This is a genomic window from Streptomyces sp. NPDC001204, from assembly GCF_053598035.1.
On record NZ_JBSFJL010000007.1, the window covers coordinates 54,484 to 139,505 of the forward strand.

Below are 85,022 nucleotides of genomic sequence, written 5' to 3' on the forward strand. Positions count from 1 at the left end.
ATCTACGAGTCCTTCCGCAAGGAGAACGGGTTCGGGACCGCCGAGACGGACGGTTCCGGTGAGCGCGCGGCCCAGGACGGCGGCACCGGCGACACCGGTGGCACCACCGCCCGCGGCACCCGCGCGGCGGGCGACGGCGCCGGCGCCGACGGCGCCTCCATACCCGTCCGCCCCGCCGCCGGGGCGGACGGCGGCCGGCCCGCCCCCGCCGGGCGGCGCCCTGTCCGTACGTCCGGCGGCAGTGACGCCGATCCGCGGGAGGCGGCCGACTGATCCCAGCGGTCCCACGGTCACGGCTCGTACGGGCCGGGCGCCCGGCCCGACCACCGCGGAAACCCAAAACCCTCAGCCACAAGCGATCCGGGAGAACCCTCACCATGGCCATCACCGACGACCTGCGCAAGACCCTCAGCGACCCCACGCCGCTCTACTTCGCCGCGGGCACCGCGGACCTGGCCCTCCAGCAGGCCAAGAAGGTGCCCGCCCTGGTGGACCAGCTGCGCGCCGAGGCCCCGGCCCGTATCGACGCGGTGCGCAACACCGACCCGAAGGCCGTCCAGGAGCGGGCCACCGCCCGCGCCAAGGAGGCCGGTGTCCGGGTCAAGGAGACGCAGGAGAACATCCAGACCAAGGTCACCGACTTCCTGAACTACCTCGACACCGACCTGAAGAAGCTCAGCACCAACCTCGACGCCGATCTGAAGAAGCTCGGCGAGAGCGCCCAGGACCTCGCCCTGCGCGGCGTCGGCGTCGCCGCCGAGTACGCCGTCAAGGCCCGCGAGACCTACGAGAAGGTCGCCGAGCACGGTGAGCAGGCCGTGAAGACCTGGCGCGGCCAGGCGGCCGAGGGCATCGAGGACATCGCCGGAGGGGTCGAGGAGCTCGCCGTCGCCGTCGAGCCCCAGCCCGAGCCGAAGGCCGAGCCGGTCGTGGTCAAGGAGGTCAAGGAGGAGGAGTCCGCCGAGACCGGGGCCACGCCGATCACGGCCAAGAAGAACCAGGCGAAGAAGGGTCCGGTCGTGCGCAAGACCCCGCCCACGGCGAAGAAGACCACCCCGCCCGCCAAGTAGGCGGCGATCCGGCCCGTCGGGCAAGCGGCGAGCGGTCCGTCGGGCAGGCGGCGATGCGGTCCGTCGGGCAGGCGGCGACGCGGTCCGCCGGGCAGGTGCGACACGCCGGAGCGCCTCACCCGTATGGGCGATGGGCAGCCGGGCCGGGCACCCTTGGGGTGTCCGGCCCGTTCTACGGGTACGGTGACCGCGTAGGAATCGGGAGAGAACGGGCGGTGGGCAACATGCTGATGCTGGGCTTCCAGGGGCTCCTGGGGATTCTGAAGATCGTCCTGATGGCCTTGGCGGCGTTCGGGCTGTTCGACGCCGCGTTCCGGCGCGAGGACGCCTTCCGTGCGGCCGACAAGCAGAACAAGATCTTCTGGCTGATCATCCTGGGCATCGCGCTCGCCGTGAGCTACCTGTTCTCGATCTTCTCGTTCCTGCCGATCATCGGTGTCATCGCGAGCATCGTCTACATCGTCGACGTACGGCCCGCGCTCAAGCAGGTCTCCGGCGGGAACGGGTGGGGGCGCCGCCGCGGCAGCAGCAGCGACGGCCCGTACGGGCCCTACAACGGCGGTCGGTGAACCGCCGGCCGGCCCCGGACCGGTTGCCTACGGCTCCCGGTCCAGCAGGACCACCGCCACGTCGTCCGTGAGCTCGCCGCCGTTGAGTCCGCGCACCTCGTTCACCGTCGCCCGCAGCAGCCCCTCCCCGCGCAGACCCTGGCCGAGCTGGCGGCGGACCACCTCGACCATGCCGTCCTGGCCCAGCCGCTCACCCTCCTCCCCGACCCGGCCCTCGATCAGGCCGTCGGTGTAGAGCATCACGCTCCACTCGGCGCCCAGCTCCACCTGCATCCGGGGCCAGCGGGCGCCGGGCAGCAGGCCGAGGGCGGGGCCGTTGTTCTCGTACGGCAGCAGCCGGGCGGGCTTGCCGGGAGTGATCACCAGCGGTGACGGGTGACCGGCCAGGCACAGTCCCGCGCGGCGCCCGTCGGGCGCTATGTCCACCGTGCACAGCGTCGCGAAGATCTCGTCGTCGGAGCGCTCGTGCTCCAGCACCTGCTGGAGCGTGCCCAGCAGCTCGTCGCCGCACAGCCCGGCCAGGGTCAGTGCCCGCCAGGCGATACGCAGCTCCACGCCCAGCGCCGCTTCGTCGGGGCCGTGCCCGGAGACGTCGCCGATCATGGCGTGCACGGTGCCGTCGGGGGTGCGGACGGCGTCGTAGAAGTCGCCGCCGAGCAGCGCGCGCGAGCGGCCGGGGCGGTAGCGGGAGGCGAAGCGCAGCGTCGACCCGTCCAGCAGGGGGGTCGGCAGCAGGCCACGCTCCAGGCGCCGGTTCTCCTGCGCGCGCAGCCTGCCCTCGGCGAGCCTGCGCTCGGCCGTGTCGGAGCGCTTGCGCTCCACCGCGTACCGGATCGCCCGGCTGAGCAGCCGCCCGTCCAGCTCGTCGCGGAACAGGTAGTCCTGGGCGCCGACCCGCACCGCCTGGGCGGCGCGCTCGGCGTCACCGGAGGAGGTGAGTGCGAGGACGGCGTGCCGGGGCGCGAGTTCGAGCACGTGCCTGAGCACGGCCAGCTCGTCGTCGTCGCCCGCGGACCGGCCGGGAGCGGTCAGCGCGAGGTCCAGCAGGATGCAGTGGACGTCGTCGGTGAGCAGCCGCTCGGCCTCGGTGAGATTGCGGGCCCTGCGCACGCGGATCGGCTTGCCGGACGAGTCGAGCAGTTCGGGCACCATCGGCGAGCCGATCGGGTCGTCCTCGATCAGCAGCAGCGTGAGCTGGGTGTTGTTGGCCTGGGTGCCGGCGCGGTTGTCCTTCTCGACCGTTGCTTCCTTACGCGGGGCCTGTGCTGCGGAGGTGCCGTCGCCGTGGGACGCGGTCTGCGTCTGGTCGCACTCCGCGGCCGGGACTGTCCTCTGCCGCGGTACGGGCACGGGCATTGTCCTGGGTTCCTTCCCTCCCCCCGAGGGCATGGCGGGTACGAGGGACCTCGCGCCGCCGACGGGGACATTAGCGGTAGTCGGCGCCGCGGGGGAATGGTGTGAGGCGCGTCGCTCCGGCTTTCGTCGCTGTCATATGCCGCGATCCCTACCGGAGTTGGACACGACGCCGCCGGGGGTGGGATGACGAAGGTCACGTCTCCCGTGGGTTTGGCGGCGGCCGGGGGTGCGGTCGGTCACGTGGCCGGGGTCACCGGAGGCCGGCCGGGGCGTGGAGTCTCAGTCCGTGTCGGGCCGTACGACGCCCAGGATCGGCATCGAGCCCGCCCCGGCGAGCGTCACCGTGCGCCCCGGCCGCGGGGCGTGGACGATCGTGCCGTCGCCGACGTACATCCCGACATGGCTGGCGTCGCCGAAGTAGATGATCAGGTCGCCGGGCCGCATGTCCTCGATGTCCACGCGCTTCAGCTGCTTCCACTGCTGCTGCGAGGTGCGCGGGACGGGGTTCCCGGCCGCCGACCAGGCCTGGGAGGTGAGCCCCGAGCAGTCGTACGTCCGGGGACCCTCGGCGCCCCACTCGTACGGCTTGCCGAGCTGGGCCGTGGCGAACTCGACCGCCTTCTTGCCCGCCGCGGACGCCTTGCCGTTGAGCTCGTCGAGGATGCCGGTGCCCAGCCAGGCCGTCTGCGCCTGGTCGGCAGCCTGCCGCTCCAGTTCGGCGAGGCGCTCGCGCTGCCGTTTCTCCAGCGTGGCCTCGAGTTGCTCGGCCTCCTTGATCCGCTCCTTGATCCGCTTCTTCGCCGCGGCCTTGGCCTTGCGGCCCGCCTCCAGCTTCTGCCAGCGGTCGGCGGCGTCGTCCGCGTACAGCTTCAAGTCCTGCTGGATTCGCGTCGTTTCCTCGATCAGGCCCTTGGTCGCCCGCTGGCCCTGGAGCACCCGGCCGGCGCCGTCGAAGAAGTCCTGCGGGTCGTTGCCCAGCATCAACTGGACCTCGGGCGGCAGACCGCCCGTGCGGTACTGGGCGCGGGCCGCGGCGCCGGCGCGGTCCTTCAGGCCGTCCAGTTTGCGCTGCTCGTCGGCGATCTTCCGGTTCAGGTCGGCGATCTCGGCGGACTGCTTCTCCGCCTTCTCCCTGGCCAGGTTGTAGGCGTCGGTGGCGACGGCGGCGTCGTGGTACAGCTTGTCCAGCTTGGCGCGGACGGCCTGGAGGTCCTTGTCCGGCGCGAGCGTGACGGAGGGGGAGGGCGAGGGAGCGGGGGAGGCGGACGGGGCCGGGTCCGGCAGTGCGCGCGCGAACGCGGTGCCCGGCGCTCCCAGCAGCGTGACCGCGCAGACCACGGTCACGGCCGCCGCGAGCACGGTGTGCCTGCGCCGTCCCATACTCGGCCCCCCAGCTGATTAACCGTCAGTAACATGTGGACGCTCGGGCGATCGTGCCACGACTCGGCGCAAAGCGACAGAGGTGCGGCGATCTCCCAGCGATCTCCCGCCTGTGTGACGAACGACCCGCAAGGATCGTTCCCCGCAGGTCACGGCGGATGAATGGGCCGCCGTCGGCCGGTCGCGCGGGCCGTCGTGGGGTGGTCGCGGGTCGGTCGCGCGGGTCGCCGTGGGGTGGTCGCGGGTCGGTCGCGCGGGCCGTTGCCGGGCGGTCGCCGGTCAGCTGCGTGGGCCGTTGCTGGGCCGTCGCTGGTCAGTTGCGCGGCGCCAACGCCCGCCAGTCGACCGTCACTTCGCCCTGCCGCCAGCGCGCCGGACCGTCCGTCACCGGCCAGTCGGCCGTCAGGTCGCGCACCGTGCGGATCCAGCGCTGGCGCGCGCCGTAGGAGGCGTACGGCGCGGCGCTCGCCCAGGCGCGGTCGAAGTCGCGCAGGAAGGCGTGCACCGGCTCGCCGCGGACGTTGCGGTGGATGAGCGCCTTCGGGAGGCGTTCGGCCAGGTTGGACGGGTGGTCCAGGGAGCCGAGGCGGGTGGCGAAGGTCACCGTGCGGGGGCCCTCCGGGCCGAGCGCGACCCACACGTGCCGGCGGCCGATCTCGTCGCAGGTGCCCTCGACCAGCAGGCCTCCGCGCGAGTGCCCGTCCGCCGGGGCGAGCCGCGTGCGCAGCCGCTCCCAGACGGCGGCGACCTCTTCCTCGTCGTACTGCCGCAGCACGTTCGCCGCGCGGATGAGGTGCGGACGCTGCGGGACGGGGACCTCGAAGCCGCCGTGCCGGAAGACGAGCCCGTCGCGCTCGTACGGCTTCGCGGCCGCGACCCGGGCCGGTTCGATCTCGACGCCCACCACGCGCGCGCGTGGCGCGGCGGTGCGCAGCCGGTGCAGCAGCTCGACCGCCGTCCAGGGGGCGGCGCCGTAGCCGAGGTCGACGGCCACCGGATCGGCGGCCCGGCGCAACTCGGCGCCGTGCACGGCCGCGATCCAGCGGTCCATGCGGCGGAGCCGGTTGGGGTTGGTGGTCCCGCGCGTCACCGTTCCCACGACGGGGGTCCCCCCGCTCGAGCGAAGCCGAGAGTGGGGGAGGGTCGCTGCGCGGGATGTCATGCATACGAGGGTATGGCGCCCGCCGGCCCCGACCGCACGGGCGTAGCGCGCGGGAGCCCCGCCCCACCGTGCCCGCTCGCCACCTCGACCCGGACGCGGCACACCGGCCCTGTGCGCCCAGCCGGAACCTGTCGGCCCACCAGGCGGCACCGGCCGTCGTGGCCATGCGGCAGGCGCGTCGAGCCACGCGGCACGCGGGCCGCGCCGTTCCGGCGGTCGGACCGCGCGGCGCACGCGGGTGCGTCACGTCCTGGATCTGCGGTACCCGCAGTGCTGGTCGCGCGTGGGTGTGTCATGCCGTGACCGGGTGGCACCCGTAGCACCTCCGGGCGGTCGGCGCGCATGCGTCACGCACCCCGGGGTCGAACGGTTGAGCGAGAGCCGGTAATGATTGGGCAAAGGAGCCGGTAGCGGAAATGGAGTCAGGTGCTCCGGCGTTGGGTCTTGGAGGGCGCTCGGCGCCCCCGTCCGGCATGCCCGAAACGAGGAGGAACGCCACGTGAGCCAGTACGTCAGCAGGCTCGGGCGTCGTTCCCCGACGGCACCCGCGCGGCTGCGGCTGCACCGCCGGCCCCGGCGCGTCGCCATGCTCTCCGTGCACACCTCACCGCTCCACCAGCCCGGCACGGGCGACGCCGGCGGCATGAACGTCTACATCGTGGAGCTCGCCCAGCGTCTGGCCGCCCAGGGCGTCGAGGTCGAGGTCTTCACCCGCGCCACCGCGGGGGACCTGCCGCCCGCCGTCGAACTCGCCCCCGGCGTCCTCGTCCGGCACGTCGACGCCGGCCCCTACGAAGGCCTGGCCAAGGAGGACCTGCCCGCCCAGCTGTGCGCCTTCACGCACGGCGTGATGCAGGCCTGGGCCGGCCACCGCCCCGGCCACTACGACCTCGTCCACTCCCACTACTGGCTCTCCGGACACGTCGGCTGGCTCGCCGCCCAGCGCTGGGGCGTCCCTCTGGTGCACGCCATGCACACCATGGCCAAGGTCAAGAACGCCAGCCTGGCCGAGGGCGACACCCCCGAGCCCGCCGCCCGCGTCATCGGCGAGACCCAGATCGTCGCCGCCGCCGACCGGCTGATCGCCAACACCGACGAGGAGGCCGGCGAACTCGTACGGCACTACAGCGCCGACCCCGCCAAGGTCGCCGTCGTACACCCCGGCGTGAACCTCACCCGCTTCCGTCCCGGCGACGGCCGCGCCGCCGCCCGCGCCCGCCTCGGCCTGCCGCAGGACGCCCTGATCCCGCTGTTCGCCGGCCGTATACAGCCGCTCAAGGCCCCCGACGTGCTGCTGAGGGCCGTGGGCGTCCTCCTCGACCAGCGGCCCGAACTGCGCTCCCGCATCGTCGTCCCCGTCGTCGGCGGCCCGAGCGGCAGCGGCCTCGCCAAGCCGGAGGGCCTGCAGAAGCTGGCCGCCCGGCTCGGCATCGCCGACGTCGTACGGTTCTGCCCGCCGGTCGGGCAGGACCGGCTCGCCGACTGGTTCCGGGCCGCGTCCGTCCTGGTCATGCCCTCCTACAGCGAGTCCTTCGGCCTGGTCGCGATAGAGGCGCAGGCGACCGGCACCCCGGTCCTTGCCGCCTCGGTCGGCGGCCTGCCGGTGGCCGTTCGGGAGGGCGAGACCGGATTCCTGGTCCAGGGCCACGACCCGGCCGACTACGCGCACCTGCTGCGCCGCTTCGCGGACGACCCCCACCTCGCCGACCGGATGGGCGCCGCCGCCGCCCGGCACGCGCGCTCCTTCGGCTGGGACGCGTCGGCGGCGGCCACGGCGGACGTGTACACGGCCGCGTTGCAGGCCCACCGGCGTCGCGTACGCTCGCCCCATGGGTAGCGCCACGGGTGCCACGGGTGAGGCGGAGCAGCAGCGCGCGACGCGGGTCGTCGAGGACGTCCTCAAGGGCGCCGAACTGGACTGGGAGAGCCCGCGGTCCGGCAACTACGTCGTGAAACTCCCCGGCATCCGCAAGCTGTCGACCACCCTGTCGATGATCGTCGGCCGGCACTCGCTGTCCCTTAACGCCTTCGTCATCCGCCACCCCGACGAGAACGAACCCGCCGTCCACCGCTGGCTGCTGGAGCGCAACCTCAAGCTGTACGGGGTGAGTTACGCCGTCGACCAGCTCGGTGACGTCTACCTCACCGGCCGGCTGCCGCTGGCCGCCGTGACCGCCGACGAGGTCGACCGGCTGCTCGGCCAGGTCCTGGAGGCGGCCGACGGCAGCTTCAACACCCTGCTGGAGCTCGGCTTCGCCTCGGCGATCCGCCGCGAGTACGCCTGGCGCGTCTCGCGCGGCGAATCGACCCGCAACCTCGAGGCGTTCGCGCACCTGACCCAGCGTCCGGCCGACTGACCCCGCCCTCGCCGCAGCCGCGGGATCACGTCACTTCCCGTTCCTGCCGTGCGAGGTCCCGCGGCCGTACCGCCCCGGAGTCACACCCACGAGCTTCCTGAAGTGCCGGGTGAGATGGGCCTGGTCGTAGAAGCCGGTCTCGGCGGCCACCTCGGCCGGTTTCAGCCCCGCCAGCAGCAGCCTGCGGGCGCGGTCCACCCGGCGGGACATCAGGTACTGGTGCGGAGCGATGCCGTACGCGCCGCTGAACGCCCGTACCAGGTGGGTGGGATGGGCCTGCACGAGAGCCGAGGCCTCGTCGAGCGTGACGCCCTGCGGCACCCGCTCGTCGAGCAGTTCGCGCAGCCGGCGGGCGAGGGCGGGGTCGCGGCGCGGGGTCCCGACGGCGAGCCGTGGCCGCAGATGGGCGCGCAGCCGCTCGCCGACGAGCGCCAGCCGGCTCTCCGCCTCCAACTCGTCACCGGGCAGGGCGAGCGCGGTGTGCACCTGCCCGACCCGCCGGCGCAGCACCGGATCGCGCAGGTCCGGCCCGTCCACGGCCGCTCCGATGAGCTCGTCGCCGAGGTGGGTGGCGTCCAGGTACAGCACCCGCTTGCGGAAGCCGCCCGGGCCGACGGGCGAGCCGTTGTGCGGGACGTGCGGCGGCAGCAGGGACACGGTGTCGTGCGGGGTGCCGTGCTCGTGCCGGTCCAGGTCGTACCGAACGGCGCCGTCGTCCACGATCAGCAGCGTCCACGCCTCGTGCACGTGCATCGGATAGGCGTACTCGGTGAAGTGCGCGTGGAACACCTCCACGACGCCCGGGACACGCGGGCGCCAGGCGGAGACGTTCCGCTGCGGGGCCATGCAAAGAACGTACAAGACGGCGCGGTACCGCGTTCGGGAGTCTCGTCCCATGAACGACGAGCAGCCCATCCGCTTCGACACCAAGATCGCCGTCCTGCTGCGCGAGGACCTGGAGACCTGGCAGCGCCTGAACGTCACCGCGTTCCTGGTCAGCGGCCTCGGCACGACGGTCCCGGAGATCATCGGGGAGCCGTACGAGGACGCCGACGAGGTGCCGTACCTGCCGATGTTCCGCCAGCCGGTGCTGGTCTTCCAGGGCACCAAGGAGACGCTGACCGCGGCGCACGGGCGGGCCCTGTCCCGGTCCCTGCCGCGCGCCGTCTTCACCTCCGACCTGTTCACCACCGGCAACGACCGCGACAACCGGGCCGCGGTCCGGGCCGTGCCGACCGGCGAGCTGGACCTGGTGGGACTCGCTGTCCACGGCCCGCGCAACGCGGTGGACAAGGTGCTGAAGGGCGCGCGGATGCACCCTTAGGCGACGGCCGCGCCCGTCGGCCTCACGCCGTGCCGACCTCGGTACGGGGCTCGGTGCGGGACTCCACGGTGGCCGGCTCGGCCTTCGGCAGGCGGCGCATCAGGGCCCAGTAGCTGAGGGCGGCGGCCGTGCCGACGGCCGCGCACATGCCCCACAGCCACTCGGCGCCGAGCCGGTCGATGACGGCACCGGACATCAGCGGCGCGACCAGGGCGGCCACCGACCAGGACAGGGTGTAGACGCCCTGGTAGCGCCCGCGCCCCTGCACCGGGGAGAGCCGGACGACCAGCCCGGTCTGGGTGGGCGCGTTGATCATCTCGCCGAGGGTCCACACGCACACCGTGATCGCGAACACGCCGACCGATCCGGCGAACGCCGTGAGCCCGAAGCCGTAGCCCGCGAGCAGGGCGGAGACGATCAGCAGCCGCCCGGGGTCCCGGTGCTCGATGAAACGGGTGACCGGGATCTGCAGGGCGACGATCAGGATCCCGTTGACGGCGATGGCCATGCCGTAGTCGGCGGGCGTGAACCCGGCCCGGCCCATGGCGACCGGCAGCCCGACCGCCCCCTGCTGGAAGACCACGGCGATCAGGAAGGACGCCCCGACGACGCCCATGAACCGCCCGTCCCGCAGGACGGTCCACAGCCGGACGGCGTCACCGCTCTCGTGGCTCACGCGCTCGTCCGGGCCCGGCCGGGACTCGGGCACCTTCAGGAAGACGACGATCGCGCAGGCCAGCGTCATCGCGGCCTCGATCAGGAAGCCGGCGAGATAGCTGTACTCGGCGATGAAGCCGGCCGCCATGGAGGAGACGGCGAAGCCGAGGTTGATCGCCCAGTAGTTGAGGGAGAAGGCGCGGACCCGGTCCTCGGGACGCACGATGTCGGCCATCATCGCCTGCACGGCCGGCCGGGAGGCGTTGCTGGCCATGCCGACCAGGAAGGCGACGGCGGCGATGGCGACGGGATCCCGGACGAACCCGAGCGCCGCGACGGACACGGCGGTGGAGGCCTGGGCGACGAGCAGGGTCGGCCGCCGTCCGAGCCGGTCGGCCATCACGCCCCCGGCGAGCGAGGAGACGACCCCGCCGAGACCGTGCAGCGCGGCGACCAGACCGGCGTACGAGGCGGAGTAGCCGCGGCCGAGGGTCAGGTACAGCGCCATGAACGTGGCGACGAAGGCGCCCAGCCGGTTGACGAGGGTGCTGGTCCACAGCCACCAGAACTCACGGGGGAGTCCGGAGACGGTCTCCCGGGCGGCACGTCTGAGACTGGCGACGGACATGGACGACCCCCCGGGGATGTAAGCGGCTGATGCAGCGAGCACAACTTACGAGGAGGGGGGCGTGCGGGACTACTCAATTAGCAGAAGCCGTCAACTGTCGGCCACCGCGGCGGGGCGGTCGTCCGCCCGCCGTCCGCCTGCTGGGCGCCGGGGCAGGGGGCCGAATGCGTGGATTACGCTCTGAGGCATGGCCGACGCACCGTACAAGCTGATCCTGCTCCGCCACGGCGAGAGCGAGTGGAACGCGAAGAACCTGTTCACCGGCTGGGTGGACGTCAACCTCAACGAGAAGGGCGAGAAGGAGGCAGTCCGCGGCGGTGAGCTGCTGAAGGACGCCGGCCTGCTGCCCGACGTGGTCCACACCTCCGTCCAGAAGCGCGCGATCCGCACGGCCCAGCTCGCGCTGGAGGCCGCCGACCGCCACTGGATCCCGGTCCACCGCTCCTGGCGTCTGAACGAGCGCCACTACGGTGCTCTCCAGGGCAAGGACAAGGCCCAGACCCTTCAGGAGTTCGGCGAGGAGCAGTTCATGCTGTGGCGCCGCTCCTACGACACCCCGCCGCCGGCGCTGGACCGCGACGCCGAGTACTCCCAGTTCTCCGACCCGCGCTACGCGGCCCTCCCGCCGGAGCTGCGCCCGCAGACGGAGTGCCTGAAGGACGTCGTCGTCCGCATGCTCCCGTACTGGTTCGACTCGGTCGTCCCCGACCTCCTGTCCGGCCGCACGGTCCTGGTGGCCGCCCACGGCAACAGCCTGCGCGCCCTGGTCAAGCACCTCGACCAGATCTCGGACGCCGACATCGCGGGCCTCAACATCCCCACCGGCATCCCCCTCTACTACGAACTCGACGCCGACTTCCGCCCCGTCACCCCGGGCGGCAAGTACCTCGACCCGGACGCCGCGGCAGCCGCCATCGAGGCGGTCAAGAACCAGGGCAAGAAGAAGTAAGCCTGCACAAACAAGGCCCTCACCAGCGGTTTTACCGCTGGTGAGGGCCTTGTTGCCGCGCTGGGCCGTCTGTGGGCCGTCGGCTGCCCGACCGGGCCGTCAGGGATCAGGCTCTCGGGGGAACCGGTCTCGGCCGCTCCCTCACCTCTGCCTGGGCTCCCGCATCGCGGAGAGCCACGACAGCCGTCTCGGCGTCGTCCTGAGGCACGCCTTCAAGGACAAGGGCGGGGGACTGAGTCACCAGAACTTTGCTGCGCCAGAGGCTCAGTCCGGTCAGCCGACTTACGGCTTGGGCGACGTCCAGCACACGGGTGCCCGGTCAAGGGGCACCACGTCATTGGGTACCTCGTCACAGACCAGCGTGAAGTAGTACCTGCCGTCCGCCATAGCTCCAGCCCCCTGCTGATCGTTGTCCTGATCGCCCTCAGCCGTCATGGTCTCTCGGCACAGTGGGCGCGAACACTGACGCCACCGCCTTACGAGTGCGCTCCTGGCTGGACGGCATCAGGTGCGCGTACACCCGCAGCGTCAGGCCCGGGTCCGAGTGGCCCAGGTACTCGGCGACGGCCTTGATGTTCTCCCCGGCGTCCAGGAGTACCGACGCGTAGAAGTGCCGCAGTGCATGCATGCCGTTCTCGCGCGACTCGGCGTACGACTCGCCTGGCTTCCGCTCAGGGATCACCTCAGCCGAGGCCAGCGCCCGCTTCCATGCCTCCTCGTTGAGGGACGTACGCCAGAAGTACCCGCCGCGCGGCCCGGCCTGCCGGTCGGGGAAGCGCTGGTCAGAGGCCGTGGGCTTCTTCAGTCCCGCTGGTCAGTGACCGCTGATCAGTACACCGTCTACTGACCGCAGTTGCCGGCGCTTGCCACGCCCATTGAGACTCCGCCGACCTCGCACTCTTCAGCTGCCGTACTGTGATTGGGACGACGGCAGACGGGATGCCAGCGGGAACCGCTGGGGTTCCTGCTGAGGAACTACTCCTTCACTCGTATCCCTCAGCCTTCAACCATCGGCCCAATGCACCGAGGTCCTCAGCCACCGACGACACCTCGGTTAGGAACCCTTCGAAATCCTCAGGTGACCCGCGCTGTATCGATGGCCCGTCGCTGGTTGTCGCGTTGAGCATGTAGAGGCGGACGCGCTCCCGGTGCCAGGCCGCGAAACGCCGAGCCTCGTCGGGATCGAGTCGCCCTGATTGTTCCCATCGACGGGTGAGATCCGCCGCCGCGCTGGGACCCATGCTGCGGAACCAACCCTCAACGAGTCGAGCCGCCACGGCAGCATCCTCGGTCGGTGTTGGCAGCTTCTTCTTGCTACCCCAGAACTTCATCTGCCCCCCACCCGTCAACCGGGCAACTGTACGGCCCCGGCCTATTCATGGCCAGGACGTGACCCTTCGCGGGGCGTCCGACACACGAACTCCGCCGCAGGTCAGAGGGCTGCGAGGGGTGATCGACGCATCCGGAGCCGTTGCCGTACAGCAGCGGAGTACAGCAACCACCGCAACCGCGGCTGGCTGTCAGAAGCCGTCGATGGCGGGCTGACCAGCCCACCAGCCCTCTCTGCCTGCGGACGTGCTCGCCCTGGGGAGCACGTCGATGTGCCCTTGTGACTTCGCGGGTTCGGGGCGGCGGATCACTGTCAGGGGTGCGCACTGGCTTGTCCCTCCTTCACCCGGGCAGCAAGAGACCCCGGCCGGTAACCATCCGGCCGGGGCCTCCCTATGCGTTGTTACTCGGGGCGGATGTGCTCCGCCTGCGGGCCCTTCTGCCCCTGGCCGACATCGAACGTGACCCGCTGGCCCTCTTCCAGGGAGCGGAAGCCGGAGGCGTCGATGTTCGAGTAGTGGGCGAAGACGTCGGGGCCGCCGCCGTCCTGCTCGATGAAACCGAAGCCCTTTTCAGCGTTGAACCACTTGACGGTGCCGCTGGCCATGCCTGTCTCCCTCAAAGAAATTCGGAATCTCGCACCGTGCGGGATCCGGAGGTGATCGCCTTGGTCCGGAGAGGCGCTGAACAGCAAGGACGCCCGAGACGTGTGTCACGGGCGAACGGACTTCGGAACCACGACTACTTGTAGCGACGCTACACCGGGCGAGGCCGAAGATCACAGGCCTTATGGGATCGCGTAGGCGAATCTCTAGCGTCACGACGGCCGTTACCGGCCGACGTCGCGGCGACTGCGGACGGCCTTCCACGCCGGCCTGGTGAGATCGACGACCATCATTCCGTCTGCAGCCTCGCGGACGAGGATCCAGCCCTTCGCCTTGAGCCCTTCGAGCTGCTGCCGAATGTCCGGGCCCAGCTCCTGGACGAGCTGCGTCTCCAGCGGTTGCGTGCCGCCGTCCAGGAGCTCCGCGAGCCGGAAGACGAGCGCTTCCTCCTCAGCGGTGATACGGAAGTCCATGCGCTGACGCTACGTCCCTGCCGACCAGGGCGCGCGGACAGCAGTCAGCTCGGCTTGCTTGAGGACGACCAACTCACCGCGGTCAGGTACGGCCTCGATGTACCACAAGCCACCCGCCTCGTCAGCGTGGTGGAAGTGGTGCCGCTGGGTGGCGGCTTCATCGAGTGCTCGGAAGTACGGGTTGCGTCCAAGGAAGTGGTGTAGGGGCTCCCACCTGGTCCGGGCGTGATCCCGCGGCCAGAGTCACGGCGCCGACGATGCGGATCTTCGGCTTGTGCCTCTCGTATCAGTTCTTCGTCTTCAAGGAGGCTCAGATGTCATACGACGACCCGCCTGAGCCTCTCGACCCGTCGACGACGTCCGGCTGATCTTCTGGGCTTGATTCGGGCCGAAGTCTTGCTCTACGTTTCGCGAATGGCGATTCTGCAGGCGCTGACGAACCAGGGACGCGTAGTGGGCGGCCACTTGGCGAGCGGCAGCGTTCTCTCAGGCCACGGCGGACTCACCATCCAGCACCCACGCAACCCATTCAAGCGGCACAAGCTCAACGCCGAGACCGTGCTCGAGTGGGAGGAACTCTCGACCAGGGAAGGTGTCGCTGGCGCCATGGGCCAGGCTGCCGCGAAGGCTGCTCTGCCTGGGATGATCGGTAAGGCTGTCGGTGCCGGCCTCGGGGCTTCCATGAAATCCGGGCACACCGTCCGCGTGAACTGGGCCGACGGCAATCAGTCCATCATTGAGTTGCCGGAGAAGCTGTTCATGATCTTCTCCGTATTGCTCGAGGGCCAGCAGGTCGTAACTGATACCTCCGCGCTTGCCGAGTCTTCCGAGCCCCTCCCGGCGCAGCCTGGCGTGACCGAGAAGATCTTGGACCTCGCTTCTTCGGTGATCCAGCGAGGCAAGCATGGGGCACCGACCGAGGCCGCAGCTCAGCCGGATGTTGTCGAGCAGATCGCGAAGCTCGCGTCGCTCCACGACGCCGGCATCCTCACGGACGAGGAGTTCGCGGAGAAGAAGGCTGAACTGCTCAAGCGTCTCTGACACTTGAGGCACCCGGGCCCGGGTCGACGTGCATGATCCAAATCTCTTGGCGTGGTACTGACGCCGGTTCTCGCGCGGTGGTTCGACTCTACTCCGCAAGATCAACCGACCGGACCTGCCGCTGAGCGTCAGGTTCGGCCATGCCCTGGGATGACTCACGGGTCGGCAGCCCACGCCACACCTCGCCCGGGTATGGGGTCCGCCATCAGATCACAACGAAGCGCGTGGCGTCGGGCTCGCATGCCAGATCCCACCAGCGGCTCTTGCCCTCGACGGCTCCGTCGCGGGCCTCCACGGACCACCAGCGGGCGGCCTCGTCGTCCTCGCGTAGAGCAGCACGTCGCGCCGGGCGAGCCGCCCCCACACTCGCCCGCCTCGCACCGCCCCTCTGGATCAGCGTCAAGTCGTCAACTCAGCGGGTGAGCCGCTGGTTGCGTGCGCCCGCCAGGGCGCGGTCGGGTCAGCGGATCAGAAGGTGCGGTGCGGCGGATGGCCTGGCGTCCTGGGCCGTCCCGGGGCCGTCCGAGGCCGCTCGACAGTGGCCAATGACGACCAACGACGACCACCAGGCGCACGAGCCCACCGCTCCTGAGCAGCAAAACCCAGCTCGCCAAGATTCCCGGAAAGACCCAGGGCAAGAAGAAGCAGAGAACGTGACCATGCCTCCCACCTGCGCGAACGGCGCGGATGGGAGGTATTTTCACGGCCCGGGACCGCTCTGGGCCCTCCGCCGCCGAATCCTGGGGCCGGAGCGCGCGTCCGGGAGCTTTGCGGTCGCGCGTCCACAGGCGGTGGCAGACGGAGGTGCTAGCAGCCCGCCTCGACGCCGCTGTTCACGAACGATTCGATGTTGATCGAGTAGCCGGCCCCGGTGGCGAGGTCGGGGTGGCTTCCGTGACCGTCCTCCGCGAGGCGCTCGGCGGTGAGGAAGACGATCTGCAGGACCATGTTCTCTCTGGCGAAGCACAGGTCATCGGGCAGGGCCTCGGGGTCCGGATTCCATCCGTCCCGTACCGCCGTCGTCCGGTAGTACGCGGCCACCTCGGCCTGTGCGCCGGGGAAGGCGTATGTCCGGTTGGCATACACCGAGACATCGCCGCTGTCCGCCCAGCAGCCGGCGTCGACCTCCTCGAAGCCCGGGGGGACGGTGGCCCCGGCGGGCCGGGAGTCGAGGATGCCGAGCGCCGCCATCTCCTTCACCCGGCCCTCGGTCCCCTCGCAGTCCCGGGCGAGTTCCAGCAACGTGCAGCCGCTGAGCGTTACGGCCGCCAGCGCGGTCGACAGGAGCAGGGACATCGGGCGGGTGGAACCTGTCGGCAGAGGCAAAGCGGGCTCCAGGTGAAGGCCGGGGCGGAGGGAGGAGGCGGTACGCCGGACAAAACAGTGGGTTCCCACAACTCCTCGTGATCATGTCACCAGTCTGTGACAGCGTTGTCCTGGAACGAAGGCGCCGGGATCCCTTCGGCTCGCAGCCCCCTCATAGTGATCAGACGACCGCCGAGAGCCGAAACGGCTACGGCCTCAACTACTGATTGATCAGGGGGATTTCATGTCCGTCAACCGCCGCAGGGCCTTCCTCGTCTCCGCAGCCGTCGTGGGCGGCGCCATGCTGATGACCGCGTGCCAGGACGGGGACGCGGCCACGGACACCGGCGCCGCGCAGGGTTCTTCGTCCGCCACTCCCGTCGGCGATGCGGCCACCCCGTCCGGCTCGTCGGCCGCGGGCAGCGGCCAGAGCACCGACAAGAACTCCGGTGCGACGGGCAAGGGAACCGAGGACGCGGCCGGTTCCGGCGCCGACACCGGCAACGGCAAGCGGGAGCCGGTCGGGCAGAGCTGCGGCGCCAACGACATCTCCTGGAGCACCAGGTCCGAGACCCAGGCCGGCGGATACATCCTGGTCATGGCCAAGGCGAAGCCCGGGATCACCTGTTACCTGCCCGCCGCGCTTCCGACCGTGGCGTTCGGGTCCGACGGCACGCAGGCGGGTCCCGCGGAGCAGACCACCGGCAAGCAGATCAAGCTGAGCGGGAGCACCACCGCCTACGCCGGGGTGAACCCGAAGACCACCAACGGAAACGGTGGCAAGGAACTGGACTTCATCATCGTCGGCGTCGGTGACGACGACCCCAACCCGGTCTCCCTGCCGGTCGGCACCATCACCGTCGAAGACCCGATCGTCACCAACTGGCACACCGCCCCGGCCGACGCCGTTCCCTTCAGCTGAACGGACCCGCAGCTCGTGATCCGTGCTTGAACGGCTCGGCGCGGGCGGCGGCCGGGCCGCTACCGGGCCTGATGGTGGCGTGCCGCACGATTCAGATCGGTTCCGGCTGCGGTAGCGGTTGTCGCGCTGGTGTGGTCCTCGGTTGCCACGCCGCGGTGGTCCGTACGTAGCCGTAGACCACGGAGGCCATCGCCAGCATGAGCAGTGGTCCGGACACCCACGGATGCTCGGCCATCTGCAACGGCAGGAAGCGGTAGGACACCAACAGGGCGGCGAAGACCGTTGTCCCGTAAGCGACCAGCCGGATCCCTGACCGGTCCCAGCCGCGGTCGAGCGCCCGCAGAGCTGCCTCGATCGTGAGCACGAACACCACGCCGGCAATGAGATCGACGCCGTAGTGGTAGCCGAACCCCAGCGTTGCGGCGAGTGTGGCGATCAGCCAGAACGTGCCCGCGTACCGCAGAACGCGTGGGCCGTTGCGGGAATGGATGAAGATCGCGGCCGCCCACGCCGTGTGCAGGCTGGGCATGCAGTTCCGCGGGGTGATCCCGTCGAACGGCATGGGGTGCGGGGCATTGATCGGCGGCGGCGTCTGTGGCCACAGGTCGGCCACCGCCCAGTGCTCGCTGGACGGGATCACCGGCGACCACAGGCTGACCGTCGACCAGTGCTCGGTGCCGGTGCCGTAGGCGAAGATCGGCCCGACCACTGGGAAGATCATGTAGAAGGCCGGCCCGAGAAGGCCGATCACCAGGAAGGTGCGCACCAGGTGATGGCTCGGGAAGCGGCGCTCGACCGCCACACCGCGCAGTTGATACAGCGCGACGGCGACTGCGGCCACCGCGAGCTGACCGTAGACGATGTCGAGGAAGTTGAAGCCGACGGGGCCGGTGGCCGTGACGACCTGGCCCACCAGCCACGACGGATCGCCCAGCGCGTGATCGGCCGTTGCCACGTACTGGTCGAGCACCGCCGGGCGGGTCTTCGAGGTGATGAGCAGCCATGTGTCGCCGGTCTTGCGGCCGGCCACCAGCAGGAGGCCCAGCCCTACGCCCTTCAGCAGCAGAACACGTTCCCGGCCGGTGCGGCGAGTGACGGCGACGACCGCGTAGCCCAGAATCACCCACAACGCACCGTTGCCGAAGGGGTGTCCGCCGGTCGTGTCGACGTCCAACGCCCACCGGACCAGCGAGAAGGCGATATCGACACCGATCGCCGCACCCGCCGCGATGAACCGTTGCCGCCAGGTGAGTACCACCATCATCAACGCCATGGCGGCGTACAGCAGGCCGCCCGACTTGGGGGCGACCACCACCTCTCGCACCTGGGTGGTGATCGGCCCTGGCAGGCCGTAGCGGCGCGCGGCGAACTCCAGCACGATGAGGAATCCGAGGGCCGCGACACCCGCCACGGCCCAGAGTCTCCCCCGTCGTCGGGGCAGGTCCGGTCGAGGTGTGCGCGTGGGCGGAGTGGTCACTTCGTCCGCAGTCCCGATGCGTCTCCCAAAGCCCCGAGACACTTCATCCCCCCTCAGCCCGCCCCTGCACGCCACCCGTGCCCTTGGTCTCCCCCTCAGCGCGGACAGCCACAGTCGACAGCGGTGCCCCAGCCCCTCACGGGAGGGAAGCACAGCGGATCTGCGCAGGTCAATAGCCATGTGGGCACACAAGCACCGTCGCTTCCCAAGCTGAGGGCCCGGGCACCGTCGTCACGGGGCGGCCGTCGCTGCTTGCTCCGGGCGCCAGGTCGGGCGCCAGGTCCCCTCAGGGGGACAGGTAGGAGAAGAAGAGACCCTGCGGGTCGTACTCCGCCCGCAAGGACCGCAGGCGCTGCCAATCGGCGGTCGTGAACGATCGCCGGGCCCGGGACGGGTCGGCGGTCAGGTCCGCTTCGGCGATGTAGTGACCGGTCCCGAACGGCTCCACCGCGCGCATGGCGTCGCGCAGCCAGTGCACGTTGACGTCGTCGTGCGCGGGATCGGCCCAGACCGCGTAGGGCACGACGTAGCTCTCCCCGAGCACGGAGAACGCCATGTTCCGCAGCAGCTCGTCCTCCCGCGAGACCGGTGAGACGGGCGCCAGCACGAAGGACTTCCCGGACGGGGCTCTGACGACCGCCTCGCCCAGCTTCGCCAGGAGCGATGCGTAGCCCTCGTGCGACCACAGGGTGTCGGCCGCGTAGCGGTGCTTCTCGGGCCACAGGTCCATGGAGGCGTCATAGAGCACGGCAAGAGACGTCGGCTCGTCGAGCCGCCGGGACAGCGGTCGTTCGGACAGGGGGCAACTGCGCAGCGGACGCAGGGCGTCGGCGGCTTCAGTGTGCGAGTCCGCGAACGCGGTGGCGGTGACGACGACCACCTCGGGCCACGGCGCATCCGGCACGCCTGCTGCGTTCTCGGCGGCCAGCAGGAAGGACAGTTCCACGTTCGCGGGCAGTTCACGCGCCGTCCCGGTGGCCCAGTCGGCCACGGGGCCGACTGCCGTGAGGGGAAAGACATAGCAGGTTGTGGCGAGTGCGGCCGGTCGCGGCCGCAGACGGAGACGGAAGCCGGTGACGACGGCGAAGAAGCCGGGTCCGGCTCCCCGTGCTGCCCAGAACAGACCGGGATGCTCTTCTTCGGTGCACCTGAGCACTTCACCGCCGGCGGTCACAGCGGTGATCTCCAGTACGCTCGCGCAGCCCACCCCCCACAGACCGGAGTTCCAGCCGAGGCCGCCGCTGAGGAGGTAACCGCCCAGGGCGACGGAGGGGCAGTGCCCTGCGGGGAAGGCGAGATCGCGCCGGGCGAGCTCCCTCGCGAATCTGCTGCCGATGACACCTGGCTGCACGGTCGCCGTCGCCGAGTCGGCATCGATCTCCCACTGATCGAGCCCCGAGAGGTCGAGGAGTACGCCTCCGTCCCGCAGCGGTGAACCGCACCAGCTGTGTCCGCCCGCGCGTACGGCGAGTCGCAGCCCACGGGAGACGGCCAGCTTCAGGACTTCCTGAACGTCCCGCTCGCAGGCGGCGCGGACGATCAGATCGGGGTACCGGTCCGGCTTGAGTTCGTTCCACAGAGCCCGCGCACGGGCGGTCTCGTAGTCCGCGTCGCCCCTGCGGAGGACCGCGTCCTCGATCCGTGAGCGCCGGTTCTGTTCGCTCATGACGACCTCCTCGTCGTGAGCACCCCTCGTCGTGAGCAGCTCCCGGGGCCGGCCGTCAGCCGGTGACCAGGCCGAAGATCACGACGAACGCCAGCCAGCAGATCGCCACCACCGCGGCACCCGCCACGTCAATGCGGAGGGACCGCGCCTGACTCGGCATCAGCCAGAAGGCGAGGGCTCTGTTCACCAACGGCATCAGCAGCCAGGTCAGGATGGACACGCTCAACACGTTCGAGATGAACAGGGCGAGATATCCGGGCAGGCCGAGAGCGGCAAGTCGGGGTCCCACCACGAGGTTGAGGACCTCGACGGTGGGATAGAGGGCCAGCACCACGGACATGGCCTGCTTCCAGTTGGGCGGACCGCCCTCTTCCGCACCCTGCTCGAAGCGGAACCAGCTGCCGAACGCGGATCCGACCTTGCGCACGTCGTAGGAAACGAAGGTGCCGCGCCCTTCGTCGAGGAGCTTTCGGCGGGTGGTGGATTCGAGCCACTCGTCCAGATGCTGACGGGTGTCGAAGCGGAAGGCGGTGACCCACTTGTCCTGGATCCCCTTCACGGGCCGGAACAACTCCGAGCCCATGAAGCCCGGGAACCTCCGTTGAGCCGAAAGGATCTTCTCCTGCCAGCTCACGAACGCCCGTTCCTGGTCGGGTCGCACGTCGTGCGAGATCACCGCGGTGACGGCGTCGTGGACCGGCGTGCCCCCCGCGAGAACTTCCTGCGTGGGAGCTTCCTCGAACAGGTCGCGTCCCTGTTCGAGGAGTTCACGGCGTGTGTCGGAGCCCATCCACGCGGTCAGCTGATCCAGATGGGAGAAGCGAAAGACAACGACCCACTCGTTTCCTTCGACGGAGGGCGGAGGGTACTGCTCCGTTCCCTCGAACCCGTCGAACTCTCCTACGACCTCGTTGGTCCGGTCCTGCCAGCGCAGGTAGTCGTCTTCACATCCCGGGCGGACCTTCTGTGAGACCACGACGGTCGCGCTGTCGCCGCGGGAGCCAGGAGTTGCACGAGGACTCACGCCTCCTAGAGTAGAGAGACGCCCCATATGCCGCAAAAGTAACGTGGGATCGGAGGGGCCGAGATGGGACACAGGGAATACCTGGCCGAAGCGGCGCAGTTGGCCACCGAATCCGTCGAGAACGGCTGGGGAGGCCCTTTCGGCGCGGTGATCACCCATGACGGCGAGGTGATCGCTCGAGGCCAGAACCGTGTGCTGCTCACGGCGGACCCCACCGCGCATGGCGAGGTGGAGGCCATACGCAAGGCCATCCAGTACCTCAACCCGGATGCTCCCACGGTCTCGGAGGACCACCAGAACGAGTACACACTGGAGTTGGTGCCCCGTCCCGACGGGTCCCCGGACATCCTGCCGGAGCGTGCCCGCATGCTCCAGGGATGCTCGATCTACACCAGCGGCGCGCCCTGCCCCATGTGCATGAGCGCCATCTACTGGGCGCGAATCGGCGCCGTCTACTACAGCTGTGACTGGAAGGCCACGAGGGAGATCGGGTTCAGCGACGACTTCCAGTACGAGGACTTCCAGCGGCCTCCGGACCAGCGGAGCATCAGCATCAAGCAGATGTACCCCGAGCTGGGCGCCCAGGCCTACCAGGCGTGGCAGGACAAGCCGAACCACCATCCGTACTGACGGCCACTCACTTTGCCTTGCCTCACTGGGGGAGGGCCCCGCATGAAGAGGCCCACGGCCGGCGGAATCTCCGCCGGCCGGGGGCCTCTCGCTGGCCGGGGCCTGCCGGGGCCTGCCCGGGCCGTCAGCAGGGGGTGCCCGGCGTCAGTGGCGGCCGCCGTGGTTGTTGCGGTCGTTGCGGTCGTTGTGGTTGTTGCGGTCGTTGTTGTTGTGCGAGCCGCGGGTGTCGCGGGGGTCGTGACGGTCGTTGTTCCAGGTGGAGGTGTCCACCACGCGGCCGCGCTCGTTGCGCAGGGTGGCGGTGTCGCGGCGGTCCCAGATCTGGTTGCGGCGGTCCTGGAACAAGTCGTTGCGGGTGTCGCGGCCCACGCCGGTGTGGACCCGGACCGTGGCGTGGCCGTTGAGACGGAAGTGACGGAAGGTGTAGGTGTGGCCCTGCCTGTCGGACAGCGTCCACCCGCGCAGGTTGACGTTCTCGCGGCTGTTGTTCGTGATCGCCACCCACTCCTGGTTCAGGGCGCTGTTGGAGCGGTGGTCGCGGCCCTCGGAGCCGAGGTGCACGTTGCTGATCACCACGCTCTGGCGCTGCGGGCGCGGGCCGTGGTCGGCTGCGGACGCCGGCAGCGCCACCGTGCCGACCAGTGCTCCGGCGGCGGCAACGGCGGCGGCCAGACGACGAGCGGTCACAGAAACGGAAATGGACACGGGCTCTCCCTGCTTGGTGCGAGCACACTCCGCCCGCGGGGACGGGCCGCGCGGGAGCGTGTGCGCTGTGCGGTGGCGGCCGGCCGGCCGCGCCCTCATACCTTGTCCGCTGATTCCGGGACATGGCGGTAATTCCCGACCGGTGTTACAGGGCACCCGTATTTCTGTGACGGTTGCCTGTAGGGATCATTCAGCCGCCGAACGCGGACAGTTGACGGGCCGTCGGCGGGAAGGTCCTTGCGGGCACTGAGCAGCGGCGCTCGTTCGCCATGGCGCGCCACCCCGGACACGGCGCGGCCGTCACTCTTTCGTGGGTAACAGCCGGTGCGGGTGCCGGCGCATACGGCGCAGGGCCCCGGTGGAGTACCGGGGCCCTGCGATCACCTGCGGCGACGTGCCGCGGTGCGGATATGGGTGAACCGATTCGAGTGAAGGTGGTGGGCGGCGGCGTCCCGTCAGCCGCACTGGCAGGGGCCGCCCGACTGGCACCCGCAGCCGCAGCCCGAGCCGCAGCCGCAGGCGCCGAAGAGCGGGAGGCTCCTGATCTCGGCGGGCTGCTCGGTCTCGCGTTCCTGCGTGGGGTCGGGCGTGGTGCTGGGGGTTTCGGCCATGGGTCCCTCCTAGAGACTGGTGCCTTTGCCCATTTCATGCCCGCCGCACTGGGCGCATCAACGGCGCACGGTGGCTCGACCACGCCCTGGCGTCCCCGATTCGCGCCGCCCCGGGCCGGCCGGAGGCCACCCCGGCCGGCCTCCGGCCGTCAGGTGCCCTCCACCCCCGTCACCGGCTGGATGTCGTGCTGGAGCTCGTCCGCGTGCTCACCGGTCACCAGGTACACCACCCGCTTCGCGACCGCCACCGCGTGGTCGGCGTACCGCTCGTAGTAGCGGCCGAGCAGGGTGACGTCCACGGCCGTCTCGATGCCGTGCTTCCAGCGGTCGTCGATCAGGTGCGTGAAGAGGGTGCGGTGCAGCAGGTCCATCTCGTCGTCGTCCTGCTCCAGCTGGAGCGCCAGGTCGACGTCCTTGGTCACGATGACCTCGGCCGCCTTCGCCATCAGGCGCTGGGCCAGCTGCCCCATCTCCAGGATGGTGGCGTGCAGGTCCTGCGGGACGGCGCGCTGGGGGAAGCGCAGCCGGGCGAGCTTGGCCACGTGCTGGGCCAGGTCGCCCGAACGCTCCAGGTCGGCGGACATCCGCAGGGAGGTGACGACGATCCTGAGGTCCGTCGCCACCGGTTGCTGCCTGGCCAGCAGGGCTATCGCCCGGGCCTCCAGGTCGTGCTGGAGCTCGTCGACCCTCTGGTCGGCCTCGATCACGCTCTCGGCCAGCTTCAGGTCGGCGTCCAGGATGGCGGTCGTGGCGCGCCCGATCGCCGACCCGACCAGCCGGGCCATCTCCACCAGACCGTCGCCGATCGAGTCAAGTTCCTCGTGGTACGCGTCCCGCATCAGGGTTCCCTCTCGTGCGTCGTCATTCGGGGGTTCGGTAGGGGTTTTCCGGGGCCGGAGGCCACGGCGGAGCCTTGGGGTACGAACCCCCACGCTCCCACGGTCCGGGGCCTACGCGTCCGTTTCCGTCACCCCAAATGAACCAATACTGGCTCCAAGGTGAACTCTGGGCGACGAGTGTCCGAGGTCGCACCTCGACGGCTGTGGTCGGGTCCTGTCCCGTGCCTAACCTGGACGCATGGACGTGAACGCGGCGGTCGCCGCAGCGGCAGCGATCGCCGGAGTACTCACCGGCGTCATCGCCATGCTGGCGTTCCGCTGGAGCGAGCGCGAGCAGAGGCGCCCGACCCGTACTTCCCTGCACATCGACCCGGTCCTGCCGCCGGGTGTGGACACCGTCCTCTCCGTTCTGCGTTCCTCCGCAGTCGTCCTCGACGAGGCCGACGCCGTGGTCAAGGCCAGCTCCGCAGCGTACGCCCTCGGGCTGGTCCGCGGCGGCAAGCTGGCCGTGGAGCCCATGCTCCAGATGGCCCGGGACACGCGGAGGGACGGAGAGATACGGCAGGTCGAGCTGGACCTGCCACGACGCGGCACCGGACGCGGCGAGGCCCTCGCCGTCTCCGCGCGTGTCGCGCCGCTGGGCTCCCGGCTGGTCCTGCTCCTGGTCGAGGACCTGACCGAGGCCCGCCGTATCGAGGCGGTACGACGCGACTTCGTCGCCAATGTGAGCCACGAGCTGAAGACACCCGTCGGCGCGCTCTCCCTGCTGTCCGAGGCCGTCATGGACGCCTCCGACGACCCGGAGGCCGTGGAACGGTTCGCCGGGCGCATGCAGATCGAGGCGACCCGGCTCACCAACCTGGTGCAGGAGCTCATCGACCTGTCCCGGGTGCAGAACGACGACCCGCTGGAGGACGCCGAGCCCGTCCGCGTGGACGAGCTGGTGGCCGAGGCCATCGACCGCTGCCGCCACCAGGCGGGAACCAAGCAGATCACGATGGCCTCGAACACGGTGGCGCCCGAAGGGCTCGCCCAGGGCGGTGGCGGGCGACGGGCGGGCGGCGCCGCCGACCTGCGCGTGTGGGGCAACCGCGGCCAGCTCGCCGCCGCCCTCGGCAACCTCGTGGAGAACGCCGTCAACTACTCCCCGTCCCGCACCCGCGTCGGCATCGCCGCCCGCAGGGTCAACGTCCCCGGCGGGGACCTCATCGAGATCGCCGTCACCGACCAGGGCATCGGCATCTCGGACAAGGACAAGGAGCGCATCTTCGAGCGCTTCTACCGCGTCGACCCGGCCCGGTCGCGTGCCACGGGGGGCACCGGTCTGGGTCTGGCGATCGTGAAGCACGTGGTCGCCTCGCACGGCGGGGAGATCACCCTGTGGAGCGCCGAGGGACAGGGCTCCACCTTCACCCTGCGACTGCCGGAGGCGGCCGCGGCCCGAGAGGCCCGCGACCGCGCGCAGCAGCACCCCGCCCTCGACGAGGAGGCCGGGCAGCCACTCACCCAACCCACCCCTTACGAACCGCTTCCCGCCCCGGAGGTCCTTCCGTGACCCGAGTGCTCGTCGTCGAGGACGAGGAGTCCTTCTCCGACGCCCTGTCGTACATGCTCCGCAAGGAGGGCTTCGAGGTCGCCGTCGCGGCCACGGGGCCCGACGGACTCGACGAGTTCGAGCGCAACGGCGCCGACCTCGTCCTCCTCGACCTGATGTTGCCGGGGCTGCCCGGCACGGAGGTGTGCCGCCAGCTGCGCGGCCGCTCCAACGTTCCCGTGATCATGGTGACCGCCAAGGACAGCGAGATCGACAAGGTCGTCGGCCTGGAGATAGGCGCTGACGACTACGTCACCAAGCCGTTCTCCTCCCGCGAGCTGGTCGCCCGTATCCGCGCGGTGCTGCGCCGGCGCGGTGAGCCGGAGGAGGTCACTCCGGCGGCCCTGGAGGCCGGGCCGGTCCGCATGGACGTCGACCGGCACGTGGTCACGGTCTCCGGCTCCAAGGTCGACCTCCCCCTCAAGGAGTTCGACCTGCTGGAGATGCTGCTGCGCAACGCCGGCCGGGTCCTGACCCGGATGCAGCTCATCGACCGTGTCTGGGGTGCCGACTACGTCGGCGACACCAAGACGCTGGACGTCCACGTCAAGCGTCTGCGCGCGAAGATCGAGCCGGATCCGGGCGCCCCGCGCTATCTGGTGACGGTCCGGGGGCTCGGTTACAAGTTCGAGCCGTAGACCGGTGCGGGCCGCGCAGCGCGCACCGTCCGTCCCCCGCACGCCAAGGGCGGCACCCTCCTGAAGGGGGTGCCGCCCTTGGCGTGCTCGGCGTGCTGGTCGCGGACCGGGTCTCAGTTGCCGGCCGTCGACTGCGAGGCCGAGTCGCTGGGGGCCGCGGTGGCGTCGCCGCCGCCCGACGCGGAGGCCGACTCGGACTGCCGGGCCGACGGCGACTTCGACTGGTCGCCCGCGGCGGAGTGGGACGCGGCCGGCGCGCCGGGTGCCGCCGGGATGTTGCTCGGGCCCCACTTGTCGAAGTAGCCCTGGGCCGGGACCACGAAGGCGCGCAGGCTCACGTCACCGGTCTTGCTGAAGGTGAAGGTGATCTTCTGCGCGTTGCCGTCCTTGAGCACCGGGCCGGGGTTGGTCAGCGCGGCGGAGGCGTTGCCCTTGCCGCCGAGGATCACGGAGCCGTGCGCGGGGACGGTCACCTTGCCGCCGCCCTGCGCCGGGGTGATCTGGGCGGAGCCGTCGCCGTCGACGCGGATCGCGTCCAGCGTCTGGTCGGTCGTGCCGTTGTTGAAGAGCGTCGCGATGATCACGGCCGGGCCCTTGGTCTGGACGCCGGGCTGGGTGACGACCACGGCGTTCTGGACCTTGATCGTGCCGACCGTCGTGGCCGCGTGGTCGGGGCGGATCTGGAGCGTCTGGGCATCGTTGCCGGCGCCGCACGCGGCGAGCGAGGCGATCGAGAACGCGATGGCGGCGGCGGCGAGGGCGCCGCGTCGAAGGCTGCTGCTCACGGCGGCGGCAACTCCTTGAACGTGGGCGGAACAGGGCGGCTCCCTTATAAAGCCGTCCTAAGCGTCTGTCAGCGGCCATAGGTTACCGAGCCGTTCCCACGGGCCCGCACCCGACCCGCCCCCTGTGCCTCCCGCCACACCTCTCGCCCCCCGCGGCACAGCCGTCCCGGCCTCCGGAATCCGGTCGTGCGGCCGGGTCCGTGCGGGCCCCCGCGCATTGGCCGCGCGGCCGTCCGCCTTTCCGATAAGCGCCCCCGCATAGCCCGCTCATAGCCCGTCATCGGACCGCTGGGGATTTCCGGTGAAGGAATGCGCGCCGGGGGCGGGAATTGATCACCGGCCGCCCGTCCGGCGGATGGGACGAACGGCGTGATCAATTCCGGATTCGTCCTGGAGGCGGCTCCGGAGCACCGAACGGAGTAGCGGAAGTCGAGCGCCTGGAACCAGACAAAACGGGATGTTCGGCCGTTTGGATGGAGCGCCGGATGTGTGTAACGTACGCGTTTCACCCCGCGTGGAGAGCCCCTCCGACCTGCGAATACCTGCTTCCCCTTGACCCCCGTGACCCTTCCGAAGCACGTCCCCGTTGCTGTTGTCAAGCCCCGAGATATGCCCTGACCTGCGAAAACGCCATTCAGAAGACGCCGTATCCGTGTTACCCTGGATAGCCACGGAAGGGGTACCTGTCACATGACGTTCAAGGTTGGCGACACCGTGGTCTATCCCCATCACGGGGCCGCGCTGATCGAGGCTATCGAAACTCGCCAGATCAAAGGCGTGGACAAGACCTACTTGGTGCTGAAGGTCGCCCAGGGTGACCTGACGGTGCGTGTGCCAGCGGACAATGCGGAGTTCGTCGGCGTGCGTGATGTGGTCGGTCAGGACGGGCTGGACCGGGTCTTCGAGGTCCTGCGTGCTCCGTACGCCGAGGAGCCCACGAACTGGTCGCGTCGCTACAAGGCAAATCTGGAGAAGCTCGCCTCCGGCGATGTCATCAAGGTCGCGGAAGTCGTGCGTGACCTGTGGCGTCGCGAGCGCGAGCGCGGACTCTCCGCCGGAGAGAAGCGCATGCTCGCCAAGGCCCGCCAGATCCTGGTGAGCGAGCTCGCCCTCGCGGAGAACACCAACGAGGACAAGGCCGAGGCCCTGCTCGACGAGGTTCTCGCGTCCTGACGCGAGGCGACTGCCACACCCGCCTCAGTTCAGCACAGAAAATGCCGCGGTGCCCGATGGCGCGTTTCACGTCGCCGGGCGCTGCGGCATGTTCGTACCCGCGCGGGTACGCGCGGGCGTCCTCCATGCCGTACGGCCGGGGAGGATCCCCCCGATACTGTGTGCCGGGCCCGGGCTGCCGACTCGACCGGGGTCACGGAAGGGTCCGGTCGAGGCCGCACGCCCGGCACTCCCCCCGGACTCTGCGAGCAGGGGGGTGCTCCCCCAGGCCATACCCACGCCGGGCCGCCACACAAACCTGACAGGAACCATGTCTGACGATTCGCGCCCCTCACCCACGAGCGGCCGGCCGGGAGCCTCCGTCGCCGCCGTGATTCCGGCCGCCGGCCGGGGCGTACGCCTCGGTCCGGGCGCCCCCAAGGCACTGCGCGCGCTGAACGGCACGCCCATGCTCATCCACGCCGTGCGGGCCATGGCCGCCTCCCGGGCGGTCTCCCTCGTCGTCGTCGTGGCCCCGTCCGACGGCGCCGCCGAGGTCAAGTCGCTCCTCGACGCGCACGCGCTGCCCGAGCGCACGGACTTCCTCGTGGTGCCGGGCGGCGAGACCCGCCAGGAGTCGGTCAGGCTCGGCCTGGACGCGCTGCCGCCGGGCCACGACATCGTCCTCGTGCACGACGCGGCCCGCCCTCTGGTGCCGGTGGACACCGTGGACGCGGTCATCGAGGCAGTACAGGCCGGGGCGCCCGCCGTCGTGCCGGCGCTGCCGCTCGCCGACACCGTCAAGCAGGTCGGTCCCGCGGCGGTGCCCGGCGGGCCCGAGCCGGTGGTGTCCACGCCAGACCGGTCGCGGCTGCGCGCCGTGCAGACCCCGCAGGGCTTCGACCGGGCGACGCTGGTCCGCGCCCACGAGACGGTCACCGACGACGTCACCGACGACGCGAGCATGGTCGAGCAGCTCGGCGAGCGGGTCGTGGCCGTGCCCGGCCACGAGGAGGCCTTCAAGGTGACCCGTCCGCTGGACCTGGTCCTCGCGGAGGCGGTCCTGGCCCGGCGGAGGCTGAACGATGGCTTCTGACGCGCCCCTGCTGCCCCAGGTCGGCATCGGCACCGACATCCACGCCTTCGAGGAGGGCCGCGAGCTGTGGTGCGCGGGCCTGAGGTGGGAGGGCGAGGGCCCGGGACTGGCCGGGCACTCCGACGCCGACGTCGTCGCGCACGCCGCGTGCAACGCGCTGTTCTCGGCCGCCGGCCTCGGCGACCTCGGACAGCACTTCGGCACCGGACGCCCCGAGTGGTCCGGCGCGTCCGGGGTCACCCTGCTGGCGGAGGCCGCGCGGATCGTGCGCGCGGCGGGCTTCCGGATCGGGAACGTGGCGGTGCAGGTCGTCGGCCCCCGGCCGAAGATCGGCAAGCGCCGGGACGAGGCCCAGAAGGTCCTGTCCGAGGCGGCCGGTGCGCCGGTCACCGTCTCCGGCGCGACCACCGACGGGCTCGGCTTCCCCGGCCGCGGCGAGGGACTGATGGCGGTGGCCACGGCGCTCGTGGTGCGCGCGGGCTGACGGCGTGCGAGGGTACCCGCGTACCCCTCGCCCCCGACGCGGGCACCCGACGCCCGACCAGGCTCACGGAGGTCCCCCCATGTCCGCCGCCCTGCCCGACCGGCTCAAGTCACTGCTCGACGGTCCCGTCTTCGTCGTCCTCGGCACGATCCAGCCCGACGGCAGCCCGCAGCTGTCCCCGGTCTGGGCGAAGCGGGACGGCGACGACGTCCTCGTCTCCACCACCGTCGACCGCCGCAAGAAGAAGAACCTCGACCGCGACGCCCGCGCGAGCGTCGTCGTCCAGGACCCCGATTCGCCCTACGAGTACGCCGAGATCCGCGGCACCGCCGAGATGACCACCGCGGGCGGCCGGCAGCTCATCGACGAGCTGTCCATGAAGTACACCGGAAAGAAGTACGCCGAGTTCAACCCCTCCTCGGCGCAGGACGCCGAGCGCGTGATCGTACGGATCAGACCGCTGAAGGTCGTCGGGATCCTGTGACCGCGGCCCTCCCGCGCGGGGGATGTGCGGAACATGCGCGGAAAAGCAACGCCCACGCGGCGGGGACGCAAGCGAGGTACTGCCCGGGGCCCACTACCCTGGTGTGGTGACTATTCGCCTGTACGACACCAGCGCCCGGCAGATCCGTGACTTCACCCCGCTCGAGCCGGGTTGTGTCTCGATCTACCTGTGCGGCGCCACCGTGCAGGCGGCCCCGCACATCGGGCACATCCGCTCGGGGCTGAACTTCGACATCATGCGCCGCTGGTTCGCCTACCGCGGCTACGAGGTGACGTTCATCCGCAACGTCACCGACATCGACGACAAGATCATCGCCAAGGCGCACGAGCAGCACCGCCCGTGGTGGGCGATCGGCTACGACAACGAGCGCGCGTTCGACGACGGCTACACCGCGCTCGGCTGCCTCCCGCCCACCTACGAGCCCCGTGCCACCGGCCATGTGCCGGAGATGATCGAGATGATGCGGGGCCTCATCGAGCGCGGTCACGCCTACGCGGCCGACGGCAACGTCTACTTCGACGTGCGCTCCTTCCCCGGTTACCTGGAGCTGTCGCGGCAGGAGCTCGACAACCTGCTCCAGCCCTCCGGCGAGGGCGAGACCGGCAAGCGCGACCCGCGCGACTTCGCCATGTGGAAGGCGGCCAAGCCGGGCGAGCCGACCTGGTCCACCCCGTGGGGGCCGGGCCGCCCGGGCTGGCACCTGGAGTGCTCGGCGATGGCGCACAAGTACCTCGGCAGCGCCTTCGACATCCACGGCGGCGGCCTGGACCTGATCTTCCCGCACCACGAGAACGAGATCGCCCAGGCCAAGGCCTACGGCGACGAGTTCGCACGGTACTGGGTGCACAACGCCTGGGTGACCATGGCCGGCGACAAGATGTCCAAGTCGCTGGGCAACAGCGTGCTGGTCTCCGAGATGGTCAAGCAGTGGCGGCCCATCGTGCTGCGGTACTACCTGGGCACCCCGCACTACCGCTCGATGATCGAGTACAGCGAGGAGGCGCTGCGCGAGGCCGAGTCCGGGTTCGCCCGGATCGAGGGCTTCGTCCAGCGCGTGGTGGAGAAGGCCGGCCCCGTCGAGCCGGCCGAGCAGGTGCCGCCCGCGTTCGCCGAGGCGATGGACGACGACCTGGGCGTGCCGCAGGCGCTCGCGGTGGTGCACACCACCGTCCGCCAGGGCAACAGCGCGCTCGCCGCCGACGACAAGGAGGCCGCCGTGGCCCGGCTCGCCGAGGTGCGCGCCATGCTCGGCGTCCTCGGCCTCGACCCGCTGGACCCGCACTGGGCCGGAGGGGGCGAGCAGCGCGGCGAGGACCTGCACGGCGTGGTCGACACCCTGGTCCGCATGGTCCTCGACCAGCGCGAGGCGGCCCGCGCCCGCAAGGACTGGGCCACCGCCGACGCTCTCCGTGACCAGCTGAACCAGTCGGGCCTGGTCATCGAGGACAGCCCGCAGGGACCGCGCTGGAGCCTGGGCGCGCGCTGAGCCCGCCCGCGAGCACGGAAGATCGATTGTGCCGCCCGGCCTCCCGGGCGGCACACTGCATAGACGTACGTACGACGCTTCAACAGACAGGTAGGTCATGGCCGGGAACAACCGCCGCATGTCCGGCAAGAAGGGCGCGCAGGTCGGCAGTGGCGGCCAGCGGCGCCGGGGGCTGGAGGGCAAGGGCCCCACGCCCCCCGCCGAGATGCGCAAGGGCCACGCCAAGCAGCGCGCCGCCCAGGCGAAGACTCGCCGCTCCCAGGTCCGCCCGCAGCAGCGGCGCGGCTCGGGCAGGTCGTCCTCCGAGCTCGTCGTCGGCCGCAACCCGGTCGTCGAGGCGCTGCGCGAGGGCGTGCCCGCCACCACGCTCTACGTCCAGCAGTTCATCGACAACGACGAGCGGGTGCGTGAGGCGCTCCAGCTCGCGACCGGGCGCGGCGGGATCAACCTCATGGAGGCCCCGCGCCCCGAGCTCGACCGGATGACGAACGGGCTCAACCACCAGGGGCTGGTCCTCCAGGTGCCGCCGTACGAGTACGCGCACCCCGAGGACCTCGCCGACGCCGCCTACGACGAGGGCGAGGACCCGCTGATCGTCGCCCTCGACGGGGTGACCGACCCGCGCAACCTCGGCGCGGTCGTCCGCTCCGTCTCCGCCTTCGGCGGGCACGGCGTGGTCGTCCCCGAGCGGCGCGCGGCCGGTATGACCGCGGGTGCCTGGAAGACCTCCGCCGGCACGGCCGCCCGTACACCGGTGGCCCGCGCCACCAACCTGACCCGCGCCCTGGAGTCGTACCAGAAGGCGGGCATCACGGTGGTCGGCCTCGCGGCGGACGGCGAGGCCGAACTCGGTGACCTGGACGCCCTGGAGGGGCCCGTCGTCATCGTCGTCGGCAGCGAGGGCAAGGGCCTGTCCCGGCTGGTCGGCGAGACCTGCGACCTGCGGGTGCGGATCCCGATGCCGGGCGGCGCGGAGTCGCTGAACGCCGGTGTCGCGGCCGGGATCGTGCTCTACGAGGCGGCGCGCAGGCGCGCCTGACCGGTCGTCCGGAGCCGGGCGCGGGTGGTCGAACGGTCGTCCGTGAGATCACCCGCCCGGGTGGAACCGGGCGATCCGTACAACCTTGACGCGGTCCGGACAGATCCGACGCGTCACGGCAGTGTCCTAACTCCTCGTCACTCGGTTAGATGAGTGTGGACACCAGAACACCCCGCACTCCCACGGGGGACCGCTCGTCGGGATACGACGACGCTCCCGCGCTGAGCATGGTGAAGGTGCCGAGCGATCCGGCGCAGGTCATCGTCAACCACGCGAGTTTCCGCGTGCAGCTGGGCGCCACCTCGCGGCGCGCCCAGTCCCTGCGGATCGCCCGGTACCCCGGCGGCACCGAGAACACCGGCCGCGTGCCCTTCGCTGCGGGCCGGGCCGGGGCCGCGACCCACCGCCGCCCGCTCGTCTGGAGCGGCCGGTCCGCCCCGGACGACACCGGCGCCCACCGGCTGCTCCAGGCCGTGCGGAGCGGAAGCGTGTGGTACTCCGAGCCGTCCGCGGACGCCGGGGCCACGCAGGTCATGCCGCGCATCGGCGGCGCGCCGGGCCACGACCCCTACGACCTCGAGCAGACGGTCGAGACCCCCGTCGTCGGCGCCCAGCGCACGCCCGGGCCCGGCGAGACCCGGCTGCTGCCGCACATGCGGACCGCGGGCAGTGCCTACGAGCAGTCCGCCCACGGCGGAGTCGGCTACGGCGGTGCCGGCCGCGGCGAGAACGGCTACGGCACCCCGGCCTACGGCCAACCGCCGTACGGCGACGCCGGCTTCGCGGGCGACGAGCACGACGAGACCGGTGCGTACGACGCATACGGCGAGCAGGGCGGACACCGGCAGAGCAGGCGCCACGCCGACGACCCGTCCCGGCACGCGTACTTCCCGGGCCGACGCATGAACCTCGGCGTCGTGCTGCTCCCGATGCGCATCTTCCTCGGGTGCATCTCCCTCTACGCCGGCATGGGCAAGCTGTGCGACCCGCTGTACTTCGACGGCGGCAAGCGCGGCTCCATGGTCAAGTGGCTCAACACCCTGCACCCCTGGGAAGTCGCCGAGCCGCTGCGCCAGTTCGCGCTCCAGCACCCCGTCGGCTCCGGGCTCGTCATCGCCTTCCTCCAGGTCATCGTGGGGATCCTCACGGTCCTGGGCTGCTGGCAGCGGGTCGCCGCGGGGATCGGCGCGCTGCTGTCGGGCGCGCTGATCGTGACGGTGAGCTGGAAGACGGTGCCCGTCTACGACGCGCCGGACATCATCTACCTCGCCGCCTGGTCCCCGCTGGTCATCGCCGGCGCGCCCGTGTACTCCGTGGACGGCCGCCTCGCCGCCTCCGCCTGGCGACGGCTCGGACCGCGCTCCGACATCTGGGAGCTGCGCCGGTTCGTGCTGCGTCGCGGCGCCCTGGTCACGGTGCTCGTCACCGGTCTGACGCTGCTCGTCGGCTCGCTGCTCGGGGGCGCCGTCCGCGACGCCGACCGGGTGGTCGTGCCCGGACCCGGCGAGGCCCCGCGCAACGAGCTGCCCGGCTCGCCGCTCCCGAAGGAGACGGGCGAGCGGCAGCAGAAGCCGCCGTCGGCGCCGACGTCGCCGACCGCCCGGCACGATTCCTCGGCCGTCCCGTCCCGCGGCCCCGCGAGCACGCCGGGCGCGACCCGCGAGGGCGGTACCGCGACCGGCGGCGTGCCCAGCGAGACCCAGGGCACCGGCCAGACCCCGCCGCGTCACTCCGCCCCGGCGCAGCAGGCACCCAGCACCAGCTCGGGGCCGACCTCCGGCGGTACCGAGACCGGTGGCGGCACCGGATCGGGCGGTGGCTCCGGGGGACCCAGCTCCGGCGGCGGCTCCGGCGGCGGCGGCTCGTCCTCGGGTCAGCCGGGGCTGGTGGGCGGACTGCTGGGGTAGCCCGCCCCCCGGTTCGCCGTACGGGTGCGGCGCTGTGGGCTCACCTCCCCAGCGCCGCCAGCTCCTTCGCGGCCTCCGTGAGGTCCTTCGCGGTGTCGATGGCGCGCCAGTAGGCGCCCTGGGGGATGGGGAAGCCGGCGAGCCTGCGCTCGCGGGCCAGGTGCGGGAAGGTGGTGCGCTCGTGGTCGCCGCGCTCCGGGAGGAGGCCGGCGAACTCGGGCGAGAACACGTAGACGCCCGCGTTGATCTCGAAGGTCGAGGGCGGGGCCTCGATGAAGTCCGTGATGTGGCCGAAGCCGTCCGTCCGCACGGCGCCCCACGGGATCCGCGGGCGGGCCAGCGCGAGGGTGGCGACCGCGTCGCGCTCGGTGTGGAAGTCGGCCATGTCGCGCAGCGAGAACCGGGTCCAGATGTCGCCGTTGGTGGCGTACCAGGGCTGGTCCGGGTGGGGCAGGTGGGCGGCGGCGAACTTCAGGCCGCCACCGCGGCCGAGCGGCTCCGGCTCCACGACGGTGCAGACACGGACCGGCAGGTCCGCCGACTTCAGCCAGTCCTGGAGCACCTCGGCGAGGTGGCCGCAGGACACCACCACGTCCGTCACACCCTCCTCGGCCAGCCAGGCGAGCTGGTGGCCGAGGATCGGAGTGCCCGTGCCGGGGATCTCGACCATCGGCTTGGGCCGGTCGTCGGTGTAGGGCCGCAGCCGGGAGCCCTGGCCTCCGGCCAGGACGACGGCTTGAGTGGGGCGGGACGCCGCATTCGGATGGGTCATGCCCGCACTGTACGACCCGAGCTTCGGGCCCCGGCCGCCGCCAAGGAATTCCCTGCGCACCGATGACCGGCTTCCCGCCCGGATCGGGCCCTCCGGGCGGGGCGCGGGGGCCGGCCCTTCGGACGGGCGCGCGCGGTTGGGCATGTGGACGGGGCGGCGGGGCTTGCGCGCTGCGCGGCCCGCACCGGTCTACGGCTCGAACTTGTAACCGAGCCCCCGGCCCCCCCGGTCCGCGACCAGCACGCCGAGCACGCCAAGGGCGGCACCCCCTTCAGGAGGGTCACCAGATAGCGCGGGGCGCCCGGATCCGGCTCGATCTTCGCGCGCAGACGCTTGACGTGGACGTCCAGCGTCTCGGGCGGGGGTGCGCGGCAGGCCTTTGGGCGGGAGCGTGGGGTGCCCTCCGGGCAGGAAGGTGTGGTCGGGCCTCGCGGTGAGGGAGCAGGCCCGGGTCCGGTTGGCACCGGGGCGGCCCGTAGGGGCGATCACCGTAGGCTCCGTAGGCGTCCGGCGCGGTTGGCTCTGCGATCCCCGCCGAGGAGAGCCGGCCGGCTCGGAGCGGCGGAGTGGCCTCGTCGGGCGCGAGCCGCCTCCGGGAGGGCGCGCCGCGGGGCTAGGCGGGCAGCGGGCCGATGTGGCATCTGAGACCCAAGGGAGTGGCCGGGCTCTCCACGAGGTCCGCGGCGCGGGGCCCGTTGGGCGGGGCGGGTCGGCCCGGAGGGTCAGGCGTGGGCGAGCGAAGCCTGTGGGCCACGTCCGGCGGTCACTGGACCCGGCGTTCGGGGCGCGCGCCACGAGTGGCCCTGTCCGGGCCCTGGGCTGCCCCGCTGCGTTACCCGGCCGCGGCGTGGGCTCGGCCCTCCGCGCTGCCGTGCTGTGCCTGGCTTGGCCCCCTCGGGCCGCATGGGTTGCCCGGTTTCAGTGCTGGGGCGGCCTCGCCCTGGCACCGGGCCCCGCCACAGGCCGCTCTGTGGGTTCACCCTGTCGAGTCCAGGGCGGGCCCGCCCCGCGAGGTGGCCCGCCTGGACACGAGGGACTCGCTCAGTTGGCCAGGGGCCGTGGCGTGTCAGTTGTGGGTGGACTGGATGCCGGAGGCGAAGGAGGTGTCGCAGACCGGACGGGCGTAGGACTGGGCGCGGGTGGGGCCGTAGATGCGGACGGCCGCGCGGCCCAGGGTGCGGGCGATGGAGGCGCAGTGGCCGGCCAGCGACGGCCGGCCGTTGACCGCCTCCTGGAGGTGGGTGAGGACCACGCCCGGGTTCCGGTCCTGCAACTCGGTCAGCAACTGGTCGCGCAGCACGTCCTGCGGGGCGCGGGCGCGCGACTTCGCCGGGGCGCCGACGGCCACCGCGTCCGACGCGGCCAGCACCGAGTTCGAGGGGCTCCCCGACCAGTTGACCCGGGTGACCGCGAGGGTTCCGGAGAGCACCAGGACGACGGGCAGGACGAGGGCGAGGGAGCGGCCGATCCGGCGGGCGGGGCCCGGGCCGCGTCGCGTGGGGTGGTTGGTGGAGTGCTTCACGCGAGTGAGAGTAGCGCCCGGTAATGATTTGGCGACATTTAGTCACCCCTTCGGGGGATGGTCAGCCCCTCTCTCCCGGGTGACGTGTTGACGCACACCGCTCGAAATGTCCGGTGCGCCAGAGTGGTTCGGGGGCATGGAGAAGGGCCCCGCGGCCAGGTCGCGGGGCCCTTCTCGTCAACTTGGGTGAATCCCCCGGAGGTGTCCCGAGGTTTCAGCCGTTAGGCGTCAGCCGCGGACGCGTCAGTCCGACAGGCGCTCGCCCGTGGAGGTCGAGAACACGTGGGTCTCGCCCGGCCGCGGCACGACGTGCAGCGTGGAGCCCTTCTCCGGGACGGAACGGCTGCTGACGCGGACGACGAGGTCCCTCTGCTCGCCGCCGACCTCGACCGAGCCGTAGACGTACCCGTCGGCGCCCGTCTCCTCCACCACGTTCACGGAGACGGCGAGGCCGGCCGGAGCGTCCTCGGTGTCCTTCGACAGGGAGGCCGCCGCGCCGCCGCCCAGCTCGACCACGTCGAAGTGCTCGGGGCGCACACCCACCGTCACCGTGCGGTCGCCCTTGTCCGAGGCGGCCTTGAGCGCCTCGCGGTTGACCGGCACCACGCTGTTGCCGAACTTCACACCGCCGTCGGTGATCGGCACCTCGACGAGGTTCATGGCGGGCGAGCCGATGAAGCCGGCGACGAAGAGGTTGGCGGGCTTGTCGTACATGTTCCGCGGCGAGTCGACCTGCTGGAGCAGGCCGTCCTTCAGCACCGCCACACGGTCGCCCATGGTCATGGCCTCGACCTGGTCGTGGGTGACGTAGACGGTGGTGATGCCGAGCCGGCGCTGGAGCGAGGCGATCTGCGTACGGGTGCTCACCCGGAGCTTGGCGTCCAGGTTGGACAGCGGCTCGTCCATGAGGAACACCTGCGGCTCACGCACGATCGCGCGGCCCATGGCGACACGCTGGCGCTGACCGCCGGAGAGCGCCTTCGGCTTGCGGTCGAGGTACTCGGTCAGGTCGAGGATCTTCGCGGCCTCCTCGACCTTCTGCCGGATCTCCGCCTTGTTGACGCCGGCGATCTTGAGCGCGAAGCCCATGTTGTCGGCGACCGTCATGTGCGGGTACAGCGCGTAGTTCTGGAACACCATGGCGATGTCCCGGTCCTTCGGCGGCAGGTGGGTGACGTCGCGGTCACCGATCCGGATGGCTCCGCCGTTGACGTCCTCCAGACCGGCGAGCATGCGCAGGGAGGTGGACTTGCCGCAGCCGGACGGGCCCACCAGGACGAGGAACTCACCGTCCTCGATGTCGATCTCGAGCGCGTCGACGGCGGGCTTGTCGGAACCCGGGTAGATCCGGGTCGCCTTGTCGAACTGGACAGTGGCCATGGTGAATGGGCCCCCTTCTACCGGCAGGAACGTGCCGGACGATCCGTTGTAGGAAGGCGGTTGCCACTACGGGTGATTCCGTTGTGGTTGATGGTGTAGTCCACACGGGTGAACTGGCACAGGACGGTACCTGGCGTTCACCTGGTCTGTCAGCACTTGAGGGCTGGTGAACTTCACGGAAATTCCTGCCGGGCCGCCTCGGGGACCTGGGTACACTGCACGGACACACCCATACAGGCCTCCTTAGCTCAGCTGGTCCAGAGCGGCTGTCTTGTAAACAGCAGGTCGTCGGTTCGAATCCGACAGGGGGCTCCGCACACGGAGGCCACCCGCACCGCGAGGTGCGGGTGGCCTCCGTTCGTTTGTGCAGGTCAGGCTGTTCTGAGCAGCGTCCGTACGACCTGACGCAGCGTCGCCTCGGGGTCCGGCGCGGCGGCTGCCGCCCGCCACGCCACGAACCCGTCCGGGCGGACCAGCACGGCTCCGTCGGCCGTCGTGCCGTGGGCTCGCGCCCAGTCGGGCGCCGCCCCGTCCGCGCCGCCGTGCGGGTCGTACGTCAGCTCGGCGCCGACGCGGTACGAGTCCAGGCGCACGCCGTCCCTCTCGGCGAGGCGCAGGGCCGCCGTGTGCCAGCCCGCCGTCGACCGGGCGTCGCTCAGCAGCACCAGGGAGCGCTCGTACAGGTCGAGCGTCGAGATCCGCTCGCCGCCCCGGCGCAGCCACAGGTGGGGCGCCCGGCTGCCCGGCTCGCCGGTCAGGCGCATCGCCTCCGGCACGACCTCCTGGTCCGGGTCGGCGCCCACGACGGCGCCGCGCGGGTAGCGGTAGCCGAGGACGACGTTGACAATGCCGCCGCGCCTGCCGCCGCCGATACCGGGGGCCGGGGCGAAGCCGGGGTGGCTGTGCTCGACGGAACGGGCGGAGGCGCGGGCGCTGGTCGCCGTGGCGACGGGGCGGCGCTCGGTGTCGTAGGTCTCCAGGAGGCCGGGGCCGGCCCAGCCGCCGAGCACGGCGGCCAGCTTCCAGACCAGGTTGTGTGCGTCCTGGATGCCGGTGTTGGAGCCGAAGGCCCCGGTGGGGGACATCTCGTGCGCGGAGTCCCCGGCGAGGAACACCCGTCCGGCCGAGTAACGGTCGGCGACCCGTTCGGCGGCACGCCAGGAGGCCTTGCCGGTGATCTCCACGTCCAGGTCGGGCGCCCCGATCGCGCGGCGGATGTGCCGCTGGATCCGGTCCTCGGTGAACTCCTCCAGCCTCTCGCCCCGCTCCGGGTGCCAGGGCGCGTGGAAGACCCAGTGCTCCTTGTTGTCGACCGGCAGCAGGGCCCCGTCGGCGTCCGGGCCGGTGAGGTAGCAGCAGATGAAGCGGCGTTCGCCCACCACCTCGGCGAGCAGCTTGGAGCGGAAGGTGACGCTGACGTTGGCGAACAGGTCGCCGGGTCCGCTGTGCCCGATGCCGAGGCGGCGCCGGACCGGGCTGCGCGGGCCGTCGGCGGCGACCAGGTAGTCGGCGCGGACGGTGTACCGGTCGTCGGTGCCCCGGTCCCGTACCACCGCGGTCACGCCCTCGCCGTCCTGCTCGAAGGACTCCATCTCGTGGGAGTAGCGCAGGTCGCCACCGAGCTTCCGGGCGCCCCGCAGCAGTTCGGGCTCCAGGTCGTTCTGGCTGCACAGGCACCAGGAGGTGGGGCTGAACCTGGCGAGGCCGCCGTCCGGGTCGATGTGCTTGAACAGCCACTCGCCCGCCTCGCCGGCCAGGGTGGGCGTCTGGAGGATGCCGTGGTTGTCCGCGAGCAGCGATGCCGCCGTCTTGATGTCCGGTTCGACGCCGGCCACCCGGAACAGCTCCATCGTCCGCACGTTGTTGCCGCGTCCACGTGGGTGGATGGAGGTGCCGGAGTGCCGCTCGACCAGCATGTGCGGCACTCCGTGGCGGCCCAGGAACAGGGAGGTGGACAGGCCCACCAGGGAGCCGCCGACGATGAGGACGGGTACCCGGTGGTCGGCTTCTTGGCGCATCGATGCCTCCAGGAGCGGGAGTGCGGGTGTGGGGCGCATCGGAGTGTCCATGCCCTCCCGGGAGCCGTCGTGCGTACGTCCGCGGCACCAATCACCCGTGTGATCACCCGCGTGGTGCACACGAGTCGCGCACCGATCGGGACCGGCTCAGGATCGAGATCACGCTGACGTCGCGTCACCCGCGGCCGGCGTTTCCTCTGCCCCGCCAAGCACCGCCAAGGAGACGTACGCAGATGACCGCCATCTCTGAGCGAGTTTCAGAACCGACCGAGCAGCAGGCCGCGACACGTGTCTCCCAGTCCGTCTTCGACGGCTCCCGGCTCCGGGTCGTCCTGCTGGTGAACGTCTACGACGGTGCCCAGCAGGAGTTCCTGGAGGCCTACGAGGAGATGTGCAAGCAGGTCGCGTCCGTCTCCGGGCACGTCAGCGACCAGTTGTGCCAGTCCATCGAGAACCCCTCCCAGTGGCTGATCACCAGCGAGTGGGAGAGCGCCCCGCCGTTCCTCGCCTGGGTGAACAGCGAGGAGCACGTGCAGATGGTGCAGCCGATGCACAGCTGCATCCGGGACACCCGGTCGCTGCGCTTCCACATCGTCCGTGAGACCGGCCACACGGAGGTGGGCGCGGCTTCCGCCGAGCGCCGGCTCCAGGAGTCGCCGCGGATCGGGGACGGTGTGATCCGGCACGCGCTGACCTTCACGGTGAAGCCGGGCAGCGAGCGGAAGGTGGCCCAGATCCTGGCCGACTACGAGCCGCCCGAGGCGAACGTGGACGGCACCACCCGGCTGTGCCGCACTTCCCTGTTCATGCACGGCAACCGGGTCGTGCGGGCCATCGAGGTGCGCGGCGACCTCCTCGCGGCGCTGCGGCACGTGGCCCAGCAGCCGCAGATCCGGAAGGTCGAGGAGGACCTCAACCCCTACCTGGAGCAGGACCGCGACCTCAACGACCAGGAGTCCGCACGGGTGTTCTTCACCCTGGCGGCGCTGCCCGCGGTGCACCACGTGACGGTCGACCAGGAGAGTCCGGAGGCGGAGCGCCACGCGCTGTACTACCCGGCACGCCGGGGCATGGGCATGAAGGTGGCGGAGCTGCTGTCCCATCAGGACGAGCGGGCCGCGGCGGACCCGCACAGCCCGGTACTGCGCAGCACGGTCTTCGAGCGGGACGACGTCGTCGTCCGGCTGATCGACATCCGGGGCGGGCTGGACGCCGACCCGGCCGCCGCGCTGGGACTGGCGGATGCCGCGAAGGTGCCGGAGCTGACCAGCCTGCTCGACGTGGGCGCCGCCGAGAAGGACGGGGACCTGGCCCGGCTGCTCACCCTCGCCCATATGGACCTCATCACCGACCGCCGGTCCGCGCCGGACGCCTGACGCATCCCGAAGCCGACGTACCACACCACCGGAGGAACGACGTGATCAAACCCAGGCCCAGGATCGTGGAGCTCGGCGAGACCGAGCCCAACACGAAGCGCGGAGGCGATCTGCGCGCCATGCTCACCCCGGCCACGGTCGGTTCCACCAGCGGCTTCATGGGCGTGGCCATCGTGCAGCCCGGCGACCGCATCGGGGAGCACTACCACCCGTACTCCGAGGAGTTCGTGTACGTCGTCTGCGGCGACCTCGAGGTGGACCTGGACGGCGAGCCGCACCCGCTCAGGCCGGAACAGGGTCTGATGATCCCCGCCTACATGCGCCACCGCTTCCGCAACGTGGGCGACGTGGAGGCGCGGATCGTCTTCCACCTGGGGCCGCTGGCCCCGCGCCCGCAGCTCGGCCACGTCGACACGGAGGGCACCGAGCCTGCGGCGGCCGGCGCGGAGGCGCCGCCGGCCGGCGTGGCAGAGGTCCGATCATGACCAGGCGGGTGGCGGTCACCGGCATAGGCATCGTGGCGCCGGGCGGGATCGGCGCCCCCGCCTTCTGGGACCTGCTGGCGAACGGGCGCACCGCGACGCGGGGCATCACGTTCTTCGACCCGGCCGGTCTGCGGTCCCGGATCGCCGCCGAGTGCGACTTCGACCCGGCGGCCTCGGGGCTGGACGAGGAGCAGGTCGCGCGCTGCGACCGCTACATCCAGTTCGCCCTGGCCGCCGGCCAGGAGGCGGTGTCGGACTCCGGACTCGACCTCGCCGGGGAGAACCCCTGGCGGGTCGGGGTCTCGCTGGGTACCGCGGTCGGCGGCACCACCCGGCTGGAGAACGACTACGTCCTGGTCAGCCACGGTGGCGAGCGCTGGGACGTGGACCACGAGCGGGCCCGGCCGTATCTGGAGCGGGCGTTCACACCGAGCACGCTGGCGTCCACGGTTGCCGAGCGGTTCGGGGCCCGCGGGCCGGTGCAGACCGTCTCCACCGGCTGCACCTCCGGGCTCGACGCGGTCGGCTACGCGCTGCACACCGTGGAGGAGGGGAGGGCGGACATCTGCATAGCCGGAGCGTCGGACTCGCCGATATCACCGATCACCATGGCGTGCTTCGACGCGATCAAGGCGACGTCGCCCAACAACGACGACCCCGCCCACGCCTCCCGACCCTTCGACAACGCCCGTGACGGGTTCGTCATGGGCGAGGGCGGCGCGGTGCTCGTCCTGGAGGAGCTGGAGCACGCCAGGGCCCGCGGCGCCCACGTGTACTGCGAGCTCAGCGGCTACGCCACGTTCGGCAACGCATACCACATGACCGGACTGACCAGCGAGGGCCTGGAGATGGCGCGGGCGATCGAGACCGCGCTGGACCACGCCCGCCTGGACGGCTCCGCGATCGACTACGTCAACGCGCACGGCTCCGGCACCCGCCAGAACGACCGGCACGAGACGGCCGCGGTGAAGCGGGCGCTGGGCCACCACGCCTACGACACCCCCATGAGCTCCATCAAGTCGATGGTGGGCCACTCGCTCGGGGCGATCGGGGCGATCGAGGTGGTGGCCTGTGTGCTGGCCCTGGCCCACCAGATGGTCCCGCCGACCGCGAACTACGAGACCCCCGACCCCGAGTGCGACCTGGACTACGTCCCGCGGGTCGCCCGTGAGCGGAAGCTGGACAGCGTGCTCTCCGTGGGCAGCGGCTTCGGCGGCTTCCAGTCCGCGGTGATCCTGACCCGGCAGAGGGAGAGGACACGATGAGCGCACCGCGCAAGCGGCGGGCCGCCGTCACCGGTATCGGTGTCGTCGCGCCCGGCGGCACGAACACCGAGACCTTCTGGAAGTCCACCCAGGAGGGCGTGACCGTCCTGGACCGCGTGACCCGTGAGGGCTGCGAGCACCTGCCGCTGAAGGTGGCCGGCGAGGTGCGGTCCTTCGAACCCTCGGCGGCGGTCGAGGAGCGCTACCTCGTCCAGACCGACCGTTTCACGCACTTCGCGATGGCCGCGGCCGACGCCGCCCTCCAGGACGCCCGGCTGGGGCAGGCCGACACCGACGCGGCCCCGTTCTCCGCGGGCGTGGTCACCGCGGCCGGGTCCGGCGGCGGCGAGTTCGGCCAGCGGGAGCTCCAGAAGCTGTGGAGCAAGGGCAGCCGCTATGTCGGCCCCTGGCAGTCCATCGCCTGGTTCTACGCGGCCAGCACCGGCCAGATCTCCATCCGGCGCGGCTTCAAGGGCCCCTGCTCGGTGGTCGCCGCCGACGAGGCGGGCGGCCTGGACGCCCTGGCGCACGCGGCCCGCGCCGTCCAGCGCGGCACCGATGTGATCGTGGCCGGTTCGACGGAGGCGCCGCTGGCCCCGTACTCGATGGTCTGCCAGCTCGGTTACCGGGAACTGAGCCCGGTGGCCGACCCGGCGCGCGCCTACCGCCCGTTCACCGAGGACGCCTGCGGGTTCGTGCCGGCCGAGGGCGGCGCGATGCTCACCGTGGAGGCGGCCGACGCGGCCCGGGAGCGCGGCGTGCCCGTACGGGCCGTCCTGGCCGGACACGCGGCGACCTTCACCGGCGCCTCCCGCTGGGAGCTGTCGCGGGAGGGGCTGGCGGAGGCGATCCGCGGCGCGCTGGCCGAGGCCGGGTGCGCGCCCGAGGAGGTCGACGTCGTCTTCGCCGACGCCCTCGGCGTCCCCGAGGCGGACCGGGCCGAGGCGCTCGCCATCGCCGACGCGCTCGGCGCGCACGGCCGGCGAGTGCCGGTCACGGCACCCAAGACGGGCACCGGCCGGGCGTACTGCGCCGCTCCGGTGCTGGACACGGCGGCGGCGGTCCTCGCGATGGAGCACGGCCTGATCCCGCCCACCCCGAACGTCTCCGACATCTGCCATGACCTCGACCTGGTGACCGGTCGTGCCCGTGCCGCCGAGGTGCGCACGGCGCTGGTCCTCAGCCGGGGGCTCATGGGCTCGAACTCGGCGCTGGTGCTGCGGCACGGTGCCGCCGAGGCCTCGTAGCGAGGCAGCCACGATCAACCGGGAGCAACCCGGGAGCGACAAGGAGAGGAACCGCATGAGTGACCGAATCACAGTGGAGGAACTGGCCGAACTCATGAAGAAGGCCGCCGGGATCACCGTCAGCCCGCAGGAGCTGGCGGACCGTTCCGAGACGGGATTCGACGAGATCGGCATCGACTCGCTCGGCCTGCTCGGCATCGTGGGCGAACTGGAGAACCGGCACGGCATCCCGATGCCGGCCGACGCGGAGCGGTGCAAGACGCCCAGGAAGTTCCTCGACCTCGTCAACAGCACCCTTCTGGCAGGAGCGTAGAAATGGCCGGACACACGGAGAACGAGGTCACCATCGCCGCGCCGGTGGATCTCGTCTGGGACATGACCAACGATGTGGCGAACTGGCCGCGGCTGTTCAGCGAGTACGCCTCCGCCGAGATCCTGTCCCAGCAAGGCGACAAGTGCACCTTCCGCCTGACCATGCACCCGGACGAGAACGGCACCGTGTGGAGCTGGGTCTCCGAGCGCGAGCCCGACCGGGCCACGCTCTCCGTCAGGGCCCGCCGGGTCGAGACGGGCCCCTTCGAACACATGAACATCCACTGGAGGTACGAGGAGGTCCCCGGGGGCACGCGGATGATCTGGACCCAGGACTTCGCGATGAAGCCGGAGGCGCCGGTCGACGACGACTGGATGACCGACAACATCAACAAGAACTCCAAGGTCCAGATGGCCCTGATCCGCGACAGGATCGAGAAGGCCGCCGCCGGGCACCGGGCCGAGCCGGCCCTGACCAACGACTGAGCCGGACGGAGAGAGGACCGTGCACCAAGAACTGATCGTCGCCCGGATGGCCCCGGGTTCGGCCCCGGACATCGCCAGGATCTTCGAGGAGTCCGACCGGGGGGAACTGCCGCACCTGGTCGGTGTCACCAGACGCAGCCTCTACCAGTTCGGCGATGTGTACATGCACCTGATCGATGCGGACCGGGACCCGGGACCCGCCATCGCCAAGGTGGCCGGCCACCCCGAGTTCCGAGGCATCAGCGAGCGGCTGTCGGCGTACGTCAGCGCCTACGACCCGCAGACCTGGCGCTCGCCGAAGGACGCGATGGCCCACCGCTTCTACCTGTGGGAGCGTGACTGAGCCGCCGAACCAAGCCACCTGACGCGCCGTCCGGTCCCTCACGGACGGCCACCGGCCGCCGGGCCCGCACTGTCGCGGGCCCGGCGGCCGGTGTCCGAGGAGGTCGCGGCGGCGCCGCCGGTGGGGTCCGGTCAGGCGGGCACCGTGCAGTCGAAGGCGTGCAGGTAGGGGTTGACCGGGCTGATGTCGCCGATGACCAGGCCGGCCGCCTTCAGCCGGCCGGCCATGCTGGCGCTGGTGTGCTTGGCCCCGCCGACGTTCAGCAGCAGGAGCAGGTCCATGGCGGTGCTGAACCGCATCGAGGGGGTGTCGTCGACGAGGTTCTCGATGACCACGACCCGTGCTCCGGACCCGCCCGCCTCGATGACGTTGCGCAGGCAGCGGGCGGTGGAGTCGTCGTCCCACTCCAGGATGTTCTTGATGATGTAGACGTCGGCCTCGACCGGGATGGCCTCGCGGCAGTCGCCGGGCACGATCCGCACCCGGTCCGCCAGCGAGCCGCCCGCGCGCAGCCGGGGGTCGGCGTTGTCCACCACCTGCGGCAGGTCCAGCAGGGTGCCGTGCATGTGCGGGTACTTCTCCAGCAGGCTCGCCACCACGTGCCCCTGCCCGCCGCCGATGTCGGCGACCGAGGAGGCGCCGGACAGGTCGAGGAGCGCGGCGACGTCCCGCGCGGACTGCTTGCTGGAGGTCGTCATGGCCCGGTTGAAGACGTCCGCCGACTCGGGGGCGTCCTCGTTGAGGTGGACGAAGAACTCCTTGCCGTACAGGTCCTCCACCACGTTGCGGCCGGTGCGCACCGCCTCGTCCAGTTTCGGCCAGGCGTCCCAGGTCCACGGCTCGGTGCACCACAGGGTGATGTAGCGCAGGCTGCCCGGGTCGTCCTCACGCAGCAGCCGGGACATGTCGGTGTGCGCGAACGTTCCGTCGGGCTGCTCGGTGAAGACCCCGTAGCAGGTCAGCGCCCGCAGCAGCCGGCGCAGCGGCTTCGGTTCGGTCTTCACGGCGGCCGCGAGGTCCTCCACGGCCATGGGCGCGTCCCCGAGCGCGTCGGCCACACCGAGCCGGGCGGCCGCGCGGAGGGCGGCGGCGCACGCCGCCCCGAACGCGAGCTCCCTGAGCCGCATGGACGGCGGTGGGGCGGACTGAGCGGTCGTCATGTGCCGCCTTCCTTCCTTCTCGGTCCTGTGGGTTCCACGAGTGGCTACGGCCTCAGCACAGTCCCGCGGGCTTGGAGACCCCGCAGGAGTTCTCTGCGAAGGTGTTGTGGTGCGTGGCGCTCTCCTGGTTGACCAGGTCCGCCGGGGAGTTGCCGTCGAGCACGTTCCGGCTCACCCGGTTCCGCTCGCCGGCCGCGCCGACGAAGCTCTTGAACAGCACGATGCCGCCGGAGACGGGGGACCTGCCCGAGTTGCCGACGACGAGGTTGCGGAACACGTCGGTCCGCTCGGTGCCGGTCAGGACGATGCCGGAGCCCTGGAGGAAGGGAAGCCGGGCGGTCGCCGGGCAGAACCTGTTGTTCTGCGCGACCCGGTTGTCGCGCACGGTCAGCGCGCCGGCCCGCGGCTTGTTCTCGTCGCCGACGACGAACACGCCCGCGCAGTTGCCGGAGACGTCGTTGCCCGCGACAGTGAGGTCGCGCAGCCGGCGGACGGTGACGCCGATCCGGTTGCCCTCCAGCCGGTTGCGGGCGATCAGCGTGCCGCCGGTGTCGGCGGCGCCCTGCTCGGCGGTGACCGTGTTGGCCAGGAAGAGTCCCGCGTCGCCGTTGCCCCGGGCGATGTTGCTCCGGTACTCGCTGCGTACGGACCGCTCCTCGGCGATGCCCCACATCCCGTTCTTCTCGGCGGTCACCTGTCGCACGGTCAGCCCGTCGGTGCCCACGGCCATCAGACCGGCGTGGGGGAAACCGGTCAGGGTCAGCCGGGAGACGGTGACACCTTTCAGGCGCTTGCCCTTGGCCCCCACCACACAGATGCCGTTGCCCCGCTTGCCGCAGGCGCTCGTGGGCTTGCGGCCGCCCGGTTCCAGGACGGTGCCGCGGTCCGTGCCGCGCAGGGTCAGACCGGGTGTCGTCACCTTGACGCTCTCGTGGTAGACGCCGGGCAGCACCAGCACGGTGTCACCCTGCTTCGCGGCGTCCACCGCCCGCTGGATCGACTGGCCCGGATGCACCAGGTGCGTCCTGGGCGCCAGAACCGGCGGGGCGGCGGCGATGCCCGAGCCGACCAGCGCGGTGGCGCTCAGGAGCAGAGCGATATGGCGTTTCGTCATATTCTGTACCGTATGGCCCGATAGTCGGCTGGAACGCCCGATGGGCCGTCCGGCGGCGTGTCAGCGGCGCGGGGCGCGGTCCGGCGGCGTGTCACCGGCGCGGGGTGCGGTCCGGCGGCGTGTCACCGGCGCAGGGCGCGGCCGATCCACAGCTGTTCGAGGGACAGGGGGCGGCCGTCCTCCAGGTCCCACAGCGCGTTCTGCAGCACACGGCCGAGCGTCCAGGCGCGGGCCCGGTCCCGGTCGAGGTCCAGCGCCCCGGTCATGGCCTCGAAGCGCGGGACGACCTCGCCGGGCTCGAAGCGGTTGAACAGCGCCGGGAGCAGTTCGAAGCCGGGATCCCCGGCGAGCGGCTTGGGGTCGATGGCCAGCCAGGGCTCGCGGTCGGCGCCGAGGACGTTGTCGTAGTGCAGGTCCCAGTGCAGCAGGCGGTCGCCGCTTTCGCCGGCGACCTCGCGCACGGCGGCGCCGCAGTCCGCGAGCAGCCGGCGGTCGTCCCCGTCGGGCAGCCGCCGCAACGCCCCCGGAGTCCGTTCCAGCAGGGCTTCCGCGATGTCGCCCAGCCGCCGTATCCCCGCCGGGGCCGGTACGGAGGTGAGGCGGGCCAGCAGGCCGGCGATCACCAGGACGGCCTCACGGGTGTCCGGCAGGCGCGACAGCGGGCGGGCGGAGTGGAGGCGTTCCAGTAGCAGCGTGCCGGTCGGCTCGTCGTGCTCCAGCAGCCGTACGGCCCCCGCGCCGTCCCACACCCGCAGCGCCGGCGCCTCTCCCGCACTCTCCTCGTCGGGCAGTTGGAGCTTCAGGGCGGCGGGCAGACGGTCGGCGCGGACGACCGGAAGGACCAGCGCGCACACGCCGTGCATCGCCGGCCCGTCGATCCGCAGCCGCCACCGGTCGAGGAAGCCGGCCACCCGCCGGGGCAGACCGGCGACGAACGCGCGGCCCGCCGACCCGTTGAATTTCTCCTGGGAAGCGGCCAGCGCGCCGGGCACCTCGATCACTCTGACGACCATACTTGCGCGTGTGAGCTGGGTCATGTGGATGCGGCGTGGGCTGCGGGCGGCGACTGCCTACGTCCGCAGCGCTCCGGGGACGTACGTCTGGCTGCTGATCCTGTTCCTGACCACCGTCGCCCTGCACCACATGTCGCCGAAGTTCGAGCAGCACTTCCTGCTGCACCGCTCGACGAACCTGCGCGAGCTGTCGGACGACCCGGTGCGGGTGCTCTTCTCCAGTGCCATGTGGATCGACGGCGGCCACTGGCTGCCGTACGCGGTCCTCTACACGGTCTTCCACGCCCAGGCCGAGCGCTGGCTGGGCACCCTGCGCTGGCTGCTGGTGTGCGTGACCGCCCACGTGCTGGCCACGCTGATCAGCGAGGGCGCCGTGCTGTGGGCGATCCAGCGGCACGTGGTGCCGGAGTCGGCCGTCAACACTCTGGACGTCGGGGTGAGTTACGCGCTGGCCGGGGTGATGGCGGTGCTGACGTACCGGGTCGCCCCGCCCTGGCGGTACCTGTACCTGGCCGCCGTCCTCGCCTTCTACGCCGTGTCGCTGGTGACCCGGCACACCTTCACCGATCTGGGGCACGTCACCGCCGTCCTGATCGGCCTGGGCTGCTATCCGCTGACCAGGGGCCGGGGAGAGCCGTGGAACCCGGGGAAGGCGCTGTTCGCCCTGAGGCGTTAACACCCGGCCCCAGGGCTCCCGCGCCTCATGCCACGGGTTCCGTCACGGGCGCCTCCGCCGGGGCCCCGTGCTCGGGGGCCCTGCCCGTCACCATCAGGGCCGCGATCAGACCGGCCACCAGCATGATGGCGGCCGCCCACCAGATGGCGACCGTGTAGCCGTGGACGATGCCCTCCGGCACCACCCGGGCCCGGTCCGCCGGGCCGCGCAGATGGGCGGTGACGTAGGCGGCGCCGCTGGTCGTGGCGACCGTGTTGAGCAGGGCGGTGCCGATGGAACCGCCGACCTGCTGCGAGGTGTTCACGGTCGCGGAGGTCACCCCCGAGTCCTGCGGGGCGACGCCCGCGGTGGCGGTGGCGAACACGGGCATGAAGGTCAGGCCCATGCCGAGGCCCATCAGGACCAGGGCGGGCAGCACCTCGCTCGGGTAGCGCGAGTCGACCGTGAGCCGGGTCAGGAGCAGCAGCCCGCCCGCGGCCAGGAGCATCCCGGGGACCATGAGCACGCGCGGCGCCACGTGCCGCAGCAGCCGGGCCGAGATCTGCGTCGAACCGGTGATGATCGCGGCGGTCAGCGGAAGGAAGGCGAGACCGGTGCGCAGCGGCGAGTAGCCGAGGATCTCCTGGAGGTAGTACGTCATGAACAGGAACAGCCCGAACATGCCGATCACGGCCAGCAGCATGGTCAGGAGGCAGCCCGCCCGGTTGCGGTCCCGCAGGACGTGCAGCGGCAGCAGCGGCACCGGCGCCCGGATCTGCCACCACACGAACGTCAGGAGCAGCGCCGCACCGAGGGCGAACAGGCTCAGCACCAGGGGATCGGTCCAGCCGCGCGGCTGGGCCTCGCTGACCCCGTAGACGACGGCGACCAGCCCGCCGCAGCCCAGCAGCGCCCCGGGCAGGTCCAGCCGGGCGCCCGCCCGGCCCGGCCTGTCGGGCAGCAGGGTCAGGGCGCCGAGGACCGTGACGACGGCGATGGGCACGTTGACGTACAGGCACCAGCGCCAGTTCAGGAACTCCGTCAGCACGCCGCCGACGATGAAGCCGATCGCCGAGCCGCTGCCCGCCAGGGCGCCGTAGACGCCGAACGCCTTCCCACGCTCCCTGGGGTGGGTGAAGGTCGTGGTCAGCAGGCTGAGCGCGGAGGGTGCGAGGACGGCGGCGGAGGCGCCCTGAAGGGCGCGGGCGCCGTAGAGCATGCCCGAGGAGGTGGCCGCGCCGCCGAACGCGGAGGCGGCGGCGAACCCGGCCAGCCCGACGACGAACGTGCGCTTGCGTCCCACCAGGTCGGCGATCCGCCCGCCCAGCAGGAGCAGCCCGCCGAAGCCGAGGGAGTAGGCGGTGATGACCCACTGCCGGTTCCCGTCGGACATGTGCAGGGCGTGCTGAGCGGAGGGGAGCGCGATGTTCACGATCGTCGCGTCCAGGACCACCATCAGCTGCGCGAGCGCGATGACGACCAGTGCCCACCAGCGGTGCCGGTCGGTCTCCTGGGACGAGGATTCACCTGGACGGGGGGCGCTCACCTGGCCAGAAGACCATGAATCGGGAGGTATCGCATCCTGCGTGTACGCGGGCCGCCTCGCGGTCGGGAGAGGGGACCGGAAGGGGATTGTCAGTGGCGGGGTGCAGCATGGGGGCATGGTGAGCGGAGCGAGCGGCAGGGCCGGTGTGAAGGGCGCGCGGCGGCCCGAGGTGCGGTTGCCGGCGCTGGAGGAGTACGGCGGCGGGGGACTGGCGCCGGACGGGGACTACGACGGGCTGGAGTTCCGGGAGGAGGATCTGGCCGGGCAGGACGGGGCGGGGGCCCGGTTCCTGGACTGCGCGCTCAGGGGCTGCGCGCTGGACGACGCGTCGCTGCGGCACGCCCGCTTCCTGGACTCGGTCCTCACCGGCATACGGGGTGTCGGCACCGACCTCGCCGAGGCGACCCTGCGTGATGTGGAGGTGGTCGACGCCCGCCTCGGCGGTGTGCAGTGCCACGGTGCGGTCCTGGAGCGCGTGTGGATCCGCGGCGGCAAGATCGACTACCTGAACCTGCGCAAGGCCCGGCTGCGGGACGTCGTCTTCGAGGGCTGCGTCCTCGTCGAGCCGGACTTCGGGGGTGCCCGGCTGGAGCGGGTGGAGTTCGCGGACTGCGTGGTCAAGGGCGTCGACTTCAGCGCGGCGACGCTCTCGGACGTGGACCTGCGGGGTGCCGTGTCCCTGGAGATCGCGCGCGGGCTGGACCGGCTGGCGGGCGCGGTGATCAGCACCGGTCAGCTCCTGGACCTGGCGCCGGTGCTGGCGGCGGAGCTGGGGATCAGGGTGGAGGGGTGAGGGGACTGAAAGGACGGAAAGGGTCGAAAGGGCAGAAAGGGGATTCCGGCTGGGAGGGGGCTCAGGAGACGCGGGGGTAGCGGGCCTGGAGGGTCCAGATCGCCGGGTTCTCCGCCAGGTCCTCGTGCAGGTCGCACAGGTCGGCGACGAGGTCGTGCAGGAAGTCACGGGCCTCGCGGCGCAGTGCCGAGTGCGAGAAGGTCAGCGGGGACTCCTCGACGGGCATCCAGTCGGACTCGATGTCGACCCAGCCGAAGCGGCGCTCGAAGAGCATGCGGTCCGTGGACTCGGTGAAGTCCAGCTCCGCCCGCTGCGGACGGGAGGCGCGGGAGCCGGCCGGGTCCCGGTCCAGCCGCTCGACGATGTCGCACAGGGCCCAGGCGAAGTCGAGCACGGGCACCCAGCCCCAGGCCGTGGCCAGTTCGCGGTCCGACTCGGTGTCGGCCAGGTAGACGTCGCCGCAGAACAGGTCGTGCCGCAGCGCCCGCACGTCCGCGCGGCGGTAGTCCGTCTGCGGCGGGTCGGGGAAGCGGTTGGAGAGGGCGTAGCCGATGTCGAGCACGTAGGCGATGGTGTCATGTGCCCCGCATAGGATCGCGCGCGTGTATCGATCTGCCCTGCTTGTCCGGACCGCCGCGGCCGGCTGCGCCCTGCTCGCGCTGACGCTGACCGGGTGCGGCGGTGGTGTCCGGGGCACCCCGGGCGGGGCCGGGCTGCACGATCCGTACTTCCCCAGGGCGGGCAACGGCGGGTACGACGTCAGCCACTACGGCCTGACCCTCGACTACGACCCGGGCCGACGTCACCTCACGGGCACGGCGGTCATCACCGCCCGGGCGACCAAGGACCTGTCCGCCTTCGACCTCGATCTCGTGGGGCTCGACGTCCGGAGCGTCACGGTGGAGGGGAGGGCCGCCTGGTTCAGCCGGGCGGGGCAGGAACTCACCGTGCGCCCGCACGGCGATCTGCTGAAGGGGAAGACGTTCACCGCGACGGTCCGCTACTCGGGGCGGCCGCAGGTCGTCGTCGATCCCGACGGGTCGCGGGAGGGGTGGCTGCCCACCGCCGACGGCGCGCTCGCCCTCGGTGAGCCGGTCGGCTCGATGGCGTGGTTCCCGGGGAACCACCACCCGTCCGACAAGGCCGCGTACGACATCTCGGTCACCGTGCCCGAGGGGCTGCGGGCCGTCTCCAACGGCGAGTTGAGGAGCGAGACGACCAGCGGGGGGCGTACGACGTTCCGGTGGCGCACCGCCGAGCCCATGGCGAGCTATCTGGCGACCGTCGCGATCGGCCGCTTCGAGATCACCCGCTCCACCACGAGGAGCGGTCTGCCGGTGTACGTCGCCGTGGAGCCCTCCCAGGTGCGGGAGAGCGGGGCCGTGCCGGCCAGGATCCCCGAGGTCGTCGAGTGGGCGGAGCGCCGCTTCGGCCCGTACCCCTTCTCGTCCACCGGCGCGATCGTCGGCCGCCGCGAGGACGCCGGTTTCGCCCTGGAGACCCAGAACCGGCCCTTCTTCCCCGGCGCCCCCGACATCGGAACCCTCGTCCACGAACTCGCCCACCAGTGGTACGGGGACTCCGTCACCCCGAAGAGCTGGCGGGACATGTGGCTGAGCGAGGCCTTCGCGACGTACGCGCAGTGGCTGTGGGACGAGGACCACGGCGGCCGGACCGCGCAGCAGGCCTTCGACGCGCTCCGACGCGGCGGCTACTTCGCCGACGACGCGGGGGACGGGGCCGTGTGGTCCTTCCCGCCCGCCGAGCCGGTCGATGCCGCGCACATCTCCGGACGGCCCGTCTACGAACGGGGCGCGATGGTTCTGCACAAGATCCGCCAGGTGGTCGGTGACCACGCCTTCGACGGCATCGTCCGGGGCTGGGCCGCCGCCCACCGCCACGGCAACGCGGACACCGCCGACTTCACCGCCTACGTGGAGAAGAAGGCCCCGGGCACGGATTTCGGCGGGATCTGGGCGGACTGGCTGTACGGGGACGGCAAGCCGACGGGGCCCTGACCGCGGCCGGCCGGTCCCTTCACCGGCCGCCCCGCTCCCTCAGTCCAGCCGCTTGCGCAGCACCACGCACGGGCGGCCCAGTCCCCGGTCCCGGCGGTGCGCGAGGTGCCGGTAGCCGAGGGCCGTCCAGAACGCCGGGCCCCCGGGGTTGTTCCCGAGGACGGCCGGACGCACGGCGGTACGGCCCGCGGCACGGAAGCGGTCCTCGACGAGGGACGCCAACCGGCGCCCGTAGCCGTGCCGTTGCGCGCCCGCGTCGATCATCAGCAGGCCGATCCACGGGTCCGGGTCGGCCGGGTCGGGATGGTGGGCGAGCGTGATCGCGATCCCGACGAGCCGTCCCTCGCTGCGGGCGAGCAGCACCTCCGCGTCCGGGGCGGCCAGTTCGTCCGCCAGCGCGGTCGCCACCTGTTCCGGGCGGATGTCGTCCGGGTCGGGGAAGCCGCCGCTGAGGGCGTGGAAGTCGCGGTGGGAGGCGTGGAGCGCGGTGAGCTCGGTCAGGAGCTCGCCCGGGAGGCCGCGGTCCGACGGGAGCGTCAGGGGCTCGAGGAACACCCGGGCAACGTACCGCGCTCCACACGCCCCGGGCGCCCCCCGGCGCGGAGGCCGGCCGGAGCGACGGGCCCGGGCCGCTCCCCCGGGCCCGGACGGCGCGGTCGCCCGGTGCGGGCCGGGGCGTCGCGCCGGGGCGACGGCGGGACGCATCCCGTGGCGGGCACGGACGCCCTCGGCGCGGGCCGCGTCCACGGCGCACACGGAGACGTCCTGCCGCCACCCGTCGGAGCAGCACCCGCAGCCCCGGCCCTTCGGGGGCCGGGGCTCGGTCAGCGGGCCGGGTCCGTCAGACGTTGACGCCGAAGTCCTGGGCGATGCCGACCAGGCCCGAGGCGTAGCCCTGGCCGACGGCGCGGAACTTCCACTCCGCGCCGTTGCGGTACAGCTCGCCGAAGACCATGGCGGTCTCGGTGGCCGCGTCCTCCGACAGGTCGTAGCGGGCGATCTCGGTGCCGCCGGCCTGGTTGACGATGCGGATGTAGGCGTTGCGGACCTGGCCGAAGTTCTGGCCGCGGTTCTCGGCGTCGTAGATGGAGACCGGGAAGACGACCTTGTCGACGTCGGCGGGGAGCCCGGCGAGGTTGACGTTGATCGCCTCGTCGTCGCCCTCGCCCTCGCCGGTGAGGTTGTCGCCGGTGTGGACGATGGTGTTGTCCGGGGTCTGCTTGTTGTTGAAGAAGACGAAGTGCTGGTCCGAGTAGACCTTGCCCTGCGCGTTGACCGCGATCGCGGACGCGTCCAGGTCGAAGTCCGTGCCGGTGGTGGTGCGGACGTCCCAGCCGAGGCCCACGGTGACGGCGGTCAGGCCCGGAGCCTCCTTGGTGAGCGAGACGTTGCCACCCTTGGACAGGCTTACAGCCATTGTTGGGAGTCCCTTCCCTCGTTGCGTGTGCGGACGAAGCTACCGCCACCCTTAGGAACGTCGAGGGGGGTCCTCCGGGTTCCGCGTCTCTTTACCTTTTTTACCCACCCCGATCGAACACGCCCGCGGCGAAAACATGATGACGTGAAGCGGGCGGGAAGGGGAACATGGACGACATGTCCGGTCCCCATCTCATCCGCGGCTCCGTCGCGCTCCCCGAGGCCGAACTGGCCTGGCGCTTCTCGCGGTCCTCGGGGCCCGGCGGCCAGCACGTCAACACCACGGACTCCCAGGTGGAGTTGCGCTTCGACCTCGCCAACACCGAGGCGCTGCCCGAGGTGTGGAAGCAGCGTGCGCTGGAGCGCCTCGCGGACCGGCTCGTGGACGGCGTCATCAGCGTGCGCGCCTCCGAGCACCGCTCCCAGTGGCGCAACCGCGAGGCCGCGGCCGTGCGCCTCGCCGCGCTCCTCGCCGAGGCGACCGCGCCGCCGCCCAGGCCGCGCAGGCCCACCCGGATCCCGCGCGGTATCAACGAGCGGCGGCTGCGTGAGAAGAAGCAGCGCTCGGAGACCAAGCGGGGGCGCTCCGGGAAGGACTGGGGATAGCCCCGGGCCCGGGCCGGCGGGGACGCCGGACGCGGGCGGGGCGTCAGCCCAGCCGGCGGTAGCGGCCGCGGTAGTACAGCAGCGGTTCGCCGTCCGTGCCGGGCAGGCGGGCTGTCAGGACCCGGCCGATGACCAGGGTGTGGTCGCCCGCCGGCACGCGCTGTTCGGTGCGCAGCTCCAGGGTGGCCATGGCGTCGGTCAGCAGGGGGGCGCCGGAGACCTCGCCGCGGGTGTGGGGGAGGTCCCTGAACAGCAGGCGGTCGCTGACCCGGCCCTTCATGGCGAAGCGGCCGGCGACGGCGTGCTGGCTGTCGGCGAGGACCGAGACCGCCCACAGGGGCTGTTCGGCGAGCAGATCGTCCATGCGGGAGCCCTCGCGCAGGCTGACCAGGGCCAGCGGCGGGTCCAGGGACACCGACATGAACGCCGTCGCCGTCATGCCCGCGTCCTCGCCGGCCGGCGCCCGCGGGTCGTCCGGGTCGAGCGGCGGCTCCTGCGCGGTCACCAGGACCACACCGGCGGCCAGTCTGGACATCGCGGCACGGAACTCCTCGTTGGTCACCCCCTCAGCATGCCCGGGTCGGGGTTCCCCCTGCCCGAGCGGAGCCCGGAGCTCGGCAGGGGCGGTGGGGGAGGAGGGCGGCACGGAGGAAGTCTTCAACACACACGGAACGCTAGCCACCGGTACGAGGCCGCCGCATCGGGCCTCCGCCCGAAGCCGGACCTAGGACCAGCGGACGAGCGTGTCGTGCATCATGTCCCCACAACCGCGTGGCCCGTGTTCATCAAACGCACAGGGAAAAGACAGAAACCGTACTCAATTGTTCACGTTCATCTGTGACTTGAGTCACAAGAGCAGTGAATTGTTGACCCTGTGTACCGAGTGGGCTTCGCGCTGTGATTCAGTGGCGGAGAATGCGCAGACGAACGCCGAACAGCACCCTTGATTCGCTGGCGAGGTCTCGGGGGGAGGGCGAGCATGGAGACCGACTCGGAGCCGTACGTCCGCCTGGCGTCCCTGCGGCAACTGCACCAGGTCATGGCGGACATGAACACCGCGAGGAGTCTGGCGGACACACTGCAGACCGTCGCCGACGGCGTCGTGAAGGGCCTCGGCTACGAGCTGGCCTGCGTCAACCTCGTGCGTGCCGACGGTGACCTCGTGGTCGCCGCCTTCGCCGGGAACTCCGCCGCCGAGTCGCTGATCACCGGCCGTGTCGGCTCCCGGGAGTCCTGGGACCGCCGGCTGGCCATGGGCGAGCAGTGGGGCGGCCTGGTCTTCATACCCCACACCGAGGGCTGGGTCCTCGACGACGACGACGTCCCGACCTGGTACACCGACGGGCCCGCGCCGCGCTTCGAGGACGAGTGGCACCCCGCCGACCGGCTCTTCGCGCCCATGGACGCCCCCGGAGGGTCCGGCGGCTCCTCCGGCGAGCTGCTCGGCGTGATCTCCGTGGACCGCCCGCGCAACGGCCGCCGGCCCGGCGCCTGGGGCCGTGAGGCCCTCCAGATGTACGCCTTCCAGGCGGCCATCGCGATCAGCAACGCCCGGCTGCGGTCCAACATGCAGCGCGCCCTCATACGCCTGGAGCGCGAGCAGCAGGCCCTGCGGGCCAGCGAGGAGAGTTTCCGCCAGGCCTTCGAGTACGCGCCCTCCGGCATGGCGATCGCCGAGATGGGCGGCGACCAGCACGGCCGGATCCTGCGCACCAACGACGCCCTGTGCCGCCTGCTGGGCCGCCCCGCCTCCGCCATGCGCCGCTACTCCTTCTCCGACCTCGTCCACCCCGAGGACATAGGCACCCTGCTGCGGACCTCGGCCGAGGGCGGCCGGGCGGAGCTGCGCCTGGGCCGCCGCGACGGCTCGTACGTCTGGGTGTCCCTGCGCAACTCCGTCGTCGCGGACGCCGCCGACGGGCCCCGCTTCCTGCTCACCCACGTCGAGGACATAGAGGAGCGCAAGCGCCGCGAGCTCCAGCTCGCCCACCGCGCCTCCCACGACTCCCTCACCGGCCTGCCGAACTCCGCCGAGCTGCGCGCCCGCCTGTCCGCACGGCTGTGCCGGCGGCCCCAGGCCGCGCACGCGGGCGACGCCGAGTCGCAGGACACCGCCTACGGCCACCCCGGCTACGACGTCGGCGACCACGGCTTCGACTTCCAGCCGGGCACCCGGGCCTACGACCACCACGTGCACACCGTCGCCCCCGAGGGCGACCACGACGACGGCACCAAGGGGCTCGCGGTCCTCTTCTGCGACCTCGACGGCTTCAAGTCGATCAACGACCGGTTCGGGCACAACGCGGGCGACGCGGTGCTCATCGAGGTGGCCCGGCGGCTGAGCAACGGCGTGCGCGACGGCGACACCGTGGCCCGGCTCGGCGGCGACGAGTTCGTGATCCTCGCCGACGGCCTCGGCCGGGCCGACGCCCAGGACCTCGCCGTACGGCTGCGCAACGAGATCATCCAGCCGATCCGCGCCGAGGGCCGGGCCGTCCGGGTCGGGGCGAGTTTCGGCATCGGGTGGGCCCACTGCGGCATGACGGCGGACGAAGTGCTGAAATCGGCCGACGAACGGATGTACGTCGAGAAACGATCTCGTCCCAAACAGCATCGCCGCGCCGGATGATCCGCAGGTCAGCCACCCTGTGCGGCATGAGTCACCCGTTTGGGCCCCGCGAAGCGGGTAGGCTCGCCTTTCCCACGACGTACCGCACCACCCGCACCTGTTGAGGAGTACCAAGGGATGACGCCCGGCAACAGCGGCGCGAGCACGCCCGAGGACGACGACCCGTTCGGCTACCTGTACGCCGACGGCCAGGCCAACGGAGCCCAGCCGCCCTCGAGCGGATACGGCTACCCGAACTCGGTGAACCGGGTCCGCACGGTCGGTCAGCGGCAGTATGGCCAGGTCCCGCAGCAGCAGGGCGCGTACGGCCAGCCGAGCGCCCATTACGCCGCACCCGAGTCCCTCCCCGGCGGCGCCCCGACGCGGCAGCAGCCCCAGGGCGGTGGCGGCCGTGGCCGCGGCCCGAACACCAAGGGCCTGCTGATCGGCGCCATCGCGGTGGTCGCCGCGGTCGTCATCGGCATCGGCGTGGCGATGATCGGCGACGACTCGGGCAAGAAGGACGACAACCAGGCCGGCGGTACGCCCCCGACGGCCACGCAGAGCACCGAGCCGAGCCCGTCGGCGAGCAGCAGCGCACCGAGCGAAGGCGAGTTGCCGAAGACCGACGCGGAGGGGCTGCAACTGGACGGCGGCGCCACCAAAGCCTCGGACATCAAGGGCGCCCAGGCGGCCGGCGGCGTCTATGTGACGAACTTCAACAACGTCGGCGCCTCGGTCACCTGGACCGTCGACGGCATCCCCGAGGACGGCAAGTACACCGTGTTCATCGGTTACGGCGTCCCGGGCAAGGACGGCACCGCCACCCTGACGGTCAACGGCGCCGTGTCCAGCAGGCCGATCAACCTGAACAACTGGGCGGGAGCAGCCGAGGGCGACTACGAGAAGGGCTGGACGAAGACCTACAACTGGATCCAGCTCAACAAGGGCACGAACACCATCAAGATCTCGTGCGAGCAGGGCAACCAGTGTGATGCGAACCTTGACCAGCTGTGGCTGGTCAAGGGCTGGGTCAAGTCGGGCTGACGCTCACGCCGCGGTGGCCTCTCCGGTCACCGAGACCCGCCCCAGAAGTTCCTCGTAGGCCGCGCGGTCGAACTCGCCGGCCACCGGGGACAGGACTGTTGCCGTGGACAGGGCGACCGCGCGGCTCAGGCGGTCCGGCCACGGCAGGTGCTGGGCGAGACCGGAGAGCAGGCCCGCGACCGCGGAGTCGCCGGCGCCGGTCGGGTTGCCCTTGACGCGGGACGGCGGGGCGGCCCGCCACAGGCCGTCGGAGGTGTGCGCGAGCAGGCCCTCCGCGCCCAGGGAGGCGACCACCGCGCGGGCGCCGCGCCGACGGGCGTCCTGGGTGGCGCGCAGCGGTTCGTGGGAGCCGGTGAGTTCGGCCAGTTCGTCGGCGTTCGGCTTGACGATGTCGGGGCGGGCGGCCACGGCCCGGCGCAGCGCCTCGCCGCTGGTGTCCAGCAGCACCGGCACGTTCGCGGCGCGCGCGGTGCGCACCAGACCGGCGTAGGCGCCCACCGGCAGCCCGCGCGGCAGGCTGCCGCACAGCGCCACCGCCGACATCGAGCCGAGCAGGTCCTCGTAGACGTCCTGGAAGGCGGACCACTCGGCCGGGGTGACGACCGGGCCTGGCTCGTTGAGCTGGGTGGTGTCGCCGGTGCGCTGGTCCACCACGGCTATCGTGCGCCGGGTCGCGCCGGCCACCGGGACCAGCGCGTCCACCACGCCCGGCGCCTCGGACGCGAGCCGGTCGCGCACCTCGCGCCCGGTGGCCCCGCCGGCGAAGCCGGTGACCGTCACCTCGTGACCGAGGGCCGCCAGCACGCGGGCCACGTTGACGCCCTTGCCGCCGGGCCGCTCGGTCACCTCGGACACCCGGTGGGAGGTGTGCTGCCGCAGGGACGGCACCCGATAGGTGAGGTCGAGAGCGGTGTTCAGCGTGACCGTGAGGATCACCGGCCCGACCTCCCCCGAGTAAGCGCGTCCGCCGCGAAGTTCCGGAGACTCGATCATGCCAAAGACCCGGCCCACCGCCCACCCCTCGGACCGGCCACCGCGGCCGGACGGGCGGACGGATCAGCCCAGTTGGGGCTCAACCACCCATGTGCCCCGCCGCATCACGCCCTTCAGGGCGAAGTCCTCGTCGAGCAGGACGAGATCGGCGTCCTTGCCGGGTTCCAGGGAGCCCACCCGGTCGTCCATCCCGAGCAGCCGGGCCGGATTGGCGGACAGCGCGGCGACCACGTCCGGGACCGGCAGCCGGTCGACCGTGACCGCCCGCCGGAACGCCCGGTCCAGGGTCAGGGTCGAGCCCGCGATCGAGCCGCCCTCCACCAGCCGCGCCACCCCGCCCTCGACCTCGACCTGGAGCGGGCCGAGCAGATAGCGGCCGTCGCCGATCCCGGCGGCGTCCATGGCGTCGGTGATGAACGCGACCCGCCCGGCGCCCGCGTGGTGGAACGCCATCTCCAGGGCGGCGGGGTGCAGATGGACGCCGTCGTTGATCAGCTCGACCGTGATCCGCTCGTCCTCCAGCAGGGCCGCGATCGGACCGGGGGCGCGGTGGCCGAGCGGCGGCATCGCGTTGAACAGGTGGGTGGCGACGGTGGCTCCGGCGTCGATCGCCTCCACCGTCTGCTCGTATGTCGCGTCCGTATGCCCGATCGCCGCGATCACGCCGTGCTCCGCGAGCAGCCGTACGGAGTCGATGCCGCCGGGCAGTTCGGTGGCCAGGGTCATCATCCTGGCCCGGCCGCGGGCCGCGTCGATCAGCTTGCGCACCTCGGCGGGGTCCGGGTCGCGGAGCAGCTCCTCGGAGTGCGCGCCCTTGCGGCACGGCGAGATGAACGGCCCCTCGAAGTGGACACCAGCGATCTCGCCCTGCTCGGCGAGTTCCGACAGCAGTCCCGCCTGCTTGACGAGGAGGTCCATGTCGTCGGTGACGGTCGAGGCGACCAGGGTGGTGGTGCCGTGCTCCCGGTGGGTGCGGACGGCGGTCAGCGCGTCGTCGGCCGTGCCGGAGAAGGAGGCGCCACCTCCGCCGTGGTTGTGGATGTCGACGAAGCCGGGGACCAGCCAGTGCCCCCGTACGTCGAGAGTCTCGGCGTCCTCCCGGGCGGTGCCGGCGATCCGCGTGCCGTCGACGATCACACGGCCGCCGTCCACGATCCCGGTGGGCAACACCACCCGGGCTCCGGTCAGAACCTTGCTGGGGGCCATCAGGTGGCTACCTCCGGAAAGTCGTAGAAGTGTTGAGCAGGTCCCAGGCCAGGAGCCCCGCGCCCAGGCATCCGGCGGTGTCCCCGAGGGCCGCGGGGACGATCAACGGCAGCTTCTGGAAGGTGACGCGCCGCCGGACCGCCTCGCGCAGCGGCGCGAACAGCGTCTCGCCCGCCTCGGCGAGCCCGCCGCCGACGATCAGCGTGCGCGGGTCCAGCAGGGTGAGCGCGGTGACCAGCCCGTCGGCGAGCGCGTCCACCGCCTCCTGCCAGACCGCCCGCGCCCGTGCGTCCCCGGACTCCACGGCCTTGGCGCAGTCCGCGGCGTCCGCGTCCGGGTTCCCGCACGCCTCGGCCCACGCCTGGCTGACCGCCGACGCGGAGGCGAACCGCTCCAGACAGCCGTGCTGCCCGCACGGACAGGCCAGGCCGCCGGGGCGTACGACGATGTGGCCGATCTCGCCCGCGAAGCCGTGCGCGCCCGCCTCCACCCGGCCGTCGATGCCGATGGCACCCGCGATCCCGGTGCCCAGCGGCACGAAGAGGAACCGGTCGGCGCCCTTGCCTGCCCCGATCCGGCCCTCGGCCAGCCCGCCGGTGCGCACGTCGTGGCCCAGGGCCACGGGGGCGCCGAGCCGCTCGGCGAGCAGATCGCGCAGGGGTACGTCACGCCAGCCGAGGTTCGCCGCGTAGGCGGCGACGCCTCGCGCCTCGTCGACGATGCCGGGGACGGCGACACCGGCCGCGGCCGCCTCCTCCCCGAGGTGCCGGACGCCGTGCGCCCGCAGCTCGGCGGCGAAGCCGAGGATGCCCTCGACGACGGCGTCCGGTCCGCGCTCACGGCCGGTCGCCCGGCGGGCCCGGTGCAGGAGGGAGCCGTCGGCGGCGACCAGGGCGGCCTTCATCCCGGTGCCGCCCACATCGAGGGCGATGACGTGTTTCACGTGGAACAGTGTGGACCCGTCGACCGGGAGAGGTCTAGTCCACTTACTTGGTGCAGACCAATTGTGTCCACATGGTGGCGCCGGTACGGCCGGATCGGCGCGGCGGCGCCGGCCCGGCCCCGACAGCCGGGTCCGACGAGGGCCGCTGTCGGTGGTGGAGGCTACGGTGCCTGGTATGGACGACGACGAGGAGCAGGGGCTCGGCCGCAGGGAGCGGGACATCCTCGCCCTGGAGCGCCGCGGCTTCACCGGCCCCGGCGCGAAGGAGCGCGCGATACGCGAGGAACTGGGCCTCTCGCCCGTCCGCTACTACCAGCTCCTCAACGCCCTCCTCGACGACACCCGCGCCCTCGCCCATGACCCGGTCACGGTGAACCGGCTGCGCCGGGTGCGCGAGGCCCGGCGCGCCGAGCGGTGAGACCCGTCCGGAACGGAGGAGTGCCCCGGGCCGTGGAGGGATAGGTTCGCCCCATGGGAAGCCAGGACAGTCACGCCACCGACTCGACCGCCCCCGTCTCCTCCCTCCCGACGCCCGCCACCCCGGCGGGCCGGGACGGGCTCGCCGCGATCCTCGCCCGGCCGGAGCACGCGCTGATCGCGCTCGACTTCGACGGGACGCTCGCCCCGATCGTCCCCGACCCCGACCAGGCCCGCGCCCACCCCGACGCCGTGGCCGCGCTCTCCGCGCTCGCCCCGAAGGTGGCCGCCGTCGCGGTGGTCACCGGCCGCCCGTCCGACGTCGCGGTGCGCCACGGCGGCTTCGCCGGCGTACCCGGCCTGGAACACCTGGTCGTCCTCGGCCACTACGGCGCCGAGCGCTGGGACGCCGCCACCGGCACGGTCACCGCCCCGCCCCCGCACCCCGGTGTCGCGGCGGTCCGCGCCGAACTGCCCGGCCTCCTCGACCGGATCGGCGCCCGGCACGGCACCTGGATCGAGGAGAAGGGCCGCTCGGTCGCCGTCCACACCCGCCGCGCGGACGACCCGCAGGCCGCGTTCGAGGCGCTGCGTGAGCCCCTCGCCGACCTGGCGGGCCGCCACGGGCTGATCGTCGAGCCCGGCCGCATGGTCCTCGAACTGCGTCCCCCGGGCATGGACAAGGGCGTCGCCCTCCTGGACTGCGCCCGCGCCCTGGGCGCCACGTCGGTCCTGTACGCGGGCGACGACCTGGGCGACCTGCCGGCCTACGCCGCGGTCGACGGACTCCGCTCGGACGGGATCCCGGGCGTCCTGGTCTGCAGCGGCAGCACGGAGGTCACGGAGGTGTCGGAGAGGGCCGACCTGGTGGTGGACGGCCCGACCGGGGTGGTGGCACTGCTGAGGAACCTGGCGGACCACCTCGCGTAGAGGCTTCGTTCGGATCAGGCCCCTCGGCCGCCCAGCTCCTCCAGCTGGTCCAGGAACCACTGAGCGGGCGGCAGCGCGGTCGCGGCGGCGGCCAGCCGCTTCGTCCGCTCCGCCCGCTCGTGCTCCGGCATGCTCAGCGCCCGGTGCAGCGCCCCGGCCGTCCCGACCACGTCGTACGGGTTGACGACGACCGCGTCCTCCCCCAGCTCCGCGTACGCCCCCGCCTCCCGCGACAGCACCAGCGCACACCCCGAGTCGGAGACGACCGGCACCTCCTTGGCGACCAGGTTCATCCCGTCCCGGATGGGGTTGACCAGCGCCACGTCGGCGATCCGGTACGCCGCGAGCGACCGCGCGAAGTCGTCCTCCACGTGCAGCAGGACCGGGGTCCAGCCGGGCGTCCCGTAGCGCGCGTTGATCTCCTCGGCGACCCGTCGCACCTGCTCCGTGTACTCCCGGTACACCGCGAGGTCCTGCCGCGAGGGGTAGGCGAAGGCCACGTGCACCACCCGCTCGCGCCACTCCGGGCGGTCCTCCAGCAGCTGCCGGTACGCGTGCAGCCCCCGCACGATGTTCTTGGACAGCTCGGTCCGGTCCACCCGCACGATCGTCCGGCGCGGGGCCCCGTCCGGGCCGGCGCCGATCTCCTCGCGCAGCGCCGCCATCCGCTCCTCGACGTCGGCCCGGTGCGACCGCTCCCGCAGGAACTCCGCGTCCGCGCCCAGTCCGTGCACCCCGATCCGGGTGCCCCCGAGCCCGCCGACGAGCGCGTCGCAGCACCCGGCGAACGCGTCCGCCCACCGCTGGGTGAGGAAGCCCAGCCGGTCCGCGCCCAGCATCCCGCGCAGCACCTGCTCGGCGATGTCGTCGGGGAGGATCCGGAAGTAGTCCGCCGGCGCCCACGGCGTGTGCGAGAAGTGCCCGATGCGCACATCGGGCCGGAAGTCGCGCAGCATCCCCGGCACGAGCGTCAGGTGGTAGTCCTGCACCACCACGGCCGCCCCCTCGGCCGCCTCCTCCGCCAGCGCCTCGGCGAAGGCCAGGTTGTAGGCCTCGTAGGACTTCCAGCGGCGCCGGAACTCCGCGTCGAAGACCGGCTCCAGCGGGGTCTGGTACAGCATGTGGTGGACGAACCACAGCACCGAGTTGGCGATGCCGTTGTAGGCGTCGGAGAAGACCTTCGCGTCGATGTCGAGCATCCGCACCTGCTGCCCGCCGGTGGCCTCCGACGGCAGCCGGCGCCCGCCCTCGAAGCGGCCCGCCGCCTCCCGGTCGGCGTCGCTCAGCGCGGCGCACACCCACACCGCGCCCGCCTCCGGGCCGATCGCGGAGAGACCGGACACCAGCCCTCCGCCTCCGCGCCGTGGGTGGAGCGAGCCGTTCTCGCGCACCTCGTACGAAACCGGGCCGCGATTGGACGCGACCAGCACCTCGGCACCGTGCGTAGAAGCCATACGCCTCAACCTAGCCCGGCCCCGAAACGCTCAAACGTACGGTTCCGCTTCGTAGCCGGCGGACGGCGGGCGGTACCGGTGTTTCACGCCACCTGCCGGGTCGCGTACTCCGCGATCTCGGCCATCGGCGGACGCTCCTCCGTGTCCACGTGGTACGTCCGCGGCTCGAAGCCGTTCTCGCCGCGGACGAACTGGGTGAGGCAGGGGCGCACGAGGTGGCCCCGGGCCAGGCGCAGCTGGGCGGTGCGGTAGATCGCGGCGGCCATCCGGCCGAGCGCCTGTCCGTCCTGGTGCCGGTGCCTGCGCACCCCGACGTCGACCTGGGCGAGCGCGTCCAGGCCCACCAGGTGCAGCGCGTCGACCAGCATGCCCAGCTCGACGCCGTAGCCGACCGGGAAGGGCAGCTGTTCGAGGAGTGAGCGGCGGGCCGCGTACTCGCCGCCCAGCGGCTGCACGAAGCCGGCCAGCTGCGGCCAGTGCATGTTGAGCAGCGGGCGCGCCATCAGCTCGGTGACCCGGCCCCCCTGTCCGGCCTGCCCGGCCGCGGCCGGTCCGGAGGTGTGCCCGCCGGGCACGGTGAAGGGCCGGTCGTACATCGCCTTGACCAGGTCCACGTCGCGTTCGGTGAGCAGCGGGCCCACGATGCCGGTGACGAAGTCGGAGGAGAACTCCCGCAGATCGGCGTCGACGAAGCAGACGATGTCCCCGCGGGTGACGAGCAGGGAGCGCCACAGGACCTCGCCCTTGCCCGGCACGGCCGGCAGGCGCGGCAGGATCTCGTCGCGGCGCACCACCCGGGCGCCGGCGGCGGCGGCCACCTCGAAGGTGCGGTCGGCGGAGCCCGAGTCGACGACGACGATCTCGTCGACGAGCGGCGCCCGCTCCACGAGGTCGCGGCGGATCACCGCGACGATGTCGCCGACCGTCGCCTCCTCGTTCAGCGCGGGCAGCACCACGGAGACCGACTGGCCGGTGCGCTGCTTGGCCGCCAGGATCTGGTGGAGCGGCCGGTCGGCCACGGACCAGGAGCGGGTGGCCAGCCAGTGCTCGACTTCTTCCAGCACGGTCAGCGGCTCCTCACTGTTGTCTCGCGCTTCGGACGACTGACTCAGCCGTCCTGGCCTTCCGTTACAGTCTGAACAACGCGGACGACCATCCCATGCCGGGGGTCACCTCCGCGTCACAACCGAATACAGCTCATCCAGAGGGGCAGAGGGACACGGCCCGATGAAGCCCCGGCAACCCTCCAGCCGGTTCTCGTATCGACTGCTGTGCGAGCACAGCCGATCGACTTCGCGAGGCTCCCGGCTAGGGAAGGTGCCAAATCCGTCTCACGGCGAGATGCGTCGTGAGGAAGATGAGGAGAAAGGGCCTCGCCTCACATGGCTGTGCAGACCGTTGTAAGCAGCACCGACTCCACTGTGGACCTCGGCCCCGCCGCGGCGCTGAGCTGCCGCGAGTGCGGTCACCGCGTCCCCCTCGGCCCGGTCTTCGCCTGCGAGGAGTGTTTCGGCCCGCTGGAGATCGCCTACGACTTCTCGGCCTACGACACCGAGGAGCTGCGCAAGAGGATCGAAGCGGGCCCCGCGAACATCTGGCGCTACGCGCCGCTGCTGCCCGTCCCCGCGGACGTCGCCGGCAAGCCGAACCTGAACCCGGGCTGGACCAAGCTCGTCCGGGCCGACCGCCTCGCCCGCGAACTGGGGGTGACCGGCGGGCTGTACGTGAAGGACGACTCCGGCAACCCGACGCACTCCTTCAAGGACCGTGTGGTCGCCCAGGCGCTGGAGGCGGCCCGCGCCTTCGGCTTCACCACCCTCTCCTGCTCCTCGACCGGCAACCTGGCCGGCGCCGTCGGCGCAGCGGCCGCCCGCGCCGGGCTCCGCTCCTGCGTGTTCATCCCGCACGACCTGGAGCAGGGCAAGGTCGTGATGGCCGCGATCTACGGCGGCGAACTCGTCGGCATCGAGGGCAACTACGACGACGTGAACCGTTTCTGCTCCGAGCTGATCGGCGATCCGGCCGGCGAGGGCTGGGGCTTCGTCAACGTCAACCTGCGGCCGTACTACGCCGAGGGCTCCAAGACGCTGGCGTACGAGATCTGCGAGCAGCTCGGCTGGCGGCTGCCGGACCAGATCGTCGTCCCGATCGCCTCGGGCTCCCAGCTCACCAAGATCGACAAGGGCCTGCGGGAACTGATCGAGCTGGGGCTGGTCGAGGACAAGCCGTACAAGATCTTCGGCGCCCAGGCCGAGGGTTGCTCGCCGGTGTCCACCGCCTTCAAGGCCGGCCACGACGTCGTGCGGCCGCAGAAGCCGAACACGATCGCCAAGTCCCTGGCCATCGGCAACCCGGCCGACGGCCCGTACGTCCTGGACATCGCGCGCCGCACCGGCGGTGCGGTGGAGGACGTGACCGACGAGCAGGTCGTCGACGCCATCAAGCTGCTGGCGCGGACCGAGGGCATCTTCGCCGAGACGGCGGGCGGTGTGACGGTCGGCGTGACGAAGAAGCTGGTCGAGGACGGTGTCCTCGATCCGACGAAGACCACCGTCGTCCTCAACACCGGCGACGGGCTGAAGACGCTGGACGCGGTGGCCGGCACCGGCCTGACCGCGACGATCCGTCCGACCCTGGACTCCTTCCGAGAGGCTGGCCTGGCATGAGCGTGACCGTCCGTATCCCCACCATCCTGCGCACCTACACCGGCGGCCGGGCCGAGGTGAGCGCCGAGGGCGCGACCCTGTCCGAGGTCATCTCGGACCTGGAGAAGAACCACACGGGCATCGCGGCACGGGTCCTGGACGACCAGGGCAAGCTGCGCCGCTTCGTCAACGTGTACGTCAACGACGACGACGTCCGGTTCGAGCAGGGCCTCGAGACGGCCACCCCGGACGGCGCGGGCGTCTCGATCATCCCGGCGGTCGCCGGCGGCTGATCATTACCTTCGGTAATCCTGGTCACGCAGAGTTCATCGAATTGCCCCCTCCGTGAGAGAAGCGGAGGGGGCAATTCTGTGTGGTTGAGCACGGTAGAGTTGGGGAACGCGCCCCCGAACTCCGAATCCGGGGCCATGGATTCCTGCCGCGGGCCCGGCAAGAAGTAGCCAAAGTCTGCGGGCCTTCTGCGGCATTTGCCTTGTTTGCGGGGCCCGACTTGCCCTCAATTCACGTGAATTCTCCCTATATTCCGGACCGCGTACGTCCAGATTTCTCGTCCGATTGACCTGTTGCAGACGGCAGTTGGACAGATACATTCAGCCGCGGTCGACGCGTTCCGGCGCACGCCCCCGATCCACGGGGGGTGAGGTCTGACCCGGATCCGCGAAGTGTGGATCTGTGCAAGGGCCAGTAATAGGGGAGTTAGGCATGGCTCAGGGCACCGTCAAGTGGTTCAACGCGGAGAAGGGGTACGGCTTCATCGCGGTCGACGGTGGTGCGGACGTCTTCGTCCACTACAGCGCGATCCAGATGGACGGCTACCGCTCGCTGGAAGAGGGCCAGCGGGTCGAGTTCGAGATCTCGCAGGGCCAGAAGGGTCCGCAGGCCGACATGGTCCGCGTCACGGCCTGAATCGCGCGACCACCGCAAGCGACGTTCTTCTACGGAAGGGCCCGCACCTCCGCTGCCGAGGTGCGGGTCCTTCGCTTGTCCGCGCACTGTCCCGTCCGGCGGTCGGCACGCCCGTGTCCGCGCACCGCGCGCTCGCACGGCCCGGCGCGCCCGTGTCCGCGCCCGGCTGAGTCCCGCCGACGCCCCGAAGGCGCTTGCGCCCATCCGTCACCCGACCACCACCCCTCATTGAGCCCGCTTCGCGGGCGCGCCTTGCACTCGGAGGGGTCGAGTGCTAATCATTGGCGTTAGCACTCTGAAGGTGAGAGTGACAACGAAGGACCGGGTCGGTGAGGCCACGGGCCGGGTGGGGCAAGGAACCTCCGGCCGGGGCCGTCCGTCGCGGGCGCGGGCGCGGTCCGAAGTAATCACCCCCAGTCCTGGGAGGACCACTTCACATGGCCAAGATCATCGCGTTCGACGAGGAGGCGCGGCGAGGCCTCGAGCGCGGCATGAACCAGCTCGCGGACGCCGTCAAGGTGACCCTCGGCCCCAAGGGCCGCAACGTCGTCCTCGAGAAGAAGTGGGGTGCCCCCACGATCACCAACGACGGTGTCTCCATCGCCAAGGAGATCGAGCTCGAGGACCCGTACGAGAAGATCGGCGCCGAGCTGGTCAAGGAAGTCGCCAAGAAGACGGACGACGTCGCCGGTGACGGTACGACCACCGCGACCGTGCTCGCCCAGGCCCTGGTCAAGGAAGGCCTGCGCAACGTCGCCGCCGGTGCCAACCCGATGGCCCTGAAGCGCGGTATCGAGAAGGCCGTCGAGGCCGTCTCCGCCGCCCTGCTCGACCAGGCCAAGGAGGTCGAGACCAAGGAGCAGATCGCCTCCACCGCCTCCATCTCCGCCGCCGACACCCAGATCGGCGAGCTCATCGCCGAGGCCATGGACAAGGTCGGCAAGGAAGGCGTCATCACCGTCGAGGAGTCGCAGACCTTCGGTCTGGAGCTCGAGCTCACCGAGGGCATGCGCTTCGACAAGGGCTACATCTCCGCCTACTTCGCGACCGACATGGAGCGCATGGAGGCGTCGCTCGAGGACCCGTACATCCTCATCGCCAACTCCAAGATCTCCTCGGTCAAGGACCTGCTCCCGCTCCTGGAGAAGGTCATGCAGTCGGGCAAGCCGCTGCTGATCATCGCCGAGGACGTCGAGGGCGAGGCCCTGTCGACCCTGGTCGTCAACAAGATCCGCGGCACCTTCAAGTCCGTCGCCGTCAAGGCCCCGGGCTTCGGCGACCGCCGCAAGGCCATGCTCGGCGACATCGCCATCCTCACGGGCGGCGAGGTCATCTCCGAGGAGGTCGGCCTCAAGCTGGAGAACGCGACCCTGGACCTCCTGGGCCGCGCCCGCAAGGTCGTCATCACCAAGGACGAGACCACCATCGTCGACGGTGCCGGCTCCTCCGACCAGGTCAACGGCCGGGTCAACCAGATCCGCGCCGAGATCGAGAACAGCGACTCGGACTACGACCGCGAGAAGCTGCAGGAGCGCCTGGCGAAGCTCGCCGGCGGCGTCGCGGTCATCAAGGCCGGTGCCGCCACCGAGGTGGAGCTCAAGGAGCGCAAGCACCGCATCGAGGACGCCGTGCGCAACGCCAAGGCGGCCGTCGAGGAGGGCATCGTCGCCGGTGGTGGCGTGGCCCTGCTGCAGACCACCAACGTCTTCGAGAAGCTGGAGCTCGACGGTGACGAGGCGACCGGCGCGCAGGCCGTGAAGCTCGCGCTGGAGGCCCCGCTCAAGCAGATCGCCGTCAACGCCGGCCTCGAGGGCGGCGTCGTGGTGGAGAAGGTCCGCAACCTCACCCCGGGCCACGGCCTGAACGCCGCGACCGGTGAGTACGTCGACCTGGTCGCCGAGGGCATCATCGACCCGGCGAAGGTGACCCGTTCCGCGCTGCAGAACGCCGCCTCCATCGCCGCGCTGTTCCTCACCACCGAGGCCGTCATCGCCGACAAGCCGGAGAAGGCCGCCGCGCCGGCCGGCGGCGGCATGCCGGGCGGTGACATGGACTTCTGATCCCTTCGAGGATCGGATCCGTCCTTCACGTACCGAGGGCGGCACTCCCTGGAGACAGGGGGTGCCGCCCTCGGGCGTGTTCCGGGTCACAGGAGTGGATCGGCGGAATGCCGTGACAGGCGGGGCAGTTGACGCCGGTGCCCGGCTGACGCGTGTGCGCGCCGGCCGGTACCGACCACGATTCCGAGGAGCCCCCCACGTGACCTCCACCGTCTCCGAGTCCGCTTCCGAGTCCGCCTCCCGCGCGGCCGGGATCCTCTCCCGCCCCGTCACTCTGAACGGCCTCACCGTCCCCAACCGGATCGTGATGGCGCCGATGACCCGGATGTTCTCGCCGGACGGCGTCCCCGGCGAGGACGTGCTGTCGTACTACGCCCGCCGCGCCGCCGCGGGCGTCGGTCTGATCGTCACCGAGGGCACCTACGTGGGGCACGACTCGGCCGGGCAGAGCGACCGCGTGCCGCGCTTCCACGGCGAGGAGCAGCTCGCGGGCTGGGCCAAGGTGGCCGAGGCCGTGCACGCGGCGGGCGGCACGATCGTGCCGCAGCTGTGGCACATCGGCATGGTGCGCCGGCCGGGCCAGCAGCCGTTCCCGGACGCGCCCGCGGTGGGCCCCTCCGGGCTGCGCGTCGGCGAGTCCGAGGTCACCGGCAGGGCGATGACGCGGGCGGACCTGGACGACGTCATCGGCGCGTTCGCCGAGGCGGCCGCCGCCGCGGAGCGCATCGGCTTCGACGGCGTGGAGCTGCACGGCGCCCACGGCTATCTGCTCGACCAGTTCCTCTGGGCGGGCACCAACCGCCGTACCGACGCCTATGGCGGCGATCCGGTGGCCCGTACGAAGTTCGCCGCCGAGATCGTGGCCGCGGTGCGCGAGTCCGTCTCGCCCGCCTTCCCGGTCCTCTTCCGGTACTCGCAGTGGAAGCAGGACGTCTACGACGCCCGCCTGGCCGAGACCCCGGAGGAGCTGGAGGCGATCCTGTCGCCGCTCGCGGCGGCCGGAGTGGACGTCTTCCACGCCTCCACGCGCCGCTACTGGCTGCCGGAGTTCGAGGGCTCGGACCTCAACCTCGCGGGCTGGACGAAGAAGCTGACGGGCAAGCAGGTCATCACCGTCGGCTCGGTGGGTCTGGACGGCGACTTCATCAAGGCGTTCCAGGGCGAGGGCGCGGAGGTCGGCAGCCTCGACAACCTGCTGGACCGGCTGGAGCGCGACGAGTTCGACCTGGTGGCCGTGGGCCGCGCGCTGCTCCACGACCCCGAGTGGGCGGCGAAGGTGCTCGGCGGCCGCTTCGATGAGCTGAAGCCGTACGACGCGGCGGCGCTGAAGACGCTGAGCTGAGACGGGCCGGGTCGGGCCCGGGGGCTCGGCCCCGGATGTGGGGGCGGTGGCTGCCGGAGGGCGGGCGCCGCCCCTCTGTCTGCCGCCCCTCTGTGTGCCGGGGTCTTCGCCTGCCGGGCCTTCCTGGCGGGATTTCGCTTGCTTAAGTCAATCAATTCCAATTAAAGTTGCCTGAGTCAAGTACACCCGCTCTCCGACGGAGACCTTCCTTCATGTCCGACGCACTCGCCCGGCCCGCCACGGCCGGGCAATCCACGCCCCGGCCCAACGCCGTCGTGGCCGTACTCGCCTTCGGCGGCATCGTGGTCTCGCTGATGCAGACCCTCGTGATCCCGATCATTCCCGAGCTGCCCCAGCTCCTGCACGCCTCGGCGTCGGACACCGTCTGGGCCGTCACCGCCACACTGCTCGCCGCGGCCGTGGCCACCCCGGTCATGGGCCGCCTCGGCGACATGTACGGCAAGCGCCGCATGCTCCTGCTGAGCCTGGCCATGCTGGTGGCCGGCTCGGTCACGGCCGCGCTGAGCGACTCCCTCACGCCGTTGATCGTCGGCCGCGCCCTGCAGGGCCTCGCCTCCGGTGTCATCCCGCTCGGCATCAGCATCATGCGCGACGAGCTGCCCGCCGAGCGGCTCGGTTCGGCGACCGCGATGATCAGCGCCTCGCTCGGCGTCGGCGGCGCCCTCGGGCTGCCCGCCGCCGCGCTGATCGCCGAGAACCTCAACTGGCACATGCTGTTCTGGGTCTCGGCCGGCCTGGGCGTCGTGGCGGCCGTGCTGGTGCTGGGTATCGTGCCCGAGTCGGCGGTGCGCACCGGCGGCCGCTTCGACCTTCCCGGCGCGGTCGGTATGGCGGTGGGCCTGGTCTGCCTGCTGCTGGCGATCTCCAAGGGCGCCGACTGGGGCTGGGGCAGCGGCACGACCCTCGGCCTGTTCGCGGCGGCGGTCGTGGTGCTGGTCGCCTGGGGCCTGTTCGAACTGCGCGTCGAGGCGCCCCTGGTGGACCTGCGCACCACGGCCCGCCGTCAGGTGCTGGTGACCAACCTCGCCTCGGTGGCCATCGGCTTCGCGATGTTCTCGATGTCCCTGGTCATCCCGCAGTTGCTGCAACTGCCCGCGCAGACCGGCTACGGACTCGGCAAGTCGCTGCTGGCCTCCGGCCTGGTCATGGCCCCCTCGGGCCTGGTGATGATGGCCGTCGCCCCGGTGTCGGCGATCGTCTCGCGGACCAGGGGCCCCAAGGTGACGCTGATGATCGGCGCGCTGATCGTGGCCGCCGGCTACGGCCTCAACATCGTCCTGATGAGCCAGGTCTGGCACTTCGTCCTGACGTCCTGTGTGATCGGCGCCGGCATCGGCTTCACCTACGGCTCGATGCCCGCGCTCATCATGAGCGCCGTCCCCGCGTCCGAGACGGGCGCGGCGAACAGCCTGAACACCCTGATGCGCTCGATCGGCACGTCGGTCGCCAGCGCGGTGGCGGGCGTGGTCCTGGCCCATATGACCACCGCGTTCGGGTCCTACGCGCTGCCCTCCGAGAACGGCTTCCGCACGGTCCTCGCCATCGGCGGCGGCGCCGCCCTGCTCGGCTTCCTGGTCGCGTCCTTCATCCCGCGCCCGCGCACCGCGGCCCTGGGTGAGCCGTCGGCGGCCGGTGAGCCCGCGCCCACCGGGGCGAAGGTGTCCTAGGGTCGCCAGGCCCTACGGGTTGCCCATGGGCTCGATGTCGGCCCGCGTGGGATGGCCCCAGATCCGCACCACCTCGTAGTCGGTGAACTCGTGCACGAGCCGGTAGGCGGGCGCGGCGCGCGGTGCCCGGCGCTGGGCGGCGATGAACAGCTCGGCCTCGCGCCGGTCCCGGCGCGGGGTCCCGCACAACTGCCACTCCCGACCGTTCCACAGCTCCGGCAGCCATCGCTGCTGGGGCTGCGGCCGGTCCTCGCGGACGCCGTAGCGGGACGGGGCGGTGGCCGCGGGCTCGGCGGCGCGGCGCGCGTACGAGGCGTACGCCCCGTCGACCTCGGAGCGGCGGGCGGCCCGGCGCCGGGTCTCGCACAGCAGACACAGGTCGGGGGCGCTCTCGTCGACGGGCCCGTTCGGATGCTCGGCGCAGCGGGTGGCGGGCGCGGCCGTCGTGACGGTCTCGTCCAGCAGGTCGAGAGCGCGCCGGAGATCCGCCTTCATCTCGTGCAGCCTGGCGTCGGGCGTGTCCGCGGACAGCGCCTCGCCGTGCTCCCCGAGCAGACGCAGAGCCCGTCCTAGGGCGGTGAGCTGGGCGTGGTTCATGGTGCCCTCCAGCGTAGGACGCCCCGGCCGGTGAGGGAGCCCCCGGCCTGCCCGCTCGCTCCCGCCACCGGTCCCGGGCCGCAGGCCTCAGTCCCCCGCCCGCTCCAGTGCCGTGCGCAGATGGCCGTCGGACTGTTGCAGGAGGCGGGTCGCCGTGGCGGCGTCGGTGCCGGCGAGGAGGGTGAGGATGGCGGTCTTCACCTCGCCGTCCGAGGCCGTCAGGGCCTGTTCGATCTCGTCGTCCGCCGCGCCCGTGGCCAGGGCGACGATACGGCGGGAGCGGGCGCGGAGCTTGTCGTTGGAGGCCCGTACGTCGACCATCAGGTTTCCGTAGGTCTTGCCCAGGCGGATCATCGTGATCGTCGAGAGCATGTTGAGGACCAGTTTCTGCGCCGTGCCGGCCTTCAGACGGGTGGAGCCGGTGAGGAGTTCGGGGCCGACGACGACCTCGATGCCGTGTTCGGCGGCGGCCGCCAGCGCGCTGTTCGCGTTGCAGGACAGGCCGATGGTCAGGGCGCCCAGAGCGCGGGCGTGCTCCACCGCGCCGATGGCGTACGGGGTGCGGCCGGAGGCGGAGACGCCCACCACCGTGTCGTCCGGCGTGAGGCCGAGGGCGTCGAGCGCTTCGGCCGCCAGCTCCTTCGAGTCCTCCGCGCCCTCGACCGAGGTCACCATGGCCGGCGGGCCGCCCGCGATCAGCCCGACGACCTGGGAGGGGCGCGTGTTGAAGGTCGGCGGGCACTCCGAGGCGTCCAGGACCCCCAGCCGTCCGGCCGTGCCCGCGCCGGCGTAGACCAGGCGGCCGCCGCGCGCCATCCGCTCCGCCACCGCGTCGATCGCCGCGGCGATCTGCGGCAGCCGCTCGGCCACGGCGGCGGGCACGGTGGTGTCCTCGGCGTTCATCAGCCGGGCGATCTCCAGCGTCGGCAGCCGGTCGATCTCCGCCAGCTCGGGGCGGAAGGCCTCGGTCGTCAGCGACTCCAACTCGGTGCGCAGCTCGCGGTAGTGGGGCGTGGAGGTCATGAGGGGGCGGCTCTCTTCGTGCGTCGCGGTACGGCTGACCGTGCGGATCCGGGCATGTTCGGTTCTCGGCTGCGAGCGCTACGAGCGATGGGTCCCGCCCCGCGGGCTGTGCCGGTGGGCGAGCGCCTCGTAGGACGCGGCGAGCGCGGGCGCCGCCGTCTCGTACGTCCGCTGTGCCACCCCGACGAACAGGCAGTCCACCACGAGCAGTTGGCTGGTCCGGGAGGACATCGCCGCCGGGCGCAGCTCGCTCTCGCGGGCCGTGGAGGTGGTCAGGACGTGGTCGGCGTACTGCGTGACGGGTGCGGCGGGCCGGCCGGTGATGGCGATGGTGGTCGCGCCGCGCTCGAAGGCCACCCGCAGTGGCTCGATCACGTCCCCGGTCGAGCCCGAGTGGGTGATGGCGATCGCCACGTCCCCCGCGCGCAGCTGCACCGCGTTGGTGACGGCGAGGTGCGGGTCGCTGTGCGCGTGCGCCACCAGACCTATGCGCAGCAGCTTCTGCGTGAGGTCCTGGGCGACCAGACCGGAGGCGCCGATGCCGTAGACGTCGGTGCGGCGGGCGGCGGCCAGCGCGGTGACGGCCGCGCCGAGCTGGATGGTGTCGAGGCCGGCGGCGGTGTCGGCCAGGGTCTGCTGCTCGTCGTAGGCGAGTTTGGTGACGACGTCGGCGATGGGGTCGTCCACCGCGATGTCGGTCGTGATGGCGGGCGCGCGCCCCGACTGCTGCTGGGCGGCCAGGCCCGCGAGAGCCAGGCGCAGATCCCGGTAACCCGGATAGCCCAGCAGGCGGGCGGTGCGTACGACGGTCGCCTCGCTGGTGCCGGTGAGCTCGGCGAGGCCGGTGACCGTGAGGGCCGCGCAGCCGGCCGGGTCGCCGGCGACGGCCTCGGCGACCCGCTGCATGGAGCGGGTCATCGAGGGCGCGAGCGTGCGTACCTTGGCCGCGAGGGCGGCGGGTGCGGGGGGCGTGAGGCCCGGGGCGCCCACGCCTGCGAAAATTTCCTTCACGTCCTGGGTCACACTGTGAAAGGTATTTTCCGTACGGTCGCGTGGTCAAGGCCGCGCGCCAAGGCCCCGCCGACCCGGCTCGAACCGTGGCCGCGACGTGACCGCCCGAGCTTCGTGCCCCGTGCTCCGCGGCGCGGACGTCAACGCACCTCCTTGCGCGCGCCCCGCAGGACCGCTGCCACCACGCAGCCGAGCGTGAGGACCACGGCGACGGCCAGGGCCTGCTGCGCGTGGTCGGCCGCCGTGTGCCGCAGGAACGCGTCCGGCGCCTTCGCCAGCTCGGTCGGGAGCCGGCGCGACACCCCCGGCAGCGCCCCGAGCAGCGGGAGCGTGAACAGTACGAGCAGCGCGTACCCGACGGTGCCGAGCGTGCTGCGCGCCAGGGTCGCGGCCAGCGCCGTGACCGCCACGGCGAACACCAGGTACACCGAGCCGGTGAGCGCGGTCCAGCCCATGGCCGCCGTACCGGGATTCCCCAGCAGGACGGCCGTCTCGTACCAGGCGGCGAGCAGCCCGGCCAGGTAGCCGCCCACGGCCCCGGCGGCGCTGACCGCGAACCTCGGCACCAGCAGATCGCCGAAGCGCCGGGCGCGCGTCCGGTAGAAGACCGCCAGCGCGGGCTTGGCGTCGATCGAGCACGCGTACGCCGCCACGACGACGGTCACGACGAGGCCGATCCCGAACGCGTTGTTCACGTACTGGGCCACACCGTCCGCCGGGACCGGGGGCGGAAAGACGATCTTCACTCGCTGGGCCGAGCCGCCGGCGTGGTCCAGCAACTGCCCGGAGTACCGGGCGAGCAGCGGCCCGCTGAACCCGAAGACCACGAAGACACCCAGCAGCGCGATCAGCCTCTTGGTGCGCAGCAGCCGAAGCCACTCCACCCGCCACAGCGAAAGCTCGTTCACGCCGCACCCGTCCGATCCGCTTCCCGTCGCCCGTGGTCCACGTGGTCCACGTGCTCCACGCGTCGGCCGTCCTGTCCGTGCCGTCCGCCGGTCAGCGCCAGGAACGCGGCCTCCAGGTCGGCGTCGACCGGATGGAGGCTGATCAGCGCGGCGTCCGCCGCGGCGATCGCCTGCGGCAGCCGGCGCTCACCGACCGCCGTGCTCGACGCCTCGACGCGCACGGACCCGTCGGAGTTCACCGCCACCGAGGTGACCCACTCCTGCCGCCGCAGCAGTTCGGCCAGCCGCTGCTCGCCGCCCGCGCGCAGGCGCAGCTCCCAGGCCGGCCGGAGGAACCGGTCGATCAGGTCGCGGACCGGCCCCTGGAACAGGAGCCTGCCCCGGTCGAGCACGCCCACCGTGTCGGCGACCCGCTGGACGTCCGCCAGGACATGACTGGAGAAGATCACGGTGCGCGTCCTGCCGAGACCGGCGACCAGGGACAGCACCTCCGCCCGCCCGGACGGGTCGAGCGCGCTGGACGGTTCGTCGAGGATCAGCAGCTCGGGGTCCAGCGCCAACGCCACCGCGAGGCCCAGCCGTTGCTTCATACCGCGGGAGAAGCCGCCCGTGCGCCGACCGGCCGCCTCGGTCAGGCCGACCTCGGCGAGTACGGCCGCGACCGGGTCGGGGGCGGTCCCAACGGTGTCGTGCGCCGGTCCGCCGCGGCGCCGGCGTCCGCCGCGCGCGGCCAGACCGCGGGACTGGCGCACCACCTCCGCCGCGGTGAGCCAGGGTTCGAACTCGGGGGTGTCCGGGCAGACCCCGATCCGCCCCGCGTCGACCGCCGTCCGGACCTCGCCCGCGTCGAAGCGGCGCAGACCGGCCACGATGGACAGGAGCGTCGTCTTCCCGGCGCCGTTCGGGCCCACCAGACCGTAGACACCGCCGCGCGGCACCTCCAGGTCCACGCCGTGCAGCCCCGCCCCGTGCCCGTAGTCGCGCACCAGGTTCGCGGTCACCACGGCCGGCCCGCTCATCGGTCCTCGCTCCGTCCCGTCACCAGATAGGCGATCGGGCCCACGGGGTTCACGAAGAGGCATATCAGCACCCAGGCCCAGCGGGGCAGGTGACGGGTGCTCCGGTGCCGCGCGAGGTCGATGAGGCAGTGGACGAGCAGAGCGAGCTCGGCGACCAGCAGGGGCGCGATCGCGGCCCAGGGGACCGCCGAGGAGTTGAGGCTGGAGGCAATCACGGGACGGACTCTCTGTAGGGGTGTCGGAGCGGCCGGTTCACGGCGTCTCGGGCGGGAGGATGAAGAGTCCGCCGACCTTCTCGTCCGTGTCGAAGGCGACCCGGGCCTTCATCTCACCGGCCTCGTAGCGCAGAGGGATGTCCACCACGGTGTGATCGCCGATGCGCCGGACGAACGGTTCGCCCTCGCCGAAGCCCTCGAACGCGCCGACGAGTCCGGCGACGCTCGCCAGCGCGTTGCCCCGCACCTCGTCGGTGAAGGCCGCCAGGACCTCGGCGTTGAAGGACGGCCTGGCGTCGTCCATGCGGCCTTCGAGGACGGCCGTGACGATCTCGAGGGCGCGCTCCGCGGCGTCGGTCATGCGCACTGTCTTGTCCATGGGTTCTCCCGTTCGGGGGTCGATGGGCTTGCCGAACCGCTGGAACGCGGCCTGGCGGGTGACTCCGAGCAGGTCCCCGACCTCCTGCCAGGTGTGGCCCGCGTCCCGGCACTGCTGCACGCAGAGCTTGAGCACCTGTTCCGCCAAGGCGTCGACGTCCTGGGCGCGTCGGATCAGGTCGAGGTAGGCCGGTGGGGCCAACGGGCTGCCCACCGCGGAGGCCAGGGCCGCGGCGTGCTCGGCGAGCCGGGCACTCAGGGAAGCGAGGGGGAGGGAATCGGTCACATGTAAAGGGTGCCTTTACACCCGGGGGTGTGTCAAGAAACCCTTTACAACCCCAACGACCCTGACCCGGGCGCCCGTGAACAGCCCGGCGGTGGGCGGGAGATGAGGAGAGCGGGTCCACGGCGGCGCGGAGTCCGCCGGTGCGTGATCCGTCACCGGTGTCCGGTCCGTGACTTCGGGGTGACAATGGGGGGCATGGAACCCATCAGCCCCCTGGAGCAGGCCCTGCACGCCGCCCGCGCCCTGGTGCTCGCCGATCTGGTCGCCGGCGAGGTCGCCGACGCGGACGTGGTCTCGCTCGTGGAGGACTCCGTCGTCCAGCGCCGCTGGTGGGTGGAGCAGTGGCCGGAAGGCGCCCAGTACGTGGCGGGCCTGGTCGCGCAGGACGTCCAGGACGCGCTCCTGGAGCGGTACGGCCGCTGGCCGCTGTGCCCGGTGTGCGGCTACGGCGACCCGCACGCGCTGGACGTCGAGCCGGAACTCGGGCCGGACCCGCACTGGGTGTGCTCCAAGGCGGGCGTGAAGGTGGCACCGGTGGGCGCGCTGGCGGAGGCCACCGGCCGGAGCACGACGTCGTGACGGCGTCGCGCCGGGCGGTCGCACCGTGACCCTCTACATCGACCCGCCGTCCTGGCCGGGTCACGGCCGCATGTGGTCCCACCTGGTCAGCGACGTCTCGTACGACGAACTCCACACCTTCGCCGAGGGGTTGGGCGTGCCCCGCCGGGCCTTCGAGCGGGACCACTACGACCTGCCCTCCCACCGGTACGCCGACGCGGTGGCGGCCGGCGCGGTCGAGGTCAGCAGCCGCGAGGTGGTGCGGCTGCTGTACGCGGCGGGGCTGCGCCGCCCCAAGCGCCGTGTTCAGGGCCGCAGTTCGTAGAAGATCTCCTCCTCGCCCTCCCGCACGGCGACGAAACCGGCGCGGTTGACGACGCGTTGGGAGGGAAGGTTGGCGCGGTCCACGGTCGCGACCAGCAGCCGTACCTCGTCCCGGGCCAGCGCCCAGCCCGACAGCGCGCGCAGGGCCTCGGTCGCGTAGCCGTGGCCACGGGCGGACACGGCGAGGTCGTAACCCACCTCCGCGCGCCCCTCCTCGTCGGGCACCCCGTGGAAGCCCATCCCGCCGACCGCGCACCCGTCTTCGCCGCGCACCAGCACGAACATCCCCCACTCGGGCCGGTGCGCCCCGGCCTCGTACGCCTTCACGGTCATCCCGGCGGCGTCCCGCGTGCCCTCGTAGGGCCCGCCCTCGGCCCACGTGAACCCGCCGTCACCGCCGGCGCTCAGATCGCGGGCGGCGGCGGGAGTGACACCCTCCAGGGTGAGCCGGTCGGCGGGTACGGCCGGCGGGTTGCTCCAGCGCCACTCGGTGACCGGTGGCCGACCGGGCAGGTCGCCGCGGCCGGTGGCCCACAGCAGCGTCGGCCAGGGTGCGGAGCCCGGCCGGACGTGCGGGAAGAGCCGGGTCAGCACGTCCTCGCACAGCTCGGCGGGCGGCTCGTAGGCCAGGTGCAGGCCGGTCGCGATGTCATGCGTGTGCAGCAGTACCTCGGCGACCCCCATCGCGGCGAACCCCTCGCGGTTCGCGCCGCGGAAGGGGTACGGGTGGAAGGCCCGGACCTCGCGCGGGGTGGTGCGGACGGCGGCGGCGAGCAGGGCGCCGGTCGTCTCGACCACGTCCAGGACGTCCGCGTTTCCGGTGCCCTCGTCGAGGGTGATCTCGAAGGGGACGTAGGCGCTCCGCGCCCGCCCGGCCAACTGCCCGGCGTACGCGATGAGATCGCCCGCGATGTGCTCCGCCGTCCGCCGGCAGCTCCACTCCAGCCGCCCGGCCCTCACCCCGTCCCAGTCCCGGTCCGTCGCCGTCCTCAGCAGCGCCACGGCGCCCGCGACGGCCTGCTCCACCTGCTCCCCACCCCATGTACGCATACGGCGCAGGGTAGGCGCGGCGGGGCCTCAGGGCGACAGCATTTCCAGCTCCGAGGCGACGTTGTAGCGGGCCGTCGCCTCCCAGTGCTCCGCCCCGTACGGGGTGCGGAACAGGCGGGGCAGGGCGAGGAGCTGCCGCAGGACGGCGGCACGGCCCTCGCGGAAGGCGTCGTTCGGGACGAAGTGGTACTCCTCACGGACGCCGGCCGCGTAGGCGGCGTACGCCGACGGGGACGCGGCGAGGATCGCCAGATCGGCGTCGCACAGCACCTGGCCGTCGCGGTCGTCGTCGGCCGGATCGTGGGTGACGGTGAGCCGGACCAGCCGGGCGGCTTCGGCGGTCTTCGCGTCGGCGACTCCGGCCTCCGGGAGCGCCCGCTCGGCCAGACGCGCGGACCGCTCCTCGTTCTCGGAGCGCTCGGGCAGGTAGACGGCGTCGTGAAACCAGGCGGCCAGCCGCACCACGTCCGGGTCGGCGGCGTATTCATCCAGTACATCGATGTGATCGAGGACCGCGGTCAGGTGCGTGAGCGTGTGGTAGTGCCGCTGCGGCTCCCGCCAGCGCTTGAGCAGGTCGTCGGCGTACGGCACCGGGTCGGGACCGCCACCGGGGCCCCGGGCGCCCTCCAGGGCGCGGGTCCAGCGGGAGCGCAGGGCATCGAGATCGGCCATACGGCCATTGTCCGGTGGAGCGGGCACGACTTCCGCCGATGTGCGCGAGGTACGGGATCCACGAGCCCGCGGGCGCCGGGAAGGCGGGGCTGAACATCATCGGGTGACCGGTTCCCGGCCGTGTGTCTGCCGACCGGCGTACCCTGATATTGGACTAGACCTGTCCGCTTCAGGGGAAACCGAGGGAAGGGCTCCTATGAGCATGCGTGCAGTCCTGGAGGTGATCGCCCTCGACGTCGAGGACGCGGTCGCCGCTCAGGCCGGAGGCGCGGACCGCCTCGAGCTGGTCACCGACATGGCGGCCGACGGGCTCACCCCGTCGGCCCGTACCGTCGCCGGGATCCGCGCCGCCGTGGACATTCCGCCGCGCGTGATGCTGCGGCTCGCGGACGGATTCGGCGCGGGGGGCGCCCGGGGGCTGGACCGGCTGGTGGGCGTCGCGGGCGAGCTGCGGGCGGCCGGCGTCGAGGAGTTCGTGCTCGGGTTCCTCGATTCTCGGGGCGGGGTCGATCTGGCCGCCGTGGAGCGGGTCGCCGGCGAGCTGGACGGCTGCCGCTGGACCTTCCACCGGGCGATCGACCGTGCCGCCGACCGGGACGCGCTGCGCAAGCGGCTGGACGGGCTGCCGGGGCTCGACACGTATCTGACGGCGGGTGCCGCCTCGGGCGTGGACGACGGGCTGCCCACGCTGATCGCGGAGGCCGCGCGCGGTGGTGAGCCCGGCTACGAGCAGCAGATCATGGTCGGCGGCGGCCTGCGGCTGGACCATGTGCCCGCGCTGCTCGCGGAGGGGATCGACGCCTTCCACATCGGCGGTGCGGCCCGCCCCGGCGGCTGGGACGGGCCGGTCTCCGTCGCGGCGGTCGCGGAGTGGCGCGCGGTCCTGGACGGGGCGGCGGTCCGGCAGCCGGCGGGCTGAGACACGGTGCCTGGTCCGGGGTGAGGTGGGTCCGGGTCGGGTAATTCGTACGCCTGGCCCATTCCGACCGGGCACGATGTCGTTCATGACAGCAACGTCCCCTGACCCCACCGGGCTTCCGTATCACCGTATGGCCCGGTACTCACCTCACCACCGCTGGTGGTGGCCGCTGCTCGGCACTGTGGTGCTGGTGTTCGGGTCGGTCCTGGCCACCCTGTTCCTCTACATCGTCACCGAGGGGATCGGCACGGCCGCCGGTTATCCGGAACTGCCGGACGGCGGCGTCGACTTCGGCCCCGTTCTGGGTACGGGTCTGGACCTGGCGTTCATAGCCGTGGACCTGCCGCTGGTCCTGCTGGCCGTGCTCTGGCTGGGCCGGCGTCCGGCCGGCACGGTGGCCTCCGTCACCGGTCGGCCGCGTTGGCGATGGCTGGCCTGGTGCCTGCTGGCCGCCGTACCCCCCATGGTGCTGCTGCCGGTGGTCGCGATCTTCCTGCCGGACGACCAGGGCGACGGCGGAGGGGCCGGCGTGTGGGTGGGGTGGCAGACGTTCCTCGTCTCGCTGGCCATGCTGGTGGTCCTCGTGCCGTTGCAGTCGGCGGCGGAGGAGTACGTGTTCCGTGGCTGGCTGCTCCAGGCGGCCGGTGCCTTCCTCCGTACCCCGTGGCTCGCGGTGCTGCCGCAGGCGGTGCTCTTCGCGGCCGCGCACGGCTGGGGCACGCCCTGGGGTTTCGCCGATCTCCTGGTGTTCGGTGTGGTGGCGGGGCTGCTGACCATCCGCACGGGCGGACTCGAGGCGTCCATCGCCCTGCACGCGCTGAACAACCTGCTGGCCTTCGGCCTGTCCGCCGCGTACGTGGACGGACTGGCGTCCGACGAGACGGCGGCGGACGCCACCTGGCAACTGGCCCTCGTCGACATGGCCTCGGTGCTGCTCTTCGCCGCGATCGTGCTGTGGCTGGCACGGCGACGCCGCCCGCAGAACCTGTCCGGCCCGGTCCCCGAGCCGATCCCGCCCCACCTCCTGCCGTACTCATCGCCCCAGGGCGCGCATTGGCCGTACGGGCCGTACCCGCAACAGGCGCCGGGTGCGTACGGGCCGTACCCGGGGCCGCAGGGCATGTACGGGCCGTACCCGCAGCCGCCCGGGTCGCATGGGGCGTACCCGCCGCCGGGCGCACAGGGGGCGTACGCTCCGCCGCCGGGCGCGGTTTGGCCGTACGCCTCACCGCAGGGCAGCCATGGACCGTACGCACCGCCGCCCTCGAACGGGGCCGTCCCCGGCGCCGCGCCGTCCGGCCCTGCCGGGCCCGGATCCGCCGCATCCGGCGCCGACGCGCCCAGCCCCGCCGCACTCGGGTCCACCGCGTCCAGCCCGGTCTTGCCCGGCGACGCACCCGGCCCTGATGGGTCCAGCCCTGCCGCCGCGCCCGGCGTCGCCGCGTCCAGTTCGGCTGGGCCCGGCGGCGTGCCCAGTCCCGCCGTGCCGCGTTCCGCTGCGCCCGGTGAA

General features: G+C 71.8%; 87 protein-coding genes, 1 tRNA gene, 2 pseudogenes and 1 riboswitch (1 of these 91 running past the window's edge). Of the genes and pseudogenes, 45 read left to right on the forward strand and 45 right to left on the reverse strand.

Features of this window, described 5'->3' with window-relative positions; translation table 11 throughout:
• The 3 genes from ACWC91_RS12150 to ACWC91_RS12160 all read left to right on the forward strand — a co-directional run.
• Positions 1-273, forward strand: the 3' end of a protein-coding gene (locus ACWC91_RS12150; RefSeq protein ID WP_225074525.1) for a helix-turn-helix domain-containing protein. The gene continues 315 nt to the left of window position 1, outside the view; only the last 273 of its 588 coding nucleotides appear in the window; the start codon falls outside the window, past its left edge; its stop codon occupies positions 271-273.
• Positions 274-377: 104 nt separating this feature from the next.
• Complete coding sequence (locus ACWC91_RS12155) at positions 378-1,070, forward strand: hypothetical protein (protein WP_225074526.1); 693 nt, start codon at positions 378-380, stop codon at positions 1,068-1,070.
• A 224-nt stretch (positions 1,071-1,294) separates the two neighbouring features.
• Entirely contained in the window at positions 1,295-1,639 is a 345-nt protein-coding gene (locus ACWC91_RS12160; RefSeq protein ID WP_225074880.1) for a DUF2516 family protein, read from the forward strand.
• A 27-nt stretch (positions 1,640-1,666) separates the two neighbouring features.
• Here the strand turns inward: ACWC91_RS12160 and ACWC91_RS12165 are convergent, their stop codons facing one another.
• From ACWC91_RS12165 to ACWC91_RS12175, 3 genes are all read right to left on the reverse strand, one after another.
• Entirely contained in the window at positions 1,667-2,995 is a 1,329-nt protein-coding gene (locus tag ACWC91_RS12165) for a PP2C family protein-serine/threonine phosphatase (RefSeq protein ID WP_450641521.1), read from the reverse strand.
• A 279-nt stretch (positions 2,996-3,274) separates the two neighbouring features.
• Positions 3,275-4,375 (reverse strand): C40 family peptidase, encoded by a 1,101-nt coding sequence (locus ACWC91_RS12170; RefSeq protein ID WP_225074528.1) that lies wholly within the window; start codon positions 4,373-4,375, stop codon positions 3,275-3,277.
• Positions 4,376-4,688: 313 nt separating this feature from the next.
• Positions 4,689-5,474, reverse strand: a complete 786-nt coding sequence (locus tag ACWC91_RS12175; RefSeq protein WP_450641523.1) for a class I SAM-dependent methyltransferase — start codon at positions 5,472-5,474, stop codon at positions 4,689-4,691.
• A 562-nt stretch (positions 5,475-6,036) separates the two neighbouring features.
• On the opposite strand from ACWC91_RS12175, the gene mshA reads away from it, so the two are divergent.
• Both mshA and ACWC91_RS12185 read left to right on the forward strand, forming a co-directional pair.
• Positions 6,037-7,374: a D-inositol-3-phosphate glycosyltransferase gene (gene mshA, locus ACWC91_RS12180; RefSeq protein WP_225074530.1), complete on the forward strand. Its 1,338-nt coding sequence runs from the start codon at positions 6,037-6,039 to the stop codon at positions 7,372-7,374.
• Positions 7,367-7,894, forward strand: a complete 528-nt coding sequence (locus ACWC91_RS12185; protein WP_281157346.1) for a type III secretion system chaperone family protein — start codon at positions 7,367-7,369, stop codon at positions 7,892-7,894. Before mshA ends, ACWC91_RS12185 begins: the two co-directional genes overlap by 8 nt.
• A 30-nt stretch (positions 7,895-7,924) precedes the next feature.
• Here ACWC91_RS12185 and ACWC91_RS12190 read toward each other — a convergent pair whose 3' ends face one another.
• Positions 7,925-8,740, reverse strand: a complete 816-nt coding sequence (locus ACWC91_RS12190; protein WP_225074532.1) for a helix-turn-helix domain-containing protein — start codon at positions 8,738-8,740, stop codon at positions 7,925-7,927.
• On the opposite strand from ACWC91_RS12190, the gene ACWC91_RS12195 reads away from it, so the two are divergent.
• Positions 8,739-9,218 carry a DUF2000 family protein gene (locus ACWC91_RS12195; RefSeq protein WP_374113887.1) on the forward strand — a complete coding sequence of 160 codons (480 nt, stop codon included), beginning with the start codon at positions 8,739-8,741 and terminating at the stop codon, positions 9,216-9,218. The genes ACWC91_RS12190 and ACWC91_RS12195 overlap by 2 nt on opposite strands.
• A 22-nt stretch (positions 9,219-9,240) precedes the next feature.
• Here the strand turns inward: ACWC91_RS12195 and ACWC91_RS12200 are convergent, their stop codons facing one another.
• Positions 9,241-10,503 carry an MDR family MFS transporter gene (locus tag ACWC91_RS12200; protein ID WP_281157344.1) on the reverse strand — a complete coding sequence of 421 codons (1,263 nt, stop codon included), beginning with the start codon at positions 10,501-10,503 and terminating at the stop codon, positions 9,241-9,243.
• A 187-nt stretch (positions 10,504-10,690) separates the two neighbouring features.
• Between ACWC91_RS12200 and ACWC91_RS12205 the strand changes: the two genes are divergently transcribed.
• Positions 10,691-11,452: a phosphoglyceromutase gene (locus tag ACWC91_RS12205; protein ID WP_225074535.1), complete on the forward strand. Its 762-nt coding sequence runs from the start codon at positions 10,691-10,693 to the stop codon at positions 11,450-11,452.
• Positions 11,453-11,558: 106 nt separating this feature from the next.
• Here the strand turns inward: ACWC91_RS12205 and ACWC91_RS12210 are convergent, their stop codons facing one another.
• The 5 genes and pseudogenes from ACWC91_RS12210 to ACWC91_RS12230 form a co-directional block, all read right to left on the reverse strand.
• A complete protein-coding gene (locus ACWC91_RS12210; RefSeq protein ID WP_450641526.1) occupies positions 11,559-11,759 on the reverse strand; it encodes a ribosomal protein L7/L12 in 201 nt (66 codons plus the stop codon).
• Positions 11,760-11,876: 117 nt separating this feature from the next.
• A pseudogene (locus ACWC91_RS12215) lies at positions 11,877-12,209 on the reverse strand (tyrosine-type recombinase/integrase); the annotation flags it as partial.
• Positions 12,210-12,435: 226 nt separating this feature from the next.
• Positions 12,436-12,783, reverse strand: coding sequence for a hypothetical protein (locus tag ACWC91_RS12220; protein ID WP_450641527.1), 348 nt, complete (start codon positions 12,781-12,783; stop codon positions 12,436-12,438).
• Between the two features lie 401 nt (positions 12,784-13,184).
• Positions 13,185-13,388, reverse strand: coding sequence for a cold-shock protein (locus tag ACWC91_RS12225; RefSeq protein ID WP_141360305.1), 204 nt, complete (start codon positions 13,386-13,388; stop codon positions 13,185-13,187).
• 222 nt (positions 13,389-13,610) lie between these two features.
• Positions 13,611-13,859 (reverse strand): hypothetical protein, encoded by a 249-nt coding sequence (locus ACWC91_RS12230; protein ID WP_225074536.1) that lies wholly within the window; start codon positions 13,857-13,859, stop codon positions 13,611-13,613.
• Positions 13,860-14,273: 414 nt separating this feature from the next.
• Between ACWC91_RS12230 and ACWC91_RS12235 the strand changes: the two genes are divergently transcribed.
• Positions 14,274-14,900 (forward strand): SHOCT domain-containing protein, encoded by a 627-nt coding sequence (locus ACWC91_RS12235; protein WP_450641529.1) that lies wholly within the window; start codon positions 14,274-14,276, stop codon positions 14,898-14,900.
• Positions 14,901-15,707: 807 nt separating this feature from the next.
• Here ACWC91_RS12235 and ACWC91_RS12240 read toward each other — a convergent pair.
• Positions 15,708-16,196, reverse strand: a complete 489-nt coding sequence (locus tag ACWC91_RS12240; protein ID WP_281156364.1) for a hypothetical protein — start codon at positions 16,194-16,196, stop codon at positions 15,708-15,710.
• 253 nt (positions 16,197-16,449) lie between these two features.
• Between ACWC91_RS12240 and ACWC91_RS12245 the strand changes: the two genes are divergently transcribed.
• Positions 16,450-17,127: a DUF4232 domain-containing protein gene (locus ACWC91_RS12245; protein ID WP_225074538.1), complete on the forward strand. Its 678-nt coding sequence runs from the start codon at positions 16,450-16,452 to the stop codon at positions 17,125-17,127.
• A gap of 91 nt (positions 17,128-17,218) precedes the next feature.
• Here ACWC91_RS12245 and ACWC91_RS12250 read toward each other — a convergent pair whose 3' ends face one another.
• From ACWC91_RS12250 to ACWC91_RS12260, 3 genes are all read right to left on the reverse strand, one after another.
• A complete protein-coding gene (locus ACWC91_RS12250; RefSeq protein WP_450641532.1) occupies positions 17,219-18,538 on the reverse strand; it encodes a phosphatase PAP2 family protein in 1,320 nt (439 codons plus the stop codon).
• Between the two features lie 352 nt (positions 18,539-18,890).
• A complete protein-coding gene (locus ACWC91_RS12255; RefSeq protein WP_450641534.1) occupies positions 18,891-20,270 on the reverse strand; it encodes an FAD-binding oxidoreductase in 1,380 nt (459 codons plus the stop codon).
• A gap of 55 nt (positions 20,271-20,325) precedes the next feature.
• A complete protein-coding gene (locus ACWC91_RS12260) occupies positions 20,326-21,294 on the reverse strand; it encodes an antibiotic biosynthesis monooxygenase (RefSeq protein ID WP_376502577.1) in 969 nt (322 codons plus the stop codon).
• Positions 21,295-21,357: 63 nt separating this feature from the next.
• On the opposite strand from ACWC91_RS12260, the gene ACWC91_RS12265 reads away from it, so the two are divergent.
• A complete protein-coding gene (locus ACWC91_RS12265; protein WP_225074542.1) occupies positions 21,358-21,924 on the forward strand; it encodes a nucleoside deaminase in 567 nt (188 codons plus the stop codon).
• 144 nt (positions 21,925-22,068) lie between these two features.
• On the opposite strand, the gene ACWC91_RS12270 is transcribed toward ACWC91_RS12265, so the two are convergent.
• The 3 genes from ACWC91_RS12270 to phoU form a co-directional block, all read right to left on the reverse strand.
• Positions 22,069-22,629 (reverse strand): lamin tail domain-containing protein, encoded by a 561-nt coding sequence (locus tag ACWC91_RS12270; RefSeq protein ID WP_225074543.1) that lies wholly within the window; start codon positions 22,627-22,629, stop codon positions 22,069-22,071.
• Positions 22,630-23,084: 455 nt separating this feature from the next.
• Positions 23,085-23,240 carry a hypothetical protein gene (locus ACWC91_RS12275; RefSeq protein ID WP_225074544.1) on the reverse strand — a complete coding sequence of 52 codons (156 nt, stop codon included), beginning with the start codon at positions 23,238-23,240 and terminating at the stop codon, positions 23,085-23,087.
• Between the two features lie 149 nt (positions 23,241-23,389).
• Entirely contained in the window at positions 23,390-24,079 is a 690-nt protein-coding gene (gene phoU / locus ACWC91_RS12280; protein WP_225074545.1) for a phosphate signaling complex protein PhoU, read from the reverse strand.
• A gap of 238 nt (positions 24,080-24,317) precedes the next feature.
• Here phoU and ACWC91_RS12285 point away from each other — a divergent pair, with 238 nt between their 5' ends.
• Both ACWC91_RS12285 and ACWC91_RS12290 read left to right on the forward strand, forming a co-directional pair.
• Entirely contained in the window at positions 24,318-25,634 is a 1,317-nt protein-coding gene (locus tag ACWC91_RS12285) for a sensor histidine kinase (protein ID WP_225074546.1), read from the forward strand.
• The gene (locus ACWC91_RS12290) at positions 25,631-26,311 is read left to right on the forward strand and encodes a response regulator transcription factor (protein ID WP_010358452.1); all 681 of its coding nucleotides are present in this window, start codon (positions 25,631-25,633) and stop codon (positions 26,309-26,311) included. The genes ACWC91_RS12285 and ACWC91_RS12290 overlap by 4 nt, the downstream gene beginning before the upstream one ends.
• A gap of 113 nt (positions 26,312-26,424) precedes the next feature.
• Here ACWC91_RS12290 and ACWC91_RS12295 read toward each other — a convergent pair whose 3' ends face one another.
• Positions 26,425-27,096 (reverse strand): copper chaperone PCu(A)C, encoded by a 672-nt coding sequence (locus ACWC91_RS12295; protein WP_376502580.1) that lies wholly within the window; start codon positions 27,094-27,096, stop codon positions 26,425-26,427.
• Positions 27,097-27,786: 690 nt separating this feature from the next.
• Here ACWC91_RS12295 and ACWC91_RS12300 point away from each other — a divergent pair.
• The 7 genes from ACWC91_RS12300 (at position 27,787) to ACWC91_RS12330 (ending at position 34,765) form a co-directional block, all read left to right on the forward strand.
• Positions 27,787-28,269, forward strand: a complete 483-nt coding sequence (locus ACWC91_RS12300; protein WP_003953493.1) for a CarD family transcriptional regulator — start codon at positions 27,787-27,789, stop codon at positions 28,267-28,269.
• Positions 28,270-28,579: 310 nt separating this feature from the next.
• Positions 28,580-29,344: a 2-C-methyl-D-erythritol 4-phosphate cytidylyltransferase gene (gene ispD / locus ACWC91_RS12305; RefSeq protein ID WP_225074548.1), complete on the forward strand. Its 765-nt coding sequence runs from the start codon at positions 28,580-28,582 to the stop codon at positions 29,342-29,344.
• Complete coding sequence (gene ispF / locus ACWC91_RS12310) at positions 29,334-29,828, forward strand: 2-C-methyl-D-erythritol 2,4-cyclodiphosphate synthase (RefSeq protein ID WP_225074549.1); 495 nt, start codon at positions 29,334-29,336, stop codon at positions 29,826-29,828. The genes ispD and ispF overlap by 11 nt, the downstream gene beginning before the upstream one ends.
• Positions 29,829-29,907: 79 nt before the next feature.
• Positions 29,908-30,312 carry a PPOX class F420-dependent oxidoreductase gene (locus ACWC91_RS12315; RefSeq protein WP_225074550.1) on the forward strand — a complete coding sequence of 135 codons (405 nt, stop codon included), beginning with the start codon at positions 29,908-29,910 and terminating at the stop codon, positions 30,310-30,312.
• A gap of 106 nt (positions 30,313-30,418) precedes the next feature.
• Positions 30,419-31,819, forward strand: a complete 1,401-nt coding sequence (gene cysS, locus ACWC91_RS12320; RefSeq protein WP_141360108.1) for a cysteine--tRNA ligase — start codon at positions 30,419-30,421, stop codon at positions 31,817-31,819.
• 97 nt (positions 31,820-31,916) lie between these two features.
• Complete coding sequence (gene rlmB / locus ACWC91_RS12325) at positions 31,917-32,858, forward strand: 23S rRNA (guanosine(2251)-2'-O)-methyltransferase RlmB (protein ID WP_450641539.1); 942 nt, start codon at positions 31,917-31,919, stop codon at positions 32,856-32,858.
• Between the two features lie 149 nt (positions 32,859-33,007).
• A complete protein-coding gene (locus ACWC91_RS12330; RefSeq protein ID WP_450641540.1) occupies positions 33,008-34,765 on the forward strand; it encodes a DoxX family membrane protein in 1,758 nt (585 codons plus the stop codon).
• A 40-nt stretch (positions 34,766-34,805) separates the two neighbouring features.
• Here ACWC91_RS12330 and ACWC91_RS12335 read toward each other — a convergent pair whose 3' ends face one another.
• The 4 genes and pseudogenes from ACWC91_RS12335 to ACWC91_RS12350 form a co-directional block, all read right to left on the reverse strand.
• Positions 34,806-35,537 (reverse strand): nucleotidyltransferase family protein, encoded by a 732-nt coding sequence (locus ACWC91_RS12335; RefSeq protein ID WP_225074554.1) that lies wholly within the window; start codon positions 35,535-35,537, stop codon positions 34,806-34,808.
• Between the two features lie 189 nt (positions 35,538-35,726).
• Positions 35,727-35,893 (reverse strand): annotated as a pseudogene (locus ACWC91_RS12340) (winged helix-turn-helix domain-containing protein); the annotation flags it as partial.
• A gap of 710 nt (positions 35,894-36,603) precedes the next feature.
• Entirely contained in the window at positions 36,604-37,059 is a 456-nt protein-coding gene (locus ACWC91_RS12345; protein WP_225074555.1) for a hypothetical protein, read from the reverse strand.
• A gap of 243 nt (positions 37,060-37,302) precedes the next feature.
• Positions 37,303-38,439 (reverse strand): ABC transporter ATP-binding protein, encoded by a 1,137-nt coding sequence (locus ACWC91_RS12350; protein WP_225074556.1) that lies wholly within the window; start codon positions 38,437-38,439, stop codon positions 37,303-37,305.
• 237 nt (positions 38,440-38,676) lie between these two features.
• Between ACWC91_RS12350 and ACWC91_RS12355 the strand changes: the two genes are divergently transcribed.
• A tRNA-Thr gene (locus tag ACWC91_RS12355) sits at positions 38,677-38,751 on the forward strand.
• 59 nt (positions 38,752-38,810) lie between these two features.
• Here the strand turns inward: ACWC91_RS12355 and ACWC91_RS12360 are convergent.
• On the reverse strand, positions 38,811-40,457 hold the full coding sequence (locus ACWC91_RS12360; RefSeq protein WP_450641556.1) for an FAD-dependent oxidoreductase: 1,647 nt from the start codon (positions 40,455-40,457) through the stop codon (positions 38,811-38,813).
• Positions 40,458-40,690: 233 nt separating this feature from the next.
• Between ACWC91_RS12360 and ACWC91_RS12365 the strand changes: the two genes are divergently transcribed.
• From ACWC91_RS12365 to ACWC91_RS12395, 7 genes are read left to right on the forward strand one after another with little or no spacing between them, the layout of a single operon-like run.
• Complete coding sequence (locus ACWC91_RS12365) at positions 40,691-41,833, forward strand: SchA/CurD-like domain-containing protein (RefSeq protein ID WP_450641542.1); 1,143 nt, start codon at positions 40,691-40,693, stop codon at positions 41,831-41,833.
• A gap of 41 nt (positions 41,834-41,874) precedes the next feature.
• Positions 41,875-42,318, forward strand: a complete 444-nt coding sequence (locus ACWC91_RS12370) for a cupin domain-containing protein (protein WP_225074558.1) — start codon at positions 41,875-41,877, stop codon at positions 42,316-42,318.
• Positions 42,315-43,583 carry a beta-ketoacyl-[acyl-carrier-protein] synthase family protein gene (locus ACWC91_RS12375; RefSeq protein ID WP_141360115.1) on the forward strand — a complete coding sequence of 423 codons (1,269 nt, stop codon included), beginning with the start codon at positions 42,315-42,317 and terminating at the stop codon, positions 43,581-43,583. Before ACWC91_RS12370 ends, ACWC91_RS12375 begins: the two co-directional genes overlap by 4 nt.
• Entirely contained in the window at positions 43,580-44,830 is a 1,251-nt protein-coding gene (locus tag ACWC91_RS12380) for a ketosynthase chain-length factor (protein ID WP_225074559.1), read from the forward strand. Before ACWC91_RS12375 ends, ACWC91_RS12380 begins: the two co-directional genes overlap by 4 nt.
• A gap of 55 nt (positions 44,831-44,885) precedes the next feature.
• The gene (locus ACWC91_RS12385; protein WP_141360117.1) at positions 44,886-45,143 is read left to right on the forward strand and encodes an acyl carrier protein; all 258 of its coding nucleotides are present in this window, start codon (positions 44,886-44,888) and stop codon (positions 45,141-45,143) included.
• Positions 45,144-45,145: 2 nt separating this feature from the next.
• Entirely contained in the window at positions 45,146-45,628 is a 483-nt protein-coding gene (locus tag ACWC91_RS12390; RefSeq protein WP_225074560.1) for an SRPBCC family protein, read from the forward strand.
• Positions 45,629-45,647: 19 nt separating this feature from the next.
• Positions 45,648-45,971 carry a TcmI family type II polyketide cyclase gene (locus tag ACWC91_RS12395; RefSeq protein ID WP_141360119.1) on the forward strand — a complete coding sequence of 108 codons (324 nt, stop codon included), beginning with the start codon at positions 45,648-45,650 and terminating at the stop codon, positions 45,969-45,971.
• 131 nt (positions 45,972-46,102) lie between these two features.
• Here ACWC91_RS12395 and ACWC91_RS12400 read toward each other — a convergent pair whose 3' ends face one another.
• The 3 genes from ACWC91_RS12400 to ACWC91_RS12410 all read right to left on the reverse strand — a co-directional run bounded on the left by ACWC91_RS12400 (position 46,103) and on the right by ACWC91_RS12410 (position 49,258).
• On the reverse strand, positions 46,103-47,131 hold the full coding sequence (locus tag ACWC91_RS12400; RefSeq protein ID WP_281156357.1) for a methyltransferase: 1,029 nt from the start codon (positions 47,129-47,131) through the stop codon (positions 46,103-46,105).
• Between the two features lie 52 nt (positions 47,132-47,183).
• A complete protein-coding gene (locus ACWC91_RS12405) occupies positions 47,184-48,245 on the reverse strand; it encodes a right-handed parallel beta-helix repeat-containing protein (protein WP_450641546.1) in 1,062 nt (353 codons plus the stop codon).
• 122 nt (positions 48,246-48,367) lie between these two features.
• A complete protein-coding gene (locus ACWC91_RS12410) occupies positions 48,368-49,258 on the reverse strand; it encodes an aminoglycoside phosphotransferase family protein (RefSeq protein WP_450641548.1) in 891 nt (296 codons plus the stop codon).
• 22 nt (positions 49,259-49,280) lie between these two features.
• Between ACWC91_RS12410 and ACWC91_RS12415 the strand changes: the two genes are divergently transcribed.
• A complete protein-coding gene (locus ACWC91_RS12415; RefSeq protein WP_450641558.1) occupies positions 49,281-49,934 on the forward strand; it encodes a rhomboid-like protein in 654 nt (217 codons plus the stop codon).
• 25 nt (positions 49,935-49,959) lie between these two features.
• On the opposite strand, the gene ACWC91_RS12420 is transcribed toward ACWC91_RS12415, so the two are convergent.
• A complete protein-coding gene (locus ACWC91_RS12420; RefSeq protein ID WP_450641550.1) occupies positions 49,960-51,459 on the reverse strand; it encodes an MFS transporter in 1,500 nt (499 codons plus the stop codon).
• Positions 51,460-51,574: 115 nt separating this feature from the next.
• Here ACWC91_RS12420 and ACWC91_RS12425 point away from each other — a divergent pair, with 115 nt between their 5' ends.
• Positions 51,575-52,252: a pentapeptide repeat-containing protein gene (locus ACWC91_RS12425; RefSeq protein WP_225074565.1), complete on the forward strand. Its 678-nt coding sequence runs from the start codon at positions 51,575-51,577 to the stop codon at positions 52,250-52,252.
• A gap of 61 nt (positions 52,253-52,313) precedes the next feature.
• On the opposite strand, the gene ACWC91_RS12430 is transcribed toward ACWC91_RS12425, so the two are convergent.
• Positions 52,314-52,814 carry a hypothetical protein gene (locus tag ACWC91_RS12430; protein ID WP_225074566.1) on the reverse strand — a complete coding sequence of 167 codons (501 nt, stop codon included), beginning with the start codon at positions 52,812-52,814 and terminating at the stop codon, positions 52,314-52,316.
• A 7-nt stretch (positions 52,815-52,821) separates the two neighbouring features.
• Between ACWC91_RS12430 and ACWC91_RS12435 the strand changes: the two genes are divergently transcribed.
• Complete coding sequence (locus ACWC91_RS12435; protein WP_450641552.1) at positions 52,822-54,270, forward strand: M1 family metallopeptidase; 1,449 nt, start codon at positions 52,822-52,824, stop codon at positions 54,268-54,270.
• A gap of 39 nt (positions 54,271-54,309) precedes the next feature.
• Here ACWC91_RS12435 and ACWC91_RS12440 read toward each other — a convergent pair whose 3' ends face one another.
• Both ACWC91_RS12440 and ACWC91_RS12445 read right to left on the reverse strand, forming a co-directional pair.
• Entirely contained in the window at positions 54,310-54,825 is a 516-nt protein-coding gene (locus ACWC91_RS12440) for an N-acetyltransferase family protein (RefSeq protein WP_450641554.1), read from the reverse strand.
• Positions 54,826-55,111: 286 nt separating this feature from the next.
• A complete protein-coding gene (locus tag ACWC91_RS12445) occupies positions 55,112-55,687 on the reverse strand; it encodes a TerD family protein (RefSeq protein WP_225074568.1) in 576 nt (191 codons plus the stop codon).
• Between the two features lie 167 nt (positions 55,688-55,854).
• On the opposite strand from ACWC91_RS12445, the gene arfB reads away from it, so the two are divergent.
• On the forward strand, positions 55,855-56,292 hold the full coding sequence (gene arfB / locus ACWC91_RS12450) for an alternative ribosome rescue aminoacyl-tRNA hydrolase ArfB (RefSeq protein ID WP_225074569.1): 438 nt from the start codon (positions 55,855-55,857) through the stop codon (positions 56,290-56,292).
• A gap of 43 nt (positions 56,293-56,335) precedes the next feature.
• Here arfB and ACWC91_RS12455 read toward each other — a convergent pair whose 3' ends face one another.
• Positions 56,336-56,854 (reverse strand): flavin reductase family protein, encoded by a 519-nt coding sequence (locus ACWC91_RS12455; protein ID WP_281156700.1) that lies wholly within the window; start codon positions 56,852-56,854, stop codon positions 56,336-56,338.
• Between the two features lie 417 nt (positions 56,855-57,271).
• On the opposite strand from ACWC91_RS12455, the gene cdgB reads away from it, so the two are divergent.
• The gene (gene cdgB / locus ACWC91_RS12460; protein WP_225074570.1) at positions 57,272-58,921 is read left to right on the forward strand and encodes a diguanylate cyclase CdgB; all 1,650 of its coding nucleotides are present in this window, start codon (positions 57,272-57,274) and stop codon (positions 58,919-58,921) included.
• Positions 58,922-59,038: 117 nt separating this feature from the next.
• Complete coding sequence (locus ACWC91_RS12465) at positions 59,039-59,947, forward strand: carbohydrate-binding protein (protein WP_450643242.1); 909 nt, start codon at positions 59,039-59,041, stop codon at positions 59,945-59,947.
• A gap of 3 nt (positions 59,948-59,950) precedes the next feature.
• Here the strand turns inward: ACWC91_RS12465 and ACWC91_RS12470 are convergent, their stop codons facing one another.
• The 3 genes from ACWC91_RS12470 to ACWC91_RS12480 all read right to left on the reverse strand — a co-directional run bounded on the left by ACWC91_RS12470 (position 59,951) and on the right by ACWC91_RS12480 (position 63,089).
• Complete coding sequence (locus tag ACWC91_RS12470; protein WP_450643243.1) at positions 59,951-60,883, reverse strand: 1-phosphofructokinase family hexose kinase; 933 nt, start codon at positions 60,881-60,883, stop codon at positions 59,951-59,953.
• Positions 60,884-61,003: 120 nt separating this feature from the next.
• Positions 61,004-62,146 (reverse strand): N-acetylglucosamine-6-phosphate deacetylase, encoded by a 1,143-nt coding sequence (nagA, locus tag ACWC91_RS12475; RefSeq protein ID WP_225074572.1) that lies wholly within the window; start codon positions 62,144-62,146, stop codon positions 61,004-61,006.
• A gap of 7 nt (positions 62,147-62,153) precedes the next feature.
• Positions 62,154-63,089, reverse strand: coding sequence for an ROK family protein (locus ACWC91_RS12480; RefSeq protein ID WP_450643245.1), 936 nt, complete (start codon positions 63,087-63,089; stop codon positions 62,154-62,156).
• Between the two features lie 175 nt (positions 63,090-63,264).
• On the opposite strand from ACWC91_RS12480, the gene ACWC91_RS12485 reads away from it, so the two are divergent.
• The gene (locus tag ACWC91_RS12485) at positions 63,265-63,507 is read left to right on the forward strand and encodes a DUF3263 domain-containing protein (protein WP_141360135.1); all 243 of its coding nucleotides are present in this window, start codon (positions 63,265-63,267) and stop codon (positions 63,505-63,507) included.
• 53 nt (positions 63,508-63,560) lie between these two features.
• Positions 63,561-64,436, forward strand: coding sequence for a trehalose-phosphatase (otsB, locus tag ACWC91_RS12490; protein WP_450643247.1), 876 nt, complete (start codon positions 63,561-63,563; stop codon positions 64,434-64,436).
• A gap of 14 nt (positions 64,437-64,450) precedes the next feature.
• On the opposite strand, the gene ACWC91_RS12495 is transcribed toward otsB, so the two are convergent.
• Positions 64,451-65,890 (reverse strand): alpha,alpha-trehalose-phosphate synthase (UDP-forming), encoded by a 1,440-nt coding sequence (locus tag ACWC91_RS12495; RefSeq protein WP_450643249.1) that lies wholly within the window; start codon positions 65,888-65,890, stop codon positions 64,451-64,453.
• An 83-nt stretch (positions 65,891-65,973) separates the two neighbouring features.
• Positions 65,974-66,954: a glucosyl-3-phosphoglycerate synthase gene (locus ACWC91_RS12500; protein ID WP_376502615.1), complete on the reverse strand. Its 981-nt coding sequence runs from the start codon at positions 66,952-66,954 to the stop codon at positions 65,974-65,976.
• Between the two features lie 130 nt (positions 66,955-67,084).
• A riboswitch (SAM riboswitch) is annotated at positions 67,085-67,254 on the forward strand.
• 18 nt (positions 67,255-67,272) lie between these two features.
• On the opposite strand from ACWC91_RS12500, the gene thrC reads away from it, so the two are divergent.
• From thrC to ACWC91_RS12530, 6 genes are all read left to right on the forward strand, one after another.
• Positions 67,273-68,556 (forward strand): threonine synthase, encoded by a 1,284-nt coding sequence (gene thrC / locus ACWC91_RS12505; protein ID WP_225074577.1) that lies wholly within the window; start codon positions 67,273-67,275, stop codon positions 68,554-68,556.
• On the forward strand, positions 68,553-68,828 hold the full coding sequence (locus ACWC91_RS12510) for a MoaD/ThiS family protein (protein WP_225074578.1): 276 nt from the start codon (positions 68,553-68,555) through the stop codon (positions 68,826-68,828). Before thrC ends, ACWC91_RS12510 begins: the two co-directional genes overlap by 4 nt.
• Before the next feature lie 430 nt (positions 68,829-69,258).
• On the forward strand, positions 69,259-69,462 hold the full coding sequence (locus ACWC91_RS12515) for a cold-shock protein (protein ID WP_009189266.1): 204 nt from the start codon (positions 69,259-69,261) through the stop codon (positions 69,460-69,462).
• A 437-nt stretch (positions 69,463-69,899) separates the two neighbouring features.
• On the forward strand, positions 69,900-71,522 hold the full coding sequence (gene groL / locus ACWC91_RS12520) for a chaperonin GroEL (RefSeq protein WP_141360141.1): 1,623 nt from the start codon (positions 69,900-69,902) through the stop codon (positions 71,520-71,522).
• A gap of 199 nt (positions 71,523-71,721) precedes the next feature.
• The gene (locus ACWC91_RS12525) at positions 71,722-72,864 is read left to right on the forward strand and encodes an NADH:flavin oxidoreductase (protein WP_225074579.1); all 1,143 of its coding nucleotides are present in this window, start codon (positions 71,722-71,724) and stop codon (positions 72,862-72,864) included.
• 212 nt (positions 72,865-73,076) lie between these two features.
• Complete coding sequence (locus ACWC91_RS12530; protein ID WP_225074580.1) at positions 73,077-74,552, forward strand: MFS transporter; 1,476 nt, start codon at positions 73,077-73,079, stop codon at positions 74,550-74,552.
• Between the two features lie 12 nt (positions 74,553-74,564).
• Here the strand turns inward: ACWC91_RS12530 and ACWC91_RS12535 are convergent, their stop codons facing one another.
• The 7 genes from ACWC91_RS12535 to ACWC91_RS12565 all read right to left on the reverse strand — a co-directional run bounded on the left by ACWC91_RS12535 (position 74,565) and on the right by ACWC91_RS12565 (position 79,989).
• Positions 74,565-75,149 (reverse strand): hypothetical protein, encoded by a 585-nt coding sequence (locus ACWC91_RS12535; protein WP_141360144.1) that lies wholly within the window; start codon positions 75,147-75,149, stop codon positions 74,565-74,567.
• An 87-nt stretch (positions 75,150-75,236) separates the two neighbouring features.
• Entirely contained in the window at positions 75,237-76,172 is a 936-nt protein-coding gene (murQ, locus tag ACWC91_RS12540) for an N-acetylmuramic acid 6-phosphate etherase (protein ID WP_450643253.1), read from the reverse strand.
• Positions 76,173-76,250: 78 nt separating this feature from the next.
• Entirely contained in the window at positions 76,251-77,195 is a 945-nt protein-coding gene (locus ACWC91_RS12545) for a MurR/RpiR family transcriptional regulator (RefSeq protein WP_450643254.1), read from the reverse strand.
• 128 nt (positions 77,196-77,323) lie between these two features.
• Entirely contained in the window at positions 77,324-78,091 is a 768-nt protein-coding gene (locus tag ACWC91_RS12550; RefSeq protein ID WP_450643255.1) for a hypothetical protein, read from the reverse strand.
• Positions 78,088-79,110, reverse strand: coding sequence for an ABC transporter ATP-binding protein (locus ACWC91_RS12555; protein WP_450643257.1), 1,023 nt, complete (start codon positions 79,108-79,110; stop codon positions 78,088-78,090). Before ACWC91_RS12555 ends, ACWC91_RS12550 begins: the two co-directional genes overlap by 4 nt.
• Positions 79,107-79,325: a PLD nuclease N-terminal domain-containing protein gene (locus tag ACWC91_RS12560; RefSeq protein WP_225074585.1), complete on the reverse strand. Its 219-nt coding sequence runs from the start codon at positions 79,323-79,325 to the stop codon at positions 79,107-79,109. Before ACWC91_RS12560 ends, ACWC91_RS12555 begins: the two co-directional genes overlap by 4 nt.
• 37 nt (positions 79,326-79,362) lie before the next feature.
• Positions 79,363-79,989 (reverse strand): DUF3887 domain-containing protein, encoded by a 627-nt coding sequence (locus ACWC91_RS12565; RefSeq protein ID WP_225074586.1) that lies wholly within the window; start codon positions 79,987-79,989, stop codon positions 79,363-79,365.
• A 195-nt stretch (positions 79,990-80,184) separates the two neighbouring features.
• On the opposite strand from ACWC91_RS12565, the gene ACWC91_RS12570 reads away from it, so the two are divergent.
• Together ACWC91_RS12570 and ACWC91_RS12575 are read left to right on the forward strand one after the other, a co-directional pair.
• Entirely contained in the window at positions 80,185-80,568 is a 384-nt protein-coding gene (locus ACWC91_RS12570; protein WP_141360150.1) for a hypothetical protein, read from the forward strand.
• A 25-nt stretch (positions 80,569-80,593) separates the two neighbouring features.
• Positions 80,594-80,872 carry a DUF4031 domain-containing protein gene (locus ACWC91_RS12575; protein ID WP_225074587.1) on the forward strand — a complete coding sequence of 93 codons (279 nt, stop codon included), beginning with the start codon at positions 80,594-80,596 and terminating at the stop codon, positions 80,870-80,872.
• On the opposite strand, the gene ACWC91_RS12580 is transcribed toward ACWC91_RS12575, so the two are convergent.
• Complete coding sequence (locus ACWC91_RS12580; protein ID WP_225074588.1) at positions 80,854-81,921, reverse strand: GNAT family N-acetyltransferase; 1,068 nt, start codon at positions 81,919-81,921, stop codon at positions 80,854-80,856. The genes ACWC91_RS12575 and ACWC91_RS12580 overlap by 19 nt on opposite strands.
• 27 nt (positions 81,922-81,948) lie before the next feature.
• Entirely contained in the window at positions 81,949-82,593 is a 645-nt protein-coding gene (locus ACWC91_RS12585; RefSeq protein ID WP_225074589.1) for an HD domain-containing protein, read from the reverse strand.
• Positions 82,594-82,789: 196 nt separating this feature from the next.
• On the opposite strand from ACWC91_RS12585, the gene ACWC91_RS12590 reads away from it, so the two are divergent.
• Both ACWC91_RS12590 and ACWC91_RS12595 read left to right on the forward strand, forming a co-directional pair.
• Positions 82,790-83,512: a copper homeostasis protein CutC gene (locus tag ACWC91_RS12590; protein WP_225074590.1), complete on the forward strand. Its 723-nt coding sequence runs from the start codon at positions 82,790-82,792 to the stop codon at positions 83,510-83,512.
• A gap of 85 nt (positions 83,513-83,597) precedes the next feature.
• On the forward strand, positions 83,598-85,022 hold a 1,425-nt coding region (locus ACWC91_RS12595), incomplete at its 3' end, for a CPBP family glutamic-type intramembrane protease (RefSeq protein ID WP_450725892.1).

Bases quoted from the DNA above. Each gene is read 5' to 3' on its own strand.
- ACWC91_RS12225 (WP_141360305.1), bottom strand. From the start codon at position 13,388: ATGGCCAGCGGCACCGTCAAGTGGTTCAACGCTGAAAAGGGCTTCGGT.
- ACWC91_RS12170 (WP_225074528.1), bottom strand. From the start codon at position 4,375: ATGGGACGGCGCAGGCACACCGTGCTCGCGGCGGCCGTGACCGTGGTC.
- murQ (WP_450643253.1), bottom strand. From the start codon at position 76,172: ATGACCTCCACGCCCCACTACCGCGAGCTGCGCACCGAGTTGGAGTCG.
- ACWC91_RS12400 (WP_281156357.1), bottom strand. From the start codon at position 47,131: ATGACGACCGCTCAGTCCGCCCCACCGCCGTCCATGCGGCTCAGGGAG.
- ispF (WP_225074549.1), top strand. From the start codon at position 29,334: ATGGCTTCTGACGCGCCCCTGCTGCCCCAGGTCGGCATCGGCACCGAC.
- phoU (WP_225074545.1), bottom strand. From the start codon at position 24,079: ATGCGGGACGCGTACCACGAGGAACTTGACTCGATCGGCGACGGTCTG.
- ACWC91_RS12555 (WP_450643257.1), bottom strand. From the start codon at position 79,110: ATGAGCGGGCCGGCCGTGGTGACCGCGAACCTGGTGCGCGACTACGGG.
- ACWC91_RS12495 (WP_450643249.1), bottom strand. From the start codon at position 65,890: ATGGCTTCTACGCACGGTGCCGAGGTGCTGGTCGCGTCCAATCGCGGC.
- ACWC91_RS12160 (WP_225074880.1), top strand. From the start codon at position 1,295: ATGCTGATGCTGGGCTTCCAGGGGCTCCTGGGGATTCTGAAGATCGTC.
- ACWC91_RS12535 (WP_141360144.1), bottom strand. From the start codon at position 75,149: ATGAACCACGCCCAGCTCACCGCCCTAGGACGGGCTCTGCGTCTGCTC.
- ACWC91_RS12200 (WP_281157344.1), bottom strand. From the start codon at position 10,503: ATGTCCGTCGCCAGTCTCAGACGTGCCGCCCGGGAGACCGTCTCCGGA.
- ACWC91_RS12285 (WP_225074546.1), top strand. From the start codon at position 24,318: ATGGACGTGAACGCGGCGGTCGCCGCAGCGGCAGCGATCGCCGGAGTA.
- ACWC91_RS12515 (WP_009189266.1), top strand. From the start codon at position 69,259: ATGGCTCAGGGCACCGTCAAGTGGTTCAACGCGGAGAAGGGGTACGGC.
- ispD (WP_225074548.1), top strand. From the start codon at position 28,580: ATGTCTGACGATTCGCGCCCCTCACCCACGAGCGGCCGGCCGGGAGCC.
- ACWC91_RS12350 (WP_225074556.1), bottom strand. From the start codon at position 38,439: ATGGCCACTGTCCAGTTCGACAAGGCGACCCGGATCTACCCGGGTTCC.
- ACWC91_RS12375 (WP_141360115.1), top strand. From the start codon at position 42,315: ATGACCAGGCGGGTGGCGGTCACCGGCATAGGCATCGTGGCGCCGGGC.
- ACWC91_RS12195 (WP_374113887.1), top strand. From the start codon at position 8,739: ATGCAAAGAACGTACAAGACGGCGCGGTACCGCGTTCGGGAGTCTCGT.
- ACWC91_RS12205 (WP_225074535.1), top strand. From the start codon at position 10,691: ATGGCCGACGCACCGTACAAGCTGATCCTGCTCCGCCACGGCGAGAGC.
- ACWC91_RS12265 (WP_225074542.1), top strand. From the start codon at position 21,358: ATGGGACACAGGGAATACCTGGCCGAAGCGGCGCAGTTGGCCACCGAA.
- ACWC91_RS12405 (WP_450641546.1), bottom strand. From the start codon at position 48,245: ATGACGAAACGCCATATCGCTCTGCTCCTGAGCGCCACCGCGCTGGTC.
- ACWC91_RS12390 (WP_225074560.1), top strand. From the start codon at position 45,146: ATGGCCGGACACACGGAGAACGAGGTCACCATCGCCGCGCCGGTGGAT.
- otsB (WP_450643247.1), top strand. From the start codon at position 63,561: ATGGGAAGCCAGGACAGTCACGCCACCGACTCGACCGCCCCCGTCTCC.
- ACWC91_RS12315 (WP_225074550.1), top strand. From the start codon at position 29,908: ATGTCCGCCGCCCTGCCCGACCGGCTCAAGTCACTGCTCGACGGTCCC.
- ACWC91_RS12185 (WP_281157346.1), top strand. From the start codon at position 7,367: ATGGGTAGCGCCACGGGTGCCACGGGTGAGGCGGAGCAGCAGCGCGCG.
- ACWC91_RS12530 (WP_225074580.1), top strand. From the start codon at position 73,077: ATGTCCGACGCACTCGCCCGGCCCGCCACGGCCGGGCAATCCACGCCC.
- ACWC91_RS12435 (WP_450641552.1), top strand. From the start codon at position 52,822: ATGGTGTCATGTGCCCCGCATAGGATCGCGCGCGTGTATCGATCTGCC.
- ACWC91_RS12330 (WP_450641540.1), top strand. From the start codon at position 33,008: ATGAGTGTGGACACCAGAACACCCCGCACTCCCACGGGGGACCGCTCG.
- ACWC91_RS12190 (WP_225074532.1), bottom strand. From the start codon at position 8,740: ATGGCCCCGCAGCGGAACGTCTCCGCCTGGCGCCCGCGTGTCCCGGGC.
- ACWC91_RS12510 (WP_225074578.1), top strand. From the start codon at position 68,553: ATGAGCGTGACCGTCCGTATCCCCACCATCCTGCGCACCTACACCGGC.
- ACWC91_RS12300 (WP_003953493.1), top strand. From the start codon at position 27,787: ATGACGTTCAAGGTTGGCGACACCGTGGTCTATCCCCATCACGGGGCC.
- ACWC91_RS12415 (WP_450641558.1), top strand. From the start codon at position 49,281: ATGTGGATGCGGCGTGGGCTGCGGGCGGCGACTGCCTACGTCCGCAGC.
- ACWC91_RS12165 (WP_450641521.1), bottom strand. From the start codon at position 2,995: ATGCCCGTGCCCGTACCGCGGCAGAGGACAGTCCCGGCCGCGGAGTGC.
- ACWC91_RS12485 (WP_141360135.1), top strand. From the start codon at position 63,265: ATGGACGACGACGAGGAGCAGGGGCTCGGCCGCAGGGAGCGGGACATC.
- arfB (WP_225074569.1), top strand. From the start codon at position 55,855: ATGGACGACATGTCCGGTCCCCATCTCATCCGCGGCTCCGTCGCGCTC.
- ACWC91_RS12255 (WP_450641534.1), bottom strand. From the start codon at position 20,270: ATGAGCGAACAGAACCGGCGCTCACGGATCGAGGACGCGGTCCTCCGC.
- cdgB (WP_225074570.1), top strand. From the start codon at position 57,272: ATGGAGACCGACTCGGAGCCGTACGTCCGCCTGGCGTCCCTGCGGCAA.
- ACWC91_RS12585 (WP_225074589.1), bottom strand. From the start codon at position 82,593: ATGGCCGATCTCGATGCCCTGCGCTCCCGCTGGACCCGCGCCCTGGAG.
- ACWC91_RS12590 (WP_225074590.1), top strand. From the start codon at position 82,790: ATGAGCATGCGTGCAGTCCTGGAGGTGATCGCCCTCGACGTCGAGGAC.
- ACWC91_RS12245 (WP_225074538.1), top strand. From the start codon at position 16,450: ATGTCCGTCAACCGCCGCAGGGCCTTCCTCGTCTCCGCAGCCGTCGTG.
- ACWC91_RS12570 (WP_141360150.1), top strand. From the start codon at position 80,185: ATGGAACCCATCAGCCCCCTGGAGCAGGCCCTGCACGCCGCCCGCGCC.
- thrC (WP_225074577.1), top strand. From the start codon at position 67,273: ATGGCTGTGCAGACCGTTGTAAGCAGCACCGACTCCACTGTGGACCTC.
- ACWC91_RS12425 (WP_225074565.1), top strand. From the start codon at position 51,575: ATGGTGAGCGGAGCGAGCGGCAGGGCCGGTGTGAAGGGCGCGCGGCGG.
- ACWC91_RS12360 (WP_450641556.1), bottom strand. From the start codon at position 40,457: ATGCGCCAAGAAGCCGACCACCGGGTACCCGTCCTCATCGTCGGCGGC.
- ACWC91_RS12365 (WP_450641542.1), top strand. From the start codon at position 40,691: ATGACCGCCATCTCTGAGCGAGTTTCAGAACCGACCGAGCAGCAGGCC.
- ACWC91_RS12335 (WP_225074554.1), bottom strand. From the start codon at position 35,537: ATGACCCATCCGAATGCGGCGTCCCGCCCCACTCAAGCCGTCGTCCTG.
- ACWC91_RS12465 (WP_450643242.1), top strand. From the start codon at position 59,039: ATGACGCCCGGCAACAGCGGCGCGAGCACGCCCGAGGACGACGACCCG.
- nagA (WP_225074572.1), bottom strand. From the start codon at position 62,146: ATGGCCCCCAGCAAGGTTCTGACCGGAGCCCGGGTGGTGTTGCCCACC.
- ACWC91_RS12235 (WP_450641529.1), top strand. From the start codon at position 14,274: ATGGCGATTCTGCAGGCGCTGACGAACCAGGGACGCGTAGTGGGCGGC.
- ACWC91_RS12410 (WP_450641548.1), bottom strand. From the start codon at position 49,258: ATGGTCGTCAGAGTGATCGAGGTGCCCGGCGCGCTGGCCGCTTCCCAG.
- groL (WP_141360141.1), top strand. From the start codon at position 69,900: ATGGCCAAGATCATCGCGTTCGACGAGGAGGCGCGGCGAGGCCTCGAG.
- ACWC91_RS12445 (WP_225074568.1), bottom strand. From the start codon at position 55,687: ATGGCTGTAAGCCTGTCCAAGGGTGGCAACGTCTCGCTCACCAAGGAG.
- ACWC91_RS12380 (WP_225074559.1), top strand. From the start codon at position 43,580: ATGAGCGCACCGCGCAAGCGGCGGGCCGCCGTCACCGGTATCGGTGTC.
- ACWC91_RS12155 (WP_225074526.1), top strand. From the start codon at position 378: ATGGCCATCACCGACGACCTGCGCAAGACCCTCAGCGACCCCACGCCG.
- ACWC91_RS12580 (WP_225074588.1), bottom strand. From the start codon at position 81,921: ATGCGTACATGGGGTGGGGAGCAGGTGGAGCAGGCCGTCGCGGGCGCC.
- ACWC91_RS12240 (WP_281156364.1), bottom strand. From the start codon at position 16,196: ATGTCCCTGCTCCTGTCGACCGCGCTGGCGGCCGTAACGCTCAGCGGC.
- ACWC91_RS12275 (WP_225074544.1), bottom strand. From the start codon at position 23,240: ATGGCCGAAACCCCCAGCACCACGCCCGACCCCACGCAGGAACGCGAG.
- ACWC91_RS12230 (WP_225074536.1), bottom strand. From the start codon at position 13,859: ATGGACTTCCGTATCACCGCTGAGGAGGAAGCGCTCGTCTTCCGGCTC.
- ACWC91_RS12385 (WP_141360117.1), top strand. From the start codon at position 44,886: ATGAGTGACCGAATCACAGTGGAGGAACTGGCCGAACTCATGAAGAAG.
- ACWC91_RS12220 (WP_450641527.1), bottom strand. From the start codon at position 12,783: ATGAAGTTCTGGGGTAGCAAGAAGAAGCTGCCAACACCGACCGAGGAT.
- rlmB (WP_450641539.1), top strand. From the start codon at position 31,917: ATGGCCGGGAACAACCGCCGCATGTCCGGCAAGAAGGGCGCGCAGGTC.